The 113,477-nt window shown below is 61.3% G+C and carries 102 protein-coding genes and 15 pseudogenes (2 of these 117 cut by a window edge); 64 read left to right on the forward strand and 53 right to left on the reverse strand.

Features of this window, described 5'->3' with window-relative positions; all coding sequences use genetic code 11:
• From IVB26_RS42025 to IVB26_RS42045, 5 genes and pseudogenes are all read left to right on the forward strand, one after another.
• Positions 1-4 (forward strand): annotated as a pseudogene (locus IVB26_RS42025) (integrase) (its annotated part extends 125 nt beyond the left edge of the window); the annotation flags it as partial.
• Between the two features lie 1,347 nt (positions 5-1,351).
• Positions 1,352-2,566, forward strand: coding sequence for a plasmid partitioning protein RepA (gene repA, locus IVB26_RS42030; RefSeq protein ID WP_247974061.1), 1,215 nt, complete (start codon positions 1,352-1,354; stop codon positions 2,564-2,566).
• Positions 2,563-3,582, forward strand: coding sequence for a plasmid partitioning protein RepB (repB, locus tag IVB26_RS42035; protein ID WP_247974062.1), 1,020 nt, complete (start codon positions 2,563-2,565; stop codon positions 3,580-3,582). Before repA ends, repB begins: the two co-directional genes overlap by 4 nt.
• Positions 3,583-3,779: 197 nt before the next feature.
• A complete protein-coding gene (gene repC, locus IVB26_RS42040; protein WP_247974063.1) occupies positions 3,780-5,012 on the forward strand; it encodes a plasmid replication protein RepC in 1,233 nt (410 codons plus the stop codon).
• A gap of 49 nt (positions 5,013-5,061) precedes the next feature.
• The gene (locus IVB26_RS42045) at positions 5,062-5,541 is read left to right on the forward strand and encodes a hypothetical protein (RefSeq protein WP_247974064.1); all 480 of its coding nucleotides are present in this window, start codon (positions 5,062-5,064) and stop codon (positions 5,539-5,541) included.
• A gap of 84 nt (positions 5,542-5,625) precedes the next feature.
• Here the strand turns inward: IVB26_RS42045 and IVB26_RS42050 are convergent, their stop codons facing one another.
• Positions 5,626-5,784: a hypothetical protein gene (locus IVB26_RS42050; protein ID WP_247974065.1), complete on the reverse strand. Its 159-nt coding sequence runs from the start codon at positions 5,782-5,784 to the stop codon at positions 5,626-5,628.
• A gap of 308 nt (positions 5,785-6,092) precedes the next feature.
• Positions 6,093-6,293, reverse strand: coding sequence for a hypothetical protein (locus IVB26_RS42055; RefSeq protein WP_247974066.1), 201 nt, complete (start codon positions 6,291-6,293; stop codon positions 6,093-6,095).
• 1,032 nt (positions 6,294-7,325) lie between these two features.
• Between IVB26_RS42055 and IVB26_RS42060 the strand changes: the two genes are divergently transcribed.
• Complete coding sequence (locus tag IVB26_RS42060; RefSeq protein WP_247974067.1) at positions 7,326-7,637, forward strand: DUF736 domain-containing protein; 312 nt, start codon at positions 7,326-7,328, stop codon at positions 7,635-7,637.
• A 61-nt stretch (positions 7,638-7,698) separates the two neighbouring features.
• Positions 7,699-7,842 carry a hypothetical protein gene (locus tag IVB26_RS42065; protein ID WP_247974068.1) on the forward strand — a complete coding sequence of 48 codons (144 nt, stop codon included), beginning with the start codon at positions 7,699-7,701 and terminating at the stop codon, positions 7,840-7,842.
• A gap of 18 nt (positions 7,843-7,860) precedes the next feature.
• Here IVB26_RS42065 and IVB26_RS42070 read toward each other — a convergent pair whose 3' ends face one another.
• Entirely contained in the window at positions 7,861-8,166 is a 306-nt protein-coding gene (locus IVB26_RS42070) for an HU family DNA-binding protein (protein ID WP_247974069.1), read from the reverse strand.
• 40 nt (positions 8,167-8,206) lie between these two features.
• Positions 8,207-8,536, reverse strand: a complete 330-nt coding sequence (locus tag IVB26_RS42075; protein ID WP_247974070.1) for a WGR domain-containing protein — start codon at positions 8,534-8,536, stop codon at positions 8,207-8,209.
• Positions 8,537-9,140: 604 nt separating this feature from the next.
• Between IVB26_RS42075 and IVB26_RS42080 the strand changes: the two genes are divergently transcribed.
• The 4 genes from IVB26_RS42080 (at position 9,141) to IVB26_RS42095 (ending at position 12,873) form a co-directional block, all read left to right on the forward strand.
• Positions 9,141-9,902, forward strand: coding sequence for a ParA family protein (locus tag IVB26_RS42080; protein ID WP_247974071.1), 762 nt, complete (start codon positions 9,141-9,143; stop codon positions 9,900-9,902).
• Complete coding sequence (locus IVB26_RS42085; RefSeq protein ID WP_247974072.1) at positions 9,892-10,869, forward strand: ParB/RepB/Spo0J family partition protein; 978 nt, start codon at positions 9,892-9,894, stop codon at positions 10,867-10,869. Before IVB26_RS42080 ends, IVB26_RS42085 begins: the two co-directional genes overlap by 11 nt.
• Before the next feature lie 418 nt (positions 10,870-11,287).
• Positions 11,288-11,806: a plasmid mobilization protein gene (locus IVB26_RS42090; RefSeq protein ID WP_247974073.1), complete on the forward strand. Its 519-nt coding sequence runs from the start codon at positions 11,288-11,290 to the stop codon at positions 11,804-11,806.
• Positions 11,803-12,873 carry a relaxase/mobilization nuclease domain-containing protein gene (locus IVB26_RS42095; protein ID WP_247974074.1) on the forward strand — a complete coding sequence of 357 codons (1,071 nt, stop codon included), beginning with the start codon at positions 11,803-11,805 and terminating at the stop codon, positions 12,871-12,873. The genes IVB26_RS42090 and IVB26_RS42095 overlap by 4 nt, the downstream gene beginning before the upstream one ends.
• A 731-nt stretch (positions 12,874-13,604) precedes the next feature.
• Here IVB26_RS42095 and IVB26_RS42100 read toward each other — a convergent pair.
• The gene (locus tag IVB26_RS42100) at positions 13,605-15,014 is read right to left on the reverse strand and encodes a type IIL restriction-modification enzyme MmeI (protein ID WP_247974075.1); all 1,410 of its coding nucleotides are present in this window, start codon (positions 15,012-15,014) and stop codon (positions 13,605-13,607) included.
• A gap of 11 nt (positions 15,015-15,025) precedes the next feature.
• Positions 15,026-16,663 carry a DNA methyltransferase gene (locus tag IVB26_RS42105; protein WP_247974076.1) on the reverse strand — a complete coding sequence of 546 codons (1,638 nt, stop codon included), beginning with the start codon at positions 16,661-16,663 and terminating at the stop codon, positions 15,026-15,028.
• A 928-nt stretch (positions 16,664-17,591) separates the two neighbouring features.
• On the opposite strand from IVB26_RS42105, the gene IVB26_RS42110 reads away from it, so the two are divergent.
• The 9 genes and pseudogenes from IVB26_RS42110 to IVB26_RS42155 all read left to right on the forward strand — a co-directional run bounded on the left by IVB26_RS42110 (position 17,592) and on the right by IVB26_RS42155 (position 28,583).
• Positions 17,592-17,819, forward strand: a complete 228-nt coding sequence (locus IVB26_RS42110) for a hypothetical protein (protein WP_247974077.1) — start codon at positions 17,592-17,594, stop codon at positions 17,817-17,819.
• Positions 17,812-20,295, forward strand: a complete 2,484-nt coding sequence (locus IVB26_RS42115) for an AAA family ATPase (RefSeq protein ID WP_247974078.1) — start codon at positions 17,812-17,814, stop codon at positions 20,293-20,295. The genes IVB26_RS42110 and IVB26_RS42115 overlap by 8 nt, the downstream gene beginning before the upstream one ends.
• A complete protein-coding gene (locus tag IVB26_RS42120) occupies positions 20,295-21,014 on the forward strand; it encodes a DCL family protein (protein WP_247974079.1) in 720 nt (239 codons plus the stop codon). The genes IVB26_RS42115 and IVB26_RS42120 overlap by 1 nt, the downstream gene beginning before the upstream one ends.
• 173 nt (positions 21,015-21,187) lie before the next feature.
• Positions 21,188-21,808, forward strand: a complete 621-nt coding sequence (locus IVB26_RS42125) for a type IV toxin-antitoxin system AbiEi family antitoxin domain-containing protein (RefSeq protein WP_247974080.1) — start codon at positions 21,188-21,190, stop codon at positions 21,806-21,808.
• Complete coding sequence (locus IVB26_RS42130) at positions 21,798-22,718, forward strand: nucleotidyl transferase AbiEii/AbiGii toxin family protein (RefSeq protein ID WP_247974081.1); 921 nt, start codon at positions 21,798-21,800, stop codon at positions 22,716-22,718. The genes IVB26_RS42125 and IVB26_RS42130 overlap by 11 nt, the downstream gene beginning before the upstream one ends.
• Positions 22,719-22,795: 77 nt before the next feature.
• Positions 22,796-22,966 carry a hypothetical protein gene (locus IVB26_RS42135; protein ID WP_247974082.1) on the forward strand — a complete coding sequence of 57 codons (171 nt, stop codon included), beginning with the start codon at positions 22,796-22,798 and terminating at the stop codon, positions 22,964-22,966.
• Complete coding sequence (locus tag IVB26_RS42140) at positions 22,963-24,195, forward strand: exonuclease SbcCD subunit D (RefSeq protein WP_247974083.1); 1,233 nt, start codon at positions 22,963-22,965, stop codon at positions 24,193-24,195. The genes IVB26_RS42135 and IVB26_RS42140 overlap by 4 nt, the downstream gene beginning before the upstream one ends.
• 2 nt (positions 24,196-24,197) lie before the next feature.
• Positions 24,198-27,984, forward strand: a pseudogene (locus IVB26_RS43650) (AAA family ATPase).
• Positions 27,985-28,031: 47 nt separating this feature from the next.
• Positions 28,032-28,583 (forward strand): hypothetical protein, encoded by a 552-nt coding sequence (locus tag IVB26_RS42155; RefSeq protein WP_247974086.1) that lies wholly within the window; start codon positions 28,032-28,034, stop codon positions 28,581-28,583.
• Positions 28,584-28,761: 178 nt separating this feature from the next.
• Here the strand turns inward: IVB26_RS42155 and IVB26_RS42160 are convergent, their stop codons facing one another.
• From IVB26_RS42160 to IVB26_RS42180, 5 genes are read right to left on the reverse strand one after another with little or no spacing between them, the layout of a single operon-like run.
• Entirely contained in the window at positions 28,762-31,893 is a 3,132-nt protein-coding gene (locus IVB26_RS42160; protein ID WP_247974087.1) for a helicase-related protein, read from the reverse strand.
• Positions 31,883-33,736: a phospholipase D family protein gene (locus tag IVB26_RS42165; protein WP_247974088.1), complete on the reverse strand. Its 1,854-nt coding sequence runs from the start codon at positions 33,734-33,736 to the stop codon at positions 31,883-31,885. Before IVB26_RS42165 ends, IVB26_RS42160 begins: the two co-directional genes overlap by 11 nt.
• The gene (locus tag IVB26_RS42170) at positions 33,726-34,904 is read right to left on the reverse strand and encodes a DUF6361 family protein (RefSeq protein ID WP_247974089.1); all 1,179 of its coding nucleotides are present in this window, start codon (positions 34,902-34,904) and stop codon (positions 33,726-33,728) included. The genes IVB26_RS42165 and IVB26_RS42170 overlap by 11 nt, the downstream gene beginning before the upstream one ends.
• Before the next feature lie 14 nt (positions 34,905-34,918).
• Positions 34,919-38,326: a UvrD-helicase domain-containing protein gene (locus tag IVB26_RS42175; protein WP_247974090.1), complete on the reverse strand. Its 3,408-nt coding sequence runs from the start codon at positions 38,324-38,326 to the stop codon at positions 34,919-34,921.
• Positions 38,326-40,986 (reverse strand): PD-(D/E)XK nuclease family protein, encoded by a 2,661-nt coding sequence (locus tag IVB26_RS42180; protein ID WP_247974091.1) that lies wholly within the window; start codon positions 40,984-40,986, stop codon positions 38,326-38,328. The genes IVB26_RS42175 and IVB26_RS42180 overlap by 1 nt, the downstream gene beginning before the upstream one ends.
• 174 nt (positions 40,987-41,160) lie before the next feature.
• Between IVB26_RS42180 and IVB26_RS42185 the strand changes: the two genes are divergently transcribed.
• Entirely contained in the window at positions 41,161-42,030 is an 870-nt protein-coding gene (locus IVB26_RS42185) for a WYL domain-containing protein (protein WP_247974101.1), read from the forward strand.
• Positions 42,031-42,270: 240 nt separating this feature from the next.
• Here IVB26_RS42185 and IVB26_RS42190 read toward each other — a convergent pair whose 3' ends face one another.
• Entirely contained in the window at positions 42,271-42,417 is a 147-nt protein-coding gene (locus tag IVB26_RS42190; protein WP_247803935.1) for a hypothetical protein, read from the reverse strand.
• 210 nt (positions 42,418-42,627) lie between these two features.
• Here IVB26_RS42190 and IVB26_RS42195 point away from each other — a divergent pair, with 210 nt between their 5' ends.
• The 9 genes and pseudogenes from IVB26_RS42195 (at position 42,628) to IVB26_RS42235 (ending at position 50,843) form a co-directional block, all read left to right on the forward strand.
• Positions 42,628-43,038, forward strand: coding sequence for a hypothetical protein (locus IVB26_RS42195; RefSeq protein ID WP_247974092.1), 411 nt, complete (start codon positions 42,628-42,630; stop codon positions 43,036-43,038).
• A 174-nt stretch (positions 43,039-43,212) separates the two neighbouring features.
• Positions 43,213-44,010: a type IV toxin-antitoxin system AbiEi family antitoxin gene (locus tag IVB26_RS42200; RefSeq protein ID WP_247974093.1), complete on the forward strand. Its 798-nt coding sequence runs from the start codon at positions 43,213-43,215 to the stop codon at positions 44,008-44,010.
• A pseudogene (locus tag IVB26_RS42205) lies at positions 43,997-44,914 on the forward strand (nucleotidyl transferase AbiEii/AbiGii toxin family protein). Before IVB26_RS42200 ends, IVB26_RS42205 begins: the two are co-directional and overlap by 14 nt.
• A gap of 284 nt (positions 44,915-45,198) precedes the next feature.
• Positions 45,199-45,480: a WGR domain-containing protein gene (locus IVB26_RS42210; protein ID WP_247974094.1), complete on the forward strand. Its 282-nt coding sequence runs from the start codon at positions 45,199-45,201 to the stop codon at positions 45,478-45,480.
• 200 nt (positions 45,481-45,680) lie between these two features.
• A pseudogene (locus IVB26_RS42215) lies at positions 45,681-46,976 on the forward strand (ISNCY family transposase).
• A gap of 631 nt (positions 46,977-47,607) precedes the next feature.
• Positions 47,608-48,350, forward strand: a pseudogene (locus IVB26_RS42220) (PHP domain-containing protein); the annotation flags it as partial.
• A gap of 476 nt (positions 48,351-48,826) precedes the next feature.
• Positions 48,827-49,096 (forward strand): hypothetical protein, encoded by a 270-nt coding sequence (locus IVB26_RS42225; protein WP_247974095.1) that lies wholly within the window; start codon positions 48,827-48,829, stop codon positions 49,094-49,096.
• Between the two features lie 367 nt (positions 49,097-49,463).
• Positions 49,464-50,087, forward strand: coding sequence for a hypothetical protein (locus tag IVB26_RS42230; protein WP_247974096.1), 624 nt, complete (start codon positions 49,464-49,466; stop codon positions 50,085-50,087).
• Between the two features lie 198 nt (positions 50,088-50,285).
• Positions 50,286-50,843, forward strand: a complete 558-nt coding sequence (locus IVB26_RS42235) for a DUF4142 domain-containing protein (RefSeq protein WP_247974097.1) — start codon at positions 50,286-50,288, stop codon at positions 50,841-50,843.
• Positions 50,844-50,972: 129 nt separating this feature from the next.
• Here the strand turns inward: IVB26_RS42235 and IVB26_RS42240 are convergent.
• The 6 genes and pseudogenes from IVB26_RS42240 to IVB26_RS43285 form a co-directional block, all read right to left on the reverse strand.
• Positions 50,973-51,489: pseudogene (locus IVB26_RS42240) on the reverse strand (YciE/YciF ferroxidase family protein).
• Positions 51,490-51,672: 183 nt separating this feature from the next.
• Positions 51,673-53,220, reverse strand: coding sequence for an FAD-dependent oxidoreductase (locus IVB26_RS42245; protein ID WP_247974102.1), 1,548 nt, complete (start codon positions 53,218-53,220; stop codon positions 51,673-51,675).
• Between the two features lie 230 nt (positions 53,221-53,450).
• Entirely contained in the window at positions 53,451-54,092 is a 642-nt protein-coding gene (locus IVB26_RS43270) for an alpha-amylase family glycosyl hydrolase (protein WP_346732912.1), read from the reverse strand.
• A complete protein-coding gene (locus tag IVB26_RS43275) occupies positions 54,019-54,441 on the reverse strand; it encodes an alpha-amylase family protein (protein ID WP_346732913.1) in 423 nt (140 codons plus the stop codon). Before IVB26_RS43275 ends, IVB26_RS43270 begins: the two co-directional genes overlap by 74 nt.
• On the reverse strand, positions 54,413-54,829 hold the full coding sequence (locus IVB26_RS43280; RefSeq protein WP_346732920.1) for an alpha-amylase family glycosyl hydrolase: 417 nt from the start codon (positions 54,827-54,829) through the stop codon (positions 54,413-54,415). Before IVB26_RS43280 ends, IVB26_RS43275 begins: the two co-directional genes overlap by 29 nt.
• Positions 54,802-55,002 carry an alpha-amylase family glycosyl hydrolase gene (locus IVB26_RS43285; protein ID WP_346732914.1) on the reverse strand — a complete coding sequence of 67 codons (201 nt, stop codon included), beginning with the start codon at positions 55,000-55,002 and terminating at the stop codon, positions 54,802-54,804. The genes IVB26_RS43280 and IVB26_RS43285 overlap by 28 nt, the downstream gene beginning before the upstream one ends.
• A gap of 375 nt (positions 55,003-55,377) precedes the next feature.
• Between IVB26_RS43285 and IVB26_RS42255 the strand changes: the two genes are divergently transcribed.
• A complete protein-coding gene (locus IVB26_RS42255; protein ID WP_247973933.1) occupies positions 55,378-55,602 on the forward strand; it encodes a hypothetical protein in 225 nt (74 codons plus the stop codon).
• Positions 55,603-55,718: 116 nt separating this feature from the next.
• Here IVB26_RS42255 and IVB26_RS42260 read toward each other — a convergent pair whose 3' ends face one another.
• The 6 genes from IVB26_RS42260 to IVB26_RS42285 form a co-directional block, all read right to left on the reverse strand.
• Positions 55,719-56,195 (reverse strand): DUF2269 family protein, encoded by a 477-nt coding sequence (locus IVB26_RS42260; protein WP_247974103.1) that lies wholly within the window; start codon positions 56,193-56,195, stop codon positions 55,719-55,721.
• Positions 56,195-57,472, reverse strand: coding sequence for an SDR family oxidoreductase (locus IVB26_RS42265; RefSeq protein ID WP_247973934.1), 1,278 nt, complete (start codon positions 57,470-57,472; stop codon positions 56,195-56,197). Before IVB26_RS42265 ends, IVB26_RS42260 begins: the two co-directional genes overlap by 1 nt.
• Before the next feature lie 22 nt (positions 57,473-57,494).
• Positions 57,495-58,049, reverse strand: a complete 555-nt coding sequence (locus IVB26_RS42270; protein ID WP_247973935.1) for a hypothetical protein — start codon at positions 58,047-58,049, stop codon at positions 57,495-57,497.
• A 20-nt stretch (positions 58,050-58,069) separates the two neighbouring features.
• Positions 58,070-58,231 carry a DUF2934 domain-containing protein gene (locus IVB26_RS42275; RefSeq protein ID WP_092254008.1) on the reverse strand — a complete coding sequence of 54 codons (162 nt, stop codon included), beginning with the start codon at positions 58,229-58,231 and terminating at the stop codon, positions 58,070-58,072.
• A gap of 335 nt (positions 58,232-58,566) precedes the next feature.
• Complete coding sequence (locus tag IVB26_RS42280; RefSeq protein ID WP_247973936.1) at positions 58,567-59,631, reverse strand: ROK family protein; 1,065 nt, start codon at positions 59,629-59,631, stop codon at positions 58,567-58,569.
• 157 nt (positions 59,632-59,788) lie between these two features.
• Positions 59,789-60,310 (reverse strand): hypothetical protein, encoded by a 522-nt coding sequence (locus IVB26_RS42285; protein ID WP_247974104.1) that lies wholly within the window; start codon positions 60,308-60,310, stop codon positions 59,789-59,791.
• A gap of 99 nt (positions 60,311-60,409) precedes the next feature.
• Here IVB26_RS42285 and IVB26_RS43655 point away from each other — a divergent pair, with 99 nt between their 5' ends.
• The 5 genes from IVB26_RS43655 to IVB26_RS42310 all read left to right on the forward strand — a co-directional run bounded on the left by IVB26_RS43655 (position 60,410) and on the right by IVB26_RS42310 (position 62,810).
• Complete coding sequence (locus IVB26_RS43655) at positions 60,410-60,790, forward strand: alpha/beta fold hydrolase (protein ID WP_458309401.1); 381 nt, start codon at positions 60,410-60,412, stop codon at positions 60,788-60,790.
• A complete protein-coding gene (locus IVB26_RS42295) occupies positions 60,685-60,999 on the forward strand; it encodes an alpha/beta fold hydrolase (protein WP_247973938.1) in 315 nt (104 codons plus the stop codon). The genes IVB26_RS43655 and IVB26_RS42295 overlap by 106 nt, the downstream gene beginning before the upstream one ends.
• A gap of 29 nt (positions 61,000-61,028) precedes the next feature.
• Positions 61,029-61,661: a glutathione S-transferase N-terminal domain-containing protein gene (locus IVB26_RS42300; protein ID WP_247973939.1), complete on the forward strand. Its 633-nt coding sequence runs from the start codon at positions 61,029-61,031 to the stop codon at positions 61,659-61,661.
• Positions 61,662-62,153 (forward strand): MBL fold metallo-hydrolase, encoded by a 492-nt coding sequence (locus tag IVB26_RS42305; protein WP_247973940.1) that lies wholly within the window; start codon positions 61,662-61,664, stop codon positions 62,151-62,153.
• Positions 62,154-62,222: 69 nt separating this feature from the next.
• Complete coding sequence (locus tag IVB26_RS42310) at positions 62,223-62,810, forward strand: 3-keto-5-aminohexanoate cleavage protein (protein WP_247973941.1); 588 nt, start codon at positions 62,223-62,225, stop codon at positions 62,808-62,810.
• A gap of 164 nt (positions 62,811-62,974) precedes the next feature.
• On the opposite strand, the pseudogene mdoH reads toward IVB26_RS42310, so the two are convergent.
• The 3 genes and pseudogenes from mdoH to IVB26_RS42325 form a co-directional block, all read right to left on the reverse strand.
• A pseudogene (mdoH, locus tag IVB26_RS42315) lies at positions 62,975-63,749 on the reverse strand (glucans biosynthesis glucosyltransferase MdoH); the annotation flags it as partial.
• A gap of 424 nt (positions 63,750-64,173) precedes the next feature.
• Complete coding sequence (locus IVB26_RS42320; RefSeq protein WP_247974105.1) at positions 64,174-65,127, reverse strand: cation diffusion facilitator family transporter; 954 nt, start codon at positions 65,125-65,127, stop codon at positions 64,174-64,176.
• A gap of 133 nt (positions 65,128-65,260) precedes the next feature.
• Complete coding sequence (locus IVB26_RS42325; RefSeq protein ID WP_247973942.1) at positions 65,261-66,043, reverse strand: SDR family NAD(P)-dependent oxidoreductase; 783 nt, start codon at positions 66,041-66,043, stop codon at positions 65,261-65,263.
• 165 nt (positions 66,044-66,208) lie between these two features.
• Here IVB26_RS42325 and IVB26_RS42330 point away from each other — a divergent pair.
• Positions 66,209-67,032: pseudogene (locus IVB26_RS42330) on the forward strand (alcohol dehydrogenase catalytic domain-containing protein); the annotation flags it as partial.
• On the opposite strand, the pseudogene IVB26_RS42335 reads toward IVB26_RS42330, so the two are convergent.
• The 5 genes and pseudogenes from IVB26_RS42335 to IVB26_RS42355 form a co-directional block, all read right to left on the reverse strand.
• Positions 67,015-67,423: pseudogene (locus IVB26_RS42335) on the reverse strand (FixH family protein). The pseudogenes IVB26_RS42330 and IVB26_RS42335 overlap by 18 nt on opposite strands.
• 183 nt (positions 67,424-67,606) lie before the next feature.
• The gene (locus tag IVB26_RS42340) at positions 67,607-67,882 is read right to left on the reverse strand and encodes a hypothetical protein (RefSeq protein WP_346732916.1); all 276 of its coding nucleotides are present in this window, start codon (positions 67,880-67,882) and stop codon (positions 67,607-67,609) included.
• Positions 67,883-67,973: 91 nt separating this feature from the next.
• On the reverse strand, positions 67,974-68,468 hold the full coding sequence (locus IVB26_RS42345) for a DUF411 domain-containing protein (protein ID WP_458309402.1): 495 nt from the start codon (positions 68,466-68,468) through the stop codon (positions 67,974-67,976).
• A gap of 466 nt (positions 68,469-68,934) precedes the next feature.
• A complete protein-coding gene (locus IVB26_RS42350; RefSeq protein ID WP_247973943.1) occupies positions 68,935-69,576 on the reverse strand; it encodes a DUF1109 domain-containing protein in 642 nt (213 codons plus the stop codon).
• The gene (locus IVB26_RS42355; protein WP_247973944.1) at positions 69,573-70,127 is read right to left on the reverse strand and encodes a sigma-70 family RNA polymerase sigma factor; all 555 of its coding nucleotides are present in this window, start codon (positions 70,125-70,127) and stop codon (positions 69,573-69,575) included. Before IVB26_RS42355 ends, IVB26_RS42350 begins: the two co-directional genes overlap by 4 nt.
• A gap of 319 nt (positions 70,128-70,446) precedes the next feature.
• Between IVB26_RS42355 and IVB26_RS42360 the strand changes: the two genes are divergently transcribed.
• Together IVB26_RS42360 and IVB26_RS42365 are read left to right on the forward strand one after the other, a co-directional pair.
• Positions 70,447-70,851 carry a four-helix bundle copper-binding protein gene (locus tag IVB26_RS42360; protein WP_247973945.1) on the forward strand — a complete coding sequence of 135 codons (405 nt, stop codon included), beginning with the start codon at positions 70,447-70,449 and terminating at the stop codon, positions 70,849-70,851.
• 398 nt (positions 70,852-71,249) lie between these two features.
• Positions 71,250-73,241, forward strand: a complete 1,992-nt coding sequence (locus IVB26_RS42365) for a protein-L-isoaspartate(D-aspartate) O-methyltransferase (protein WP_458309404.1) — start codon at positions 71,250-71,252, stop codon at positions 73,239-73,241.
• 571 nt (positions 73,242-73,812) lie between these two features.
• Here the strand turns inward: IVB26_RS42365 and IVB26_RS43290 are convergent.
• Positions 73,813-75,376, reverse strand: a pseudogene (locus IVB26_RS43290) (PAS domain S-box protein); the annotation flags it as partial.
• A 475-nt stretch (positions 75,377-75,851) separates the two neighbouring features.
• Positions 75,852-76,238, reverse strand: coding sequence for a response regulator (locus IVB26_RS42385; protein WP_247973947.1), 387 nt, complete (start codon positions 76,236-76,238; stop codon positions 75,852-75,854).
• Between the two features lie 734 nt (positions 76,239-76,972).
• On the opposite strand from IVB26_RS42385, the gene IVB26_RS42390 reads away from it, so the two are divergent.
• A complete protein-coding gene (locus IVB26_RS42390; protein ID WP_247973948.1) occupies positions 76,973-77,878 on the forward strand; it encodes a sensor histidine kinase in 906 nt (301 codons plus the stop codon).
• 177 nt (positions 77,879-78,055) lie between these two features.
• Here the strand turns inward: IVB26_RS42390 and IVB26_RS42395 are convergent, their stop codons facing one another.
• Positions 78,056-78,271 carry a hypothetical protein gene (locus IVB26_RS42395; protein ID WP_247973949.1) on the reverse strand — a complete coding sequence of 72 codons (216 nt, stop codon included), beginning with the start codon at positions 78,269-78,271 and terminating at the stop codon, positions 78,056-78,058.
• Positions 78,272-78,286: 15 nt separating this feature from the next.
• Positions 78,287-78,499 (reverse strand): GDCCVxC domain-containing (seleno)protein, encoded by a 213-nt coding sequence (locus tag IVB26_RS42400; RefSeq protein WP_247973950.1) that lies wholly within the window; start codon positions 78,497-78,499, stop codon positions 78,287-78,289.
• A gap of 260 nt (positions 78,500-78,759) precedes the next feature.
• Between IVB26_RS42400 and IVB26_RS42405 the strand changes: the two are divergent.
• Positions 78,760-79,757: pseudogene (locus IVB26_RS42405) on the forward strand (YihY/virulence factor BrkB family protein).
• Positions 79,758-79,782: 25 nt separating this feature from the next.
• On the opposite strand, the gene IVB26_RS42410 reads toward IVB26_RS42405, so the two are convergent.
• From IVB26_RS42410 to IVB26_RS42425, 4 genes are all read right to left on the reverse strand, one after another.
• Positions 79,783-80,220 carry a hypothetical protein gene (locus IVB26_RS42410; RefSeq protein WP_247973951.1) on the reverse strand — a complete coding sequence of 146 codons (438 nt, stop codon included), beginning with the start codon at positions 80,218-80,220 and terminating at the stop codon, positions 79,783-79,785.
• Positions 80,221-80,399: 179 nt separating this feature from the next.
• The gene (locus tag IVB26_RS42415) at positions 80,400-80,573 is read right to left on the reverse strand and encodes a hypothetical protein (RefSeq protein ID WP_247973952.1); all 174 of its coding nucleotides are present in this window, start codon (positions 80,571-80,573) and stop codon (positions 80,400-80,402) included.
• Positions 80,574-80,698: 125 nt separating this feature from the next.
• Positions 80,699-80,944, reverse strand: coding sequence for a hypothetical protein (locus tag IVB26_RS42420; protein WP_247973953.1), 246 nt, complete (start codon positions 80,942-80,944; stop codon positions 80,699-80,701).
• 26 nt (positions 80,945-80,970) lie between these two features.
• Positions 80,971-81,192, reverse strand: coding sequence for a hypothetical protein (locus tag IVB26_RS42425; RefSeq protein WP_247973954.1), 222 nt, complete (start codon positions 81,190-81,192; stop codon positions 80,971-80,973).
• 310 nt (positions 81,193-81,502) lie between these two features.
• Between IVB26_RS42425 and IVB26_RS42430 the strand changes: the two genes are divergently transcribed.
• From IVB26_RS42430 to IVB26_RS42445, 4 genes are all read left to right on the forward strand, one after another.
• Positions 81,503-81,676 carry a response regulator gene (locus IVB26_RS42430; RefSeq protein ID WP_247973955.1) on the forward strand — a complete coding sequence of 58 codons (174 nt, stop codon included), beginning with the start codon at positions 81,503-81,505 and terminating at the stop codon, positions 81,674-81,676.
• 66 nt (positions 81,677-81,742) lie between these two features.
• Positions 81,743-81,955, forward strand: a complete 213-nt coding sequence (locus IVB26_RS42435) for a hypothetical protein (RefSeq protein ID WP_247973956.1) — start codon at positions 81,743-81,745, stop codon at positions 81,953-81,955.
• A 588-nt stretch (positions 81,956-82,543) separates the two neighbouring features.
• The gene (locus tag IVB26_RS42440; RefSeq protein WP_247973957.1) at positions 82,544-84,160 is read left to right on the forward strand and encodes an alpha-amylase family protein; all 1,617 of its coding nucleotides are present in this window, start codon (positions 82,544-82,546) and stop codon (positions 84,158-84,160) included.
• 127 nt (positions 84,161-84,287) lie between these two features.
• Positions 84,288-85,316, forward strand: a complete 1,029-nt coding sequence (locus IVB26_RS42445) for a glycosyltransferase family 4 protein (protein WP_247973958.1) — start codon at positions 84,288-84,290, stop codon at positions 85,314-85,316.
• A gap of 437 nt (positions 85,317-85,753) precedes the next feature.
• On the opposite strand, the gene IVB26_RS42450 is transcribed toward IVB26_RS42445, so the two are convergent.
• Both IVB26_RS42450 and IVB26_RS42455 read right to left on the reverse strand, forming a co-directional pair.
• On the reverse strand, positions 85,754-85,987 hold the full coding sequence (locus IVB26_RS42450; protein ID WP_247495156.1) for a DUF6894 family protein: 234 nt from the start codon (positions 85,985-85,987) through the stop codon (positions 85,754-85,756).
• Positions 85,988-86,047: 60 nt separating this feature from the next.
• Positions 86,048-86,770 carry a Crp/Fnr family transcriptional regulator gene (locus IVB26_RS42455; protein ID WP_247495157.1) on the reverse strand — a complete coding sequence of 241 codons (723 nt, stop codon included), beginning with the start codon at positions 86,768-86,770 and terminating at the stop codon, positions 86,048-86,050.
• A gap of 962 nt (positions 86,771-87,732) precedes the next feature.
• Between IVB26_RS42455 and IVB26_RS43660 the strand changes: the two are divergent.
• The 3 genes and pseudogenes from IVB26_RS43660 to IVB26_RS42470 all read left to right on the forward strand — a co-directional run.
• Positions 87,733-88,606 (forward strand): annotated as a pseudogene (locus tag IVB26_RS43660) (ISL3 family transposase); the annotation flags it as partial.
• Positions 88,593-89,069 (forward strand): annotated as a pseudogene (locus IVB26_RS42465) (DNA polymerase/3'-5' exonuclease PolX); the annotation flags it as partial. The pseudogenes IVB26_RS43660 and IVB26_RS42465, both read left to right, overlap by 14 nt.
• A 655-nt stretch (positions 89,070-89,724) precedes the next feature.
• Complete coding sequence (locus tag IVB26_RS42470; RefSeq protein WP_247973959.1) at positions 89,725-90,582, forward strand: SIR2 family NAD-dependent protein deacylase; 858 nt, start codon at positions 89,725-89,727, stop codon at positions 90,580-90,582.
• Positions 90,583-90,972: 390 nt separating this feature from the next.
• On the opposite strand, the pseudogene IVB26_RS42475 reads toward IVB26_RS42470, so the two are convergent.
• Positions 90,973-91,732: pseudogene (locus tag IVB26_RS42475) on the reverse strand (IS5 family transposase).
• Between the two features lie 757 nt (positions 91,733-92,489).
• Here IVB26_RS42475 and IVB26_RS42485 point away from each other — a divergent pair.
• Positions 92,490-92,735, forward strand: a complete 246-nt coding sequence (locus IVB26_RS42485; protein ID WP_247495061.1) for a DUF6894 family protein — start codon at positions 92,490-92,492, stop codon at positions 92,733-92,735.
• 222 nt (positions 92,736-92,957) lie between these two features.
• On the opposite strand, the gene IVB26_RS42490 is transcribed toward IVB26_RS42485, so the two are convergent.
• Positions 92,958-93,740 (reverse strand): SDR family NAD(P)-dependent oxidoreductase, encoded by a 783-nt coding sequence (locus IVB26_RS42490; protein WP_247973960.1) that lies wholly within the window; start codon positions 93,738-93,740, stop codon positions 92,958-92,960.
• Positions 93,741-93,902: 162 nt separating this feature from the next.
• Between IVB26_RS42490 and IVB26_RS42495 the strand changes: the two genes are divergently transcribed.
• The 7 genes from IVB26_RS42495 to IVB26_RS42525 all read left to right on the forward strand — a co-directional run bounded on the left by IVB26_RS42495 (position 93,903) and on the right by IVB26_RS42525 (position 99,864).
• The gene (locus tag IVB26_RS42495) at positions 93,903-95,078 is read left to right on the forward strand and encodes a zinc-dependent alcohol dehydrogenase (protein ID WP_247973961.1); all 1,176 of its coding nucleotides are present in this window, start codon (positions 93,903-93,905) and stop codon (positions 95,076-95,078) included.
• Positions 95,079-95,092: 14 nt separating this feature from the next.
• Positions 95,093-95,647, forward strand: coding sequence for a hypothetical protein (locus IVB26_RS42500; protein WP_247973962.1), 555 nt, complete (start codon positions 95,093-95,095; stop codon positions 95,645-95,647).
• Positions 95,648-95,651: 4 nt separating this feature from the next.
• Entirely contained in the window at positions 95,652-97,280 is a 1,629-nt protein-coding gene (locus tag IVB26_RS42505; RefSeq protein ID WP_247973963.1) for an alpha-amylase family glycosyl hydrolase, read from the forward strand.
• Positions 97,281-97,429: 149 nt separating this feature from the next.
• Positions 97,430-97,603: a CsbD family protein gene (locus IVB26_RS42510; protein ID WP_247495056.1), complete on the forward strand. Its 174-nt coding sequence runs from the start codon at positions 97,430-97,432 to the stop codon at positions 97,601-97,603.
• 10 nt (positions 97,604-97,613) lie between these two features.
• Entirely contained in the window at positions 97,614-98,771 is a 1,158-nt protein-coding gene (locus tag IVB26_RS42515; RefSeq protein WP_458309405.1) for a DUF305 domain-containing protein, read from the forward strand.
• Between the two features lie 130 nt (positions 98,772-98,901).
• A complete protein-coding gene (locus IVB26_RS42520; RefSeq protein ID WP_247973965.1) occupies positions 98,902-99,633 on the forward strand; it encodes a Crp/Fnr family transcriptional regulator in 732 nt (243 codons plus the stop codon).
• A 3-nt stretch (positions 99,634-99,636) separates the two neighbouring features.
• Entirely contained in the window at positions 99,637-99,864 is a 228-nt protein-coding gene (locus IVB26_RS42525; RefSeq protein WP_247495052.1) for a DUF6894 family protein, read from the forward strand.
• A 70-nt stretch (positions 99,865-99,934) separates the two neighbouring features.
• Here the strand turns inward: IVB26_RS42525 and IVB26_RS42530 are convergent, their stop codons facing one another.
• Both IVB26_RS42530 and IVB26_RS42535 read right to left on the reverse strand, forming a co-directional pair.
• A complete protein-coding gene (locus tag IVB26_RS42530; protein WP_247495051.1) occupies positions 99,935-100,141 on the reverse strand; it encodes a hypothetical protein in 207 nt (68 codons plus the stop codon).
• A gap of 96 nt (positions 100,142-100,237) precedes the next feature.
• The gene (locus IVB26_RS42535; RefSeq protein ID WP_247973966.1) at positions 100,238-100,498 is read right to left on the reverse strand and encodes a hypothetical protein; all 261 of its coding nucleotides are present in this window, start codon (positions 100,496-100,498) and stop codon (positions 100,238-100,240) included.
• A 216-nt stretch (positions 100,499-100,714) separates the two neighbouring features.
• Between IVB26_RS42535 and IVB26_RS42540 the strand changes: the two genes are divergently transcribed.
• Positions 100,715-101,251: a DUF1003 domain-containing protein gene (locus IVB26_RS42540; RefSeq protein WP_247974109.1), complete on the forward strand. Its 537-nt coding sequence runs from the start codon at positions 100,715-100,717 to the stop codon at positions 101,249-101,251.
• A gap of 41 nt (positions 101,252-101,292) precedes the next feature.
• Here the strand turns inward: IVB26_RS42540 and IVB26_RS42545 are convergent, their stop codons facing one another.
• The 4 genes and pseudogenes from IVB26_RS42545 to IVB26_RS42560 form a co-directional block, all read right to left on the reverse strand.
• Positions 101,293-101,493 carry a hypothetical protein gene (locus IVB26_RS42545; RefSeq protein WP_247973967.1) on the reverse strand — a complete coding sequence of 67 codons (201 nt, stop codon included), beginning with the start codon at positions 101,491-101,493 and terminating at the stop codon, positions 101,293-101,295.
• Between the two features lie 195 nt (positions 101,494-101,688).
• A pseudogene (locus tag IVB26_RS42550) lies at positions 101,689-102,184 on the reverse strand (ferritin-like domain-containing protein).
• A 167-nt stretch (positions 102,185-102,351) separates the two neighbouring features.
• Positions 102,352-102,498, reverse strand: a complete 147-nt coding sequence (locus IVB26_RS42555) for a hypothetical protein (RefSeq protein WP_247495047.1) — start codon at positions 102,496-102,498, stop codon at positions 102,352-102,354.
• A gap of 405 nt (positions 102,499-102,903) precedes the next feature.
• Positions 102,904-103,098: a hypothetical protein gene (locus IVB26_RS42560; RefSeq protein ID WP_247973968.1), complete on the reverse strand. Its 195-nt coding sequence runs from the start codon at positions 103,096-103,098 to the stop codon at positions 102,904-102,906.
• Between the two features lie 337 nt (positions 103,099-103,435).
• Between IVB26_RS42560 and IVB26_RS42565 the strand changes: the two genes are divergently transcribed.
• Complete coding sequence (locus IVB26_RS42565; RefSeq protein WP_247973969.1) at positions 103,436-103,999, forward strand: manganese catalase family protein; 564 nt, start codon at positions 103,436-103,438, stop codon at positions 103,997-103,999.
• Entirely contained in the window at positions 103,984-104,934 is a 951-nt protein-coding gene (locus IVB26_RS42570) for a Crp/Fnr family transcriptional regulator (RefSeq protein ID WP_247973970.1), read from the forward strand. The genes IVB26_RS42565 and IVB26_RS42570 overlap by 16 nt, the downstream gene beginning before the upstream one ends.
• 2 nt (positions 104,935-104,936) lie before the next feature.
• On the opposite strand, the gene IVB26_RS42575 is transcribed toward IVB26_RS42570, so the two are convergent.
• Entirely contained in the window at positions 104,937-105,362 is a 426-nt protein-coding gene (locus IVB26_RS42575; protein ID WP_247495044.1) for a DUF6894 family protein, read from the reverse strand.
• 386 nt (positions 105,363-105,748) lie between these two features.
• Here IVB26_RS42575 and IVB26_RS42580 point away from each other — a divergent pair, with 386 nt between their 5' ends.
• Positions 105,749-108,895: a CheR family methyltransferase gene (locus IVB26_RS42580; protein WP_247973971.1), complete on the forward strand. Its 3,147-nt coding sequence runs from the start codon at positions 105,749-105,751 to the stop codon at positions 108,893-108,895.
• Positions 108,896-109,086: 191 nt separating this feature from the next.
• Entirely contained in the window at positions 109,087-110,106 is a 1,020-nt protein-coding gene (locus IVB26_RS42585; RefSeq protein ID WP_247973972.1) for a Crp/Fnr family transcriptional regulator, read from the forward strand.
• Positions 110,107-110,110: 4 nt separating this feature from the next.
• Here IVB26_RS42585 and IVB26_RS42590 read toward each other — a convergent pair whose 3' ends face one another.
• The gene (locus IVB26_RS42590; RefSeq protein ID WP_247973973.1) at positions 110,111-110,974 is read right to left on the reverse strand and encodes a glycosyltransferase family protein; all 864 of its coding nucleotides are present in this window, start codon (positions 110,972-110,974) and stop codon (positions 110,111-110,113) included.
• 80 nt (positions 110,975-111,054) lie between these two features.
• Positions 111,055-111,351, reverse strand: coding sequence for a hypothetical protein (locus IVB26_RS42595; RefSeq protein ID WP_458309406.1), 297 nt, complete (start codon positions 111,349-111,351; stop codon positions 111,055-111,057).
• 331 nt (positions 111,352-111,682) lie between these two features.
• Here IVB26_RS42595 and IVB26_RS42600 point away from each other — a divergent pair, with 331 nt between their 5' ends.
• The 3 genes in view from IVB26_RS42600 to IVB26_RS42610 are tightly spaced (each overlapping or abutting the next) and all read left to right on the forward strand, a layout consistent with a single transcriptional unit that may run on beyond the window.
• Positions 111,683-112,783: an inositol-3-phosphate synthase gene (locus IVB26_RS42600; protein WP_247973974.1), complete on the forward strand. Its 1,101-nt coding sequence runs from the start codon at positions 111,683-111,685 to the stop codon at positions 112,781-112,783.
• Complete coding sequence (locus IVB26_RS42605) at positions 112,783-113,379, forward strand: histidine phosphatase family protein (protein WP_247973975.1); 597 nt, start codon at positions 112,783-112,785, stop codon at positions 113,377-113,379. The genes IVB26_RS42600 and IVB26_RS42605 overlap by 1 nt, the downstream gene beginning before the upstream one ends.
• Positions 113,376-113,477, forward strand: partial view of a CgeB family protein gene (locus tag IVB26_RS42610; RefSeq protein WP_247973976.1) — the 5' portion only. Its footprint extends 999 nt past the window's final position; 102 of the gene's 1,101 nt are visible here — the first part of the coding sequence; the start codon lies at positions 113,376-113,378; its stop codon lies off the right edge, out of view. Before IVB26_RS42605 ends, IVB26_RS42610 begins: the two co-directional genes overlap by 4 nt.

Below are 113,477 nucleotides of genomic sequence, written 5' to 3' on the forward strand. Positions count from 1 at the left end.
TTGGCGCGAAACTCGTCCGAGGCCGAATTTTTAAGGTTAGCGTTCTATGAATGCCACACCTCCTTTTTGGTGCTTCCCGCGAGCCTGTGCTGAATGGCATTGGGAGCCAGAGCAACAGGGAGATGTTGTCAGCTGACAACATCCATCCCAGGCAAGCCCCCTGTTGTCAGCTGACAACAACCTCTTCCCGGGGCGCTATTATCTGGCAAGAGTTCCGCCCGTCCGATGTCGCTATGTTGGAGTGGCTCGCAGCTCGGATCTCGGCGGATCTCCCATCGGGCCGGGGCTCGGTGCGGTTGCTTTGCTGCTTGCTATCCAAAGGAGCGGCTGGCCTTCGGCACTGGGCGCCTCGTCCTGTGGAACTCGATTAGGACAGTCCGCCGCGAGGTCGATTCACCCCTCGACCGGTCATCCCAATGTCGCATGTGATGGCCCCATCCCTAACTCCAGCGATGCCGCGCCCCTGCGTGCGAATGCGCCGAACCAAGCGCATCTCAAGCTTGGCGATGGACGTCGCCTCGGCCGACTGTCCGAAGCCGGGCCAAGTCACTGCCATTACAATTGAGCCGAGCGATGCCAGTTCTCTGCTGCTTGGTCGTGCTCGGCCGAGGTGGCGAACCGAGGCCAGGTCGCCTATCCGGTCGCGGTCGCGAACGGGATTGGGACCCAGGACCCGCCGTTGGCGGCACACGGGAACGAGGCTCCGCCGTGGAAAGTCCCGTTGCAAGAGGCGTTCATCCAGCGTTGTGGGGCGGGGCCTGTCCAGCAGATCCGGACCGAAGCGTCGACAGCGTGTTTGCCCGGCGGCGGTACAGCGTAGGCGGGGAAGCCCTCGATTCATCTGCGACGGCTCGGGAATAGTGAGCCGACGTTGCCGACTCTTCGCCCGTCCAACGTGGGTGCTGAAAGGCCCGTGTCGCTGACGAGGCGGCTGAAGCGGGTTGACGGGGGCTGGATGCAGCGTGCCATCACATCATCTGCGGTGAATAATGTCGCCGCGGCCCGCGCTGGAAAGAGTGGGGGAGGGGGACGGTTCGGAGCACATTTCGGAGCTGCGCGGGAGGGTCTCATTGATCGAGACGATGCACAATGGCTGCACCCTTCGATGCAGCGGCGGGAGCGGGGGCGCCGACTCATGCTAAAGTAGAGTTCCGCCCGGTCGCTGGAGGTTTTGTTGTCAGCTGACAACAGCCGCACGATGCACCGAAAAGCGCCATTGCTTGTGGGCAGCGCGGCGTTGGGCGTTAACAACTCGTTAACCCTTTAATTCTTGCTCAAATCATAGAATCGTGGCCATCTCTCAAGACGGAGATCAGGCGTCTGACGCGCAGAAACCGTCTTGAGAAAGCAAATGCCGAGCTTAGCGGAAGATTCACTTACGATGAGCGAGACTGCGTCTGCCCGGATCACCCGGCACGCCGGCATCCTTTCCGGCCAGCTTCGCTCGCTGGCGACAACGCTTTTCCCGCCTTCAGCCAGTAAGTCTCTCCGCTCGTTCTCCTCAGGGGAGGTTGCGCGAATTGTCCGCGTCTCCGATGGTTATCTCCGACAGCTCTCCCTCGACGGACTTGGACCGAACCCGGCGACCGGACTTGGGGGCCGCCGATCCTATACCCTGGCTCAGATTCATGAGCTGCGCGCGTATCTAGCCACGGCGCGGCCCCGAGAAGCGTCGGAATTTCTCCCGCGCCGCCAGCCGGGCGACAAGCTCCAAATTATCACCGTCGCCAACTTCAAGGGCGGGTCCGCCAAGACGACGACGGCATTGTATCTTTCCCAATACCTCGCCCTTGCCGGCTTTCGGGTCCTTGCCATTGACCTCGATCCGCAAGCGTCGCTCTCCGCGATGTTCGGGTACCAGCCCGAGTTTGATATTGGGGCGAATGAAACTCTCTACGGTGCCATCCGGTATGACGAGCACCGCCGACCGATGCGCGACATCGTCCGGCCGACCTACTTTGACGGGATAGGTCTTGTTCCGGGCAATCTTGAGCTGATGGAGTTCGAGCACCACACGCCTCGCGCAATGATCGAGCGGCGTGAACGCGGACACGACCTGTTCTTTCGCCGAGTCGCCAGCGCCATCGACCAGGTTGCCGACGACTACGATGTCGTCGTTATCGACTGCCCACCCCAACTTGGTTACCTGACCATGGGCGCGCTAAACGCGGCCACCGCGATGCTCGTGACCATCCATCCGCAGATGGTCGATGTCGCATCCATGAGCCAATTTCTCCTCATGACGTCGGATCTCATGTCCGTCATCGAGGAAGCCGGCGGGCGACTCGACCACGACTTCATCCGGTACGTCATCACGCGTCACGATCCCAACGACGTGCCCGAAGCTCAAATCGTGGCCCTCCTTCGTAATCTCTTTGGATCGGATGTGCTCCAGGCCACTGTTTGGAAATCGACTGCAATCGCCAATGCTGGCCTCACCAAGCAATCACTTTATGAGCTGGAGCGCGGCGCGGTAGGGCGGGGCGCCTACGACCGCGCGTTGGAATCAGTCGACGCGGTCAATGCCGAAATCGCGCAACTTCTCAAGAAGGTGTGGGGTCGATGAGCAAACGCACTGACACTATCAAGAGCCTTTTCACGGCCCCGCAATCAACTGCGTTGTCAGCTGACAACATGCCCGGTGCCCTGCCGCGGGTCTCCTCAGGCTCGGTCCGCTCGTTGAAAGACTCTTTTTCCGAGGTCGAGAAAGAGAACGAGGAGCTTCGCGAAAGAATCGCCTCTGGGGCCATGATCCTCGAAATCGACCCCTCGCTCATCGATCCGTCTCCGCTGGCCGACCGCTTTCGCGACCAAGATGATAGCTCGTTCCAGGCACTTAAGCAGTCGATCGCACAGCGTGGTCAAGAGGTGCCCATTCTCGTTCGGGAGCATCCTGAAGCAAAAGGGCGCTACCAGAGTGCGTATGGTCATCGACGCGTCCGCGCCACGCGCGAACTAGGCATTTCGGTCAAAGCGATCCTGCGAGTTCTTTCAGATGAAGCGCTTGTCGTGGCGCAAGGACTCGAGAACGCACCACGCGAAGATCTGAGTTTCATTGAGCGCGCCACCTTCGCGATGCATATCGAAGATGCCGGGTATAGCCGAGCAATCGTGCAAGATGCGTTGTCGATCGACCGGGCGGAGGCCTCGAAACTCCTTGCTGTCGCTCGATCGGTTCCGGCCGAAGTTGTTCAAGCAATCGGGAAGGCTCCGAAAGTTGGCCGCGGTCGCTGGCAGTCATTCGCTGAACTGATCAAGGATGCAGCGGCGCTCAAACGTGTGAGAGCAGCGATTGCTGAATCGAAATTTGCAGAGCGAGAAACCGACGCCCGGTTTCTTGCAGCATTCACAGCAGCAAGCGCTCCAAGTTCCGCGGGCACATCGAAAGCTTCCGAAGAGAAGCCGGTCTTTTCCGCATCAGGAGACAAGATTGCGCACGTGCGTCACGCCGAGCGCGAATTGAAGCTTATCCTCGACAAGAATGTCTCGGCGACATTTGCGGCATTTCTTGTCGATCAACTCCCGGCGCTGTTCGACGCCTTTTCCAAGACGAGCAGTGGTCAGGAAACTACCGAGGCCTGACGGCCTCGTCCCGTAAACAGGAACCAGGAGCAGACAAGGCAAAAGAAAAAGGCCCCCGAAACGGAGTTCCGGAAGCCCTTCTCTTCAAGTTTGGCGACTGACAGAGAATCACTTTCGCGAATCGCAGTCAAGAGTTTCTACGCGATTTTATCGTCGTTTCGGCGAGCAGGTTTCCTTTGCCCATCTGAGGCAAAGACATGCAGTCACATTCTCCAACGACGCCTTTTGGGCGGCGATCGCTTACGCTTGCCCATGTGGCAAGCCAGATGGTCGTAACCGAACGCCCTCCCGAAAAGATCGTGCACAAGTGGAAGATCTTCCATGCCATCTGCACGGCACGGCCGCGCCTTGGGGTTTCGGAGCGCTCGCTATCGGTATTGAACGCGCTGCTGACCTTCCATCCCGAAACCGCGCTCACCGGGGAGGATGATCTGATTGTTTTTCCGTCAAACCATCAACTCACTCGGCGGGCGCACGGCATGCCGGCATCGACGCTCCGTCGTCACCTTGCTGTGTTGGTCGACGCGGGGCTGATCGTTCGGCGCGACAGTCCGAATGGCAAGCGGTATGCGCGAAAGGGCAATGCCGGCGAAATCGAGCTCGCCTTCGGCTTCGATCTGTCGCCGCTCGTCGTGCGCTCGGAGGAGTTTGAGCACCTGGCGGCTGACATCGAAGCCGAGGCCCGCGCCCTCAAGCTCGTGCGCGAGCGGATCACGCTATGCCGGCGCGACATCGCGAAGATGATTGCAACAGGCATCGAGGAAGCCGTCCCGACGCGGAGGGGAGGGCAGGGGCCTGCCGATTGGCAGGTCGTGCACGCCGCCTTCCGCGCGATCGTCGATCAGATTCCGCGTACTGCCACGCGCCAGCAGCTCGAGCCGATCGCCGACGAGCTGTCGCAACTTGCAGACGACGTGCTCAATCTGCTGGAAGCGCACATCAAATCCAAGAATCCGAGCGCCAATGAGTCCCATTCTGAGCGCCACATACAGAATTCAAATCCAGACACCCCTATTGAACTTGAACCTGTCCTTCGAGAAGGCAGGGCGGCGGGAGCTGAGCCCAAACCTCAACCGTCGCGAGTCGGGGAGGGGGCGTATCCGTTAGGAATGGTCCTGAGTGCATGCCCTGACATCGTCGATTATGCGAAGGGTGGGGTTTCGAACTGGCGCGATCTCCTGGCCACAGCGGCCGTTGTACGATCGATGTTGGGGATTAGTCCGAGCGCCTGGGAGGAGGCGCAAGCGGTCATGGGCGAGGTCCCCGCAGCCATCGTCGTCGCGTGCATCCTGCAACGTGGCGCCGCGATCAATTCCGCCGGCGGTTATCTGCGCGGCCTGACGCGAAAAGCCGAGGTCGGCGAATTTTCGCTTGGCCCGATCCTGATGGCGCAAATCAATTCCCGGCGGCGAGACAAGCAGCGGGCGTGAGGCGATGACGTGACGGTCCCCAGACCTTGCCTTTTTCGTGTGATCGAAAGTGCCGGCGCTGGCCCGGCTGCTGCACTGTGTCGGCGCAAAGCCGTTCGGAGAGATCGTCATGGCAAAATGCCCTCCAATCATGCTCACGCCGTTTTTCCAGCTTCGCGATGAAGACGCCGTCGAGCAACGGACTTACGTGGCAGGGTTCGCCGACCAGGAGGGCGAGGCTTGGGGGACGCTGGTCCCGTTGGATGCGGAGATGGTCGAGAACGCCGTTCTGGGACAACAGACATTCACGGTCTGGTGCAACTCTGACGGTTGCATCCAACCGCAGCCGACCAGCGACGGCCTGTTTGAAGAGCTTCTGGAGAAGGGCCAATTGAAGGACGCGCCCCTCGATGAACTCGTCGCCGAAGCCATCGAACAGGGCAAGAATGAACCCAATGATGACATCCTCGATATGTTCGAGACCCTGCATGACCGGCTAGGGCGGGCGCAAGACATGGTCGCTGACGAGATCGCGCGGCGCAGGCGATGACTCCTCGCGCCGTGTATGCGCCTGCGGTTCAGTTCTGCGTCGAGCGCGCGAGTTGGCTGCAGCAAGGGTCCCGGCTTTATTTCTTCAGAACGGCTCCGGGCCAAGAGCAAGGCCGACGGCCATAGCCGCCACAAGGGTGAACAGCAGACCGGCACCGCAGAAGATCGCGATGGTCTTCAGGTCCTCAACGTCGGTTGCCGGACGTCTGACGCGCGAGAGCGCCCTCGCCAAGGTGGCTATCATCTGTCTCCTCCGAAGAACGCGAGATGAGACCATAGAGGACCCGGCCGCGGAGCCGTGTGAGCTACGTCTCAATGACAACTCGATTTTCGAGAGCCGGTTGGCGGGCAAGCATTGCACCAGCTTGGTGCCGCCGGTTTGCAGTCGTTGACCACGCATCGATGCTGTCGGGCGGCCCAGCAATCTCGTAGCAAAGATGCGAAAAGCGGCGGCCGAGATGGCCTGGACCGGCCAGGAAAGTCGTGAACATTCGTCCCGGCCGATGAAGAAGACGCCGAAAACTGACGACCGGGCCGCGCTCGGACGAGGTCTTAAGCTTCGCCGGACCCCGAAAACAGCGCCGTCGGTGGCGTCGCGCGCGGGGGCGGGAGAGTCCGACCGCCTCCGGATCCTGGTCTGCTCTTCAGGTCGTATCGTTGGGCCAGGTCGAGTAGCCGCCGCTTGGTGAACGGGTCCGCGCTCTCGGCCAGATCGCGCGCCCGCTGGGCGAAGCTCTTGTAAAATTCTTCCACGACGCCACCCCCCGCAACATCACTGAAAACCGGATTTCACTGTGAGACGCGCTCCGCGTCAAGCGGTCTGGTGCATGCGGACAAGTTTCGGCGATTGACTTGTGCTCGCGGCGCACCGGGAACTAAGCTGGTCCCGGCAGGGAAAAACCATGACCCACTCTACCTGAGCCGGAAGCTGTGCCCAAGGTGCGGGAAGCCGATGACGGCCGTGCCCGACGATGTCGCACCCGGCCGGCCGCGCCACGTTTGCCTGGTCTGCTAGGACGATCCGCTGCGCGATCCCGCCGCCGGGAAGTGGGCGGAAAGCCCGCTGCGGCCGCCGGCCAAATAACGTTCGAGCCGAAATCGAGCCCGGCAGCCGGATTGCTGCAGAGGCCGATTGTGCTCACAACCCTGTCCAACGCTGTTGCAATCCGAACGTCCAGCTTCGTGCCATCGCGCGTACCGGCGGAATCGCCCGGACTCGGTGGCCGGCATGTCCAGCGACGCTAGCATCTGTTTCACGCCCCGCACGGCGGTCAGTCGCATGGATGCGGAGGGCGGGGTTGCATCCACATGGCGAGTACGTCGCCAGCCTCGTTATCGATCTTGCGATGGCGAGTTCGACAGTGCGCCTAAGTTGCTGATCGCGACGGTTTCCATTGCGTGTGATGACGCGGCGTTTAGGTGGTCTGCTTAAGGTGAACGACGTTTCGCTGCTACGCCTGTTGCCTTGAGATCCGAATGGCCGATAGGGCCGCCTGTCTTCATCCCATGTGTTTTTGCGACGGGCGCACCCATCTGCGTCCTCGATAAAGGCTGGTCTGACCGAAGGCCGATCCCGCTTCGCGGGCTCTCGATCTTGTCCCTGCAACGACCGTCCTCGACTTTCTTCCCCTGGCGCTGCGCACCATTCCTCGCGGTCCAAGAAAGTCGCTGCCGGCCGCCCTCCATTTCATTTCGGCCCTTTGGGTGCAGGTCGATCGCCTCCGGTCTCACGACCGCCATCGAGGTCGCGATAGGCGCGGCCCGAGAAAACAAGGGCATGAGACAATGGCTACCATCGGCACCTTCACCTCCACGGGCAATGGCTTCTCCGGCGCAATCAAGACGCTCAACCTCAACGTCAAGGCCAAGCTGATCCGCGTCGAGAACCCATCCGACAAGGGACCGCACTTCCGCATCTACTCGGGCAACGTCGACTTGGGTGCGGCCTGGCAGAAGACCGCCAAGGACACCGAGCGCGACTACCTCTCCGTCAAGCTGGACGATCCGAGCTTCCCCGCTCCGATCTACGCCACCCTGACCGAGGTCGAAGGTGCGGAAGGCCTCCAGCTGATCTGGTCCCGGCCGAACCGGGACTGAAGCTCAGCCAGTGGGCTCCGCCGCACGGCGGGGCCTGCTTCCTTCGACCGGAGATGCGATCATGACCATCGACACTATCGAAGAATTGCGCGCCGAGCTCCGCGAATGCCTGTTTACGCCGGCGGAGCGTAAGGCGCTCGAGCTTGAACTCGCCGAACTCATCCGCCAACGCGACGAAGCGCTTGCAGCTGAGGAGGGGGCATAAGCCCCCTCGTCTTGCGCCTTATGATCCAGCGTCGCTAGGGTCCGCTGCTCCGTTGAGGACATCCTTAATAGCTTTGGCAGGCGTAAAAGTCAGCTTCCTGGAAGCTGCGATCGCAATCGTTGCGCCGGTCGACGGATTGCGGCCCTCACGCGCGGGGCTATCCTTGACCTTGAACTTGCCAAACCCAGGAAGGCTCGTCTCGGCTCCGCTTACGGCCGCATCAGCGATCGCCTTGAACGCGCCATCGACGATGGTTTTCGCCTGAGCCTCTGTCAGGTCGTTCTCGGCTGCAATCTTTTCGGCGAGCTCATTGGCAGTGGTCATGGGACGAGCTCCGGCTTGCTTCGGTTTTGCTCGTCTGACATCAAGGTCGTGGAACAGATAGAGCCGGGATCACAGGTAGAGCCGTAATCCCCGAGAAATTGCCTGACTGCGATAGCTTTTCGTCAACTGCAACGTAAACGCGCCTTCGCTTGGCGCGCTCCAGCCGTCTGAACGCTTCGATCGCGTCCGCACTGCCATCGAAGGTCTGCACCACCGTGCCGATCCGGCCCCAAATGCGGATCAGCGATATTTCTCCGAACAAGGTCGGCTGCGTGGACAACGCATAGAACGCATATTGCGCTCGGCATCTGCTTCCATGGCAAAACGCCGTCCAATGAGGTTTATGAATCGACCGGGCAGATCGATTCATTCTATCGATAGGTCAATCGCGTCGGAAATTGCCTCAACTTTGCTGGACTAAATCTTTCCTCAACGGCGACTTCGCTCTTACGACGCGCGCGGCGCAATGCCTAGCTTGCGACTGCGGCCTTCTCTATCGCAACAGCCGGCCGTGGACGAGCTTGAGCCGGCGGCACGAATCTCGCTCGCGATAGGTAGAATGTATTCTCATCGATGCAGATAGCCGTCGCATAGAAGCATTCGTGTCCGGCAGGCCACTCTTGCAGCAGGGGACGCTTGGGCGAGCCCCTCCGGGGACGGCTCTACTCGCGCCGCCACGGCGACGCTCCCGGAGCCCGCAAGCGGTCTCCGCGCATTCGCGTGACGATCCTCGCGCGACCGTGTCGACAGCAGTGGTCCTGCAACGAGCACGATTTCCAGTCTTGCTTCCCGGAATTTGTTCCCTCGATGGCTATGGGCTGACCTGACTCTTCTGGCAGGGGATTCGCCGGAAGAATTTCGGGATCGTTCCGGTGATCGGATTCGCAATCGTCTGTTGGTTCAAACCAACATCCCCACGACATGATGGACGAGAATATGAGCCCAACGCCGCTAGACCCATTCCGGATTTTGAGATGAAGACCATTGTCATCAACAATCAAAAGGGCGGGGTCGGCAAGACGACTCTTGCTGTCCATTTGGCTTGGTTCATGGCGGAAGCGAATCTCCGCGTTCTCGTGATCGACGTTGATGCGCAAAGCAATGCGTCGGACACGTTGAGGCACTACGCCGGCTCAACGTTAGCCGCGGATTTGTTCAAGCCGGGGGCGCGGATAGTGCCCAGGGAAGGCGAAGGCCTAACGCTCGCGCCGGCCGATAGCTCGCTGACGGATCTCGATCGCAGCAATGCGACCGCCATAACGACCCTGCAAGAGAACATCGCTGTCGCGTCGGATCAGTTCGACGCCTGCGTGATCGATACCCCGCCATCGCTTGGACTTCGCAGTGTCGGCTGTTTGGTTGCGGCGTCGCACGTCCTGGCTCCCATCTATCTGGAAGACTATTCGATCAAGGGCGTCAAAGGTCTGATGCAGACCGTAATCGGCGCGCAGAGGCGTTATGGCCGCCAGGATACGAGGTTCCTCGGGTTGCTGCCCTCGAACTTCAACACGAAATCGCCGCGTCAAAGGACGCATCTTGAGCAACTCCTGCGAGAGGCTGGCAAATATGTGTTCCCGGGCCAGATCGTTGCACGGGACGGCTACGCTGAGGCCGTCGCGGAACGCCTGCCGGTCTGGAAGTTGAAGCGCCGCTCTGCGCAGGAAGCTGGTCGCGAAATCCGCGATGTTCTCGCCAAGATCGTCGCGCAGATGGAGGAGCCGGCACATGGCGCTTGATCTCAGCTTTAAGCAGCTCATCGACGCCGCGGAAGATGGTGCTGCAATCGGGCAACCGACTTGCGTCTCCATCAACAGTATTGACGAAGATCCGGACCAGCCCCGTCGCAGCTTCGACGAACAGAAGCTCGAGGAGCTTGCGGAATCGGTCCTTCAGCATGGCGTGCTGCAACCGATCGTGCTGCGACAGGCGACCGAGGAAGGCCGGTACGTGATCGTCATGGGTGCGAGGCGGTATCGTGCCGCTAAGCGCGCCGGGCTCCGTGAGATTCCAGCATTCATTCGTGCGATCGGTCCTGCGGATCGATATGCTCAGATGATCGAGAATATCCAGCGTGACGACCTCAATGCCCCCGAAATTGCGGCATTCATCGCGAACCGTCTGGAGCTAGGCGATAGCCAGGCCGACATCTCGCGCAAGCTCGGCAAGCCCAGGGACTGGGTATCTCGCTACGCGTCGGTCCAGAGTATGCCGGAGTTCCTCCGGTCGAAGCTTGCTGGCTCGTCAATCCGTGCTGTGTATGAACTCTTCCAAGCGTGGCGCGAACAGCCCAACGCCATCGAGACCTTATGCGCAGCGCAGGAGAGCTTTACCGATGCACACGCACGTCAGCTGGCTCGCAAAATTCGGACTGAAGGCCGCGGTTCTTGTGCTGATGGCGAAGGTGCCCTTGGAGCTCAACCAGAACGAAGTCCGATTGCACCGCGGATGGCATTGCGATCGACAGAGACGGACCCAGCAACACCGAGCGCGGAAAAACGCTCAAACTCTTCGGTCCACCGAAACGAGAGAATGAGTCCATCACCGACGATTAGAGTACGTCACCAGGATCGCCCGGGCTGTCTTCTGGTCGATCGACCAGCCTCTCAGGGCTCACGTCATGCCGTGCTGCTGATGGATGGCGCAGACGAAGCGGAAGAAGTTCCAGCATCGACCATCATAATCGAAGAGGTCCTTTTTGCATGAAGCTGGTCTTAGACTGCCTCCTCAGAAACACTGCTGCAGTTGGTGCGCCGGCGGAGCGGATTTCCCATCCGAAGGATGGCGCATCAGCGCAGCAGCCGGAGGCCGAACGCGCCCCCCACAGCGCTGTAGAGAGGCCGGAGGCTGCTGGAAAGCCGCGGTCCACATGCTCGGTGCCAACGTTGCCGATCTGCATGGGCCGCATTCGTAGAGTACAGCGACTAAGGGCGACGGCTGCGTCAGAGGTATTCTTCGTATCGATCGTCGGCTGGGTTGGATCTCACCTGGAGCAACTCGCGAGCTTTGAATGCCGAGCGTGTTGGTTTGAACCAACACCGAGAGGGTGGATAGATTCGCTTTTTCTAGTGCAGGATAGGCTTCGCGCCAGCGATGTATTACATCGCGATTGGGATTGGATTGCATGGCTCTGATCTCACTTCGCGTCTCCGACGAAGTCGCGGCGGAGTTCTCAGTTCTTGCAACTACCCAGGGCGGCAAGTCCGCGCTGCTGCGGCGTCTCATTGCTGATGCACTAGCTGCACCAGCGCCGCGCATCTTGACGTTGCCTGTCGGACGACCGGAAAAGGTGACGGTGCGATTTCGCGAGAGCGAGATGCGGCAACTCGCGGAAGTCTCGCATCAGCGCGGCATGACCCGCACAGGCTGGATTGTTGCGCTGGTGCGCTCACGATTGGCGGCGCCCGTGCAGCATTCCCCGAAAGAGCATGAGGCGCTCCGTGCGATCGTTCGCGAGCTCAACCGGATCGGCGGCAACATCAACCAGATCGCGCGGGCGGCAAACACAAGTGTGCTGCAGGGCAGGGCGGTCGAGCCCGATCTGTCCGCAATTCAAGAGGCCAAATTGGTCATCGAAAGAGAGCTCGCGCAATTGCGTAGCGCGCTGCACGGCAATGCCGACTATTGGAATGGACAGTCATGAGCCGGCGGTCGCAGCGGTCGACCGATCTGGCCGGGCTTCCGCCGATCTCGTACGTCTGGGAAACGCCCAATCGGCGCCCACGGCGGGCCGAGTGGGATATCCCAGATCTGAAGGTTCCCGGCCGCCTTACGCCGGCGATGCGGGCAAAGCTCGAGCGCATTGTGCGCCGCGCACCGGAGGTGATGGTCAAGATCACCGGCCGCACCAAGGACGTGGCGCATCTCAAGTCGCATCTTGCCTACATCACGCGAAACGGCGAACTCGATGCGGAAACAGAGCAGGGCGCGACACTGGCGGGTCGTTCGGGCTTGAAGGACCTACAGCAACGCTGGGAGGATGATGCCGGCCTCGACGACAAGCGCCGCCGTGACGGATCGCTTTCGATCAACATTATTCTGTCGATGCCGGCCGGCACCGCTGCGGTCGCCGTTAAGGATTCAGCCCGGGCATTTGCTATTGAGACGTTCGGCTATAATCACGACTACGTCTTCGTCCAGCATCTCGACAACAAACATCCCCACGTGCACTTGACCGTTCGATCCCTGGGCCATGACGGCAAGCGCCTCAACCCTCGCAAGGCGGATCTGCAAGCCTGGCGTGAGCGGTTTGCTGGCGAACTTCGGCTTCGCGGGATCTCGGCGGAGGCAACGCCGCGGCGGACCCGCGGACGCGTTCGAAAAGCCGATCGCGGAGCGGTGCTCGCTTTGCGCAAGCGAAAGATCACGGCTGATGTCGATCGGCTCGCTCGTCAGGAAGTGCTTGCGGAGGTGAGGGGCGGCAGGACTGCCAAACATCCTTGGGACGAACAGATCAAGTCCCGTCAGGACGTGATCCGGCGTCGATTACTCGATTATGCCGCCGAACTACAGCGCTCTGAAGCGCCAGCAGATCGCGAGTTGGCTCGCCAAGTTCGGCAATTCGTCAACGACATGCCTGCGGTCGAAACCCGCCGACATGCGCTGAAGAACGAGCTTTCGGAGCTTGCCGATCACCGGCGCCGTAGCGCGGAGCGGGGCGTCGACAGAGACGGCCGCGACGAAACACGAGGCGATGAGCGGACCAGATAAGCGAGCCCGTACCTGACGACCATGGGCGTCACGTGGGCGAGCGGTTCGCCGCTCTGGTTCGTCCGCTCCATGGGGACCGCCGAAATGGCAGGCGCAATCGGAATAGCGGCCGCCGCACTCACCGGCGTCATGCCAAATCTTACAGCCAAATCTTACAATTGTGTCTGCTGCTGGTGTGCTTGGTTCCCTTGACGGAAGCAAACGGCCGGAGCCCCATAGCCGCCATGCCGGTTAGCACCGATTACGGCATGGCGGAATGGGAATGTACGGCCCCGGCCTCAATGCCCCCTCCGTTCCTCGTGGTCGGAGCCGTTCCTGTCTGCCGCGACACAGCGAGGGTTACGCCCGCGCACGCGACCGAGGCGCATCTTGTCGGGCGGCCCTATTGCGCGGGAGGACTATCGTGCCCGCCAACAGTCACCGCGACAATCTAAGTGCCGCTGTGCGCTACGCGCTAGAGACAACCCGCGCCACTGCGGTTTGCCCTTTCCATTCGGATGTGATCTCCGCATCGGCGATGACGCCGCCGAGAGCCATGCTTTTGAACGCGCCAAAGGATCGTCAAGAGCGATGGCAGGCAATTGGGACGGCGAAGCTCTCAGGGAGGAATTCAAGCATCAATTCAGCAAAGCCGCAGACGGCAAATGTCCACGGTGTGCAGGGAGTGACTGATCCGGTGCGTGTTAGCGGTTCCGCCGCATCGATGCTCCAAAGGCGAATGCGCGCGCCGTCTAGCCCACAGGTTCGTCCGGCGTCTCGGCAGCACCCACTGCACCGGCGCCGGCCCTCTCCTGGTTGAGCGCAAACAGCCGTTCGAGCGCTTCTTCATCTGAAATGTCGGTCGGCCACACGTAGGCGGCCGCCACCGCCGCATCGAGCGTTCGATGTGCTTCAAGGAGCCAAGTCGGCTTCTCATTATAGAGCGAGGTCAGCGTGCGCGTGGACAATTCGCGGCCGGCGTCCGGATTGTTGGGCAACAACCTATCTGGGAAGCCAGGTACGACCTCGGGAATACGATCGATCCGATTTTCAGGGTACAGCCAGGCACTCCGGAGTTCATTCAGCCTTCGCGCAGCGGTCTCGATTGCCTCGGCGGCGGGGTGTGCTCTTGCCTCGGCGACCGGAAGATTAGGCGTCATTCCGGCCGGAAAAGGAAATGTGGCAAACGTGCTCGTATGCGTATACCTCGGCCGATCCTCCAAATCGGAGCCTTTGCGCAGCGCCCACGCCTCGTGAAATCGACTGTGGAGCAAGCCAAAAATCAAGTCGTCGGCTCTGGGTACAACGATGAGGTTCTTATCGGGCAAAACAGGATACGAGAGCCACACAAAGAGCCGATACTGAGCCGTTTCTGGGGTGACTATGTATCGCGGCAGCGCCGCAATCTTCTTGCGCATGCCCGGACGCGGCCAATGTGGCTCCCACCAACGTGGTCCGGCTCTGTCTCCCAATTCTTTTCTCAATTGCTGGATCGTCTTTCCGTCTTCGTCCGGCGTGGTTTCGACGTGGCGAAATGGCCTAGTGAAGAGAGAAACGTCCGCCCTTGAGAGACCCAAAGGAAAATCGATGAACCAAAAATCGCGAGGACGGCCAGTTACATCATCGCCGTTCCAGTATGGCTTTAGCACCTCGGCGTTGGTCCGCCCATTTGGGTTAGTCGGCTCTCGCATCCAAGCGCGTGCGATCTCCCCCGGCACATCAAAGGGGCCGCTCTTTTGAATGCCGAGATAGGCTCCATTCTTGTTTTCATGGAGCGGCCTTGCCAACGTGAGATTTAGACCCGAGGTCAGGTCCGGGTTAATCGAATTAACTTGAGCGCCATTCAATCGGACCTCAAGGTCGTCGGCGTTACCAAAGCAGATCAGCGAAACGTCGACCGCCGCGCCATCGACGGTCCATTGCTCCTCGTTCCATGCCTCATAAATCCGGGTAGTCGCAGCAATGCGTTTCACTACCGGCAGATTGGTATTTTTTCTGATCGAATTGGTAGCAACTAGGCCTGCGCGCTGGACCACGCCTCTCTCGATAAGCTCGCGGGCGCGCTCAAACCAATAGCAAACAAGGTCGGTAAAGCCCGGCAGCCGTCCCTCGTACAGCGCGCGGATTGCCTCTGTTTGCGTTACCCCCAAGCGACGCTTCATGAGTTTGGCGCCTAGGTATGGAGGGGGTTGCCAATGATAACGTCTGCATCGGGCCAGGGCGCGTGCCGTCCGTCGTCGGTGATGATCGCATTGCGGCATTCGATGTTGGTGAGCGGCCGCAAGATAGGTTGGCGGCCGACATTGAAGCCGCTGCGACGCATCCACTGAATTTCGCCGATCCACACAGAAACTCGGGCGAGTTCGGCGGCGTATGGATTGATCTCTATACCCAGCAGGGCTTCCGGGCCGATCGAGGGAAAACTGCGGGGAAAGCCTAACAACTCCGCCTCCACCGCAACGCGGCGCTCGATGTTTTTCAGTTCAACGAGGGCGAGGTAGAGAAAGTTGCCCGACCCGCATGCCGGGTCCAGCACGCGCAACGATCGCAGCTTTGCCTGAAAAGCCTTTAACTCGCCTTCCGCTTGAACCTGAGCATCGATCAGCGCCTTATCCGCCGCCCGCAAGCTTGCTCGAACAGCATCGAGGTTCCGAACCCTCCGTTGCTTCGGGAGGGCTTCAAAAAGTTCGAGTTGCGGCCGTGCGGAAAGATGCGATCTAACCGCGCGAATCTCCTCCCCCAGTTCTGGAAATGAGGAGGCATTCTCAATCGCGCTTTCAACCTTGCGCTGTGCCGGATCGAGATAGTTGCTAATTCCTGATCGGACATGTTCCCATTCGTTCAAAAGCGGCTTTGTGATCACCGGCTCGATGATCATCATTATCTTTTCGCGATCTGTGTACTCCGACCCAGTTTCGGAACGCTTATTTGGGTCTAAGCCTCGCACAAACAGTGTCCCGAAAATCGAAGGATCAACCTCACTCCAATCGAGTTCGGCCGCACGCAGGCAAATCGTAATGTCGTCGGCTTCTAGGTCGAGGCTTTCGCCATCATCAAACAGACCGCCATTGAACCATTCGATCTGCTCAAATCCGACCAACCCTCCGTCCTTCATTGCAGTAAACAGCGTGGAGGCGTGCCGGCGAAATTTGGAGGGCTCGCTCTTGGCAGCCTGCAACATCCGCAAGAACATCTTATTAGGCAGCAGTTCGGCGTCCTCTGCGAACATGCAGAACACCAATCGGTTCACGAAGTGCGCGACGACTGTCGGATCGTGGCCGCGATCTCGGAGTCTTTGAGCGAGTGCGGCAAACTCCGCAGCCGCTTCTTCGGTCAACGTCTGTCGTGTCTTGCCCGGCTTGAGCCGTTCCGGGTCGGAAAAGACCCATTTCAACTTCTGCCGAACATCGGGATCGCGCAAGTCGTCAAGCGAGAACTCGTGGACGATAGAGACGCTGTTGGTCCAGTTCGTGTGGATTTCAAAGCGGTCCATATCGCAGACGACCAGCAGGGGCGGATTTTCGAGCGCGAGGGCGTATTGTTGCAGTTGGGCGAAAGCCGCTTTGAGGTCCTTCCGCTTGCCCTTGTACTCCCAGCCGAAATGGTCGCGCTTCCAGACGTCGGCCCAGCCATCATCGCCGGTTGTCTTGGTCGCACCGCGCTCAAAGGCGTACCACTCGCCCTTCGAATCAACGTCCGTCGGCGCCGGCTCGTCCAGCATTCGGCACAGGTCGATGAAATGGGATTGAGCCGCTGCGCGCTCTTTCAGTTCGACGGCGTTCCATTTCTTGACGAATTCATCGGGCGTCAATTCGGCTGCCCCCCAAGCGAACCTGAAAGCATTATCGTAATAGTTGCATCAACACGGACGCGCCAAGGCAGGTCAACCCCTCCGTTAGTTCCCCACAGAGCATTTCGATTGAACCAATGATCAACGCGATCCGCGCCTCCGGGTTTTGGGCCCACGATCTTACGGAGTTGCATTGCAGGAACTAACCCGGAGCGTCTCTGGTAGATCTACTCCGTTCGGAATCCACCCGATTTCTCCGGTCGGCCATTTCGCCCACCGCCATCCTGTGTAGGGGCTCACCAGCCAAGCGCCGGGACGACAGTCTGCAAGCCGGTGACGTGCACCGTTTACATCAATCATTGCCTTTGATCCGCGCGGCCGGTTCTCGTGAAGATAAGGAAGCTCGAACAGAACCGTGGGAATGGGCACCTCATCTATCGGCGGCAGCGTTTCTTTGGCGGCGCCGTGCCGCCCATCCATCCATTCCACATAGGCGAGAACATCTTGTGGCACTGGTGACCAAGGCACGCTGGCCGAGGTCACATCGGTTGGTGGGTTATTGGTGTTTGGCGAGTCGTCGGAACTAGGTGGCTCTTTTGGTGGCAATGTTGCCCTCGATCGGTTCGCGCAATGCGAAAGCCCGGCAGTAACAGACTGCCAGGCGAGCGCAAATACAACCTCGGATGAAAGCGCTATTTTGGTCCTCAACTTCGAGAGCGTCCATCCCGGCAGAATACGGAACGCTGCTGATTGTATGATTGGGGCGGCGCGCGCTTTGATCAGCGGGAGCGTTTTGGCAGCTTTGGGAGCTTGTCCGGGTTGAATGTTGGCGGCGGCAGGCTGGGTTCTGGCGCCGTTCCCCTTAAGGCGGTAATTTCAAAGGAAGTGCCATTCTCCTATCGGTAGTCTCGTTGTATTGTCAGGAGCAAGCAACTGGGGGGATAAGCGCGTGGAAGGTGAAGCAGAGACGGCAGAGTCGCCGGAGGCATTTCTTACGACATTGGGAGAAAGCCTGAAGCAGAGAGAAGGTGTCGATGCCGGCCTGGCGGATATCCTAAAGACGCACATCCTGAAAGCGGTGCCCGCGCAGAACGCCGTCGCTCAGGCCAAGGACGCCGTCCTGAAACTCGCAGGCGAACGTGCCAATCCTCCGAAGCCGGAGGTGGCCAATGGCTGACCCTTACTTCCTTCAGTCCTTGGGACTTTCCGGGTTCCGCGCGTATCTCCAACCGAAGACGTTCGATTTCAGCAAGAAGCGCTGTCTGGCGATCTTCGCGCCGAACGGAAGCGGCAAGTCCAGTGTTATCGATGCGCTGGAATTCATGTTCTCCAAGGATGGCACACTCGAACGGCTCGGGCAGCGCACAATCAACAACCAGGCCGGCCCCGTCGCACTGGCGCACAATCTGGCGGAGGAGGCGAAGATCGCTCCGGCGGTCACGATTGGCTTCGTCTCGGGCAAGGATGCCACCAACGGCAGCCGATCGGCGATAGGGGCGAAGCGGCCGATGCCGGCAGTGGCCACGACTGTGAACGCCTGCTTTGCGGTGCCACCAATCATCCGCGGGCACACGCTGCGCACCTTCGTCGAAATTCATACGCCCGAACAGCGCTACGCGGATGTCGCCAATTGGCTGCAGCTCGGCCCGCTGGTCGAGGTGCAGAAGAATATTCGCGCGCTGCGCACGCAGGTGAAGGCGGCCTCGGAGGACGGGACGGCACTGCAGCGTGTAGACACCCAGCTTACTAGGGAGACGGCCCAGGTGGTGAAAGCCTGGGATTCGGCGGCGATACGTGCTTACGCCAACATGTCGGTCTTGGCTCCACTCGACGCGGCGCTAGTGCTGGCGGCGCTGACGGCTGGCGATCCGGCCTATCTTGAGCTGGAAGCGCGCGCTAAGGCCGAAGAGAACAAGATCGGACTTGCAGGCCTGCGTCAGATCCGCAATGCGGCGGCCGCCTTGTGGACGGAGGTAACGGACGCGGAGAGCGGCGAGAACGTCGCCAGCGGCGCGATTCCGACCTTTGATGCGGCCGTGGGAGCGCTGTCGGCCGCGGTCGCGGAGGAAGCGGAAGAGCGCGGCAAGGCAGCGAGCACCATGTTTCAGGCTTTGTGGAAAGCCGCGGAGCCGCTTTTCGCCGAAGGTGCACCGGCCCCTGCTGTATGCCCGGTCTGTGAAACGCCCGTAACTGAGACGGCGGCGGGCAGCGCCGAGGCGATCCGGGGGCATATCGCCAAGCATCTGGAAGAGCTGGCCGATTATGCCGCCGCCAAGAAGGTGCTCGACGCGACCAAGACTGCGGCGACCAAAGCTCATACCCAATTGGTGGCGGCGTTGCCGGGGCTTATTGGCCTCGTCGGCGACGATGAAGCGGAACTGAAAGCCGATCTCATCGCGTATCAAGCCGGCATAGCCGGCTGGCCTCAGGCTGGCGTGCCGGCCTCGGCCGATATCGTTGCGTCGATCGCCAAGCTGCTCGCTGCGCTCGATCAGGCCATCGTCGACATCGAGTCGAAGCAAGGCGACCACACCTATATCAAGGCCAAGACGAAGATCGATCGGTTGCTGGAGCTACAGAGCGAGCGGGACCTCGCCCTGCGGATGCGAGCTCAGCTGGGGAAACTCTCCGACGCCTTAACGGCGCAGGCGACGATAATCTCGGCCGAGATCCGCAAGAAGGTGCAGGCCCTGCTCGACAAGCTTCAGACGCCGATGAACGACATCTACGAGCTGATCCAGGGCGCTGGCGCCGCGCCAATCCGGTTGGAGCTGCCGGCGGAAGACGACACGAACCAGCAGCGGCTCAACCTCTTGATCGATTTCGCCAAGAATCGCACTGGCGTGCAACCGGGCGGCTATTTGAGCGACTCACAGATCCATTCGGTGGCGCTGGCGTTGCGGATGGCAGCGATCCAACAGTTTAACGTCGGCGCCCCCATCATCGCGCTGGATGACATCGTTACCTCCTACGATGCCGATCATCGGCGCACCATTGCAGGGCTCATCGCCACCATGTTTGGTGGCAGCCAAATCCTGATTGCCACCCACGACGAGCGGTTCTTCAACTATTTGAAGGACCAGCTCGAGGCAAAGGCGTGGCACTTCACCCGGATCATTGGCCTCGATCCGGCCTACGGGCCGCGTTTCGCCGACCACAAGGTAAGCGACGAGATGATCGAGGCGCGTTGGGCTGCGGGCCAGTCGGCGGCCAACGAGATGCGCCAAGCCGAGGAAGAATGGCTTCTCGGCGTCTGTCGGGATTTCGGGGTCAGTGTGCGGATCCGGCCGCTGGAGAGGGCCTATTCTTACGAACGCAGCGAGTTGGCCTCTGCGCTTGCCGGTCTGCTCAAGGATGCCAAGCTCGCGCCTGCGCTGGTGCCGGGGGTCAACAACCGCTTCCTCGACAGCTTGGTGAAGGGCGAGATCGAGAATTTTGGCAGTCACTTCCAGGACGGGCTTTATGGCGACGGCTCGATAGGCGACGAGAAGGCGCGCTGGGAGGAGTTCAAGGCTTTCCGCAGCCAGTTCGCCTGCAAGAAGTGCAGCCGGAGAAAGTTCCAGAGGCCTTTTACTCTCAAAAAGCCAGTATGCGCGCATGATGGTTGCGAGGCGCAGTTCGAGTTTGCGGTAGTACCGGCAGGGGTGGCTTGATGGGAGGGCGTTCAAAACCCGTGGAGCTGGCGACGCGCAGCTTCGAAAAGCAGGGCGACGCCACGGCTTTCTTCAAGGCCATGCTTAACCGCTACCGGCCCGGTGAGCGGGTGAGTGACGAGGATGGCCTCGACGTTGCGGCCCTTCTCGAACGCCACACTGAATATCTCGCCAAGGTGGGCTGTGGCGTTAGCCATTTCCAAGTCATGATGACCGAGCATGGGACGCAATGCTTCCGGATCATCCGCAGGGATGGCAGCGGCACGGATTTCTCCTATCCGCACTGCATCTCCCAGCGACCACCAAGCCGTAAGCAGGAGGTCGCCCAAGCCTTTCGACGTACGGTGCGCTTCGATCTCTACAAGGCCCGCGATAATTTCTTCGCTACCCATAGCGGTTCTGACGGTCTGGTTTCCTGTGCCGTTACAGGCGAACGCATCGCGCGGGACGAGGCGCATATGGATCACCGTCCGCCAATGACCTTCGAGGTCATCGTGACGACGTTTCTCTGCGGGCGCGGCCTATCGCTCGATGATGTGCCGCTCACGACAGCCAAGGATGATCAAGTCTCGCCTGAGGTGACGGATGACGCCTTGAGCGAGGCGTTCCGAGCCTACCACGCTGGGATCGCGCGGCTCGATTTTGTGCGGAATACGGTCAATTTGGCCCAAGCCAGTCGGCATCGGCTGAGGGACGGTCGGATCACGCTGACAGGATAGCCACTACCGGCCACGAGAGTTTCGCCGCGCTTTCTTGTCTCACGTGCACTGAGAAAATACGAGGTCGAGCTTCGAGAAGGATAGTAATGGGCGAAACTTGGGGATTTCCAAGCCAACGACTTGTGATAAAACCTCTGCTATATATTTCTTGGTCAGAGGAAACGTCACCGTCCATGCCATCTGCCAGCGTCCAGCGGCTTCGTGCGATCGATCTCCTGAAGACCCGGGGAATGCTCCGGCTGAAGGACTTCGTCGCCGAAGGCATTGGCCCGGAGACATTGGCCCGTCTTGTCCGGGAGGAGGTAGTCGTCCGCCCGGCACGTGGCCTCTATCAACTCCCGGACGCCCATGTCGAGGCTGCTCATACACTGGCTGAGGCGGCGGTTCTAGTTCCAAAGGGCGTAGTTTGCCTGACCTCAGCCCTCCAATACCACGAACTGACGCTGCAGATGCCATCGGCTGTATGGATGGCGATCGACCGTGTCGCCTGGCGGCCCAAGATCGAATATCCCGCTATTCGATTCGTGCGCTTCACTGGATCGGCACTGACCGAAGGAGTTGAGCGTCACCGCATCGAGAATGTTGACGTTCCCATCACGAATCCGGCGAAGACAATTGTCGATTGTTTTCGCTACCGGACCAAGATTGGCCTCGACGTCGCGATGGAGGGGCTGCGCGAGGGTCTCCGCCGTCGCCGATGCAAGCCGGATCAGCTCTGGCGTTACGCGCGCAAGGCGCGGGTCTGGTCGGTCATGCGCCCTTACGTCGAAGCAATGGTGTCCGATGGCGCGTGAGCCGCGCAACATCGGCGCATCAGTGCGAGCGCGACTCCTCGATCGGGCACGTGCCGAACGATCGGATTTCCAGATTCTGCTGACGCGCTATGCGCTTGAGCGCCTGCTCTATCGGCTGAGCGTGTCACCACACCGCGACCGCTTCATCCTCAAAGGTGCGATGCTCTTCGTGACCTGGGTCGCCGATCCGTTTCGGCCTACGCGCGATCTGGACCTGCTTGGCAATGGCGACAGCGACGCCGAGGCCATTGCCGAAACCTTCCGGGCCATTTGTGCGCAACCCGTCGCCGATGACGGGGTGACGTTCGATATCGCCGCGCTGATGGCGGCCCCGATCCGTGAGGAGGTGGAATATGGTGGCGTGCGGGTTCGCACAACGGCAACCATCGCCGGCGCGCGTATTCCGATCCAGGTCGACATTGGTTTCGGCGATGCCATTACACCCGCGGCGGTCGAGATCGACTATCCCACCCTGCTGGACGCCCCAACGCCGCACCTTCGCGCATATCCGGTCGAAACGGTGGTGGCCGAGAAATTCGAAGCGCTTGTAACGCTCGGCGTGGCCAATAGCCGTCTCAAGGATTTCTATGATCTTTGGGTGATCTCCCGAACATTCGAGCTTCGCCGGGCTGCCCTTGTCGAGGCAATTCAGCGGACCTTCGAAAGACGCGGAACGGTCCTCCCATCCGTTGTGCCGGTTGGTCTGACCGATGAATTTGCAGAAGCATGGGCCGCTCAGTGGCGCGCCTTCCTAGGCCGCGACCGTATGGCAGCAGCACCAGCTGCTTTCGCCATTGCCGTTGCCGATCTTCGCCTCTTCTTGATGCCGCTGGTCGTCGGCTTGGAGGAAGAACGAATTTGGCCGCCGAGCGGGCCGTGGTCGCCGGGAGCAGCAATCGATGAGGCGTAGCGGGACGATAGAATTGCTCCGTTCCGCATGGCGCGATTGACGAAGAAAAGAGCCGTGATCGCGGTTTGGGGGGACGAATGGATAAGAAGCACTTTTATCGCGTGGAGGTGGACGAATTACCTGATGCGCGGCAGCCACAGTCGGCAGATCCAGATTTCTGGAACGATTGGACGCGGAGCGTCGATTGGGATGCAGTTTCGAAAGCATGGTCGGGTGCTGCTCCGGCACGACTGCCGGAGGAAGAATGATCCGTATTCTGCACACGGCTGATTGGCATATCGGTCAAACTTTACGCGGGTTCTCTCGGGAGCATGAGCACCGCAAAGTGTTTGAGCGGCTCGAAGAGATCGTCGTAGAGCGGGATGTCGATGCTCTCGTCATCGCCGGCGACGTGTTTGACAGCCAAAATCCCTCCGGGGAAGCGCAGCAGCTCTTCTATAATACGCTCGTGCGGCTGAGCCGCGCGCATCCGCGCATGGCTATGGTGATCGCTGCCGGCAACCATGATGCAGCTGGTCGGTTGGAAGCGCCGCGGCCTCTGTTGGAGGCATTCAACATCCGCGTCGTGGGCAATGTGCTGCGGCGTGAAGGGCGGGTCGAGGCTGCACGTCATCTCGTTCCTATCGCTGACACAAGTGGTTCGGTGGCTGCTCATGTGCTTGCAGTCTCCTACCCAACTGCAGCCTGCCTTCCGAACTTGACGCGGCTGGATGATGCAGCAGGCTCGCCCGTCATAGCCGGCGTGCGGAGCCTCTATGCCGAATTGGTCGATACGTTACGGGGACCGATAGATGGTCTACCGTTCGTTCTAACGGGACACCTCCACGTCGCGGGCGGCATCGAGTCGGAAGGCGCGGAGCGAAGAATTCTAGTCGGCGGCCAGCATGCCGTGCCGCACGACGTGTTCCCGGCGGACGCAAGCTACGTGGCGCTTGGCCACTTGCATAAGGCTCAGGCTATCGGTCGTGATACCGTCCGCTATTCTGGTTCACTGATCCCTTTGTCGGCGACGGAGATGCCTTACGCGCATGGGGTCACTCTTGTGACCCTCGACGGAACAACGGTTCTATCCGAACATATCCCGATTGACCGGCCAGTTCCCTTCGTCCGCCTTCCTGAGGCGGGAGATATGCGTTTGAGCGAACTTGGCGATCATCTGACAGCAATGAACCTCTCATCGGAGCTGCCGGTTCATGAACGGCCATTCGTCCAGGTGAGGCTTGCCCGCGAAGGGTTATCGCCTGGGTTCAGAGAGGAGGTCGACCGCATTGCGGAGAGTTTTCCGGTGCGCATCGTCGATACCCGTGTCGCGGCAATACCCGGGGCGTTAAATGACGTAACCCTCGCCGATCCTATGATCCGGCTTGCGGAAAGAGATCCGGCGGATCTGTTCAAGCTCGCATTTGAATGCACCTTCGGCGTGGCCCCCCATGCCGCGCATCTGGATGTCTTCCACCGCGCACAGGGGGAGGCATAGCCATGCGGATCTTGGCTATCCGCGGCGAGAATCTGGCAAGTCTTGGTGCTCCCTTCGAGATTGATCTTGCCGCAGAGCCTCTCGCAGGTTCCGGCCTCTTTGCCATCACTGGCGAGACCGGCGCCGGGAAATCGACCATCCTGGACGCGCTCTGTCTCGCACTCTATGGCGAATATCCGCGCGTCTCCGTCGGTCGACGGGAGAATGCGCCCGATCCCAGCGGGGAGGCGATTTCAATTCATGATGGCCGGGCGATCCTGCGCCGAGGCGCCGGTAGCGGATATGCCGAGGTAGACTTCGTCGGGCAGGATGGCGAACGCTACCGCGTCCGTTGGGAGGCCAATCGGGCGCGGGGCCGAGCAAATGGACGGCTTCAGAATGAGCAGCGCTCGCTGTATCGACTTGACGACGGCAGCGCGGTGGCGACTGGCAAGACTCAGGTCCGTGAAGCGGTGGAGACGAGAACCGACCTCACATTTGATCAGTTCCGGCGAACGGTGCTCCTCGCTCAGGGCGAGTTCGACGCCTTCCTGCTCGCCGCCGAGAGCGAGCGCGCGGAATTGCTGGAGAAGATCACAGGTACTGAAATCTACGCAGCGATCTCGATCCGCGTTCATGATGGCACGGAGGCACGACGAAGAATTGTCGCGCAACTGGAGCAGCGCCGAAACGACATCGGGCTTCTTGATGACGAAGCCATGCAGGCGCTGTTGGGCGAGCAAAGTCAACTTGCCTTAACCGTCGCCCAAAAAGGCGCGGCGCGCGATCAACACAGCGAGCGGTTGGATCATTTCAAGCGCGTCGCCGCAGCTCGCAGCGATCTCGCACTGGCCGAGGCTCAGGCGATTGCAGCGCGTGCGACACGCGACGCAGCTCCTGATGAGTATCAATCCCTTGCCGAGTTCGATCTCGTCGAGCCGCTTCGTCCGCTAGCGGGTGATTTTCAAAACGCACGGCGGACGGCAGCGGAGGCCAAGACCCGTCTCGACGGTTTGCTTGTTGCACGCGAGGAAGCGCGGACACTGGACGCGACGTCTACAATGCAACTGGCGGACACAGTAAGTGCCAACGTAGCGGCAGAAGGCTTCCTCAAGAACTTCAGCCCCCTTTGGAGCGAAGCCGAAAGGCTCGACACCGAGCTGGCGACAGCCCGGATCGAGTTTAATGATGCGATGGAAAAATCGCAGCAAGCGGAAGCGACACTGCGCGATAAGGCCGATGCGCTGGCCAGGATTGATCTGACTCTCAATCAGACATCAGAGTTACACCGTACGACGGTTGCGCGGCTAGACGGTCAATCAGATCGCCTTCTGCTCGTTGATCGTCTTAGCGATGCGATGGAGTTGTTGGCGAAGCGGGGAGCGCTCAAACGGGAGCACGCCGCAGCCACGTTGGCGGTCATTGGAGCGGAAGAAACAGCTGCGCGATTGCAAAGTGAAATTTCCGTGCTGTCGGAAAGGCTCACCGAGGATCGCGAGCGAAAGGATGGCCTAAGTCGTGAAATCGGTGATCGTAGAGGCCGTCTTGCGGGCATCGACGAGGCGGCGTTGGACGAACGGGACATCAGTCTGCAACGCGCGCTTGAGACTCTGCGTGAGGCAAGTGCCGTCTGCGAACAGCACAATCGGGCGTCGGCAGATCTAACGCGCCGGCTGACCGAGCACACGCTAGCGACCCAGGAGGTGAGCGCGGCGAAAAGCCAAATCGTTGAGGCCGAAGCGGACCAGCTCCGTGATCGGACTGCGCGTGCGGAAGTTGTTCCAATCGCAGAGCTCGCCGATGAGGCGGTCTCATCTGTGGCCATCCATCTGCGCAGCCTGCTGGCCCCAAATTTGGCCTGTCCGGTGTGCGGCAGCACCAATCATCCGCACCTTGCACACCCCAGCGCACTAAACGAAATGGCTGCCAGGCTTCGCCGCCGGCGGGGAAGAGCTTGATACGGCGCTGGCTGCAACTGGCCACCGTTTAGACGCGGCCACGCGCGCGCTCTCCGCCGGAGAGGCGCGCCAGGCGGAGACAAATCGCGGAATCGATATGGCGCGCGGACAAGTTCTGGCTGCCAACAGCGCTTATGGCGAACAGTGGTCATCGCTGAACGATCTCTGCACGAAGGCTCAGATCGAGGGGGGTGCACCTCCCGTTCTCGATGACCAGACTGCGTCGAAACTGGCTGCCCTCATCTCAGTTGCGATCGCAGAACGGCTGGCCGTTGCGTCTCCGATCGCAGACGCCCGGCGTCTTCGGACAGAGATCGACAGGTTGCAGCGGGAGCATCACGCGCTCGGTGAGGCGATCGAGACGATTACGCAGTCCATCGACCAAAGACGTTCTGATTTCCACGCTGCGCAATTGAAGACAACTGAGTACACGGTCCAGACGGCGGGCCTTGCTGAGCGCCTCATTTCAATTCGCCGCGAAATCACGCCGTTTCTTGCTGCCGCGGGTCTGGCAGTCGATGATCTCAATGTCGATGCCGCCGGCGTTGGCGTTACGCTATCAACAGTCGCGGCGGAGTACGCTCGCCTGCGCGAACGGGTTGGCCAACTTGAAATGACGCTCCAGCATCTGGCGCCCGAGCGTGCAGCGGCGGGCGCCTCGCTTGAGCACGCGCGGGCACAGGTGACGGCAACCGCACTTCTTCTCGATCAACGTCGCATGGCCGAGGGAGAGAAGACGCGTGCCAGAGCTGAACTCCTCGATGGCGAGGCGACAGCGAGCCACCGGGCTAGGATCAATGAGGCTTGCCGGATCACTCGTGAGGCGCTCGCTCGTGCGCGCGAGACGAGATCTGCCACCGATGCAACGTTCCAGGCGGCTGGGGCTCGTTGCGACGAAGCCGCTGCTGGATTGGAGATCGCCAACGGCCGTAACGCTCTAGCCGAAGAAGCATTCAACGCGGCCTGCCTGAATATTGCTCGCTCGTCGGATCAGGTTGCCGCGCTGATCGCAACCGACCCATCATTCGGCAGAGCGTTGCGGCTCCGAATTCAGGAGATCGACCGAGGCGTGAACGATGCCGGCACCGCAGTGCTTACGCGCCAGAACGACTTACACCGGGCGTTGGAAGGGTTCGACGCGCCCACTGATGCCGAGGCGTTGACCGCAGTCATCGCGGCGTTGGCAACTGAAATCGGAGACTTGCAACAACGGACCGGCGTACTTGCCGCGGCGCTCGCGCGAGACGACGAGGCCCGCCGCGCCGCCGCGAACCTATCTGCGGAAGTCGACACTGCGAAAGCGGAACTCGCAATCTGGCAGGCTGTCGACGATGCTGTCGGCTCGGCCAGCGGTGATCGTTTCCGTCGCTTTGTGCAGGGCATCACGCTCGACCACATGGTGCAATTGGCGAATGATCACCTCCATGCATTGACCCCGCGCTATTGGCTCGCGCGGGGGGCCGCATCCGATCTCACGCTGCATATCATTGATCGCGACATGGGCGACGAGGTCCGCGGCACCCGAAGCCTGTCAGGCGGTGAGCGGTTCTTGGTCTCCCTTGCGTTGGCGCTGGCTTTGTCAGGTCTCGAAGGCCGATCGTCCTTTGTCGATACATTGTTTATCGATGAAGGCTTTGGATCGCTCGATGCGGAGACGCTCGACTTAGCAGTAGATGCGCTGGAGACCTTACAGGGCAGAGGTCAGAAGGTTGGCGTCATCACGCACGTCGCTGCCATGATCGAGCGAATCGTCGTGCAGGTTCGCGTAGAAAAGCGTGGCGCTGGGCGATCGGAGATTAGAGTTTCTGATGGCATGAGTGCAACATGGCCTGCCACAAGTAGCGCGCAATAGTATCAGGAGAAGCGGCCTCGGCGCGTTCAGATCGGAAGAGGGGATAGATGGAGAAGTATCATATCAAGCTGACCGAGAGCGAGGCCGCGATACTCGCGAAGATAGATCTTAAGGAATCTCATCGCAATCATGATGAGGGCCACGCAGCTTATAAAGCCAATGCGCAGCCGATCCTCGCCTTGCTCCAATCTCTGAGCGACAGGTCCGCGATTCCACAACAAAGGATGAATTACTGGAATGACCCCCGATACCACCAGGGGAGGATCAAAGCTTCGCGAAAAGGCCTATTCGAGAGAAATGGCTGCAGAGGCGCTGACATCTATACACATCCGCATTTTATTCGCCATCTTCGCTATTTTCTCTTCGGCGCCGAGCTTCCTGACGAGATAATCCTCGCGTTTGAGGAGAAGGTCGGAAATCCGCAGTGGGTAACCTCCAGTGACATCGTTCCGATCGGCAAGTTTGCCCGGGACCTTACCCGCCAATACCGTCTGGACAAGACGGATGCTCCGGAGGAGTTCTTCAAATTGTGCCTCGACATTGGACTCAGTTTAACGACGGCCGTGAGCGTCATGCGGTCGGTCAAACAAATTCGATAGAATATGGACAAACCGACCTTGTACTATGTCTGGGGGCAGGACCGGATACCGGTCGTACTGCGGCGGACGGGAAGGGCAGCGCTTGCGCGTTTGAATTCCCTTCGCGGAAACGGATCGCCAGTGGCTTCGGAATGATAGGCGAACGTCGCCCGTTTGGATTGCCGGCAAGAAATCCGCGTTAATTCGGCTCCAGTCGAATTTGTAGATCGGCGAGATCGTCAGCACGTGTGTCGGCTCCCATAAGGGTCTGGAGGTAGTCCAGCAGATCGTCCTGCCGGGGCTGGCCGAAGGCCAGACGATAGACAGTGAGACTGCGTTTCAGCCACGCGAGGCGCGTGACCTCGCGGCTGAAGGGCAGCATCGGCACATACCGTTCAACACGCACAGAGCCTTCATAGATCCAATAGGGAATGAGGTCGGTGTTAACGGCGGCTTCGGATCGCGCTTGCTCGAACATCCGCTTCCAAGGGTCATCCGGCGCATGGCCATTGCCTCGAACAGCGCTGGCTTGGCGCTCCGCGAGGTTGAGACGGACCGCGTGTCCCTTGAAGCGATGAACGCGCCCTTCGCGCTGCTCTAGGTCGACGGGGTTGCCCGGAAGATTCCAATGGTAGACGCGGTAGCAATAGGGGTGGAAGTCTAGTCCCTCCTGACCGACAGAGGTGGTGGCGAGAACGAAGGGCCGAAAGGGGGAATTGAAGGCATCCCTCACGCCGCCGAGACGCGCAACGGTGCCTTCCTCGTCCCGATAGTCGGCGAGCCGCATTGCGAAGCGGCCGCGCATCTGGAACTTTCTGATGGTGAGGCTGTCGCCTTCAATCCGGAGATCATCGACGTCGATCTGCGAGGGACGGATGGACAAGGCTGTGGCCATCGCGCGGGCGACTCCCGCCGCCCGGTCTTCCGGTGACCGAGCGCCCAGGCCTTCCGCATCGACAAGATAGTGAGCGTATTCATCCAGGACGGCCTGGAGGTTCTGGTCGACGCCATAGGTCAGAACGCGATGCCAGTAGCGATCTTCGGCGCCTCGCCGCAGCAGGGCGACGGCGTCGTGCTGATTGAACAGCGTGCGGAAGGCCCAAGCGACTTCGGCGGCGGCGCTTAGCAATCGTGGGTCGTCCCACGCAAGCTCCGGCGCGATCCGGCGCAGGGCGCGCAGCGCACACACCGCTGGACTGCCCAAGGCGACGTCCACGAGCAGATCCCGCAGATCATCGGCAAGAGCACCAAAGTCGCGCTTCTTCGCTGCGCTGCTCAATTCAAGGACGTGTTCGCGGAAACCCTCCTCACTGGCCAAAGCTGCCATGCCTCCCGGCGCCGAAAGCCAAGCGCTGGCACGCGAGCCTAGCAGATCGTCAATTACAGCGGGGATGGCCCATTCGGCGACCGGGGGCCCACTATCCTGGACGGCGGATTGCCTGAGTGCCTCAAGCGCCGGTTCGAGGCGATTGGCAACGGCCTCGCGCATCGCTTCCTGTGACAGCGGTCGGTCCCGTTTGGCGAAGACCGAGAGCGGATCGGCGATCTCGGCCAATTTGGGAGACGGATAGATCAGCAGGAGCACCCTCAGTCCAGCCAATCGGCCCTGGTCTTGCCGAAACTGCAATGGCCGCAAGCGATGCTGCTCGAAATAGTGCCGGCCGGAGTCGCCGACACCCATGCGCCGTTCCGCCTCATAGGACAGGAGCGCAGCGATGGCGTCGGGCACCATGGACCAGGAGGAGAAGATAAGCGCCTTGGTTAGCGGCGGTTCCGATCTCTGGGCACCGTAGTAGGGCATGGCCGCGGGAATCCAGAGATTCTGTTCGAGGCCAGAGCCGAATATGTCGTCCATGATAGCGCGCATGCGGCCGTTGGCCGGGTCGAGCGGGGCGTAAGCATCGAGCGCGTCGTGATCGAGCATCGCTGGGCGGGCAGCCAGGATCGCGTTGCGGAGCGCGACGGAGGGCGCATGCATCTTCTCCTCCAACAGGCGCTTCAGGCTGTAGTGCCGCATGAAGTTGAGAAGATAGGGCGCTGATTTCCAATACTCTATGATCTCCGGAGCATCGAGCGCGCGCGCCACATTCGAGACGGCTGCCGCCTGCGCGAGATCGGCCGGGGCCACCGAGACGGTGATGGACGGCTCGCCCATCATGGAGTCACGCTCGACTGTGCTGGCGACGCGCTCGGTGCGCGCAATCACCCGGCGCAACCGTTGCTCGATTGTTTTGCGCGCCTCGACCGCAGCGGCATGTGACGCGGGTAGGCCGTGGAGGAAGCCCCGGAAGGCGCGCATCTCGCGCGCCAGCATCCCAGCTACCTCCGGCCCCTTCTCACGGCCGTAGAGGAAACTCAGCGTCTCCAGAAAGTCCTGATAGTGATCACCTTCGTCCGGCTCGTCGCCAGCAAGGGTCAGCATGCGATAGGGAGTGGCCGACAGGAGCAGGGTTCGCGCGGCGTGACCGTCGCTGCCGGAATAGTCGAACAGCTCGCGTGCCAGGATCGCGGCGTCGCTGTCGCCGTGTAGAAGATCGCGGAAGCGCTGAAACTCGTCCATGATGATCAGATCGGGCTGAAGCGCATCCACGCAGGCGTGGGACAGCTTCGCGCGCAGCCTCGCTACGAGGCTATTGCGCGGTTGGGTCATTTCCGTCGGATACTCGTCCCGGCGGCGCGGGAACATCTCGCAAACGCGCTCCAATTCCTGGAAGAGATCGGAATCGGCCTGCACATCGCGGCGGAAGCGTTCGATGATTCGCGTGTCGACGCCCTGAAGAGTCAGGCTGTCGACAGCTCGGTTCCAACCGTCAATGCCGGCGGTGACCTGCAACAGATTATGAAGGCCGCGCGGACGGGAGACGAGATCGTTCAGCACGTGCAGCAACAGGGCGCGCTCTTGCGTGACGCCGGTCGCCGATCGGAGATCGAATGTGGTGCCGGGAGTAAGGCTGATGAAGTTGACTTTGTTGGCGTCTAGCCCCGCTTGGTCCCGTAGTTGTAGCGGTATCAGGGTCATTCGGGTCGGCAGGGCCAATTCGCGGCGCCCGAGGACGTTCAGTCGGTTCAGGTTTTGCGCGGCAATCGCCTGGTTCGAGCAAATGTACAGGATATCGATCCGCCCGACGCTGTCCCAAAGATGCTCGATCATCCGCGCGATGACACCACGGGCGACCATGGTCTTGCCGAGCCCCACCTCGTTGGCCACCAGGAACTGGCGGACAGGATCATCCGACCCGTAGAGCCGGTCGAAAACATAGTCGACGGTACGGCGCTGGAAGGCTTTCAGTGGGGCCAGTGCCGAAGTTGCGCGAAACCGTTCACTCGGCATGCGCGCTCCCCTGAGCTTCGAGCGCAATCCGGAATGTGTCCCAGAGGGTCCGGAACTCGGCTGGAATGGGATCTGCTTCGCTAGGCTCGATAGTCTCCAATCGTGTGATCAACCGTTCGATGGCGCGGAGCTGATCGCCGCCCCGGCAGAAGGCCCGAACCATGTCCTCGAGGAGCGGTGCGTCGTCGGCCATGCGCCACGCGCCGTGACCGGAGCCCTCCTGCGCGGCTAGCGCGGCCGCAAACGGGTCGCCAAGTTCGGAGAGGAGCAGTCGCAAATACCTAAAGAAGGCATCCTTACTGTCGATCACCCAGCGCAGGATAGCGGCGTACCGTTCGGATGGCAGGCCCTCCAGAACGAGGCCGGTGCTGAACAGAATGGAGACTTCGCCATCCTTGTCGGTCAGATGGAAAGCGACGAAACGCGTAAGATCAATCAGCGGCATCGCCCCGAGATCGACCGGTTGGCCCAGCAGCAGTGTTTCAAGGGCATCCTTGCCATGGCCTTCGCCGCGCGTGATGGGCCACGCGCGCAGGCCGCCAATGCCGAGGAGCGGGAGGGGCGCGGAAGGTATCAGCCAGACGCGCCAGAGCAGACAGCCGTCATCGGCCGATTGGGTGCGCTCGCAATGAAGTTTCAAGCTGCTCCGACAAATGTCGCGGCGAGCTGCATCTAGCCGCGCCTCGGCGGCACGCAGGGCTGTATCGACGGCGACCAGTTCATCAGGCACGAAGGGGCGTGTGAGCCGACCAAACCCCTTGTCCCCTAAAATCTCCTCAATGCTGCCGACTCGTGAACGTTTGCCGGTCAGAGTGGCGAAGACCTCCACATTGCTTCCTGACAGAAGAGCAGGGCGCGTGGCGTTCCCGGATCCGACCGTGATCGCCGTATCCCAGCCAAGCTCTGCGATGAAGGCCTTGGCGTGCAGGCCCTGGAGAGCCGTGGTGTCGGTTTCCTCGCCGTCTTCTGTCGCCGCCATCTCATCCAGAACGGCCACCCGGCCGAAACGGGCGAGTGTTGCACCAGGCACTAAAGCAAGTTCATCCGAGCGGCCAATGAGGACGGGCTTCTCTGCACCGGCGAGGTCCGCGAGCATCGACAGTGCTTTGTCGTCACAGAACGGCGAGATCACGCCGAGCCGGGCGCACGGTTCTGGACGCCATTGCTTGCCGCCGAGGCCATTCACAGCGAAGGCGACGCTCTGAAAGAGCTCGGGCAAGTCCCAATCGGTGTGGCGCACGTCCTCGGCAAGTTCTTCGGTGAGGTTGCGCGCGCCATTGGGCAGGCCGGCGGTCGCCAAATCCGGCAGGCGGCGAATGAGATCTGCCAAAGGACGATTGAGCGCCAGCGGCCGTTTAGCGACCACGCCGTCGAGCGTCAAGGCGATGTCCCATGAGCGATCGCGGGTGAGATTGCGCGACAGCACAAGCAGGCGAATGCGAGTCGATTCATCTGCGCGCAAAGGCTTGAAGCGGAGTGCCCATATCTTGGGATGGAAAGCGCCTCCGTTGGGGGCTGCAACCTCCACGATGATCCGTTCAAGCAGCGAGCACAGGCGAGAATGAGGCCGCGTGTGCGCCTGGATGTGTCCGGCATCAGTGAAGACAAGGAGACGGCCGGCAATGCGTTCAGCTCCTTCGAGCAGCGCCAAAGGATGAGTGAGAATATCGTCGCGATTCTCGGCGGCGAACAGCGCCAGGCTAACCGGCACGGCGAGCGCCGTCTCGAAGTCGAGCGAGAAGGTGGTAGCGACGGCGGTGTCGAAGACGTAGCCAGCCGGCGGCTGCAGGTTGGCGCCGTAGAGGGTGCGCTGTTCGGGATCGAGGCTGTGCCTATTCAGCATCGGCCAGATCCCGCAGATGCGATCTCGCTTGGCTCCAGCGAAAGTTGAGACGGTTGACGCCGGAGGCGCCAGTCCAGCGATCGCGCACAGCGTGATTGGCGTAGCGCGATTGGCTGGTCTTCAATCGACGTTCGCGCTCTTCCACGAGCTGCCGCGCTGCGGGCGCCGAAGCAATCTGGGTTGAGTTCTCCACAACCAGTTCGAGCCACTGCATCACGAAGCGCTTGGCTGCAGGCCGGATGCTATGGCCGGGATGCTCGACGGCGTCCCAGAAATCGTCCAGCGACCAGTTGCGCACGAGGGAAAGATCCACCTCGGCGGTCCACGTCGCGATGCGTTCGCGATAATCCTCGGCCCAATCATCCCGACTACGCAGTTCGCTTAGCACCAGGTTGTAGAGGAGCGCCGCCCCATGCATCACATTCGAGAAAATCTCGCCGTGGTGGATCAGGCGGCGCGCGGGCGCCGGAAACGACGCAAGATGCGGGTGAGTCCAGATATGGTCGCAGTCTGCATTGATACCTTCGCGTGCCAGCAGGGTCAGCAGCGCCGCCGGTTGGGTAGCGACCAGGCGATCGATGATGAACTGCGCTTCGTCCGCCGCTAGGCGAAAGACGGCGCGGTCGAGCAGGTCCTTGGGTGCCTGCGGCAGGGATTGGTTCCATATAGCAGCCGCCCGCGGACCTGCAGCGGCGTCCTCGCTGTCTGACGATACGCGCAGCCTCTTCAGGCTGCGCAAAGAGACGAAAAGGCTATCGGCGGAGCCCGGAAAGAGGCGAATGCCCCAGGCGCCGAGGCCCGCCCAATAAACCGAGCTGGGGAGCCGCTGCAGCCGCGGACCGGCGTCGCGGCCGATGATGCCATTCGACTCTCCGCCAGCCTTGAGCGCGTCGGCGAGCCGAATTTCCAAAACGCGGGCCTCGGTGCGAAGCTGGCTTTCCGGAATGTCCCGGGCTTCCAGCGTGCGGAATAGCCAGGGAATGAAGAGCATGTATCGCAAACGGGTCTGGATCGTGCTCGTCCCCGGAAAGAGATGATCCGCGATCGAATCACGAATGGCGCCCAAGCCCAGTTCGTCGCGGCCCTCGCGCTCCTGAAAGAGCGCCATGATCCGCTGCGCGCGCTGGCGCTCGGCTTCGTCAAAATCGATCCAGGCAAGAGATGACATGCGCGCGTCCGATCTCAGGATATCGGGACGGCCGGCTTCGTTCGCGCGACGGGGATGATCACCCCTGACGTCGCCAGCACGATCAGTCCGCGTTCGGCTTGGGTCGTATCCAGATAGGCGCGAACCTGCGCTCGATAGTGTTCGAGCGTCTCGGGGGCGGGCGCGATGTCGCTCTTCCAATCGACAACCACTTGAGGCGCGCCATCGGCGCCAAAGGCAATCGCATCAGCAATGCCAGCTGTCGCTTCTTCCTGTTCCTTGGTCAAGGTGGAGGCGTAGACCGGGAATTCCGGCAACAGGCCCGGTCTGAGGGCGACAATCTCAGGGAGAGCCAGAGCACGAAGGACGCAGGAAGCGAGTTCGGCGGGCACCAGCCCCTGCGCTGGATCGGGGGCCACAGGCCGGCCAATGGCTCGGGTCAGGGCTTCCGCGCGGGCGATGAGGGCGGCTTCCGCCTCCACCGTTTCGCCAGTGAGGACCTCTTCGATGAGCTTGTGCAGGATAATGCCGCGCTCGCGGCCCCCTTGGATCGTCGGGGTAACGCCGTCCTCGACAGGCGCGCCATCGACATTCGTCACCAGGATCGCCGGCAGCTCGGCGTGCAACGCCGGTCCGGTCACGCTTTCGTCGCGGCTCGGGGCGAGCCAGAGAATGCGCTGGCGGCGCTCGGCGATGATCGCCGCTTCCGCAGCGAAGCTTTCGCGGGTCTGCGCGTTCTCCGTGCCAGCTGCACCAAGCCCGATTTCGGGCGGCAGGTGACTAAGATCAAGCGCCGGTAGTTCCGCCAGCGACAGATCGAGAAGCGAAATCCAGGCCGATGCCTTGGCCGTGACGTCAAGTCGCGGCAGGACCAACAGCTCGCGCGCCCGTGTGGCGGCGACATACCAGAGACGGATGCGTTCGCGGTCGAGCTCGGCTTTCTCTGCGTCGCGTGCCGCCTCGTAACCCGTCGGCTTCACGCCGAACACCGGACAATAAAACCGGTCGCTACCACGGTCGGTGACAGCGCTCTCCGGCGCCATGATCTGCGTCATCGTGTTGACCGGCACGACGATCGGCCATTCCAGACCCTTGGCGGCGTGCATGGTGTAGAGCGCAACCGCCTCTTCCTGGGCATCGGGACGGCCTTCAACGGCGCGAGCCTCGTCGGTCCACGCGGCGGTCATCGCTTCTGCGAAAGCGCGCAGGCCGCGGACAGCATATGCGCGACTGAGGCTCAGATAGAGATCGACATTGGCGAGCGCGCGCTCGGCCTGGTCGCGATGCCGCTGAAGGAGGATCGGCCGCACGCGCAGCACGTCTATTGCTTGCGACAACAGATCGTGCGGCGTGGTGGCGTTGATCTTCAGGCGCAGCGCGTGCAGCTTCTCGATGATGTCGCGCGCATGCAGATGGGTGACGGTTTCCAGAGCCACGCTGAGGTCCAGCAGCGGCAGGGCATCCGGCGCATCCTCGGAGCGCGGGAGCGCCCATACAATGTCCAGCAGTTCTTCCTCGGTCAGGCCGACCAATGGACCGCGCAGCAGCGCGCCGAGCGCGAGCGTGTCGCGGCGATCGGCGAGGACCCGCGTGAGGGCGATGAGGTCTTGAATCTCCTGGCGACGGAATAGTCCTTTGCCGGCCTGGGTCGCGACCGGAATGCCGCACCGCTCCAGCGCTTCCTCATAGCGCCATAGGTCGCTTCCCGTTGGCGCCAAGAGGGCGATGTCGCCGGGCCTGCAGGCGCGGCGCTCGCCGGTCTTGCGATCGAGTATAGCCTCGCTGCCGATAAGCCGCGCGCACATGTCGGCAACGGCTTCTGCCTCACCGTCGCGCTGGCGTTCGGCCGAGGCCTTGCCGTCAGCATCGGCCACGGCGATGTCGAGGGCCGCGATGCATAGCCCCTCGTTCCGTTCGGGGTGAAACGCATCCAGCGCGGTGAACCCCGGCTGGCCGTTTTCGGTCGACAGCAGAAGCGCAAAGCGATCGTTCACATAGCGCAGGATCGGTTCGCAGGATCGAAAATTGGTCGAGATCGGCAACACGCTGTCCGGCGCTTGCGCAAGGAACGCTTCTCGCGCTTGGATGTAGGCCGCGACGTCGGCGCCGCGAAAGCGATAGATCGCTTGCTTCGGGTCGCCGACGAGGAACAGTGCGCCGGGGCGGATTTGGAACGTGGTCCAGTCGTCGTTGTCCGTGTCTTCCTGGGGTTCGCCGCATAGGCGCCAGAAGATTTCGGTCTGCAAGGGATCCGTGTCTTGGAATTCGTCGACCAGGACGTGTGCGAAGCGAGCTGCCAGCGCGTGGCGCACGGCTTCGTGGTCGCGTAATAGCGCGCGTGCGGAGAAGATGAGATCGTCGAAATCGAGAAGGGCAGCCGAACGCTTGTATTCGCGGAAACGATCCATCACCGGCTGCACAAGGCGAACGAGCTCGGCGAGGGCGCGCGCAGCGGCCGCCTGCGACAGTGCGGTCCATGCTTCGCAACAGGCGCTGTAGTGGCCTTCTGCGGCAGCGTTCAAGCGATCGCCATCGGCTTTGGCGAGGCCCGCGCGCTTGGCCGCTTCGCCCCATTTGCCTTTCTTCTTGTAGGCTCGAAATCCTCCCGCAGCCGTACAGAGGTCGGGATGGGGACGTGCGAGCAACAGCCGCACGAGATCGGCAGGCTGCGCCGCCGGCGAGATGGCCACAACGATCTCGGCCGTTTCGCAAAAGCGCGCGGCGATGTCGGCGGTCTCCATCTCGTCGACCCCGGAGGCGCGCACTAAAGACGCGAACTCGCCTGCCGCCTGGCGGAGGGCATGGATGAGCGGGACCAGCGCTTTCGGTGCATCGACGATCAGAGTGCGGCGATCGCGGAGATGGCTAAGAATCTTGTGAATCAGTCCGACGGTCTCGCTCGGGCCCTGCAAGACCAGTTCGGCGAGCAACCCGCCAGCATCCCCGGCGAGTTCCTCCCGAAGCCAGGTTTCAATGATCTCAGTGAACGCGAGGTCCGCTTGGTTTCGGTCCATCACTGCCGCGCCAGGATCGATATCTGCCTCAACGGGATAGGGTTTGATGAGGCGCTGACAGAAGCCGTGGATGGTGGAGCAGGTGATTTCGTCAATGGCTGTGCTGGCGGCCCAAAGATGGCGTTGCTGGTCTTCGGACAGTCCATGAGGTAAGGCGACACGAAGCTCGGCGGGCATGCGCCCCGCCGCCAACTCGCCAACGAAATCGCGTACACGGATGAGAAGCTCACTGGCCGCGAGCTCGGTGAACGTTACCGCGGCGACCATCCTAGGTGCGATGCCCTCGGCTAGCATCAGAGCGATACGGCCGGCCATGACGGCGGTCTTGCCGGAACCCGCGCCGGCTTCGACCAGAAATGAGCGATCGTGGACCGCGATCGCTGTCCGCCGTGCCAGATCATCGGCGTGCGGTTTCAATGGCGCATTCATCACGGAGCCTCCCAGACCTGCGCGGCGGCTCCAAGACGCTCGGTAGCGGCGGCGATCTTGCGTTTGCAGTAAGCAGCGCCGGAATTGGCCGGCAGCGCGAAGGCGAGGTCGTCATATGTCCCGCCCGCGTCGGCCCCGAGCACAGCGCCACCGGCGAGGAGATTTGCGTGTGCGGCGCGCAGGTAGCCTACGACTTCGACCAGGGTGCCTTCGGGATCCTCGAGCCGCAGGTCGACCTCATCGCGGGGATAGAGGAGCGAAGCACTGACGGTGACATCGTCTCCGAGCATCGCCTTCACGGCGAACGCGTAGAGGCAGCGCTGCAACTCTTTGCCGCCGTCGAGGATGATGCTGTCTTTGGGCTTTCGACCGGTCTTATAGTCTCGCACCAGAGCGCAGCGGCCGTCGCCGGAGATATCGAGCCGATCGATGTAGCCAGCGATCCGGAAGCCGGTGCCGGGAATTTCAACACTGGCCGCTGGGTCCCAGGGCGGCGCTGCGTCGGTCTTGGGTTGGGCGCCGCCGAAGGGGACCTCGCCGAAAGCACGGGTGCCAGCGAGGTGCCCGTCGCCAAAAGCGAGCGCGCGCTGGCTCAGTTCACGTGCCTCGTCGAGGGTGCGCCGCCAGATCACTCGCGGCGGCACGGGGCGTTCTGTTTCCCAGAATTCGGCAACCTCGCCGACAGCGCCATCGACGGTGCTGGCGATCTGTTGCGCCGTCGCGACTGCCAGTCCGCCGTTGGCCTCAATCGCGCTTAGCGCTCGATCCAGTGTCATGTGAACAAGATCGCCCATAGCAAGCGTATCGAGTACGAGCGGGTCGTCGCCGCTTTCGGACGCTCGCCAGCGCAAGCCATAGTGCCAGACGAAGCCGAGCGGATTGCGCAGGAGCTGGCGAAGAGAGCTTGCGGATTGCGTGCGTGCCAGGGTGGCTCGCACGACGGGATGGTCAGCACGAACGAGCCCGTCATGGGGTGTGATCTCCTCCCGCAACCAATTGCGCCAGCAGGTGGTTGCCGCAGCGGCTTGCGGCAGGGTGCGGAATTCTTGCGGCCGGGCCATCAGTCGGTCGGTCTCGCTAAAGGCATGATCCGGCACCCGGTTACGTCGCAGATAGATCTCATCGGGATGACTCTGCAGCAAGGTGCTGCGACCGAGCAGACGACCATCGCTGTCCCGCCGCGCCCGTGACAGGACAACCTGTCGCTCGCTGGTGGCTAGGATGGTCGCGAAGTCCCGCCGGTCGGCCGCGCTGACCGGAAGCGGGTCGAGCTCCTCGGTGGGAATGATGTGATCGGAGAGGAGCCGATCCTCGGAAATGCCGCGCGGCCAACGCGAAGAATTGAGGCCGAGCAGGCGAACGAAGCGGCGCGGCGATGCCGCCAAGGCGCTCGCCGGCATCCAGGCGACCGAGGCGCAGGCATTGAGGCCGTCATCCTGTTTCAACGTCTCCAAGGTCAGATCGAGCGAGGCAGCCGGGCCGGCAAGGAGCGCCTTGCGCCAGATGGCCAACGTCCTGCCATGCAACAGCGCTTCGCTAATCTCTTCAGCCTCGGATATGCCTTGCGACAGCAGAGACATGATCTTCCGCAGCGCCGGACCATGATCGATTTCGTCGGGCCAATCGGCAGCCGTCAGACGGTCGAGCAGGTGGACCCACGCTTGGGGCGACGCCAGCGGAGCATCCGCTGGCAGGACGCGTGTCCAGCCCTCCGGTAGAGCTTGAAACGGGCCGGGATAGGCGGTCAGCAGAGACCCCAAGCGCCGCATACGGGTCTGAGAAAGGCCGCGCACGAGGATATCCGCCAAGGCGGCAGCCGCCTGACCCTCCCTGCAGGCCGTGATTTTGACGCCATGCACGAAGTGAAGGTCGAGATTGGCGTCGGCTCGCAAAGCCAGGAAATGATCGTCGTAGTCGGCCGGCGTGACGGAGGCGATGGCGATCTCGGCGGGATTGGCTGTGCCGGACGCGATGAGCTGCCGCGCCCATCGAAGGGCTTCGATGGCTTCGTGATAGGCGGTCGAGGCGCTGACGGTCACGATCTCTGGCGCGTGTGGTTCACTCCGCGCTACATCGATGGCACCGCTATCGAGCCAGGTGGGCGTCGACCGCGGTCCGGCGGTCCAGCGAACCGGCACCCGCGCAGCAATCGCATGCAGTAGAGGCCGCCAGCATGGCGACAGCTCCGTGATGCCGACTATCTCAATCGGCCCGAACAGGGGGCCAACATGATCTAGCCGTTGCAACGCTGTAGCCACTAGATCGGTGGGACGCATCATGGCTGGTGGCAGGGCGGCAAGGACTGCGTCCTCGATGCTGGCGATCGAGGCAATGCGCGGGTGCTCGCCGGCCCGCGCCTGCAAATCGACGCCAGCGCGCCACGCCTTACGAAGGGTGTCGGTGGCGGCCCCGACCACGCCTGGCAGCAATTTCAGGCTATCAAGCTCGCCCAGCACGATGCTCGGCAGAATCGCCTGAACGGTGGAACGCAGGGTCTCGTCATCGACCGGACGCGCCAGACCGCCCGCGAGGCGTGCGGCGACTTGTTCGAAGGTCATGATCTGGAGGCCGTGATGGCGCTCGCGTGCGGCGGCGAGGCGAAGCTCTCTCATCGCCAGCCGCCCGTGGGCGATAATGGTCCGCCTTCCTGATACTTCCATCGGTCCCGAGCCCCGTGCGCGCAAATCGCCAACTTTCTTAGAAGGAGCGCCTGTGCATCCTCCCTGGCGCCGCTTTACGCGCTTGACCCAAACGCCCCTCACGAATAGAAAATATATGGGTCGTAATGATATGTCCAGATAGTTTCTATCTGCATCGTCTTGGAGGCGAGCTTGATGGCGCAGGCCGGCGCGGGACTGAAGTGGGGGGTGGAGCGACGGCTCGAATTCATCGAATTCCGGCTGTTCTGGGAAGGCGGCGTCAATCGCGCCGACATCATCGACATGTTCGATGTGTCGGTGCCGCAGGCCTCGAAGGATCTAACCCTTTATCAGGAGCGCGCGCCCAGTAACGCAATCTATGACAAGAGCGCCAAGCGCTATGTCGCCAGCGAAAACTTCACGCCCTGTTTCCTCAAGCCCGATCCTGACCGGTATCTAAGTCAGCTTCGCTCGGTCGCCGACGGCATCGTTGACCGCGCCCATGCATGGATTGGTCACTTCCCATCGTTTGGAGTGACACCCAGTCCAGCGCGGGGGATTAGGGCAGAGGTGCTTCGGTCGGTGCTGTCTGCCATCCGCCAGTGCGAAGCCGTGGAGATACGCTATCAATCTCTGTCCACCTCCGAGCCGAGATGGCGCTGGATCACGCCGCACGCGCTCGGCTTTGACGGATTTCGTTGGCACGCGCGGGCGTTCTGCGGTGCTGATCGGACATTCAAAGACTTTTTACTGTCTCGCATATTGGAGACTAGAGCGACGAAGCCCGGCGAAATCGAGGCTAGCGCCGACATTGATTGGCAAGATGAGGTCACGCTTGAAATTGGTCCGCATCCGGGCCTTTCCGACGCTCAGAAGAAGGTCATCGCGCTGGATTACGGCATGCGCGACGGAAAGGTGCGGGTGAAGGTACGCAAGGCCCTTCTTTACTACACACTCAAGCGACTGGGATTGGATATCGATCCGAACTCACGCGCTCCACAAGATCAACAAATCGTCCTTCTGGGACCGCTGGCTACTCGCAGCGGGGCCATACTAGCGGGCTGACGGGGACAGTGAATGCTTGGGCTTAATCTCAGACAGGAATTTAGGGGCGGCATCACGGTCGGTCGGTTGTCGTTATTGGCGAGCGCGGCCTCGGCAAGTCGCCAATTACACGGGACCGCATTGTGCCGGTAAGGCCCGCACTGTTACGACTTGGGCAACGATCCTGGGTGATAAACGGACCTCAGACAGTGCCCGGCCAGTCAGTGCTCACGCGGCACGTAAGCTAGGCCGGATTCAACATCATCCGCGCGCGATTGCGATGCCGCCGCTCTTCGATGTCCACATCCGGTTGTCAATCAGCGGCTTGACCGACGGGCTTTCCACGGAATCCGCATCATCGACATGCCGTACCGGCTCTGCCTGCGCGAGAACCAACTGGCCGTTCATTGGTCGAGGGAATCATCCGTAAATCCCCGACGCCGATCATGACCGCTGCCGGAGCGGAAGTGTTTAACCGGCATCACGCCCAACAAGGACGGTTTCACCACATACCTCCAACCAAAGCCAGCGGATGAATGTCGTGAGTCGACAGAGGCTCACGAATGCTCCTAAGATGTCGAGGAAGTAAGTTCGCGGAAGCCGAGTACGGGTGGGGCAGTGAACTTCCAGGTGACGGTTCTCAAGGTGCTCGTCAGCTATCCAGACGGGTTCGCCGCCATGGCGGATCTCAAGCGCGATATGGCGATTCTGGCGACCAGCGGACCGGACTGGGCCGAACGCACAAAGCGATTGGCAGCCCGCGTGCCCGACCTGGATATCTTCTCCCAAGGTCTCATCGAGCGGATGAACGGCGGCTGGCGTGTCACTGATAAGGGACGCGCGGTTCTCGAGATCATGGAGGCTCGGCCCGCACCCGCCCAAGCAACGGAGCTGCATGTCTGCGCGGTCGAGGAGCCGACCCCAGCCACGACTCTGAAGATGCCTTCGATAGCGCCAGTTCGACGCATGCGGAAACGAAGCCGACGCCAACGCGACGCTATCCGGCGAAGACAAGCGACTGCGTCGTAACAACGCTCGATTAGGGGCTAACCAGCGAGTCTCCGGCTTTCGGAAAGCGCGGTTCCAAGGGCCCGTGGAAGGAGTTTGTGGGTTTATGCGGCTTAATTTTGCTTAGTTGGACTGCGCAAAACGGCCAGATTTGAAACCTTGAATGTGGTTTGAAAAGATGCTAATTTACTTAGTATGGCTGAGCAAAACGAGAGAAAGCTAAACAAGCTCGAACGAACCCTTCCGCAGGGACTTCTGGTTGATGCCGCCTGGATGGAACGGCAGGGATATTCCACGAGCTTGCGCAGCCAATATGTATCGGCCGGCTGGCTTGTTCAGCCGGCGCGGGGAACCTTCAAGCGCCCGCTCGGCGAACTCTCCTGGCAGAGCGTCGTCGTCTCACTTCAGCGACTGCTCGGCTCCGATCTCGTCGTCGGCGGACGTACCGCCATCGAAGCGCAAGGCCTCGGCCATTACCTGAGCCAGACGGGTCCTTCGACCGTGCATCTATACGGAACGCGGCGTGCTCCCGGCTGGCTGGGCAAACTCCCGCTCAAACAGAAATTCTGCGTTCACCGCACGCAAAGTCTATTCACAACGCGCGGGAGTCTGCCCGAAACAAAGTCGGGTACGACGCGGAAAATACCGGCACCATTCGACTGGCCTCTCACGGTATCGACGCCCGAACGGGCGTTCCTCGAACTGCTCGACGAATTGCCCCGCCACGAAAGCTTCCATCAGGTCGATGCTCTGGCGGAAGGCTTGAGGAGCCTGAGTCCCCGGCGGCTGCAAACGCTTTTGAACGACTGCAAAAGCGTCAAGGTCAAGCGACTGTTCTTCTGGTTCGCGGAGCGGCATCAACACGCCTGGCTCAAACAGATCGACAAGTCGAAGGTCAATCTCGGCACGGGAAAGCGCATGCTCGTCAAGGGCGGCAAACTCGACACCAAATATCTCATAACCATCCCAGACGACCTCAATGCCCCTGTCTGAACAATATCGGCATCAAGTGGCCTTGGTGCTCGAGACGATCCCGTTCGTCGCGGCGGAGTCTGATTTGCGCTCAAGGGCGGCACCGCCATCAATCTCTTCCACCGACATGGCGCGCCTGTCGGTGGATATTGACCTGACCTATCTGCCGGTGGCTCCGCGCCCCGAATCTCTTGCCGCGATCGATGCGGCGATGAAGCGCATGGCGGAGGCGATCAGGAAAGGATTGCCGGGCGCGCGGGTGACGGAAGTCGTCAACGCCCGTGAAAAGATCGTCACCAAGCTCACCATCCAGAAAGGCGACGCGCAGATCAAGATCGAGGTCACGCCAGTGATCAGGGGCTGCGTCTTCGAGCCGAAGCTGCGCGACGTGTCGCCGAGCGTCGAAGAAACGTTCGGCTTCGCACAGATGAAAGTCGTTTCGTTCGCCGATCTATACGCCGGCAAGCTCGTCGCGGCGCTCGACCGACAGCATCCGCGCGACCTCTTCGATGTCCGCGATCTGCTTGCCAACGAAGGCGTCACCGGCGATCTCCGCAAGGCGTTCATCGTGTACCTCATTAGCCATGACAGGCCGATTTCCGAGGTCGTGGTTCCTCGCCGCAAGGACATCCAGCACGAATTCACGCACGGCTTCGAGGGCATGACTGCTGATGAAGTAACCCTGGACGAGTTGCTCGAAGCCCGGGAGACGCTGATCGCCGAACTCGCGGGAAAAATGCCGCAAGCTCACAAGGATTTCCTCATAGGGTTCAAGCGCGGCGAGCCGGATTGGAGCCTGCTGGGCGTCCCTGGCGCGGCGGAGCTGCCGGCGGTGCGCTGGAAGCAGATCAACCTGGACAAGCTTCCTGCTGAGCACCGGGCGAAGCTCGTCGCACAGCTCGAGCAAGTCCTGAGCAATGCCTGACGCCGCCTCGCCATGGGCCGCTCGGCATCCCAGGCGGGAGGCGACTTCGCGCCCTGCTCACGGCCGATGTCGGAGGAGGGGACTCTACCCCGACCACGTGCGTGGCAACTTGTTCAGACGACATCTCCCGGAAGTACGCCGCAACCCAGCGGGACCGGAAGCTTGCGGGCTTCAGCGAGCCTGACCGCGACTATCGCGTGTCAGCATAAAATTTCTGAATCGTAGGCCCTGATCGATTCATTTATTTAATTGGACGGTCGATTCAGTAATTGCGATTCTGGCGCATGTCCGAACTCACCGTGCAATATCTCGTGCTTGAGCGTCGCGATCCGGCCCGTAACATGGCGCGGTTCTATGTGCTCACGATCGAGCCGACCCTGTTTGGCGATATGGCATTGGTACGTGAATGGGGCCGTCTCGGTGGCCGCGGTCGACGGCGGCTCGATCTGTTCGATGGTCAAGTGCAGGCCGTCGAGGCTCTCGAGTCCTGGCTCAGACGAAAAACCCGGCGCGGTTACGTCCAGCGGCAATCGTCATGTTTGGAGCGAACGTGCGACCCCGCGTGAGATGGCCGGGATGGACGAAGCGCCGAAGAAAGTATACTAAAGTAATCCGAAGTCATCTTCGGTAGCATTCCAAGAATTGCAAAAGTATTCCATAATCTATGTTATGCGAACATGTAGTGTAGACCACCGTTAGAAAGGTCACACCTGTCCTCATTAGAGATGTCACTTTCCCGGCCATGAGGGCTTGGGAGTTTGGTGTGATGACGGTGCTGTCGATGAGCCGAGCGGAGATCGACCGGGTTCACGTGCTGAGGGACTTGCTGGCCGAACGGATACGACCGAGCGAAGCGGCGCAGCTGACGGGCGTGACGAGACGCCAAGTGTTCCGATTGCTCAAGGCATATCGCGCTGGCGGCCCTGCAGCACTGATTTCCAAGAAGCGGGGCAAGCCGAGCAATCGGGCGTATCCGGCGGTTGTCCGGACCGAAGCGATGGCGCTGATCAAGGCCAATTACGGCGACTTCGGCCCGACGTTGGCGGCGGAGAAGCTTTCGGAGCGGCACGGGCTGCATTTGGGTGTTGAGACGGTGCGGCGCTGGATGCTGGCCGACGGGCTCTGGCAGGATCGCCGGCAACGGCTCAAACGGGTCTACCAGCCACGGCATCGTCGCGACTGTGTGGGCGAGTTGATTCAGATCGACGGCTCTGAACACTGATGGTTCGAGGATCGCGGCCCACAATGCACCCTGCTCGTCTTCATCGATGATGCGACCAGTCGTTTGATGCACTTGCGCTTTGCAGACACGGAGTCGACCTTTGATTATTTTGCCGCGACGCGCGCCTATTTGCAGCGCTATGGCAAGCCGATCGCATTCTACTCGGATAAGCACGCGACGTTCCGGGTGAACAAGGTCGGGGCGACCGGGGGTGACGGCATGACCCAGTTTGGCCGGGCGCTGCACGAGCTCAACATCGATATCATCTGTGCCAACGCTCCGCAGGCGAAGGGCCGCGTCGAACGTGCCAATGGAACGCTCCAAGATCGGCTGGTGAAGGAGATGCGGCTGGCCGGAATCTCGACCATCGAGGCCGGCAACGCATTTTTGCCGGCGTTTATGGAAGACTACAATCGGCGATTTGCGAAGACTCCTTTCAGTGACAAGGACGTTCATCGCCCGCTGACTGAGCAGGACGTCGTGGATGATGCCTTTGCCTGGAAGGAGGAGCGCACGGTATCGCAGAGCTTGACGCTGCAATACGACAAGATGCTGTTCATCCTCGAGCCGAACGAGGTCACGAGCACCCTCGCCCGCCAGCGCGTCACCGTGTCCGATTACCCGGATGGGCGGCTTGTGATCAAGCACAGGGGCCGGGCGTTGCCCTACCGGACATTCGACAAGGTCCGACAGGTCGACCAGGCGGCGATCGTCGAGAACAAGAGGTTGGGACCGGTTCTGGCGTACATCGCCGAGCAGCAGAAGCTGCTCGACGTCAGCCGCAGCCAGAAGGCCCCGCGCCGGCGCGGCCGAGGTGCGAGCCTGTTCAAGGCGGGCTAAAATCCCGAATCGCCCAGGAGCTGCCTTGGCACTCACTCTCATCCGGGCGCCCGGCCGCTGCGCAACCCGGCCAGCTTCGCGTCCGTGCGCCCTCCTCGCCGGGTCCTGTGGTGACATTTCTAACGAGCGCAATCAGCGACTTGTCTATCGAGTTCCAACATGGATAGCTGATCGTTTCCAATATGATAGTACCACTTGGTTCCATAACAGAAAAGATGATCCAGAAGCTGCTATGCAGCGAGGATGCAGGATCCGGCGATACGGCTAGTGCCAAAAGATCTCGGCGGCATCGAGTTTCTGTTTGCTGGGCCCCATAGGAAAAAGATCGATCCTGCCCTGCTCGTCCGCGGCCGCGCCGTCGTCGATCAGCGCGATCCTGATCTTTGCGCACGATAGCCAGTTTTGCGGTCAGCCTGCCCCAGGTCTCGGCGTAGCCGTCCACGCTACGTCGCGGATCGCGTTGGCCGCGCCACTTGGAAGCTGAGACCCGGCGCCAGGCCATCGGAGGTGTTGAGACGCTGGATCATTCTCATGTGTTTTGGCTGTCGCGCCGCTCTTCGAATAACCTTAATTATGGAATATCCGAAGTGCGAAGTCGCGGTGGACGGGACCGCTCACTGCAGCTGTGGGGCTTCGCCGGCGTAGGCATTGTCACACCGACGCGTCCGACGGCACAGAGACGCTGGAGACGATGGCCCAGGCGACGCGCAAACGCGGCTTCCAATATTTCGGGGTAGCCGATCACTCCAAGTCGGCGCACTACGCTGGCGGACTGTCGATCGAACACATCGAGCAGCAGCATCACGAGGCCGACCGGCTCAACAGGAGGTTTGGCAAGGATTTCCGGATCCTGAAGGGCATCGAGTCGGACATCCGATGGCTCGCTGGACTATCCAGACGACGTGCTGGACAGCTTCGATTTCGTGGTCGCAAGTATCCACGGTCGGTTCAAACTGGACAGGAAAGCGCAGACGGAGCGCCTGCTACGCGCTATCGCTAACCCATACACTACGATCATTGGCCACATGACGGGCCGACAGCTTCAGCGCCGTCCAGGTTACGAAATGGACGTCGAGAAGGTGTTGCGCGCCTGCGCCAAGTACCGCGTCGCGGTCGAGATCAATGCGCATCCCTGGCGACTGGACCTGGACTGGCGCTGGCACCGGACCGCCTTGGATTTTGGCTGTCTACTGAGCATCAATCCGGATGCGCACTCGATCGCGGAGCTCGATCATATGCACTGGGGTGTCGAGATGGCCCGAAAAGGCGGCGTAAGGCGGCGTACCGGCAAAGCGAGTGCTGAACGCGATGCCGCTGTCGGCGATCACGCGATACCTCCGCAGTAGGCGGCGCTCTCTGGCAAGGGCGGCCTGACGCGGCGATGAAGGAATTCATGGTACCTAGTGGTAGTGCCGTGCGCTGGCAGCTTCCAACGGACATCCGGTCGGCATCTGCTGCGCTCGGGAAATACCTGCAATTCATTGCCAGCCCGAGACACCAGCTTCTTTCCATCCCCTTTCAACTTCCGTTTGATTTAGGTCAATGGTCCCCCGTTGCGTGGAACCTTCTTCCCATGAACCAGCCCGACGAGCGAGGTCCGGTCAGAGAAACGCCGAAGCCCAAGCCGTCGCGCTTGGAGGGAGGCCCGGCGAGCTATCGAGGAATACGCGAACGATCTACGGGAGATCATCAAGAAACTCCGCACGCAGCTCCATTGAGCCGCTGGGACCGCGTATCTCAGCCCCGCTGTCATGGGTTGAATTGGATGGTGCGCGAATGCATCAAACGCAGTATTCTCCTACATCGTGGGCACGCCGGCGACTGAGAGACCGATCGCGCTCCCGCCTTCCTTGACGGGAGCCATTAATGTCCCTGTTGCCGAACGCCTCAAGCTTGCTCGTCGCCACGTCGCCAAGGGTCGTCAGATCATTGAACGGCAACAACTTATCGTACGCAACGGCGCTTTAAACAACGCAGAAGCTCTCGAGCTACTAGTGCTCTTCGAGACAACGCAGGCAATCTTCGAGGATGATCTCGACCGTCTCCTGCGAGAAGAGAGCGCCCAGCTTTCCGGAATTGTCAGCGCCGCGGCCTTGCCACATACCCGGCGCGAAACCTAAGCCGGTCTCTTCTTCGCTCACCTCAGCGCCCGAAGCTCTCTTCAGCCATGGGCGGGGGCCTTTCGTGAATCGCTTAAACTTGACAGCGACCAACTCACCGACCGGTCCTGGCCGGTATCGCATTTCCTCGCTGCCAGCTTGGCGGTGGAGCTCGAGTTCGCCGACGGCCGCTAGCGCCAGAACAGTGCAAGCAGCAGGATGACGGGAAGCGGGATGCCCAAGAGCCACAATAGGGCGCCTCTGCCGAATGTCATGGTCAATCCTCCTTCTCTAATCTTCAAGCCGCAACCACGTCCGCGGTTCCAACCGATTGGAACTTACGTACGAATTTGATCTTGAATCCAAAGTCGTATTTGAGGAGGTAAACATGGCCACACGCGCGGTACCGCACGCTTTCTTCGCCTGGACCTGGTCACCTGTCCTGGCGGGCGTATTTGCTTCATTGGTCGTCCAAATACTGCTGACCATGCTGGGCTTTGGCATTGGCCTGCTCGCCATCGACACTCCGACCGCCGCCTCCGCGCCTGCCAGCGCTGGCTGGCCTGCCTTCGTCTGGTGGGCAGTTTCGGGCATAATCGCCGCATTTATCGGCGGCGCCATCGCAGCCGCTAATTCCCCCGATCAGAGCGGTTTGGGCCGTGTCGGACATGCCTTGGGTGCGTGGGCGGTCGCCACCGTCGTCGTGGTGGCGGCAGCAGCGATGATACCTGCTTCGGCTGCCAGCATCGCGGGCAACCTCGCCGGCCCGAGCTATGCGGCGAATGCCCGCGTCGCATATTATTCGAACAACCCGGCTAACCCGACGCGCGAAACCGTCGGCTCGACGACCAGACCGGCAACGCCGGCTCAAATGGAGGAGGCGCGCAAGCACCTCGCCTATGCCATGCTTGCCAGTTTCTGCGCGCTTCTTTTGGGCGCCGGAGCTGCCTATGCCGCCGGAATGGCAACCACCGCCCGAACGGTCGAAGATGCAGCAAGACCGGTTACTTGAGACCGCTTAGCTATCTCGCTCCTGTTACGGCAAGCAAGCCGCCAGATCGCCGCTACGACCACTTGATCGCCTGGGCGAGAGTTCAGCCATGACGACATCGTCCGATTCCGCCAAACTCAAGGCGGCGAACACCAAGCTCAACACCGTGGCGCTTCGCAAAGGCGTCGACTGCAAGGCCACAAGATAACGGAGGTACACATGAGACGTACGATAATAGCAATCGTGTGCATTTTGCTGGCGACGCCAGGACTGGCGCAATCCGTCAGCGAGAAGACCGGCGTCAATTCCGTGCTCGGGGTCAGCCCCTCGACGGTGGATTTTGTCAAGCAGGTCGCGACATCGGATATGTTTGAAATCGAGTCCAACAAGCTCGCACAACAGAAGGGCAATGCGACCGAGAAGACGTTTGCTTCCCAGATGGTAACGGACCACACCAAGACGAGCACTGAGCTGAAAGGACTGGTATCCAGCGGCAAGGTGAAAGCCGAATTGCCGAGCACTCTCGATTCATCGCATCAAAGCAAGCTCGACAAGCTCAAGGGCGCCAGCGGTAACGACTTCAGCTCCGAGTTCAATTCGATGCAGGTCAGCGCCCATAAGGATGCCGTCGACCTGTTCGAGCGATATGCCAAGGGCGGCGACAATGCGGATCTGAAGGATTGGGCCGGCAAGACCTTGCCCGCGCTTAAGCATCACCTTGAGATGGCGCAGGATCTCGACAAGAAGCCACCTACGGTCGGCGAGGGGAAGAAATAGGGGAGAAGGGAGCCGCTGCTCCGCGGCTCCCTCTTAATTTTCTGGTGTTCATTGTGAAGACCGCAGACACCGAGGATTGGCGATGCAGCGCCACTGGATTCGTCCAACGAGCGTGCCGGCTGGTTGCGGCTAAGCCGCCTTGCGATTGATCGCGGCTTCCGCCAGCTTATTTAGCGCGACGTCCGTTTTCTTTTCTTCCTCAAGCGTCTGGTTTGGACAGCCTGAGTCCCAGCCCAGGCAATCAACGTCCCGCAGCGCGATATTTCGTAATGCTCAACGGCCTGAGCACCCGAGAGAAGGCCCGCATCCAGCGCCGGAGAATCTTCGAAATCCTCCATCACTTCTTCGCCCTCGTCGACCAGCCCGAGGATAGCGGGGCAGGTTTTGCCCTTGGGAGCCTGCGTCATCATTTTGAAAACTTGCTGCAGACGCTGAACTTGACCCTCGGTCTCGCCGGCATGCTTTTCAAGGCACTGCGCGGTTGATCAGAATTCGCGGCCTTTGCCATTTTCGGCAACGCAACGAGTATCTTCCTTTCGGCGTAGTAGATGTCTTTGAGGGTCTCCAGGAAGAGGTCATCAAGTGTCTTGTTCTGGCCCGGGGCTTCCTCCTTGTTTGTGCACGAGCCAACAGCGCCTTTCGTCAAAGGTTCCAGGAGTCATGGTACTGCCAGTCGCTCGCCAGGAGGCGGCACTAAAAAGGCCCCCGTTTCCGTTTCCGAGGGCCTTTCACTAAGGGGTACATCCGCCCTTAGCACCAGATCAATGGTCGGAGACAACAAGCCTCCGCCACTAGAGTTCCAGCAGGAGGCCTACGAGGCCAAGCGGAGCTATTCCGCCGTCAGGTAGTGCGCCGGCTTCTCGAGCTCGGCAAGGCGGGATACGGCAGGTCCATTGAGCGCGGTGCCATCGGGTGCGAACTGCGATCCGTGACAGGGGCAATCCCAACATTGCTCCAGTGAGTTCCAGTGCACGACGCAACCGAGGTGCGTGCAGCTGGCGGAATGCAAGTGCAGTTGTCCTTTCTGGTCCCGGCATGCAGCGACCTTTTGCAATCCGCTACGCACCAAGCAACCCTCGCCTGGCTGCAGCCGCTCAACGGACGCGATTTCGTCCGCCGAAAGATACTCCGCGAAATTTTTCAACGGCGTGATGTTCTCGCTGATGTATTCACCGAGGTTCTTGTGGATCTTACGTCCCGGCGAATAGATGTCCTCCCACGCACTGGAGCCAATGGTGATCAGGTCCGCGATCAGGATGCCGGCGACGAGGCCGTTGGTGATGCCTTGTCCGGAATCGCCGCTAACCATGAAAACATGCTCCTCGTCCGGCGAGCGGCCGATGAAGCCAACGAAATCTATCGGCTCCAGGACTTGTCCCGACCAGCGATGGGTTATCGTGCCCATGTCGGGCAATCGTTCGCGCGCCCAGTGCTCCAGCGCAGCGAAGCGTTCCTCGCCATCATCAGCTTCGCCGGACTTGTGGTCTTCGCCGCCGACGATCACGAGTACCTCATCGGTAGAAAGCGGCTGCAGGCGGACATAGTGATAGGGATCCAGCGTGTCCCAATAGAGCGCGTCGGCCAGCACGCCGCCCGGCAGCTTCGCCGCGATGACGTAAGTGCGATAGGGCGCCTGCTTGGTGTGAACAGCGACTTCAAGATTGACCGGAGAGTTGGTCGCGACCACTACGTCGGCGGCCCGCACCTCGAGCCCGGACGAAACTTTCACGACGACCTCGTCCAACTTGTGCTCGATGCTCTCGACACAGCTGTCAGCGTAAAGTTTCGCGCCGGCGCGCTGCAGGGCGCTTGCCAGCCCGGCGAGATATTTCGTGGGATGAAAGCGCGCCTGCCCAGGGAAGCGCAGCGATCGTACCACGCCATCGGAGTGGAACGGCGTCGGCGCCATGCGGTCCTCGACGGGAATTCCGAGCCGCTGGCAGCACTCGAGTTCCTCATCCAGAAGGGAGTTCGGCGTCTCCGGCGCCGGCACCCAGAGGCCGTCGACCCGGCAGAAATCGCAATCGATGTTTTCGAGATCCTGGATGGCTTCGGCTCGGCTGATCGCGGCCATGACGCTCTGGTAATAGAGGCGCGCACATTCCTCCCCGCGCACGCTAACAAGCTCTTTGTAATAGTCGTCCAGCGCCGTGGCGAGATGCGCGGTCGTGCGCGCTGTCATGCCGCTGCCGATGCTGCCGCGATCCAGCACGATCACGGAACGCCCGCGGCTAACAAGCTCATAGGCGACCGACAGCCCCGCAATGCCAGAACCGACAACGACCGCGTCCGCCCGCTCGGATCCGGACAGGCTGGGAGCTTCGACCACCGAGACATCCATCCAGAGCGATTGCGTACATTCATCTCGCACGTTCATGACGCACCCTCTCAAAGAGGGCCAACGGGAGGGCGGAAAAAGGGTTCCATTGGGAGGTCGGCGGGATTGCACCACTTGGCCACAGCGGACCGCGTCTCCCCGATCATATCTGTCTTCAGAACCTCTTTGCCCGCTCGTTTTATCCCGGTCGCGCAAGCACGACACCATGCGGGGACGCCGCGAAAAGCGCTGAGGCGCATCCTCTGGTCGGCCCATGCATTGCCGGGATTTCAATTGCCTGACCGTCGGCTCCGCGGCGGACTCAACGACCTATTTTGACGATGACTCCTTCGTTCGGCTTCAGGTGGATTGGTCCCGCTACCTTTTCCTGCTTGCAGTCTAGGCCGGTCGATAACAATCGGACGCCGCAGCCTTCCCACTCCCAAAGCCGTGGTTCTCCGGAAAATATTGAGGCCAACGAGGATTTCCGTTTCGTTCATCCTGCGTCCGAACGAGAAGACGTCGTTCTGTGCGCGGCGTGGCAGATACTCTCCCTGCAACAGGCAAGGCTCCTCCCGACGCAATGCAATGAGTTCATGGTAGAGGTTCAAGAGCGAATTCCGATCGCCCTGTTGCGCTTTGATATTGCGGGTGCGATCCCGGCTCAGTGGCAGCCAGGGTTCGCCACTGGTAAACCCGCCTCCCTCCGTGTCATCCCAACGCAAGGGTGCCCGCTCGGGATCGCGACCGACGTCAAATCCCTTCATGAGTTTTTCGAAGGGGTCTTGGATCCTCTCCGGTGGAATCTGCACCTGCTCGGAGCCCATCTCATCCCCGGCGAACAGAAACGGCGTCCCTCTAATGGTCATTAACAGCATCGCAAGAATACGTGCCTGAGCCTGACCGACCTTGCTGGCGACGGTGTTTGTCATGGCCGCCGATCACGAAGTCCGGCCAAGCACCGTGCGGAAGAGCATTGAAGTAGGCGTCGACCGTTCCTTGAAGCGAGATCGCGCTCCATTCCGAATCGAGCAGCGCGAAGTTCAGCGGCAGGTGCAGGCGCGGCTTGCTGTTTCCGTAGAAATGGCCGATCCGATCGATCTTGCCCTGCACCTCACCGCAGAGAAGTTTTCGGTCGTACTCGTCTAGAACTTCCCTGATGTATTCGATGCAACCCATGGTTTTCGGCCTGTCATCCGTAAACACGGGCATACTGGCCTGAGGGGGTGGCGTCTTGTCGTTGGCCTCGGGGTCAGGGCGGGTTATCGCGTAGAAGGTCATCCTTGATCAACACAGCGCTGGCATCAACCCGGAAGCCATCGACACGGCGCTCTAACCAGAACCGCATCACAGCCGCGATGGCTTCCCGGACCTCGGGGTTTCGCCAATTCAGGTCGGGCTGGCTCGGCAGAAATGAATGGTAGTAGAACTGCCGGCGCTCCTCGCACCACTCCCAAGCACTGCCTCCGAAACGGCTGAGCCAGTTGTTCGGCGGACCACCGTTGGCACCAGCTTCCGCCCACAGATACCAATCGGCCTTCGGGTTGTTTCGCGAGGTGCGGCTTTCCCCAAACCAGGCGTGTTGATCGGAGGTATGATTGGGAACGAGGTCGAGAATGATTCGGTTCGAAGTCTTCCAGGTTACCGAAACGGGAATCGACCGGAGCAGAAATCGGCAATGTCATAGCCGAAATCATGATTGGAGCTCTTGTAGATTGGCGTCAGCCATACGGCGCCGACGCCAAGCCAAGTGAGATAATCGATACGCTGCAGAATGCCGGCCAGGTCCCCTTGCCCATCGCCGTTGCTATCCTGAAAAGACATAACGGCAATTTCGTACACGACCGCGCCACGCCACCACCTTTCATTGGAAACAGGCGCGGATTGTCCTCAGCGGTTCATTCCTACTCACGTGGAAAGCAGACTCCCTTGATGACACCGATCCCCCTAGCCCAAGCGGATCTTCAACCTCCAGCGAGAGACGTTTGTTCCTAGGAGACCGCGGGGCTCGTCTCCCAGGCACTCCATTCGTCATTCTACTACGCGCGATATTTTGTCGTTAGCTGGAAGCGGAGAAGCGGTGAGCCAGTTCGCTCCTATACGGCCTCGCTCTGTCGCATTGCAGGTCCATGAAGCACGCTAAGCCAGCGGTAGTCACACGCTGCCGCCATTAGGAACGCATTTCCGTTCAGCTGGTTGGCGGAGACGGAGCTCTGTATGTCCCTGAGCCGACAACGCAAGCTCTATCAAAATGAAAACGGCGATAGCTGGTGGCTTTGTCAGGACGGCAAGGGAGTATTCATTTTGCATGAAGCGAACGTACCTGCTGAAGGAAACGCTACAAAAACCGGACTTGCAGATTTTTTGGTCAATAACACAGGCGCACCCGAGCATCAGGCGCTCTTGACGATGATTGGCGACCTAACTGGTATCCTCTCCTAACCGCTCGACCATGCCCGGAGGGCTGCCCTGTACCCGCAACTACTGCAAGCTGGCATGCCCTCGCCCAAGGAACCGAGCGGAAACACCCTGGTCTGTTCGGCAATTGCTACCACACTTCAAAAAAGCGCAAGTTGAGGCTTGGCTATCATCAGCCAGAGTATGGCGGACACAGCGATGAACGCTGGAATGCCGAAGGCAAACCACAGCCAGAAGATTCGGTGATATTCAGGAGGCAACGGCGAGCCTTTTGCCGCTGCGATTGAGGCAAGATCTCTAAGGCGCATTTGCATGCAAACGACGGGCAGCCACAGTACCCCCGTGATGACATACAGCACCATCGACCAAACGATCCATCCTTCCCAGAAGGAGTAGCCGACGTACAGCACAAGCAGCGATCCTGTGATGGGCTGTGCAACGACGGCAGTGGCTGTGAAGATAAAGTCCGCGATCACAACAATTCGGGCGACCCCCGCGATGACGGAGGGCTTTCCGCCGAGGTGAGCTGCAAGCATGAAAAACGCAATGCCGGATCCTGTGCCAAGCAAGACCGCTGCGCCGACGACATGTAAGTATTTGAGAACGAAGTACAGCATCATCGATCATCAAGAACAGCAAGCGCTGCGAAATGCAGGACGATAATCGGCCAGATCTTCAGCATCGGCCCTAGAGGATCGGCCCATAGGCGAGGCACAAGTATGGTCCCGATGATCGCGTAAGTGAAGGAGATAGCAATGGCCGCATAGAGTCCGTACCGGCTGGTTGGTCGATAGGCGATCGCAAGTCCAATCACCAGGTCGGATAATGCGCCGGCGATCACCGTCAGCGCCGCACTCGCTCCTTCCACGCCGCCCTCGCCCATGAGACCCATACCGTAGCCCCAGCCCGGCCCCAGCGAGACAAAGGCGGTCGAGATCCAGAATAGAGACAACACGACAAATATCACTGGCTTGAGCAAATACATACGCGCAAACCAGCGTTCCTGCACTGAAGCTGGTTCGGAGGCAAAGAACTCCGGAAGGCCTTTTGGACGCAGCCCAAGCCGCTGCATGTCTTCAAGATCGCCGACCGCGCCTCGCGTAATCTCCCGCTCGGCAGTGCTCCGTACGGGAGGCCGCCAGCCCAAGAGTGAGATCATGTCACCGAATTTGTACATCACGCTCGAAGCAAAGTTCGGCAAGTGGATTTCGTGCGCCGGAGGCCAATGGTACCAACGGCGGATCAGTGCAATGACTTCAAGGAAAGAATAGCGATGCGGGCCCACCAGTTCGACGACTGTCCGTGTGGGCGCACCGGGCTCTAGAAAATGCTGCACGGCTTGCACGACGTCCTCAAGCAAGACGATCTGGAGCTGCCCCGTGTTCGGCATCACCGGCAGAGCGGGGAGGGCCGCCAAGCCTCGCATGAGCGCGCTGGCCCCATAAGCCGCTCGACCGATCACGACGGACGGCCGCAAGATGACCCAGTCGAGGTCACGCCCCATCAGAGCCTTGTCGCCAGATAATTTCGTTTCTGAAAACGCGCTGGGGGTTTGCCGGTCCACCCCGATTGCGGAGAAATGGATGACACGGCGGATTTTGAGTTGCTCACAGGCGGCAAAAAGATGCGCAATGCCCTGGTGATGGACCATTGACGTCGATTCTCTTGGGCTATCTTGGAGCACCCCGGCGCAATTCACGACCGCCTCTACGCCATTGAGATGGGGCAGCCAGTAAGAGGGTGACGTCGCCTCGTTAAGGTCGACCGAGATAGCGCCCGGACTCCCAATGCCGGCGCTTCTACTCATGGAAACAACTGAATGGCCGCGCGAGGATAGGTCAGCCACAATAGCGGATCCCAACAGTCCTGTCCCTCCGATGACGGCAACCTTCATTGATGGTCCTCCGCGTTCGGGGTTAAGCCCTCTTCCGCGACCGCAAGCCTCGAACGAATTCCTCCATGTAGGGAAGGACTTCAAACAGCAAGACTGCGAATAAGAACGTCGCCACGTACATCCAAGGTAATGGCTCTCGCTTCAGGACGAGTTCGTAATGTCCGGGCTCAGAGCCCAGCCCCCAAAGGCTGAGGAATTGCGGCCAGTTCAAGATTATGACGATAACCATCGCCATGAGGGGCATCAGTTCAAGAAAACTATGGACCTGCTGTTCGATGGGCGTGATGAGCCGCTTATGGCTGGCGAAAGTTGTGTCCCAGAGGGCTGTCAGCTGGTGCGTAACAAAGCCCGCGATCATAGCCGCAATAATAAGAGCGTTGATCTCCAAAAATATCGCCGCCAGCAGCGGTATCGCCAGCTCGATCAACATCAACAGATGAAGCAAAGTTTCCTTGTAACCGCTCGTGATCTCAATCCGAGAAGCGCGATGGCAGAGGTAATCAGCAAAGCCGGCCAATAGCCAAAGGGGCATCACAAAGTACAGCAATACAGCTTCGGCTGCTGCGGAATGAGACATCTGGTAAGCACTTCTTCTGTTTACAGGCTGTCTGGAGTGCGGAGGGGAGATGACTTATCCTCGTTTCGCAGCTCCTGCTCCGCCAACTGCCAGAATTCTTCCTCCCTGCCTTCGGGTTTGCCGCTCCGCTCCCATATCTCGTAGGCGCGCTTCTCGATTTCCTTTTCAGTCGGTTGGGTCACCACGTGCCTCCTTCAACTCTATAGGGATCGGGGGGCTAGCCATCAGCGACGCGCTGGGCCGCCTGCTACCACAGCCGTATTTCCGCTCGCCGGCGCAATTCCTTATCTCCGGTGATAAACCCGCGAAGTCAGCGAGGTTCCTCCTTTGAAACCTCGCCTTATAAGCGGCAAAAAGTCGCCTTGGGAGCCGAAGGAAATCGCGGTGCTGACCGCGGCCTACGCCGACCTGCTTCCTGACATGCTGATCTTGGTCTCCTCCAAAACCGCGATCCCCAACCCGGCCAAAGATCGGCCCCTCATTTAGCCCAGATCGAGGCCACGTTCTCTCGATAACTTCAGCGTTCGCCTTTACCATTGCGGTTGGTAAAGCGGGCGTTGCCGAGGCCGGTGCCGATCGTCAGCACGCCCCAACGCCTCACGTCCTGCATGAATGGGACCTCAGAAAGCCCCTGCACGACGCCATCGTTGTGCATGATGACGACCGTGTCGTTTTCGCCGATCTGCGGGATTGCTTCAAGGAGACTGACTGGCAAATTGAACCTGCTGCTCTCCCAGTTTCCCGGCAAGTTCTGCGCGCCCTTCTTGATCGAGCCGTCGCTCTCGATGACGCCTGGGCACGCGATGCCGATGAACGGCGCGAGCTTGAAACCCTCGTCTTCCGCCTTCGCGATCAGTTCTTTGAGCATCTTGATAAGGCGTTTCACGGCGTTCTCACGGGACGGCTCGTCGTCGGCATGACGCCATAGTTCGAACTTCCACACGCATGCCTTGGAGAGGTCCGGCGCCTTCTTACGTCGTGTTTCCACGACGCCGCAGCGGATGTTCGTGCCTCCGATGTCAACGGCAAGGATGGAATCGTGAGCTTCGAAGATCCAGGAAGGAGCGAGATATAGTGCGCCGATAAGACCCGCGTCATCCGGGTGAGAATGGATCGGGAGCATCTCGAGCTTGAAGTTGTCGGCCTTGAGGAGGATTTCGGCGCGTGCGATGGCGAGTTCGCCAAGCCGGCTGTCCCGAAAGCCGCCACCCACCACGATGCGCTCGGTTTTCTCCCAAGCCCTCGTATTGAGGAAGCGGCGCGTTACGTGGGCGAGCTCCTGTGCGAAGTCCTCGACGGCGCTGTGGACGACAACTGAAGCTTCAGGGTCGTCGCCGCCGAGGGCAGCGTCGAGCTCCTTCTTGCTGACGTCTTCAGAAAGCTCCTTTCCGAATGGGTCTTCGCCGGATTTGCGCAGCGGCTTTCGCCACTTTTCGAGAGTTTCCCGGAAGGCGCCCTTGCTGGCGCGGTCCCCGATGAATTCTTCCTCATCTTTAAGTTCGAGGTTGAAGCTGTCGATCTCAACCCACGGGAGGCGAGAGGCGCCGTGAGCAGCGATGCCAGTGTTCGTTTCGTCCGCCATCCTGAGCCTTACAAGCCGCGAGCAACTAGGCGGCTTAAACCAACACGCGCCACTGGCCACGGTTCCTCCCCCATCGCCGGTTGCAAGGCACGGAATCCCGATCGGGCAGCGGCTCGAATTACTCGCGGTCACGTCATGCCAATCTCGTAGATCAACTTCAGTGGCTTCGCGGAATCGGGGCTTCGTTAGCTCTTTGTTTGCGCACTGAGCGCGTCTTGCGCCGTACGTACCAGGCCACCACCGAGATAGCGAGCCACGCAAATGATGCGCCCAGGAAGGCCGCCGCGATGCCGGTGTCCGCCGTCAAAGAAAATGCGACCGCAAAGGCCAGCATGCCCAGCGCGCCGAGCGCGGCGCCAGCGGCGTCGACGGCGGCCGTCATCTGCCCGCGGCGCTCGCCAGCGAGACCCGCTTCGCCCTTGCGGCGGACTTCATGCTTCTCGATGAGCGTTGCGCTTGCGCAGAATATGGCTGGAAGGGCGAGAAAGACGCCACCGACGACAGCTCCATAGCGGCTGCTGACGAGTCCGGTGAAAACGGTCGCGGCGCCGCCGAGCGCGAAGCTGATGAGGTATTCGTACCAACGGCCTTCCTTGAGAGATGACGGTGAAAAGCGGATTGGGGCATGTCGGATCGCGCGCGCCTGGTGGAACTCTTCTAGGAGCTGAACACATGGCAGCTGGGACAATGTGCTGCCGCTCCTGCGTAGCGGGACGACGGTGCTGCGCTACGACACGCGCGGCGCGGGCCAGTCGACCAAGCGCGCGGCACCGGCGACATGGCGACCACGGTCGCCGATATCGATGCGTTGCTCCAGGCCACGGCGCGCAATGGCCGTGTCGTCGTAGCCGGCGGCGCCGTCGGCGGCGCGATCGCACTCACCTTCGCCGCCAGGCGCCCCGAGCGTGTCCGAGGCGTCGTCGGCTTCGGCCCGGCGATCGGGATCGCTGCGGAGCGGCGCCCGGCGATCCTCGCCCATGCCGACTCTGTCGAGGCGCAGGGCATTCCCCGCCATCGCCGAAGCCGAGCTGGCGCGAGCCTATCAGAAACGAATTGCGTACCGACGCGAAGGCCTTTGCGACCTATCGCGCGCGTTGGCTCGCCAACGACCCCGGCAGCTATGCCGCGATGTACCGCATGCTCGCCGGGCTGGAGATGACGGCCGACCTCGCCGCCATACGCTGCCCCGCGCTGATCCATGCCGGCACCAAGGACCCGCTGCGGCCGCCCGCTATGCTGGAGCCGGTCGCGAAGCTGATCGCGCATGCGCGCTTCGAGCCGGTCGAGACCGGGCATTACGCCGCCTGGCAGACTCCGCCCCTGGTGGCGGCGAGCCTGAACGGTTTTCTCCCGGACGCTGCCGCCTGACCTTCGATCTTCCTCTCGACAGCGAGAACATGATGAAACTGCACTGGTCTCCCCGCTCTCCCTTCGTCCGCAAGGTCATGATCGCGGCCCATGAACTCGGCCTCGCCGAACGGTTCAGCACAGTGCGCACGGTGGTCCACCCGGAAGTGCCGCATGAAGGGCTGATGGCGGACAACCCGCTGAGCAAGTTGCCGACGCTGGTTCTCGACGATGGTAGCGCGCTCTTCGATTCGCGGGTGATCTGCGAATATTTCGACGGGCTGGCAGGCGGCGCCCGGCTGTTTCCCGCCGCGGGATCGGAGCGCCTCGCGGCCCTGCGCGACCAGGCGATGGGCGATGGGCTGATGGATATCGCCTTGCTCTGGCTGATGGAACGCTACGAGCCGGAGGAGCGGCGCTCTCCCAAGTTGATCGCCGCCTTCCAGACCAAGGTCGCACGCACGCTCGATCGGCTCGACGCCGATATCGGCGCGATCGCCGCGCGCCCCTACGACATCGGGCATCTGACGATCGGGCCGGCACGCATGAACATGCTGAACGGGTTGGTGATGTTCTGGCTGGAAGCGGCTGGCGCCGCCCCCGACACGGTGACCCATGTCGTGCACACGCATCTGCACAGCGACCATGTCGGTTGGAACACCAGCTACGTCGACGGTCGCTGAGTGCCAACCTTCCCCAATGCGCGCTATCTGCTGCCCAAGGCCGACTACGATTTCTTCAATCAGGAGCTCGCCGAGCGGCCGAGCGCGCTGATCGACAACGCCTTCACCGAATCTGTCGAACCGATCATTGCGGCGGGTCTGGCGGACTTCATCACCGAGGACATGAAAGAGGTTGCACGTGTGCTCGGGGTCGAGCCGGCACCGGGACACAGCCCGGGCATGCTGACCTATCGCCTTCGTTCCGGCAGGGAGGAGGGACTCTTCACCGCTGACGTGATGCACAGCCCGCTGCAGATCGTGAAGCCGGATCTCAACACCAGCTATTGCGCGCTGCCGGACGTTGCTCGAGCGACGCGCCGGGAGGTGTTGAACCGCGCGGCCGATCGCGAAAGCGCTGATCATGCCGATGCATTTCGGCACGCCTCATTGCGGCTATGTCCGCCGCGAGGGCGACGGTTTCCGCTTCGAGCCGGCAAGCTGGTGAAGGCTTAAGGAGACAGGACAATGAGTGGAAAAGTCATCATCACCTGCGCGGTGACGGGATCGTCCCTGTCGCCCTCCATGTCCAAGGCCCTGCCGCTGACGCCGGAACAGATCTTACAGCAATCGCTCGACGCGGTGTCTGCCGGTGCCTCGATTCAGCCCGCGCAGCTACGAGATCGTGACCAAAACAGCTTCGCCACCATCGCCCGGATGATGGACTCCCTGACCGAACACGACATCGCCATGGAGTTCGAGTGCTACGATGTTGGGCATCTCTATGTGCTCGAGCACCATCTCAGCAAGCGCACGGTCAAGAAGCCGGTCATCCTGCAATTCCTGACCGGTACTCTCGGGGGCATCTCCTCCGAGATTGACCATCTTTTGCATCTTAAGCGCACATCCGAGCGCATCTTCGGCAAGGACCTCGTGCTTTTCACCCACGGCACCGGCACCGGCAACATCAAGGCAGCTGCCTTCGGAGCGATGATGGGCACGCATCTGCGCGTCGGGCAGGAGGATAATCTGTTCGAGCGGCCGGGGGTTCCCTTCGCCTCCAATGCCGCGCAGGTCGAGAAGATCGTGCGGGTGCTGCGCGAATTCGACCTGGAGCCCGCCACGCCCGAAGAGGCGCGCGCGATCCTCGGCCTGCCGGCACAGGCGCGCTGAACCGCTTCACCGTCAACCAGACCACGAAGGATTCTGCCATGGCCGCGCCCCGGCCGAGTTACAGGGAGACGCCGAGCCGCTCGGCTCGCGTCCTGCCGGAGGGAGCCTGCAACCCGCATTGTCATATCTTCGGCCCGCGGCCGTCTACTTCTATGCCGGCAAGCCAGAGGACCACCCGCCGATGGGAACACCCAGATGGCGAGCACGGGATCCTGGGCCGGCCAGGTCGGAAACAACGAGAAGCCTTTCGGGAAATACTCCGGACGCACGAAACGGGCTTGCAGCGCGCTCAACAGCCCCAGCAACAAGAAAAGCAACGACAAAGGCGCAGTCAGATACGCGCCGATGCCCACCATGAAATGCAGGCGCGACACCCAATGGAGACCTCGGGCTGGCAACACGGCGAGATGCTGAAGATTGCCCTGACACCAGCGTAGGTCCGCGCGCCGCGAAACCGAGCAGCGAGGACGGCACCTCTTCGTAGCATCCGCCGAGCGTCGGCAGCATGTATGGCCCATCCGGCCCGCCGCATCAGCGCGGCCTCGACGAAATCGTGGCTGAGGATGTGCCCGCCGAACGGTTTCCGTCCCCGAAGCTGCGGTAGTGCGGCCGCTTCGGCAAACGCTCCTACCCGTATTGCGTTGTGTCCCCAGTAGTTGCCTTCGGAGCCGTGCCACCAGACGGCGCCGGCCGCGATCAGCGGACCCTATAGGCTGTCCGCGAATTGCCTGACGCGGCTGAACAGACTTCGCGCGTTGACGATCATGGGAAGCGTCTGGACGAGGCCGCGGTCGGATTCGTGTCCATGACGTGGACCAATCGGTTGTCCCCGCTCATGAGACTGTCGGCATCGAGCACGATCATGAAGTCGTACACGCCACCGAACCGCGTGACCCACTCGGAAATGTTGCCGGCTTTGCGCGCGGTGTTGTCGGCGCGGTCATAGTCGTCGCAAAGCGAGTTCGGGATGGAGCCACTTTGACCCAATCCGCAGCTGCCCAGTTGGTCTGCCGATCACATTCTAGAGCGCGGAGCGTTGGACCGGCTCGCAAAAACACCGTTTGAAGAACCGTTTTAGTTCGGCCCTCTCTCGAACCTGGGACCCGCTGATTAAGAGACAGCCATGGGTTGAAAACAATCAATAACTTAGCGGTCGCACCTCTGGGCTTAACCGGCCCCAAAAGGGCATTCGTCGCACGCTTCGTTGCGTTGAGTCCGGGGACGGTCGTCAGAGACGACGCTTCAGTCCGCTCGAAGCTTATTTCGCCAAAGCGGGTGTTGCGGCAGCCGGCACGGCACACTTGCTCAAGCGAAGCCAGTAGCACGGCACGATCCCTCACTCCGATCGGCACTGAGCGTCGTCCTAGGACGGCCTCTCCCGGCGTTTCGCCCGAACAGCGTGAAAGCGCGCGTTCGTCTGCGGCTTGATGAACAGGGCTGCGACGCTCGGATGATGCTCTCGGATTTCACGTTCGAGGGAGATCACGCATTGCTCGATGTCGTCGGCGCGCTTTTCGTCAGCGAACTCGACGCTGAGGGCGGCAACAACCTTGTCCGGGGATAGTTGCACCGTCAGGAGGCCGTTGGCCTGGAGCACACCGGGCGAACGCCGGGCGATTTCGAGGATCGATCGCGCAAGCTCCGGGTGAGCCGGCTCGCCGATCAGCAGACTCTTGCTTTCGCGGGCGAGCCCGACGGACGTGATGCCGAGGAGAATCCCGATCAGGATCGAGCCCACACCATCCCACACCGGCTGCGCCAGCCATACCGCCGCTGCCGTGGCTGCGGCCGCGATGACGATGCCAACCAGCGCCGCGCTATCCTCGAGCAGCACCATGAATGCGGGCGGGTCCTTGCTGCGGACAAAGGCCTGATAGTAACCGAACCGGACAGCATCCGAGCGGAAGCGACGCAAGGCAACCAGCCACGAGGCGCCTTCGAATAGGAACGACAGCCCGAGCACGACGAAGCTGACGATTGGGTCCTCCATCGGCTCGGGCATGGCAACATGCAGAATGCCCTGATAGAGCGAGACGCCGGAACCGAGTGCGAAGATCAGCAGCGCGACGATGAAGCTCCAGAAATACAGTTCGCGACCATAGCCGAGCGGATGGGACTCGTCCGCCGGGCGGCTGGCGCGACGGTAGCCGTAGAGCAGCAGCACTTCGTTGGAGGTGTCGACGACCGAGTGCACGGCCTCGCTCGTCATCGCAGAACTTCCCGTCCAGATGGCGGCGCCAATCTTCGTCACCGCGACGAGGACGTTGCCCGCGAGCGCGGCATAGACGGCAGTCTTCGACGACGATGCAGCGGCCATGTTCACCAAGGCCAGTCTCCTCCGCAACCAGCGGGCTCGCAGCCCGCTGCGCACAGAAGGTCAGCTACCGTTTGCACGGCGGGAGGAACCATGGCTAGCAGCGGCGTGCCGCGCGAGTTGCTGCACTGCCACTTTACGTTTTTGCCGTGCCAGGCTCGGCCATCTTGCGGTGCTGCTTGGCCACCATCTCGTTCGGCGTGATGTTGGCGACCGTCGTCTGAATCTTGTTCTTCAGTCCGGTGACGATGTCGGCCTCTCCACGTAGCATTGCATGGAAGCCGGCCTTGGCGACCTCGTACGCACCATGCTTCGGCTCGGTGCCGACCTTTGTGTCCATCATCTCGGCGCGGCGAAAGAATTTGGTGTCGGTGGCGCCAGGCATCAGGCAGGTCACCGTGACGCCGCTGTCGCGCAGCTCCTCGCGCAGCGCGAAGGAGAATGAATCCAGGAAAGCCTTGGAGGCGTTGTACACGGCCTGAAAGCTGCCGGGCGTGAAGCCGGCGATCGAGCCCGTGATCAGGATGCGCCTGGATTTGTGCCGCAGCATCTCGTTGCCGATGCGATGGATCAGGTAGAGCGTGCCAGTGATATTGGTATCGACGACGTGCCTGATCCGGCCAAAGTCCTGATCGAGAAACGCCTTGCCGAGGCCGACGCCGGCGTTGGCGAGCAACGCATCGATCGGACGGTCCTCGACCGCAGCGCAGAGCTTGTCCACGCCCTCGGTCGTGGCGAGATCGGTCTCGACCGGCTCCACGCTGCCGCCGAGCCTGCGGAGATCGACGGCTACCCTCTCGATCGCAGGCTCATCCGCGGCGATGACAAGATTTAAACCGACTTGCGCACAGCACCTGGCGAGTTCCAGGCCGATGCCCGTGGAGGCACCGGTGACGACGGCGAGTTGATTGGCGGGCATAAGGCGTATCCTTGCGGATTAGGATGATGACGCCAATCGCCCGACCGGCCAGCCGTTCCTATTTCCGCATCAGGGCCCGGGCAGTTCGAAGAATTTGCGCGTCGTGTAGCAACCGTCGTTCCTTCCTGGACTTGGATGCCACGTAGTTGAGCCCGGAGGACGGAGATGAAGGCGGCGCTGGTTTGGCATGGCAAGGAGGACATCCGGTGCGACACCGTCACTGATCCCGAGATCCAGGACCCGCGCGATGACATCATCAAGGTCTCGAGCTGCGCCATCTGCGGATCCGACCTGCCCCTCTTCCACAACTTCGTACTTGGCATGCTCCCCGGTGATATCGTGGGGCACGAGACCATGGGCGAAGTGGTCGAGGTCGGCTCCGGGGTCGATGGCAAGCTGACGAAAGGCGACCGCATCGTCGCTCCGTTCACCATCATTTGCGGCGAATGTGACCAGTGCAAGCGCGGGAATTTCTCGGTTTGCGAGACGACCAACCGCAAGCGGCATCTCGGCGACAAGGTGTTCGGGCATACGAAGGCGGGCCTATTCGGCTACACGCACCTCACCGGCGGTTATCCGGGCGGCCAAGCCGAGTATCTGCGCGTGCCCTATGCCGATGCCACGCACATCAAGGTTCCCGTCGGCATTCCCGACGAGCAGCTGTTGTTTCTCAGCGACATCTTCCCGACCGGCTGGCAAGCCGCCGTCCAATGCGACATCGAGCCGACCGACACCGTCGCGATCTGGGGCTGCGGTCCGGTCGGGCAGATGGCGATCCGCAGCGCCATCCTGCTCGGCGCCAATCAGGTGATCGCGATCGACTGCCTGCCTGAACGGCTCAGCATGGCGGAGGCCGGGGGCGCCACCACGATCAATTTCGAGACCGAGAGCGTGGTCGGACGCTGAACGAGCTTACCGACAGCAAAGGGCCGGAGAAATGCATCGATTGCGTCGGCATGGAACGACGCGGTTCATTTCTGCGCCGTGACGACGAGTTTGCTTTCGACGGTACCCGTCTCGCCCTGCACCTTGGCGCCTAGCGAAAGTTGCCAGCGGCCAGCCATGCTGACAGTGGCCTTAAACCGGTACGTGCCGGGCTCCTTCCCGGGCATGGGCGTCACCTTGGTGACCATCTCCTGCATGCCGTCCGGTGCCCATGTCGAGCCTGGAGGCGAAGATGACAGCGTCCGGTACCGGCTTGCCGGTCTTCGTGTTCAACAGCCGAACTGAAATGACCTTGTCGGCGCCGGCCTGGACGGTCGGCTCCACGAGCTGGAATTCGCAGTCTTTGATGTCGGCAAAGGCGGGCTTCGGCGCCCCCATGATCGAAAGGCCGATCAGCGCGGCAGCGAACGCGTGCGCAGCAGTGGTAGTCTTCATGATGCTGTCCTCGAAACGTCTGATGTACCGCCGAAGCGGCATGCGGCGACGCAATCCAGCCTTCACGGCCGTGCGTCGACGTTCCGGCGCAGCGGCGCCGGTCAGACGTTCGATCGAGGGGGCTGATCCGGAGGGGGACGGGTTAGGCCGTCGGCGATCACGTCATCAAGCGGCTGCAGCAGTTCACGCGCAGGCTGTCCGATTCTCACTGTCGCCGCCGAAGGTCCAGTCTGGAGTAACCTTCAACATGCAGATCGCGACGAGAGGACAGTCCTGGCATTGCTTGTTGTTCTGCTTGTCGGGGCAGCACGCCATGTCATCCGGCATGTCCTGCGCGTCTGCCATCTGCATCGCGCCCATCGAATGTCCCGCCGCCGCCAGCGTCACCAGCGGTGCGACCGTCAGCCCCGTAGTCACAAGTACCGCGACCAGAAACCTGAGGAGGCGGCGAGCATTCATGGTGTCGCAGTCTCATAGGGCGGGACGCTGGAAAGTGCCCCCGTTCACAAACGCGCGAGCCGGGCGCCCAGTGGTTAACTTTCCAAGACGGTCAGCCGATGGCTTCCTTGCCGAGGAACCGCATGAACGTCGCACGACCTGCCGGTCCGAACAGCACGACCGTGTAAGGCTCGGGGTGTCCACCTTCCATCCCCGGCGACCCTACGGGCATGCCGGACACGGCAAGCCCCAGAGCCTTCGGGCGCTCTGTCAGCAACCGCCTCACCGCCGGCGCAGGTACGTGTCCCTCGAGAACGTAGCCGCCCACCTCCGCCGTATGGCATGCGGCCAGATCGGTCGGGACGCCCAAGCGTCTCCGGACGCCCGCAAGATCGGAAGCGTCGTCCACCTGGACCGTGAATCCGGCGTCGCGCAAGTGTTGTACCCAGCCCGAGCAACAGCCGCAGTTCGGATCCTGGACCTTGATCATGGGTTCAGCGGCAACGGCGGGGCGTACCACCGCTCCAACTGTCCCGGCAACGATCAGGGCCAGAAAGGATCGTCGCGCAAAGCAGGCCTTCTCCGCGCCTCGTTCTTGGTAGCTCATCGGACATCTCTCCGTGAAGAAGAGGAGGGATTGCGGAGGTAATTGTATTCCGCGATCCCTCGTCGGCCAATCAGCGAACGTCGCCCACGAAACTAGCGGGATTTGGGTCCTCCATGATAGCGCCATGGGGACTCACCCGCCATCGGAGTGGTCGTGGCCTGATACTCCGGCGTTCCGCGATCATAGGCGAACGCCGAATATGGACTGCGCTGCGGGAGAGACGGTGCTCGCTTGCGCGGTTTGCCTGGCCTCGTCTGGCCAATAGCTCTTGTCTGAGATCGTCGAGCCCGCCTGGGCGCTGGCGGACAACGCCGCCAGAATAGTGATTGCGAGAAGGCTTTTCGTCAACATGGTCCCGGCTCCATCATCTTGCTGAAACGCATGCGTTGCGCTTCTAATGAGGAGTTCGGAACCGATCATCCGGTGGTTACAGGTTCACGCCGACGTGAGAGGCGTCAATCCGTCGTTACCAGCGCAGCAGCCGCGGTCCCAAGATAGCGCCGGCGAGCGTGCACAGCACGATCGTGCTGCCATACCAGAGCGCGATAAAGGGCAGCGAGTCGTCGGTGCAGTGAAGCGCATAGCCGATCGCACTCACACCACCTGCGAGCAGCCCGCTGAAGGCGCCTGTGCGTACCAGATTTGTCGGAGCCGCCTGTCGCACCGCCCAAATGACGACCGCAAAGGGAAGGACCGCGATGATCGGAATGGAAATGAGGCATTCAAGCCAGTCGTTCCCCATCACGATCTTGTCCCAGTGCGAGCTGGGCGCCTGTCCAAGGCTGACGCCGGCGAGCAGCAGGATCGCCATGAATGGTAGCGCGGCGAGTCCAGACGAAACTCTTCGCTCCCCTCCCGGACGGGCAAGTCGCATCAAATAGACGGACGCCGCGCCTACCGTTCCGATCGCGAACGCGAGCTTCAGGAACAGGAAAATCACGGCGCGAGGCGTGGTCAGGTCCTCGCGGACGCCCAGCGCGATGAACATGATCCCAATCGCAACGACAATGCCAACCGCAAGCGCGACGCCCACGCTTCGACCGACCAGCCGCCTATTGATCGGCTCCACGTTGGTGCTGAGTGCGGCGATCAATTCGTCTGTCTTCATCTTTGCGCTCTCTGGGCGATTAATGCCGCCAACGCTTTTAGTCCACGATGGATATTGACCTTCACGCTGGATTCGGAGATGCGGCATCGCCGTGCGGCTTCGGCCACAGTTAGGCAGTCGACCTTCACGGCCTCGATCGCGCATGCAATCTGCTCAGGCAATTGCTTTAGCAGACGCGCCAGGTCAAAACTGCTCTCTGCGCTCAGGTGATCGTCACGCGCCGTGACTTCACTGGCTTCGTCGATCGGCACATTGGCCATGGGCGCCCGGTCCCGGCGCAGGAAATCGATCAGTTTGTAGCGCGCAATCGCGTGCACCCAGGGCGTCAGCGGCTCACCCGGATCGTACGTGTGTCGCTGCGTGTGGATAGCCAAGACGGCCTCCTGAACCAGATCCTCCGCTTCCGTCGCACCTCGGCCGATCTTCGCGAGCTTGCCTTTGTAATAGGCACGCAAGTGTCGGCTCAGCCGCTCAAGCAGCATGCGATGCGCGGCGGCGTCACCCTCCTGACTGGCAAGCATGAGCGCCTTCAGCTCGGTTTCCGCGGTCATGCTCGCCTATCTACGTTTTAGTTCGATCGCCCAGTCGTTTCGGTTACAGCCAATCGGAAAATCTTACTTTAGGTCCGACGCTGGCGAGAATGAGACCTTCGGATTGGTTTCCGCCACAACCCGCAACGAGCCCGCAAGCGACGAGAGATGCTGCAGATCGGCAATTTCCTGCGTCACCTTCTCCAGGCTCACCGGCGCGAACCATACCCCGTAGGAACCGTCCCTGCGGCCCCCGCATTTGCGTGATCGTAGAAACCATTCCTTCGACCGTCGATTGGAAGAGCGGGGCGGGAGCGTTCCGGAAGGATGGAGATTTTCCATGCATGCGCAACAAATGATCAGCACTCATCCCCACGTGCGCGGACAGACAAACGACGCGCTCATCCGCTGCATTGAGGAGTGCTACTCCTGCGCGCAAACCTGCACATCCTGTGCTGACGCCTGTCTGGCGGAGGACAATATCAAGTCGCTTACGCAATGCGTCCGCCTGAACCTGGACTGCGCCGACATCTGCAACGTCACCGGCAGGATATCGACCCGCCGCACCGGATCGGACGAGGAGACCATCCGCAGGATGCTGCACGCCTGCGCTGCGGCGTGCCGGCTCTGCGCCGAGGGATGCGAGAAGCACGCCAAGATGCATGAGCACTGTCGAATCTGCGCGGAAGCATGCCGGCGGTGCATGAGCGCTTGTGAAGAGGCAGGTCGCAGCATGGCGCACTGATGCATTGGGCCCTGCTCTCTTCGAGCGCAACCAGCACATTCGAAACGGCTGCCGACCTGCTCAAGCTGGAAGTAGGTCGGCCCCGAACTCAGGCCGAGTGAAATTCGCCTAGCCCCGGTGCTGCGCAACTTGAGCATGGCAGCGGCTGGTTTGGGGAATCTACGGAAACGAGCCGTCCCTGACGACCGCCGGGTCGTTCCCACGATTATGACCCGTTTTCGCCCCGGATGCAGTTTCGCCTCGTCATCAACCGGCATAGTCGGGCCGCTTGGCGTGTTGGTTTCCGTACGATCGATGGTTCCGAGCGTCGCCTCGGCAGCAGGCGCTTGGCCGCGGGAAGGAACCTGTTCGGCTTCTTCCGATTGGCTTCTCGCACCAGAACTCCGACGGAGGCTGCGCTGGCCGAATTCGTCCAACTTGGCGACCGCATGGTCGAGGTTCAACTTGCCGGCCGCGGCATCCGCGACCGACGCGTCCTGAAGGCCATGGCACAGGTCCCTCGGGAGCGGTTCGTGGAATCCGGCTTCGAGGAATTCGCCTATGAGGATGGGGCGCTGCCGATCGCGAACGCCCAGACCATCTCGCAGCCCTATATCGTCGCATTGATGAGCGAAGCGGCAGAACTGAAACCGGCAGACAAGGTGCTCGAGGTCGGGACCGGTTCGGGCTATGCCGCGGCGGTCGCCTCGCGCCTCGCCGGATCAGTTCACACAATCGAGCGACATGCCGATCTGGCCAGGATCGCCGCCCTGCGTCTGGCGGCGCAAGGATACGACAACTGCGTGGTTCACACCGGCGACGGCACCCGCGGCCTGCCCGCAGAAGCGCCATTCGACGCGATCCTGGTAGCCGCTGGCGGCCCGACGGTGCCGAATGCGCTCAAGAGCCAATTGGCCGTCGGCGGGCGGCTCGTCATCCCCGTCGGCGCTCGCGAAGACGAACAGTCGCTGCTGCGGGTCACGCGCCGGAGCGAAGCGGAATACGACGAAGAGACCTTCGGTGCCGTCCATTTCGTGCCCCTGATCGGAGAGCACGGATGGGCCGAGGACGGCACGCGCGCCGCCAGCAATCACATCCCCGGGCGCACACGCTTCCGCTCGCTGCCGGAGATGATCGGCGCCGCCATCGAACCCTTGCCGGCCCTCGAAGATCCCGCCTTCGGCGCCCTCTTTGATCGTTTCGCGCAGTGCCGCGTCGTCCTGCTGGGCGAAGCCAGTCATGGCACGTCGGAATTCTACCAGGCGCGCGCCGCGATCACGCGCCACCTGATCGAGAAGCACGGCTTTACGATCGTTGCGGTCGAGGCGGATTGGCCGGACGCCGCCGCCATCGACCGCTACGTTCGCCATCGGGCGTCCCGCGGCTCCGGCGAAAGGCCGTTCGAGCGTTTCCCGACCTGGATGTGGCGCAACACGGATGTCGCGGCCTTCGTGGCGTGGATGCGCAAACACAATGAAGGAAAGCCGACAGGCGAGCCGGCCGGATTCTTCGGCCTCGACATCTACAACATGCGAAGCTCGATCGCGGCCGTTCTCGCCTACCTCGACGGCGTGGATCCCGAAGCCGCGGCCGTGGCCCGCGAACGCTACGGCTGCCTGACCCCTTGGCAGCGCGAACCTTCGACCTACGGCCGTGCCGTCCTGACCGAAGGCTACCGGAAATGCGAGGCGGAGATCCTTCGGCAGTGCCAGGATATCCTGAAGAAGGAGTTGGACTACGCGGCGAGCGATCCGGACAGCTTCCTGGACGCCGCGCAGAACGCGCGGCTGATCGCCTCGGCCGAGCGCTACTACCGCATCATGTACTACGGCGGCGCCGAATCCTGGAATCTCCGCGACACGCACATGTTCGAGACCCTGGGCCATATCCTGGACGCACAAGGTCCCCGATCCAAGGCCGTGGTCTGGGCGCATAACTCCCACATCGGAGACGCCCGTTTCACCGAGATGGGCGCGGTCCGCGACGAACTCAACATCGGTCAGCTTTGTCGGGAGAAGTTTGCCGAAGCAGCGTGTCTGATCGGGTTCGGCACCCATACGGGCACCGTCGCCGCCGCGTCGGATTGGGACGGCGAGATGGAAGTGATGCAGGTGCGGCCGTCCCGGCCGGACAGCTATGAGCGGCTGTTCCACGACGCGGGAGCGGCGAGCGGTTTTCTCGAATTCCGCCGGGACGAGAGCCTTCGACGTTGCCTGCTGGAGCCGCGCCTCGAACGGTTCATCGGCGTCATCTACCGCCCGAGCACCGAGTTGCAAAGCCACTATGCGGAAGCTTCGATGCCTCAGCAGTTCGACGCGTTCTTGTGGTTCGACGAGACGCACTCGGTCCGTCCTTTGGGACCAGAGCATCGCCCTAGCGGCGTCCCGGACACCTATCCATTCGGACTCTGATGGCGACGCCGCGGACCTGCTCGCTGCCACATAGCAGCGTCAGATCGATATGCGCGTCCCGAGATGCACCACGACCAACAACGTCAAGACGCGACGAGAAGGATGCCGGCCGACATCTGCCTCAGCCCAGCCGACTTCCCGACTACATGAATGTTGGTGGATCTGTTTTGCCGCAGAACAACAGCTCGCGCGCAAAGAACTCCTGATAGCGGCCTTCCTCAGAACGTTCCGAGAAGGGTGAACAGCGCGACCTCGGCCAAGAAGGCGACGGTCATGATCACGATCGTGCCGAACACATCGCCTATCGGCATGAGGGGCATGGCGGGTCTCATGTCCTGCGCCCCTGTCGTGAACCGCAAAGCCACGCAAAGGTTTCGGTTCCGGCTGCCGAGTTCCAGGTATAAGGTCGGCAGCCGGGCAGGCCGTGCACAGAGGGCGCATCATGCGGGTCCTTGAATTGTCATGCTGGTGTGTGACCGCGGCAGGCGTGGTCGTGGCCGTAATGGCGCTGCTGTGACCGTCATCCTTGGCGCCTGCTACCTGAACTCCACGTGAAGGATCAGTTCGGATCATATTGGCCAGCCACCACTTCGCTGTGAGCCGCCACATAGGCTTCATCGATGTGGGTGTTGCCGGTCTCCAGTGTCAGCCTTCCGCCGTTCGGCATGGCATCCCGCGCGTTGACGGCGAGGTTGAGGATGGCGGCCTCGAGTTCGTTCGGATCGGCTTCCGCGCGCCACAAACCAGCACCGAGCACCGTCTCTACGGAAATGGTCTCGCCGAGGGTGCGATGGATCATCTCGGAAAGCCCATTGACCAAAAGGTTGACGTCGATCGGCTTGGGATCGAGCGGCTGCCTTCGCGAAAACGCGAGAAGCCGCTGGGTAAGCGAGGCCGCTCGCTGGGCACCCGTCATGGCGTGACGCACGGCGCGCTGCAGATGGGCGGAATTGGAAGGAATATTCCGCTGCAGCGTGTCGAGATTTCCGATGATCACCTGGAGGAGGTTGTTGAAATCGTGGGCGATGCCTCCCGTCAACTGCCCCACGGCTTCCATCTTCTGGGATTGCCGCAGCGCCTCCTCGTTGCGCTTGAGCTGTTCGGTGCGCTCGAGCACTTGCTTTTCCAGCGTCGCGTTCAGCTCGACCAGCGCCTCCTGGGCGCGCTTGCGTTCGGCGATCTCGCGTTGCGAGGCCTGCGACAGGCGGACATTGTCGATCGCAACCGCCGCTTCGGCCGCAAGCCCCGAAAGCCCCCGCTCCGAGCGCTCCGAAAAGACGCCGGCCTTGCCGTGGCCGAAGAACAGCCCTCCGATCACGCCCCCGGTCCGCGAGATCACGGGAACGGCGAGATAGCTGCGCACGGGCAGACGGCCTTCGGGCATGCCCTTAAGCGGCGGGGTTTTTGCCGTAGCGCGGATCCTTGGTGATATCGTCGGAGCGGACGATGCCCTCGCCGTTGAAGGTCGGCGCGAACACTTCGGTGTTTCGCGGCATCGGAAACTTCGAGAATGCCTCCAGCGGCGCGCCCGACAGCGTGTAGAGCACGTAGCTCTCGCCGGCCTCGTTGGTAAGATTGTAGAAGAACGCGCCGAACTCGGCGCCGCTGAGTTCGACGCCCGCGTCCGTGACGATCTGCACCAAGCGCTGAAGATCGGTCTTGAGGGCAAGAGTGGATCCGGCGCGGTTGAGCACTTCGAGCGCATGCCGCTCCTCGCGAATAATTTCCTCGCTCTCCCGCTGGACCGTTCGGTCGCGCAGGATCTTGACGAAACCGATGATCTCCGTGCCTTCGCGGATCGGGCTTAGTTCGCCGACCGCCCAGAAGCGGCTCCCGTCCTTGCGGACGCGCCAACCTTCCTCGCCACCGTCCCTGCCGTGGGCGATCGCATCGTCCATTTCCCGGCCCAACCGGGCCTGTCCCTCGTCTCCGGCAAAGATGCGCCCCAGGGACTTGCCGAGCATCTCGGGCTCGCTCCACCCCAGAATGCGGCTTGCGCCGCTATTCCAACTGGTGACAAGCCCTCGTTGGTCCGTGCTGATGATGGCCGTGTCAGTGGCGCCGTTGACGATTTGACGCCACTGGGCCGCGGTGATGTCACCGGGCGAGCTCGCGAGGTCGTCAACTTCGATCACGCTGCTCCTCCCACACTGCGACCGCGGATGCCCATCCCGGACGGGCCTGACGCTCCGGACGCTGCCGGCGCCGGCTGCTCGAAGTTATTTTGATCCCCCAACGATTGCTTGGAGTTGCCTTGGCCAACGCAGCGCGCCAGCAGCGGGTTCCCACCGGCAGCGGTTGCCTGGGACGACGAAACTGAAGGGAACAAAGGGCGGTCGGCCCGCAGAACATCGGCCTTCCCCTCGTGAAGCGGTGGCGCTGCCGTCCCTAACCCAATCCTTCCCGGTCCCAAGCATTCTTTCACGGGCAGCATCGGCGGAGATCATCCCTAGGCGGCTCTGGCGCGCATCTCTCCGGGCGGATGCGGCTTCGAAGAGCGGAGATTGTCAACTTGCGGGCTAATCGAAAAACATCGATGGAGGTGGATTCCCATGAACGGATGCGGCGGGATGGCTCGCCCGCAAGCTCCGTCGTCGACAGACCGGTGCGCTAAGCGGGCGGCGGCGCCGCATTGAGCAGTTGCGAAACAGCAGTCACCAGCTGCGCCGGCGCGAAGGGCTTTTGCAGCAGAACGCTGTTGGGGACGCCTTGCGAGGTCCACTCGTTGCCGGCCGCTCCGGTCATGTACACGACCGGGAAATCAGCGACGATCTCCCTGATCTGCCTCGCGACATCCCATCCGCTCAGCCTGCCTTTGAGGTTCACGTCGGTGACCAGCGCCTTGTATTCGGCGACCTTGCCCCTGAACAGAGTCAGTGCCTCCTCTCCGGACGACAAGGCATGGGTCTCGAACCCGCCCTCGCGCAGGAAATCTTCGACCACGCCCTGCAACGGGTAGTCATCCTCGACGATGAGGACCAATGGCGCTTCAGGCACGCACAGCTCTCGTTGGTTGGAGCCCCCAGGGGCGAAGTCGCTTCACGGCCAATGTACAAAAGTGAACCTACGGGAAAGTTCCGGAATCCGGTTTTGGGATCATTCTAAGTTGCCTTCCCCGCCGTGGCCGACCGCCGCGAAGAGGAAGGAGACGCGGCCGGCCGGTCTCCTCAGTCGCCGAGCAGCGTGCCGACGAGCTTCAGCGCGCCTGGTGCTCCGGGCCGCCGGCCCCGCATCGCAGGAATTTGCCCATGTCCGTGTAGGACGTCTGCCCACCTGAACTGGCGTTCGGCTGGTGTTTCACGACAGGCATCTTCGATGCGGGGTCGCGCGCCAAACGTCGCCATTGCTGCTCTCGTAGATAAGTCGCTCCATGCCGATCAATCGGGTGGGCGCAATTCCGTTCCGATGTCGAAGGGGACTTGGACCCTCGCATGTGTCATCATATCGCCCTTCCCTGCTCGGGCAGCTGAGTGAGATGCTGGCCGAGAGACAGCCGCTTCCGGCAGCGCCATGAAGTCGAAGAAAGGATCGTCGATGTCCGACCAATCTTCGGAGCTATCCGGGACGGCCCAGCAGATCAACGATCTGTTCGACTTGGCCGAACTATCGAATGCCATCGAGACGGCAGAGTTCAAGCAATTCCTCGATCACATCCCGATCGCCATCGTGGTCTCGAAGTTTTTTCGCGGCGATAGCGCATCTGCTACGCCAACAAAGCCTCCGAAACTCTCTTGGGCCAGGATGCGAAGGATTGCGCGGGCAAGGGCTGGTCGATTTTGGCCGCGTTCAAGGACGAACACGATCCGAACGTCACGCTCGAGGCAGCCATGCTGAAAGGCGGAGAGGAGTTTCTCGGCACCTTCCGGGCGGAGCCGCCGAGGCCGCTTCTCGTCGAGGCTTTCTCCGGTCTCATTCAAAAGGAGGACGGAAGCGAGAATTATCGCATAGCCGCGCTGATCGACATAACCGACCGGGCGCGGGCCGAGCGCGAGGAATATGCGCGCCGGATTCGCGACAAGGATATCCTGCTGCGGGAACTGCAACACCGCGTGAAGAACAATCTTCAACTGATCGTCGCACTCATACGGCTCGAAGCGCGCAACGAAAGACGGGGCGGAAGGGCCGACCTGCAGACGCTTGCCGGCCGTATCGAGTCCTTGCATCTGCTTTATCAGGCTCTGTCGAACGATGCCGTCGGCGAAGAGACCGACCTCGGCCACTACCTGAGCCAGATCGCCGCCGCTGTCATGAACACGTGCGCCGTCGACGGAATTCGACTGGAGCAGAAAATGGAGCCTGCGCGGGTGTCGGTCAACACGGCGCTGTCCGTGGGTCTCGTCGAGAACGAGGTCCTGACCAACTCCTTCAAACATGCCTTCAATGGTCGCGGGCATGGCGTGATCACAATCGAATGTCTGCGCCAGGGCGAGGAAAGGCATCGCGTCGTCGTAGCGGACGATGGAGTCGGGTTGCCCAAGGGCGTCACGTGGCCGATCCCGGGAAAGATCGGCGCCCTCATCGTTCAAACCCTGAGGGAAAATACGAAAGCGGACTTCAGCGTCGTGTCCGCGCCAGAAAAGGGCGTTCGCGTAACGATGAACGTCGACCGAAATGTAGTCGCGCGAGACCCGGTCTGAAGTTGTTCTTGGAGCTCGAGCAGGGTTCCAGCCGCCGCAAACGGCCCTCGCTTGCCGGAGCGGCGCGCGCCGAACTAGACGAGTTCTGGGCGAGGCGACCGAATCTTGACCGCGAAACGATGTTGCCGGTCAGACGCGAACCTTCAAATGAATGGATAGCCGCCGACTGAGGCACCCTTACTCTTCCAACTCGCGCAAAATGCGGTCTCGGTGCTGAATGTGTTGGGCTTGGGTGAAGTAGAAATTTTCGAGTAGCTTCTTGGCTTCGGTAACGTCCGCTCCGAGGCAGGCCAAGTCCGCAATCCGCTCTTCCTGCTCGGCAATGTGTCGCTTGCCTTCGGCAATGTGCCGGTCGGCTTGTTCCAAATGCCGAAGTTGCATTTCTCGATCCATCTGCCTGACCTCGGATCAGTGGCCGCAGCACGCGCCCTTGCCGTTCTCTTGGATCGGCGGGCACGGCACGGTGCCGTAGGAGCAGAACACGCAGCAATCGCGCCGCCTTGGCTTGAGCCGGCCTCCGCAGCCCTTGCAGTCGTAAAAGAACTGGCAGGCATCGATCGGCATCGGCTCAGTGGCTTGGTAGCCGCAGCCTGGGCAAGTCAAGGTCGATTGGAGTTGCATCCGGTATCGATACCCGATCCCTCAAATTAGGCCAGCCCACATTTTTTCTGAACGCCGGCGGACCGCCAGCATAGCTGTCGGGTCGGACGAGCGGGAACGTTCCGCCACGGCGCCTGTTGCCCGACCGGGCAGGCTTGGGTCAGCAGCCGAGCCAATCCATGACCACCGCAGCCAAGATGGGAAGACACGTTGCAGCCGCCGAGCGGGAGCGGTCGGCTCCGCCGGACAAGTGGACCGTCATCTTGGGGGTGGCTCTCCTGATGGCAGCGGCCCTGACCGCCGTCCTGCTACCGGAAGAACGTCGCCATATCGAAACCCCCGGCGGAAGAAACCCCTTGCGCAAGGGCTCCCGTGACACGACTGCTCCCGAGGCGTTAGGCGCAAACGACCGCGGCCGGCAGGCGAGTTCACCCTCCGAGATCCCGGCGCGCGGGTGGAAGGACATTCTGCTGCGGGTCTACTCCAACATCTCCGAGCACCGCGTCCTGGCGCTGGCCGCTGGCATGACCTACTACAGCCTGCTGGCGATCTTTCCCGCGCTCTCCGGAGTCCTGCCCGGCGGCGCGGTGGACGTCGCCTGGGACCAGCTCACGCGGGTCGCCTCGAAGGGTGGCGGGACGCTCGGGGCGACCTTCGCCATCGGGCTCGGGACCTCCCTTTGGAGTGCCAACGCCGCGATGAAGTCGCTGTTCGACACTTTGAACATCGTCTACGGCGAGCATGAGAAGCGAGGCTTTCTGACCCTGAACGCAATCTCGCTGTCTTTTACGCTCGCCGGATCCTGTTCGTGCTCACGGCGCTGGGCGCCGTCGTGGTCATTCCAGTCGTGCTCAACTTCATCGGGCTGTCGAACTTCGCCGACCTTATGCTGCGCATCGCCCGCTGGCCGGCGATGTTCATCGCGGTCGCGCTGGCGCTGGCGTTGATCTATCGCTACGGGCCGAGCCGCGAGGCGCCGCGCTGGCGCTGGATCACGTGGGGCAGCGCCGTGGCCGCGGTGCTCTGGCTCGGAGCGTCCGCGCTATTCTCCTGGTATGCGGGCAGTTTCGGAAAGTTCAACGAGACCTATGGCTCGCTCGGCGCGGTGATCGGCTTCATGACCTGGCTCTGGATCTCCGCCATCGTCATTCTGATTGGCGCCGAGCTGGACGCCGAGATGGAGCACCAGACCGCGCGCGATACGACAACCGGCTCGCCAAAGCCGATGGGCGCGCGGGGCGCCAGAATGGCCGATACGGTGGGTCCCGCACGCAGCTAAGGCGCCGTTGGTCGCAGCGCGCTCTTCACCGCCGCGCGGTCACGCGCGGAAGATCCTGACCGGCCGGCTGCGCGAGCTGGCCGACATCTTGCGCGATGGCCGGCGACGTCGGCGATACCGAGGGCGTCCGGGTGCCGTCCACGAGCGCGGCTGTCGAGGCGACGAGCACCAGCAGCGCCGCGGCGATCAGGGCGAGGAATGCGTTTTTCCATCCGCTGCCAACGGGCTGCCGACCATTCAGTTTCCGCATAGGTAGCGAGCGCCCGACTAATCCGAATGTCCGTAGAGGGCGCTCGGCCAGCCGCACGGAACCGCTTGCCTGCCGTTTCGGACGGAGTGCAGTAGTCTTCCGGGCAGAAGAAGGACCACTTCTGTGGTAATGCGCGCGCAGCACCGGGGCTGGCGATTTCAGTACGACAAAGCATACTTCGAGCCGGTGGGCCGCCGAGAAATCGGCGGCCATTTCGCTTTCAGGAGGACGTTCTAGGGGGCCAGCGTAGCGCCCTCAGTCTTCTTTCAGGCCGCCGCGGGCCGCTGGAATGACCTGCTGGACTCTCGATGGGACGGTGAATCGCGCACACCGCGTCAGTACGGATGGGTCCGGTCGGCAGGGACAGATCGCCCGTGCGAAGCGCACCAGGCCTACTCGCATTCGTGTCCGAGCAGCTTGTGGGTACTTCGATTCACGAAGTGCAGCTTGCCGCAAGCGGGACAATCCACGATGACGTACGAATTGCGCGCACCATCCGGATCGTCGTCGATCCAGCGCTGGACGTTTTCTCCGGAGACGGGACATCGGAACATGTAGTGGGACATGCCTGCACTCTGCTTCCGGACGGTGTCGTCGCCATGAGGCAGATCAACGTTTTGACTGCATCCGGCGGCGCCCGTCGTTGGCGCGGAGCCGGCTTCGACTGGTTTTGTTTCTCGCTGCAGGCGCGTCAGCCGTCCTTGAGTGCGGACTTGACCTCGCGCACCGGCCAGCTTTCTCCGGCGGGTATCGCACGCACCATACCGTCGTCGCCGACCAGCGCGTGAGAACTGACTTCGTCTTCGATCGGAACGACGGCAAGTTCGGTCTCCGGCTTCCAGTCGAGGGTAAGGTTGAGATCGCCCGGAAAGATCTGCCAGCGCGACCCATCGTCGAGTTCGACGATGTGGCTCTCGGAATGCGATCGGATCTTCATGAGGGGCTTCGCTGTATCTCCGACGGCTACTTCTGTCCCGACGGGGACTCGGCGTTCGAGTTGTTGGGGTTCTGCTTGTTGGCCTGGTGATGACCGATGACGCATCCCGCCGCGGCACCGAGCTTGCCGTTGCCGGCCAGGTGGCCGGCAACGCCGCCGACGATGGCGCCCTTGATGCATCCCTTGGCCTCCGCCGGCGAAACCAGGGCGAGTGCGAACAGGCAGATAGTGGCCAAGATCGCTTTCATGATCCTTCTCCGAGACAATGGTGTCGGTGGGCCAAGCCGCCTGATGGCTGTTCCGTTCGTCCCCCTGTAGACGGGATCGGCGCGCCGCCGCAGTCAATCGAAACGCTGGATGGGCGCAGCCCCGCCTTTGGGGGTTTTGGGGGCTTGGGGGGGCGGAGCCGCGCAGGCCGCGCATTCGCGCGCAGACCCGGAGAATCAATCCGGATCAAGCGCGCTCGTTCCTCACGTCGGAGGACGGAAGATCTTCGATCATGAAAATTGAAGACTCTGGCTGCGGGCATCGTATGATCCGTTTCCAGGGGTTTCAGGGATGACTGCCACGATCAACGCGCGACCGATGTGTCCGGTATGCAAACACCGGATGGCGCGCATCTCTCCCGGCCAGCGCGGATTCGAGGAGCGCACCTTCGAGTGCTCGACCTGCGAGCGTACGGAAGTGATCCGCTTCGCCGTCGACCCGATGCAGACGGATGCGGTCGGCTAGCTCGCCGGCGAACTGAAGCCGCCGCAGTGACGTTCGACGAAGCTTGTGTGAGTGGAGCGTAGGGTGATGGACGAGGACTTCTGCAGAGAACAGGTGCAGCGCATCCGCGCTCTGGCCGAGCGGGCCGATCCTTTCACCCGGCGTCGCCTGCTTGCGCTGGTCGGCCGATACGACGCCAAGCCTAGCGGTCCGTCGCGCCCGTCGAGGGCCGCGGAGCGGCCGCTGCCGACGCGCACCACGCCGCCTGCATCCATCGTCTCAGGGTCGGGCGAGGCATGATGAAGAGGCGGTGCGGCCGAGACCATGCCACGGCGGCGATCGGGATCGCCATGAACCTCGAAGACATCTACGCCGGTGCGGTTTTGGAGCAGCCGCGGCGCAATCCGTGATCGGGGCGTACGACTGTGCTCAAGGAGGGGACTTCGTCCTTGCGCGAAGCGGGCGAGCGGACGATGGATACGTCGCCTCAGGCCGTCAGCATCAATTCTAGCCGGCTCCGGGCGCGGCGATGGTCCGATCGGGGGAGCCGCCCGCTGGCGTGCCTCGGGCTCGCCATGCTCAGCGACCCGGACACCTCCGACACAATGAAAGAGATGGTTTTGTCAGGCGAGTTCCGCCCAATTGCCATTTATTCCCGATTACAGCAGGTGAAATCGAACCTTGGCCGAATCGACGAAACGCAACACTCCCCTCTCCCAAGGGCGAATGGGGATCGATGCCGGACAAGGTGACAGAGCAACTTCCAAGTCTTCCCGGCGTTGACGAAGCCGTCGGGCCTTGGCCCACTGCATCGGCTGGATCTTAGCGGGATCAAACGCGGCAGCCACCAGCAACGTGAGCGCGTCACCGCCCGTCAGGATCTTAGTAATGCTCGATCTTTGGTACAAGAATGCCGTGATTTACAGCCTCAACGTCGCCACCTACAAGGATGGCAACGGAGACGGCATCGGTGATTTCAAGGGCCTGGCTGGGCAGCTCGATCATATTGCTCAGCTTGGCGTAAACTGTCTGTGGTTACTCCCTTTCTATCCGAGTCCCGGGCTGGACCACGGCTATGATGTGACCGACTACTACAACGTCGCTCCAGCCCTCGGCACCCTGGGCGACTTCGTCGAATTCAGTCACCAGGCGAGGCTTCGGGGATTGCGGCTGATCATCGATCTCCCGATCAACCATACATCAGAGCGACACCCCTGGTTTCAGCAGGCGCGCGCCGATCCGTCATCGCCGTTTCGCGAATACTACGTTTGGTCTGACACCGAGCCAGAAAACAGCACGGATGGCGTTGTTTTTCCTGGCTTTCAGTTGAGCGTGTGGAACTACGATCTCTGTGCGCAGGCATGGTATTATCACCGGTTTTACCAGCATCAGCCTGATCTAAACATTGGCTGCGCTGCGGTTCGCGAAGAGATCTTCAAGATTTGTGGTTTTTGGCTCGAACTGGGCGTGTCAGGATTCCGCATCGATGCTGCCCCGTTCGTGGTTGAGGAAGTTCGGCCGGATCGTCCGGCGACTCGCCGGTACGAATTTTTTGGAGAGCTTCGCGATTTCCTGTCCTGGCGCAAAGGTGACGCCGTCTTGCTGGCCGAAGCCAACGTTCTTCCGGCAGAGCTTGAGCACTATTTCGGCGACGGATCGCGCATCCATCTTCTGTTCGCGTTCTTGTTGAACCAACACCTGTTTCTTGCACTTGCGCGCGAAAGCGCCGAACCGTTGCAGCGCTGTCTGACCGCGCTGCCTCGGTTGCCGCAATTCGCGCAATGGGCCCAGTTCCTTCGCAACCATGATGAGTTGGACCTTGGACGTCTGTCGTCCGAAGAGCGCGAAGAAGTCTACGCTGCGTTCGCTCCCACTCGCAAAATGCAGCTCTACGGACGCGGAATTCGCCGCCGGCTTGCAGGCATGCTCGAAAATGACCGCCGCCGCATTGAGCTCGCATTCAGCCTGCTCTTTAGCCTTCCTGGCACACCGGTTATCTACTACGGGGACGAGCTGGGGATGGGTGACGATCTCGCGCTTCCCGAGCGATGGCCCGTGCGTACTTGCATGCAATGGAGCGACGAGGAGAACGGCGGATTCTCCTCGCAACCCACGCGGTTGCTGCATCACATGATCCGCGACGGCGAATATGGTCCATCCAAGGTCAATGCCATCGCTCAGCAACGTGATCCGGATTCGCTATTCAACTGGATGCGTCGGCTGGTTGAGATGCGCCAGTCTTGTGCAGAGATCGGTTGGGGCGAGTGGACCCTTCCCCAAAGCGATTGCCCCTCGGTTCTGATCCAGCATTTTGTCTGGGAGGGCCGGGCGGTGCTTATCCTGCACAATTTATCGCAGGACGAATGCAGCACACATGTCACAGATCTTCCAAAAGGACGAAAGCTGACCGATGTATTTGGCAACCGAATTTATCCATCGAAGCCTGGCACGGATGCCGCAATTGAACTTGATGGCTACGGCTATCGCTGGTTTCGGGTCGATTAGATCGGTTCGGAGGCATGGTCGAGGAACACGATAGTCTATCGCCTAAGCAGCGGCTGTGCGTCGCCGCGCTTGGCTCAACCGGAATGAAGAAGAGGCCCGCGGTCTTAGCTTCACTTGGAAGGTCTCCATGAGAATAGCCCAGATTGCGCCCTTGGCTGAGAGCGTTCCGCCGAAACTTTATGGCGGCACGGAAAGGGTCGTCGCCTGGCTCGTCGATGCACTCGTCGACCTTGGGCATGAGGTCACGCTCTTTGCGAGCGGCGACTCGAAGACAAGCGCTACGCTTCATCCGGTTTGGCCACGTGCGCTTCGCCTTGGGCGACCGCGGACAGACCCGAATGCGGCCATGGCTGTTCTGTTGGAGGCAGTATCGCGTAGGGCTCATGAATTCGAGGTCATTCACGCCCACATCGACTGGCTGCACCTGCCATTGCTCAGCCGGTTGGGCATTCCCTTCGTGACGACGATGCATGGTCGATTGGATCTTCCAGGTTTGCCGGCTCTGATTGACGAATTTCCGGGGGCCTGTCTTGTCTCAATCTCCGATGATCAACGCATTCCGCTCGCGAACGCGAACTGGTGCGGAACGGTATATCACGGCTTGCCCATCGAGCAGTTTCGCGCCTCGTTTACCTCCGGGTCGTACTTGGCCTTTCTGGGCCGGCTGAGCCCCGACAAAGGCCCCGAAGACGCCATTCGCATTGCGCGCGCAGCAGGAATCCCGCTGCGCATCGCGGCCAAAATCCCGCGGGCCGAGACAGGCTATTTCAAGGAGCGCATTGAACCTCACGTCGACGGCGAGCAAGTCCAGGTCGTCGGGGAAGTGAATGATGAGACGAAACAGCCGTTCCTCGCGGATGCAGCGGCGTTGCTATTCCCGATCCGGTGGCCCGAACCTTTCGGACTGGTGATGATCGAGGCCATGGCCTGCGGCACGCCGGTCATTGCCTATCGGTCCGGATCGGTGCCGGAGGTGATTGATGAAGGCGTGACCGGCTTCATCGTCGAAAATGAAGGCGAAGCCGCTGCAGCCGTGGCACAACTCGCAAGCTTGGATCGGCGGCGCATCCGCGCAAAATTCGAGGAGCGCTTCACCGCGCGGCGGATGGCAGAGGATTACGTCCGACATTACCAACAGATGTTGGGCGCACACTAGCGTCCTCTGTGTGAGGTCCGCCGATCGCTGCATCCGGCGCTTGGATCGCGTCCTCCTGTTGGCCGAGCCATAGACCTGGATTACGCCGACCTCGGTTGCTGTCTGCCGGCCGACTTCTTCGCCGCCGACTCTCTCCTCGGTCTCCTGCCCGCGGTCGGCACGAAAGGAGTTGGGGGTCCAAATTGGACCGCGCTCGCCCCTGGTCTTGGTTCAAGCTTCAGCGCTTGCTCCCACGACGTCGATTGCCGACGCGTTGGCAGTCAATACAGCAAAGCCCCAGATAGGGGCTAGACCCTTTGAATACGGCTGGATACGAGGTTCAGCCTCGATGGCTTTCGTGGTGGGTACGTTGTCCGTCGGGCAACTGATGAGTTTGCTTGTGGGCAACAGGCGACACCGACGATGAGGGAGGGCCATCAAGCGAGCCGGGACGCAGGTCACCAGCTTTCAGCCTCGTCAATGAGGGCACAGACTCTCAGGAGAATGCCGGCGTTATTTCTAACCACAATCGCGATGCTGCCCGGACGAGCAGCAAGGGTAAAATCGCGCACGGCTTCGCCCAAGGCAACCATGGCCATCCTGCGGGCTACATCGGCAGTCTGCAGTTCCTGGCCCACCTCGTCGATAGTGACGCGTTCCGCTTCATGATAGTCGAAATGAAAGCGCGGCATGCCCGGCCTAAATCAGTCGCCGCCCGGACGTTCCTAAACTCCAAGCCGACTCGTTCATCTTCATCCTCCGCTTGGGTCCAGCTCGTGAAGATATTCAGAACTGAACTCGGCCACAGCTTTTAATTCCTCTGGGCGGAGCAGCGTCACATTGTGGCTTTCCCATTCAATGAGTGCCAAGTTCCTGAGTTCCTGGATGGTCCTGTTCACGTGAACTACTGAAAGCCCACATGCGTCGGCAACGTCTTGCTGCGTGAGAGGAAGTCGGAAGTTGCCGTTGTCCGCCAGCCCGACGAAACTCATGCGGGCGGCAAGCTCGCAAAGCAGATGCGCAACCCTCCCCAGGGCCTGGCGCGATCCGAGATTTTCAACCCATTCGCGGTAGATGGCAGCGTGTATCAGCGTCTCGCGCCAAAAAGCATGCGTAAGTCCCGGAGACTCGTTCATCATCTCTCTAAGAGATGAATGGGGCACAGCGGCTATCATTGACTTGCCCACGCTGCAAAGATCAGAATCCGCGATCGGCAAATGCAGGGTAGGCAAGTCGGGCATGTCCCCCGCCAGGTAGAACGAGGAAATCTGGTTGCGTGCATTCACCACTCTCTGCCGAGATAGAAAGCCGTTAATCACAACGATGCAGCTACCGGGCTTGTCTCCCTCGCGTACCACATATTCGCCATCTGCCACGGACTTCACCTTGTACGGCATGCGCGTGAGCCTGAGCTGATCTTGTTCAGATAGACTGCCGACCGCCTGCAGGCGAGCTATTAGCTTGTGATGTGGCATAATCACTCCGTGACAAATAGGTCCAAGCCCTAGGTTGCAGGTTAGCCTAAGGGGACCTTCCGTTCAGTATTATATTGTAGGTTAGCTCTTGGGTCAGCTTGGCGTTCAACTGGCTACGCTTAATTCTTAGTCCCCCATTGAGAGCCCCTCGCCCCGAGGCTCGTTAGCGGCCTGTCAAATACCAACCCGTCCGAGCCCTTTAGAGTCTCGTACGGAGACATTCCACGCACCACGCCAGCGGCTCATCCAAAGAACGAATCGTTGCGCGGCCGCCGTCGATTTGTAGAGGGTCTACGATGCTCTCTGAGGGCGCCCCGGCGCGAGTTCGCCTGCCAGCCGGCACCAACTGATTTTCGCTCGTCCCAGATTACCTAACCGCATCCGGGGCACCGGAACATAGCCATGGTTTGCCCGGTGCGGGAGTTGAGGAGTTCTGTGGCGACGACACGCGTACCCGCGTGGCACCGTCCGCAGGTGGGCAACGACGCGGCGGTGCGACCGAAGAATTCGGGGGCCACTGAAGAGTAGGCTCGAACCTTATCGGTCGCGCAATCCAGGTCCTGAAAGCGTTCCGAACGTGGCCCTCTGAACGAGAACGCCACCGAGCCAAATAATGCTCAGCGGCGCTTCGCTAGAACTGGAAATTGCAATCCTCCATTAGAGATTGGTCCCGGCCACCGGAGTTTAGGTCCCGCGCTTTCTGATTTCGTCCGCGATCTTTTTGATCAACCCATGCCGTCGAGTGCGGCGCGCTTGTAGCGCCCAACGATTGTCAACCCGCTCTCTGAAAAAAGTCGATCTTCCATTCATGGGAGGCGGGAGCATTGCGGCTCTCAATCACCGATAGATGCTACGGACCGGGCGCGGTGATGGCAGATGTTAGCGCGACGCCGGCGCATTGTCTGTACTTTTGATGAAGTTCAAGCGCCGGCTCGCGTTGGTTTCACAGAGGAGTCAACATGATGCAGCGAGCCCTACGTCCGTCGGCCCCGGTTCCTCGCGGGTTTGACGTGGAGAGCACCATCTGTGACGGCGCCACGACCGTGATCACCGTCCGTTCCATGAGCGGGACGAGTCTCCGTCCTGGAAGCGGAGCCAGTTCTGGGCGGATCCATAGCCGATATCAGCGACGCCTGACCGATCTGCCGCTGGCAGGCGGCGGGTTGGCCTGGTAGTCATGGCGCGCCGCTTCCGCTGCGTTACTGTTATGTGCGGTCGACGTATTTTCACCGAGCGTTTCGATGACGGCGCTCTGGCGTCGTGGGCGCGGCGAACGGCCCGGCTTGATCTGGTCGTCCATCACCTTGGGCTTGCCTTGGTGGCCGCCCGGCCGCGAGTTTTACTCGACTTATGCTGCCCGTGAGCAACGATACGTTACCTCGGATGGTTCGAAGGCGCGGGTGTCCGCCTTTTGCTGCGCCGAACGTGATTGGTATCGACGACTGGGCCTGGCGGCGCAATCAGCGGTACGGAACAATCCTCTGCGACCTCGAGCGGCTACGACCAATCACTCTTACCCGACAGAGAACCAGCCACTGCGCAAGCCTGGCTCGCGGGGCAACCACAGATCGCTGTGGTCGCGCGCGACCCGGTGGCGGCTACGCCCTTGCTGCGACCAAGGCACTCCCGCAGGTCACCCAGGTCGCCGACCATCGGCACCTCATGGAGAACAGCCAGGCCTTCCTCGATGCGGTTCGCAAATCTATGCGCCAGGTCCGCGTCGCGGTCGGCTCCGCGACCATAAATCCCAACTTGCTGAGCGCCGCCGAGCGCATCCAGTATGAAGGCTATCTTCGGCGTGAGGACACCAACGCGGCCATCCGCAAGCAGGCCGACTAAGGAGTTCGGCAAGGACTTCCGGATCCTGAAGCGCATCGAGTCGGACATCCTGGCCGATGTACCCCGAAGAGGTGCTCGATCGGTTCGACTTCGTCATGGCCAACATCCACGGCCGCTTCAAGCCTGACTGGATGGCGCACCAGGGTCGACCGGGCTACGACATCGACGTGGAGAAAGTGCTGCGCGCCTGCACCAGGCACGGCGTGGCGGTGGAGATAAAGGCCCACCCGTGGCGGCTCGACCTGGACTGGCGCTGGCACCAGACCGCACTGGATTTCGGAGGCATGATGAGCATCATTCCGGACGCCCATTCGATCCGCGAGCTCGACCACATGCACTGGGCGTCGAGATGGCCCGAAAGGAAGGCGTTCCGGCCGACCGTGTCCTGAACGCGATGTCGCTGCCGCAAATTCAGCAGCATCTCAGGCGCCGCCGCCGGGCGTTAGCGCGGGCCGACTGACATTCGCTCCGAAGAGAGGACGACGATGATTAGAACTGTTGCTCGAAGCTCAGTGGTTGCGGCGCTTCCAATTGCCGCTACCGCTCTAGCCAGTCCGGAGGCCGAAGGGGGGCGAACCAGAGCCTGCTTCCACAGGTGAGCAGCGCCTTGCTGCCGGCGCGCCCCCATAGTCAAATCCGAGGCCGTCAGTTCGTCCCTGTAGACGCCCAACGTGCCTGAAAGATTGCCTCAGAGGCTGGGTAGGGCTGAAGCGCTTGGCCTTCCACCGGCAGGTGCTCGACGGCCTTAAACTATTCCGCCGGATCCAACAGCACGTCATGCGGCTGTCGGCGGACCGACAAGAGCGCCGGTGGTCAATGTCGCACTGAAACGATGGAAGAGACTTGCTCGGGCCCGAGCCTCGGCTCGCGCGATCATTCCGGCCAATCCCAAGTGGACCGTCCAGCTCACGGCAGCCTGACGACAAGACGGCAACGGCGAAATTCGACTGAACACCACACAGCCCCGCTGATGTTTCCCGCGCCCCGGAGACCGGCCTTCTTAATAGGCCGGCCCTAAAGGCACGAAATCTGCAAAAGGTTGGGCCGACGATCCGGATCCATCGCGCAATGCCCTTGCCATAGGAACCGAGCAACCTGCAACCGATTGAAACTGGATGAACAGTTCGGTTGGAAAGAAACAAGTATCATCGTCCAAGAATATCTTGGCTGGTGCGATCAAGCGACGCCAGGCGATCCTGTTCGTTGGCGCAGGGGTTTCGATGGCTGTTGGGCTGCCGTCGTGGCAGACCCTGATAGACCATCTGTTAAAGGAGCTCGAACTCGATTCCGCGGTGATAGACGGAATGAGCGACGGCTATCAAATGCTCGCCGAATTCTATCGGCTGAAGCAGGGTGGAATGGGCCCGTTACGAGGCTGGCTTGATCGAAACTGGAAGGTCGCGACAGACAAAGTCTCGCACTCGGAGCTGCACAAACTCATTGTCGAACTCGACTTCCCGGCTATTTATACCACTAACTATGATCGAAACCTCGAGACAGCGTTCGAAGTCCACCATAAGCCTTATGCGAAGATTGCGAACGCCAAGCATATCGCAGACGCTGCCCAAGGCATTACGCATATAATTAAGTACCACGGTGATTTCGATGACGATGCATCACTGGTTCTTACCGAGACCGATTTTCTGGATCGACTATCCTTCGATTCACCGCTAGATATCAAATTCCGCGCGGATGCTCTCGGTCGCACCATTCTCTTCATTGGCTACAGCATGTCCGATCCCAATATCCGCCTGCTATTACATAGCATTTGGCAGACCTGGGAAAAATCAGGTCATAAGGACGATCGCCCGCCCTCGTTTGTGTTCATGCCAGCGTCTAACCCCGTGCAAGAGGCGATACTGGCACACTGGGGGATTACGCTTTTAACCCCCGAGAGCGGAAGCTGCCGGAGTGACTCATTGACGGATTTCCTTGCCGATATCCGTGCGAGAATTCGTGACACTGATGATTAAACGTGGGAGTCCGGGATGCTGCTGCGAGCCTTGCGCTCGGCTACCATGATGCGCCAAGCTTCTTCCTTTAATTCGTCGACATCGTAGTCGTCGCCGGTATCCAGGTTTAAGGCGACCCTGCTCGCGAGCCACGACATGCTTCCCGCCCAGCCAGAACGTGGCGCCAGTCGGCGTATGGGTAAGCTTGTCGCCGTCAAGCACGAACTGCTCCTTCATCACTTTCATAGGCATGATATTGTCCACCTGACGAGCGTCCCATACTGACATCGCCGGGATTAGCGACGACCCTTGTTGCTGCCACGACGAGGTTCGTTACCTGCCGCCTGACGGCTCGCCCGTCCCACTTTGTTGGGGCCTCGCGCGTGCCCACTGCGGTTCCTGCCGCGTTTGCTAGGACGCGGACTCATAAAGACGCAGCCATAGCCTGACTGAGGCGAGCTGAACGAAGGCAAGGTAATTGGCGGCCAGCCTGACGTAGCGCGTCGCCACCCGACGACATTGTTTGATCCTGTTGAAGAACCGCTCGACGTGGTTGCGAGCCCGGTAGAGATAGGGGCTGAAGCAGATCGGATCGCTGCGGTTGCTTTTCGGCGGGATGCTGGCCCACGCGCCCTTCTTCATGGCAAGCTCCCTGATCAAGTCCGCGTCATAGCCACGTCGGCCAGCAGCATTGACCCAGATTTCAGACGAGAGAGCAGTTTTCCGGCAAGTAGAACGTCATGGGCCTCACCAAGGCTCAGCGCCAGCCGTACCGGCAGACCATTGCTATCGATCACCGCATGAATTTTGCTCGTCAAGCCGCCGCGTGACCTCCCCATCGATTGGCGCTGGTTTCGTGTGATGCAGGCTCCATGCTGATGTACACGGACAATGGAGGTGTCGATCATCTGGACAGGGCATCGTTGGCAGCGGCAAGTGCGTCTATGATGTGGCCCCAGACACCAGCCTGCCGCCGGCGGACGAAGCGGTTGTAGCTTGTGGTGTATGGGCCAAACGCTGTTGGCAGATCACGCCGGGTGCTCCTGATCGGAGGACCCAGAAGATACCCATTCAGGACCCGTCTGTCGTTCACCCGAGGAACGCCACGCTGTTTGTTTGGCAGCATCGGCTTGACGGCGGTCCATTCATGGTCGGCGAGTTCGTAGCGCATGATTCGAGCCCCAGTTCGGGAGTTTGAATTATGGCAGTCCGGCCAAACGCAACGCTCCTGGCCCGAGCCTTGTATGGCGCTTACGGACAGGAGCGGACATCAACCAGCCCTCAATCTGACAAAGCCGTCGAAAATGACCCTTAGCGGACTACGAGCGAGCGCAGCCAGAAGTCGGCCAAAGCAGACCCCAAAGGCCGTCCCGCCGATAGCGACCAATGACATACCAGCTTCGAAGGAACTCGATTCGGTGTCACTGTCTTAATCTCTCACTAACGAGAGCAGCTCCATTGGCCCCGTTCGGGCCGTGCTTCCGAGGCCCGCGGCCACTGCGAAGTTCATAATGGTCTAATTTTGATTTGTATTCAGTCAGGAACAGACGAGAACTTGATCGCGTTTTAGGATCGGCGAGTGCTCAACCATGCGGGTTAGGACCCGCAGGCGCGAGGGAGGTTGTTATGCAGCGTCGCCGTGTGAAGCAAACCTTGTCCCTTGAAGAGCGCCTTTCTGAAGAAGCAAAGCGCTTACGAGAGAAGGCGAGATCTCTTCCACCTGGCGCCGACCGTGAAGCCCTTCTACGCAAGGCCCGCCAAGCCGACACGGGCTCGCACCTGAGCGAATGGCTGCAATCTCCCGGTCTCAGGCCACCGGAATAGGAACATTGTCAATCCCAAGCTATTGGCATGTACCACCGACACAGCAACCACAGGCGTCGATGGCTGAGAGATCCTTGCGCTCCCGCCTCAACTGGAGCGCAGCCATGTCCCTGTATTTTTTCGATATGCTTAGTACTGACGGACTGGCGCCGGACGAAGAAGGACTGGAACTCTCAACCATGGACGACGTCCAAAATGAGGCGGCATATGCGCTCGCTGACATGCTGAGAGATGACGTGCGAGCGACCATGGGCAATCCAACCGCTCGTGAACTGATGATCGTCGTTCGCGATGGCAGCGGCCCCGTGTTGCAAGCGAGGTATTCTTTTGAGGTTATGCGATTACAGTAAGGCCGCCCCAGGTGGCGGCCTCTTGCGTGGCCTGCCCATCTCCGCTACTGCGCCCATCGCCGACTATTGCGCTGCCGCACGGAGTCGGTCGCTATAGTGGCAAAGCAGACATTGCTTTAGTCGCATCACGCCGCCGGTTTATGATGGGGTGGACGCCCCGCCGACGGCATCGATGTGCCAAAGTGGAGATGTTGAGCACCACTTAAGGGAGGCGTCCGTCCGCTACGACTTCGCCGTGCCGGGCTCTGCCATCTTGCGATGCTGCTTGGCCAGCACCTCGTTGGGCGTGACGTTCGCGATCGTGGTCTGGAGCTTGTTCTTCATGCCGGTGACCACGTCGGACTCCCCGCTCATCATGGCACTGAACCCGGCCTTCGCGACATCACGCGCGTCGTCCTTTTTCTCGGTGCCGACCTTGGTGTCCATCATGTCGGCGCGGCGGAAGAATTCGGTTTCGGTCGCTCCCGGCATCAGACAGGTGACGGTGACGCCGCTGTCTCGAAGCTCCTCGCGCAGCGCGAAAGAGAACGAATCCAGGAAGGCCTTGCTGGCGTTGTAGACCGCCTGGAAACTGCCCGGCGTGAAGCCGGCGATCGATCCCGTGATCAAGATACGTCCGGAATTGCGCCGGAGCATTTCGTTGCCGACCCGGTGGATCAGATAGAGCGTTCCCGTGATATTGGTGTCCACCACACGCCTGATGCGCTGGAAATCCTGGTCGAGGAAGGCCTTGCCGAGACCCACGCCGGCATTCGCCAGCAGCGCGTCGATCGGCCGGCTTCCGGCCGCTGCGCACAACTTGTCCACCCCCTCTGTGGTCGCCAGATCCGCCTGCACCGCCTGGACACTGCCGCCGAGGCGGCGGAGCTCCGCCGCGGCGCTTTCAATAGCAACCTCGTCGGCGGCGATGACGAGATCGAAGCCGGCTTCAGCGGCACATTTCGCAAGTTCCAGACCTATGCCGGTAGATGCTCCCGTGACCAGGGCGAGTTGCTTGTCTCGCATGACGCTATCCTCGATTGGCTTGATCACGTCCAATCGCGCGCCCACGCCGTCGTTCCTATTCCTGCGCACATCCGCTGCGATGCGGCGATTTTGCGGACCACGATAGCAACCATCGTTCTTCGTTCGACTTAGATGCCTCGTAACCGACCTCGGAGGACTGAGATGAAGGCGCTGGTTTGGCACGGCAAGGAGGACATACGGTGCGACACGGTCACCGACCCTGAGATCCAGGACCCCCGTGACGCCATCATCAAGGTCACGAGCTGCGCCATCTGCGGCTCCGACCTCCACCTCTTTCACAATTTCATCCCGGGGATGCTGCCGGGCGACATCATGGGCCACGAGACCATGGGCGAGGTCGTCGAGGTCGGTTCCGGTGTCGACGGCAAGATCAAGAAGGGCGACCGCGTCGTCGTGCCCTTCACCATCATTTGCGGCAAATGCGAGCAGTGCAAGCGCGGCAATTTCTCCGTCTGCGAAACCACCAACCGGAAGCGTCACCTCGCCGACAAGGTGTTCGGACACACGACGGCCGGCCTGTTCGGCTACACGCATCTGACCGGCGGTTATCCCGGCGGACAGGCCGAGTATCTGCGCGTGCCCTATGCCGACGCCACCCACATCAAGGTTCCAGCCGGCATCCCCGACGAGCAATTGCTGTTTCTCAGCGACATCTTCCCGACCGGCTGGCAGGCCGCCGTGCAATGCGACATCGAGCCGACCGACAGGGTCGCGATCTGGGGTTGCGGCCCGGTCGGGCAGATGGCGATCCGGAGCGCCATCCTGCTTGGCGCCAACCAGGTGATCGCGATCGACTGCCTGCCCGAGCGCCTCAGCATGGCGGAAGCCGGCGGGGCCACCACAATCAACTTCGAAACCGAAAGCGTGGTCGAGCGGCTCAACGAGCTGACCGACGGCAAGGGTCCGGAAAAATGCATCGATTGCGCCGGCATGGAGGCGCATGTGATGGCCTCGCAGCCGGATACGCTGCTCGATCGTGCCAAGCAGATGGTGATGCTCGAGAACGACCGCCCTCACGTTCTCCGCGAGATGATCTATGTCTGCCGTCCCGGCGGCATCATCTCGGTGGCCGGTGTCTACAGCGGCCTCTCCGACATGCTCCCGATGGGCGCGTTCATGAACAAGGGCCTGACGATGCGAACCGGTCAGACCCACGTCAATCGCTGGACCGATGATCTGCTCCGCCGCATCGAGCAGGGCGAGATCGATCCGTCGTTCGTCATCACCCATACCGTGCCGCTGGAGCAGGGACCGGAGATGTACCAGGTGTTCCGCGACAAGCGGGACTCCTGCATCAAGGTCGTGCTGAAACCCTGAAGGAGGTGTCAGACATGTTTCATTTTTCCAACATCGTGCGCACCAAGAGCGACCCGAAAATCATTGAGGGCGGACCGAGCCTGAAGCGACCGGCAGATCAACTCGCGCGCGCGCTCGGCTGGTTCAGCATCGGGCTTGGCGTCGTCGAATTGCTGGCGCCGCGTCGCGTCACCGAAACCTTGGGCATGGAAGGCAACGAGACCATGGTCAGGGCGTTCGGCCTCAGGGAGATCATGGCTGGAATCATGTCGCTGTCGGTGGACAAGAACGCGGGCCTTTGGGCCCGTGTCGGCGGAGATGGCCTGGATGCCGCAGCGCTGCTGTCCGGCTTGACAGCAGACAATCCCAAGAAGGGCAATATCGCGCTCGCGCTTATGATGGTCGGCGGCATTGCCATGCTCGACTATCGCGCCGCCCAGGATACCAAACCCCGCCGGCCGGCCCGCGACGCGAGGCGAAAACTTTTTCCGAACCGCAGCGGCTATCCCAAGGGACTTGAAGGCGCGCGAGGAGCCGCAAGACAAATCGCGGCCAATGCAGCGAAATCGCCTTCGCTAAATCCGACCTGAACGCATGAGGCACATCCAAGTCAAACAAGGCGAAACCGCCGAAGCTACCGCGGATAGGCCGTGGTGGCACTCCGCGACAATCTACGAGATCGCGCTGATCTCATTTCAGGATTCCAACGGAGACGGCAAAGGCGATCTGGCAGGCCTGCTGTCGCGCATCGACTATCTGACGTGGCTCGGCGTCGACGCGGTGTGGCTGACGCCGATCTACCGAAGTCCATTCCGGGATCTCGGCTACGACATCTCGGATTATTGCTCCATCGATCCCGCCTTCGGCACGCTCGATGATTTCGACCTCCTTGTTGGTCGATTGCACGACGCCGGAATTCGACTCATTCTCGACCTCGTCCCCAACCACACCGCGAACGACCATGCCTGGTTCGTTGAAAGCCGCAGCTCTCGCGACAACGCGAAGGCAGATTGGTACGTCTGGGCCGATCCGGCCGAGAATGGTGGACCGCCCAACAATTGGCTGAGCCGCTTTGGCGGCAGCGCATGGGAATGGTGCGAGACGCGGGGTCAATACTACTATCATTCCTTTCTCGTCGAGCAGCCCGACCTGAACTGGCGCAACCCGCAGGTCCGTGCTGCGATCGCCGATGTCATGCGCTTCTGGCTCGACCGGGGCGTCGATGGCTTTCGCGTCGATGCAAGCGCGGTCCTGATCAAGGACGAACTCTTGCGCGACAATCCACCGAATCCGGACGCGGGGGGCAAGCCGCCGCCGCAGCGCCTGACGCCAGTGTTCACCGACGACCGTCCGGAGACGATGCAGTGCATCGAGGACATCAGGAACGTGATCGACGAATATCCGGGACGGCTGTTGTGCGGCGAAGTGCAAGGCAAGACCGACCGCATCGGCCATTTCTACGGCAACCACCGGCCGCGTCTGCACTTGCCGTTGAACTTCGCGCTGCTCGATTCGCCGTGGAATGCTCTGTCGCTGCAGGCGGCGATCGATGCCTATCTCAATGCCCTGCCCTCGCAAGCCTGGCCCGTATGGGTGATCGGCGGGCATGACAAGCAGAGGATCGCGAGCAGAATCGGCGAGGCGCAGATGCGCATCCTGGCGATGCTGCTGATGTCCCTGCGAGGAACGCCTTTCTTCTACATGGGCGACGAGATCGGCAGGGAGCGCGTCTCCATTCCCCCCGATCGTATCCGCGACCCCTTCGAGAAGCTGGTACCGGGCTATGGACTTTGCCGCGATCCGGAGCGCGCACCGATGCGTTGGGATGATAGCCCGAATGGCGGCTTCACCGACGGACGCCCATGGCTGCCGCTAGGTCCGAGCGACTCCAGGAATGTCGCCGGAGAGCAACGAGACGACCACTCGATCCTTGCCTTGTTTCGAAAGCTGATCGCGCTACGGCGGGAGCAGCCGTGCCTGCGCGAAGGCGAGCAGCAGCCGCTGCGTTCGCAGAATGACGTCTTTGCCTTCAAACGCGTGTGGAACGGAGACGAGATATTGGTCCTGCTCAACATCTGCGCCGAACCTCGGAAATGGCACGGGCAGGGTCGCGGCCGGCTGCTGATGTCCACGCACCTGGATCGCCAGCCCCAGCCGCTGCCGGACGGCTCCGTCCTCCTTCGCGGTGATGAAGGCGTGATGATCGCCGTTGCGCGCCCGTAAGGGGCGCAGGAACCATCGGCCGTCCCATGAGTCTCACCAGAACCTTCGGCGTCCCCCCTGCTGCCGGAGGTCAACCGGAAGAAACCGCGACCCCGGCCCTTGCCCCCGTCCAGCGCCGGGGTCAGCGGCGCGAACTTCTGAGGTTGACGATGAGCAAGATGAAGGGCCTGACGCAGCGGATCTCGGGTAAGGCGAAGCAGGCGGTCGGCGAAATCGTCGGAGATCAGGACCTGCACGAGCAAGGTAAGGTCGAGGCGGACCGCGGCCGTGACCATCCCGAGATACCGGGCCAGCCCCATCCGCCGAAGGAGCCCAAGCATTGACGTGAACGCCGTGACAGCTCGCGGCCCGTCCGCACGGCAAGTCGATACGAGTGCAACGCCCGGCGAACCGTCGCACAGGTGCCGGCGGTGGCTTTCGGCCGCCGCGCTCGGTCTGATCAGCAGTACCTTCTCCACCGTCGTAAGCCAGCTCTTTGCCGCGCGGATCGGCCGGGACGCGGCTGTCGACTGGATGACCGTCGCGGCGATTCCCGCCCGCGACTGGGCGCTTAGCGCGGAGCCATCATGGAGCGCGATCCTCACCGGCATCGCATTTCATCAATGGGCCGATTTTTCCTGGGCGCTGGTCTTCTTTGGCGTGCTCGGCCGATGGACCGCCGACTTACGGCCGCTGACGATCCTGGCCCTCGCGCTACCCTGGGCCGTCTTCTCCTCGGCGATGGAATGGTTCGTGCTGGTGCCGCTGCTTCCATTCTGGCAACCGCTGTTCACGCTGCAGCAACCATATTGGATCGGCCTGCTCGTCCATGGCTCGTCTGCCATCATGTACCCGCTGTTTGCACGGCTGCGGTGGAACGGGGACCACGCTCCGGCGCAAGACCTGCGCTTTACCGACGGCTGGATCACCGGCGGAGTGATGACAATCGTCGTGCTCGGGACGGTCGCATTGTTCGGCGGTCTCGGCTACGAGCTACCCTGGGTCGGCCGCGCCAAGGATGCTGACCAGACCTATATCCGCCATATGAGTGCACACCACGCTCAGGGCATCGAGCTGGCACAGATCGCCGCCGAGCGAGCGCAGGATCCGCATCTGCGGAAGCTTGCGATGCTGATGATCGCGAGTCAGGCCGGCGAGAACCGGATCTTCGAGAACTGGTGGCTGAGCTGGTTCGACACCCAGATGCCGGACTGCAGCAAGGAGGAACGTACGGCCATGCCCGGGTTTCTGACCGAAGCCGAGATGCGGCAGATCAAATCCGCGCCGGTCGAGTTCGATCCGGTCTTCGTGGAATTGATGAGCAAGCATCACAGGGGGGCGGTGAAGATGGCCGATCAGATGTGGCATAGCCGCGGCGACCCCCGTCTGCGCGTCATGGCTCATGCCATTCGTCACGAGCAGCAGGGCGAGATTGCGCTGATGCATCGTGTGCGCGGCACGGAAGCGGTCGCCACGGCCTTCCGCAACATGCTGGCAGACAACGTCAATTGAACCACCTGTCACCGCGCATAATCCGCCATTCGAGCGCGCGCCGGGGTTACGTCCACTGAAGCAAATCTCTCACAGTCTGAGGCCCAGGAACCTTCGTTCTGAGATGGCGTTTTCGGAGCGGGAGAGAGAGATGACGAAAACGGAGATGACAGAACCTTTCTTGAAGCGGTTGAGGATCAACACCGAGATCGACGAGGAGGATGAGCGCGCGATCAACAGTCTCCCGATAGCCACCAAGCGGATGGCCAATGGTGAGCTCATCGCCTCCGTCGGTGATCGCCCTACCGCCTGCTGTCTGGTGATCGATGGATTTATTCTGCGGTCGAAGATTGTCGGCACGGGGCAGCGCCAAGTGCTGGCATTTCACCAGCCGGGTGACGTTCCCGATCTGCAGAGTTTGTTTCTGCACATCATGGATCACGACCTCACCGCTCTCGGCCATTGCGTGCTGGGTTTCATTCCCCATGGCGCGCTGCGAGAGCTCATAAAACGTCGGCCCAGCGTTGCCCAGGCCCTTTGGCGCGAAACCCTCACTGACGCCGCGATCTTCCGCGAATGGATCTGCAATATCGGCCAGCGGGATGCAACAAGCCGGGTGGCGCATCTCGTGCTCGAATTGTATGCGAGGCTGAAGGCGATCGGACGTACTGACGGCCTCTCCTTCAACTTTCCGGCAACTCAAACGCTGTTCGCCGACGCCGTCGGGACGAGCGTGGTGCATATGAATCGTGTAGTCCAGGAATTGCGCAATCAGCGTCTTCTGGACTTCGACAGGGGCCGCATTTCCATACTGGACGAAGCCAGACTAAGGAAAACGGCCGACTTCGACGCACTCTACCTTCACCAGGATCCGTCGCTCTGAGCCATGCGGTACTATTTCGACATCCAAGATGACTTTCTTGCGGTATCCGACAGCGAGGGAATCGAATATGGCAGCCTCGAAGTCGTGACCAAGGAAGCGATCATCGCCGCAACCTCGATCGGCAGGGACGTATTTACGTCCAAGGGATCACAGGTAACCTTGACCGTCAGAGACGAACACAGGCCTTTATTCGAAATGACCCTCAGGATGACCCGCAAGGAATTGGGCTGACGCTCCTGGTCGGATCATGAATGCGGTAAGAGACCGCCACGCAAGCCGGATCGTTTGCTTGAATTCGGACCTACGGCTGCGCAGGCTGCTTGGCGCCGGTCGTGACGCTGGGCGCAGAGTTCGGGTTCGACGTGGTCGTCTGGTCGCGGATGTCGCGGCCATTGTAAAAGACGATCGCCGCAACGACGGCAATTGTGAAAATTGCACCGATCGCCCAAGCCGTCGGGCTGGTGCGGCGCAACCGATCGCTTCTCGTTTCGCCGATCTCTGACTTCATGTGCGACTTCCCGAGAGTATAGTGCCCGCAAGACTCCCAAGCGGTGCGCGAGAGCGAGACGTCTCTTGTGGACCAATCAGCCGAGCCGAAAACGCTTCAGGCGGACAGTCCCGGTTCGTCGTCCAGCGTCACGCCTCGTTCAAGCATCGCCAACTCGGCGACGGCACGCTTGCCTGCCTCGGTCAGCGCATCGAGACTCTGCGTATGAGATCTCGCACACTCGACGATCCTCTCGGCCACATACGTTCGCGCACCGTGATGCGCCAACGTCTCGGGCAAGATCCTGCAAGCGCTCTCCAGCGCCATATCCATGCGGGAGATCGTGCGTTCGCTGAATTGTTCGGTGATCAGCATCATGTCCTCTCTGCGCTGGATCATATCACCGGTCGTGGCCTGTACCGGTCCGCCGGCCGAGCTCCCAATTGGCGCATTCGTGCCGGAGCCTAGAGAAATCGGACGCCTTGCTCATTCACAAAGGTTAACCGCGCCGCGCCGTCGCCTCGAACAATTCGGGCATCGATGCTCATCGATGTCTCCGCAGGAACCTCGCAGCAGCGCCTACGTTGGCGCCGCATGCAAAGCGAGCTGACTTACAAGACGCCGCCCCCGGATGGAATGAGCCCTGTTCTCGAACGGAATATTCGGGCGCTCGTCGAGCGCCGACGTCGCGAACAGGCCGGCGCCACCAAGCAACAGAAGCTGGCCGACGCCATTACCGCGTTTGCGGGCAGCATGATGTTTGTCTATCTCCATCTCGTGGCGTTCGGCTTCTGGATCATCGCAAATTTGCGATGGATTCCGGGGGTGACGGCGTGGGATCCGACCTTCGTCGTGCTGGGCATGATTGCGTCGGTCGAAGCCATCTTTCTTTCGACGTTCGTCCTGATCTCCCAGAACCGGATGGCCGCCGAGGCCGACAAGCGGGCGGATCTTGATCTGCAGATCAGCCTGCTGGCCGAGCATGAGCTTACCAAGGTGGCCGATGTGCTCAACGAGGTCGCGCGCCGCCTGCAAATTGACTCCAAGTCTCAGGCAGATCTCGACGAAGCGTCCCGCAGCATCGCTCCCGAACGCGTACTGGACAAGATCGAGGAAACGAACCGGCAGTGAACCGGCCGCCTCGTGAACGCGGCCTCGGGAACGCGTCGGCGTCATCTCCACATGGTCGGGGCGTCCACCAACGCTCGCTGTGCGACCAACTTGAGGCTCTCCGCGGAAATCTCGCCGTTCCTGGCACTTTCGAGCAGCTTCGATGCCACATGGACTCGTGCACCTGGATCGTCACGGTAAACGGCTGCGCAGACCTCATCGAAGATTTTCCGCAGCAGCGTGGTCGTTTCGGCATCAAGCATGGCGCTCCCCAATCCCGCAGGGGGATCATGCCCGAAAGCCGCAAGACGCGAATTCGCACATGTTAAAGCTTGCAGAAATGAGTAGCCGGCTCGACGTCTCCGGCGGAACGCCGTACGATTTTGCATCGCAAAAGGGATGCTGCCGGGCGGCGCCGATGCGCGCATCCGCCTGGGGAGCGCCCCTCCAGCTCTAGCTCAGGCGGCTCGTCGCCGGTGCTCGAGGAATTCCATGGTGACGTTCTCGACATTGGAGTCGATCCAGGCCGCCATGCGTTGCTCCTCCTTCAGCGAGGTCTCGAGGTCCGCCTTGGCGTCGGATGCACCCGCGGAGTCGCACAGCGCGAGAAGAGACTTGTAGGCGGCGATCTCGAAATTCTCGAATGCGTTATTGGCGAAAGTGTTCTTGAGGATTTCATCCCCCGCGGCGGCATGCGCCATCGCCTGCATGTTGGCCATCACGGACTGGGTGGTGTCCTTGAGAGCCGAAGTGCTCTCGCCACAGGCTTCGAGGCAACGTTCGAGCCGCTTGAGCTGTTCGTTGGTCTCGTGCAGATGAGCTGTCAGCTTGCTCTTGACCTCCGGGTATTCGTCGAGGCGCTCCGACTGGCGCTCCATCAGCTCGCGCGCTTGAACTTCCATCGCATGCGTTCCGTAGACCCACGATGAAGGTATCTCTGGCCGCGTTTGTCATCCTGGCTGATCCTTTGTGATTGGTGATCGCCGGGGCAACCTGTCGCCCGGGGCATCGTTCCAAACGGCTTCCGGATCACGCGCGGGGGGCCCGCTGCGCGTTGTGGACATCGTCGTCCGAGAACGACGGCTCGCCTGCGTTGCCAGGCGTTTCAATCATGAGACATGCTATTCCATTCGGCCTTTCTGCCTGAGATCGTTGATGCGGGTCTCGGCCTCCTGCCTGGACTGGACCAACTCCGACCAGTCCTCCACCCGCGCCTCTCTGCTCAGGCGCTTGAGTTCGTCGAGTTGTTCCTGAGTTGGCTTTTCCATGTCGGATCCTTTCTCTGCGGTGCTTCGCCGCAGCGAGGATATCGCGTCACCCCGGGCATCGTTCCACGCTGCTGCAATCGCAGACGCGCGTGCTCGCTGACGCGGACGGCTGGTTGCGGCCCCGCATAGATCGTCAGGAACACGCCTCCGATCAGAACGAACGTCCACCACATGCTGAATGATAGGAGCAGCCGCCCTTCACCACATTCACGCAGGTTAAGTCCGGAGCTGCGGGCGCGTCGCCGTTCGGCCGCGCACGACCTGTCGATGCGGATCAAATCATTCCGACACCCTAGGAACGCTTGCAGCGGGGCTCGATTGGACGATTACATTCAAACCTCAGGGAGCAACAATATGCGTAAGACAATCTTCACGATCTCCGTGGCGGCTCTGTTGGCTGGCGCATCAGTCGGTGCTGCCTTCGCGCAAGGCGCTGGCGCTGGCGGTGGTGGTGGTGGCGCGGGTGGCGGTGCCGGAGGTGCGGGCGCTGGAGCCGGAGCTGGTGGTGGCGCTGGTGCTGGTGCTGGTGACGGCGGCAGCGGGGCCGGCGCCGCGGGCGCAGGGGGCGGCGGCATCACACATGTCGAGCGTGGCGGCCAAGGCGCCTCAAGTCCTTCCGGCATGCGCAACGAGACGACACCTCCATCAAACGGGGTCGTGCCCCGACGTTGACGGTTTGCCGACCGCGCAGGTTGAGGGGCCGATTGCTTCGACGTGCGCGGGGCACAGCGGCCACGGCGGGCCCTCTCCGCCGCCGGGGCCGCATCCATTTCGATCGCCTGGCGAGGGTACGAGTCTCGAAGACCTCCAGATCACTGCGCGAAAAGATTAGGAGCGCAACTTCCGGTGTCGGTTGCGCATTTGCGCCAACAACGTCGCGGCTGAATCCACGGACGGCGCTGGCGGTTCGGCTTTACAACTCGACCAGCGACCCGGCATGCAGGAGATGCTGAGCTATCTCATCGCCCACGACACCGTGCATCAGCAGCAATGGCTCGCGGTGATCGACGACATGGGCGCCGATGCCGCGCTGCCGATTCCCAACAATTTCGATCGCAGCAAGGAGGCGACGGAATTCAGCTACATGTTCATGGGGACCGAACACCACGCAGCCTCGATCCAGCCGGGGCGCTATTGCGAGGGGTCTTCGATCGACGGTCGGGGTGAATTCAGCTTCCGCGCCGGGTTCGAACCTCTCGTCGAAGAGCCGGTTCCGGGGCCGGCGCGGCCCGACAGCGGCGCGCAAGTGGAACAGATGAAAGAACCGCCGGTGACCCATGCGCTGACGCTGATGGTGCCGAGCGCGAGCCGTCCGCCCCCAATGGGCGAGGTGGCGATAATCGCTTGCCCCCCGCAACTTCGAACCGCCCCTCTCCCCCTTCCGGCTCATCCCAACCGCGCGAGATTCTGGGAACAACGTGGAACCTGCCGCGCGAGATTTCGTTTTTATGGCTTCAGGGCTCCGGAATATTCAGGGCTCCGGGAATGTTGCACCGCCTGACACTCAAAGGCCGATCCTATGAAGAGCTTCGTCAACTCGCTGCCGAGCGGCGGACGCTTGCGACGTCCGAGGAGGGTCATCTCCGAGCGCTGCTTCTGAACGAGGCGGCGCTGCTGGACTTCTACGCCGAGTTGCGCGCGTGGATGGAGCGCACTCCGCCATCCGAAGGAGGTGCTCAATTCGCAGCCGCAACCTTGGCTCCGTCAGGCGCTTTCGATCTGTCTCCCTTGTTGGGCACCTTGGGCCGCCGAATGGGCCTGTCGATCGCAGACCAGCAGGCTCTGCTCTCGATTGTGCATGTGCGAAATGTCGTCAAGGACGAAATGATCATCGAAGAAGGAGCGGGCCCTGTGCCGCTGCTCCTGCTGTGCAGTGGGGTGGCCCGTGCCACCCGCACCCTGGAAGACGGCGGCCAGCAGATCGTCGCACTATGTCTCCCTGGCGATCCGCTCAATCCAGGAGACTTCATTCTGGGTCGGTCCGGAATTTCAATCAGCACGTTCTCGCCGGCTCTGGTCCTGTCGGTTTCGGCGGCCGAGTTGCTTCCGATCCTGGAACAGCGGCCGGCCATCGTACGGGGCCTCTGGCGCGAGACGGCATGGCGGGCTTCCGTTCAAAGGGAATGGCTGATCTGGCTGGGCCGGAAACCGGCCGAGGCGCGCCTCGCTCATCTCCTATGTGAGATCGCTTGTCGTTCGGTCAGCAGCCGAAGGGAGACCGACGATGTCGAATTCCCGCTAACGCAGCGCGAACTCGGCGACGTCCTTGGGCTCTCGACCGTGCACGTCAACAGGGTCCTGCAACAACTGCGAAACAGCAAGCTGGTTGATTTCAGCCGGGGCCGGCTCGTCATCCGCGACCGGGCGGGGCTTTATCAGGCTGCTGAATTCGACCCGGCCTATCTCGAAATACCTGCGGGGGAGGGTAACGGTTGAAGTTAGCCGGCGCGCCTCTTCAGACGCTCCAGCTGTACGTGAATAGCACCCGACGTTGTACGCATCTTTCTCAACTCCTCCTGAATCTCAGCCTTGAGGCGTTTGCCGCGGGTCAGTTGCTGGTTGCAGGACTCAATGAGCTGATTGCCGCTCTGCCCGTGACTCTGATTCCGAGCCGCAGACAGCCGTGGCGGCTTCGGGCGCAAAACGTCCGAGAACGGCACCTGCATCAGGGAGTGGCGCTCGGCATCAAGTATCTCCACGGAATCGAGATTCGGATCGCAGCGCGCCCGGAGCTTCTCAAACGATATTTCCAGAGCCGAACGGCACGCGTCGAGATAGGCCTCTTCCAGCGAGGGGAATTCCGTCCCGACATCGTCCGCCTCGGTCGTTCCGCCCGAGGTAAAGTCGAAGAAGAAAAGCGGCATCGGGAATCGTTTCCCAGCAGGCATCAAGTCGCCATAACGCAGTCAACGAGTTTTTGTGCCTGGCATCTGGAATTGCTCGGATTCTCATTCGGGATGGCGTTGGCGCAGACACAACGGCCGGTCAGGAACTCCCGTCGAAACCGTTCTTGACACTCTCCTGTTTGGTGCGAGGGTAGAACAGATTGTCACCCCTGCGGAGATCGAATGCCCGACCAGCACATTTTGATGGCGCTCCCTGCAGCCGTACCCGGTCAGTGCGGGGAGCTCGAAGCCGGGAGGGCATCGCGCCTGCTGGATGAAGGGATGTCGAGGTCACGGACTGCATTGGCGCTCGCTCGTGCCAAGCGCGCGCAGGGTCTGGCATCGATGCCGTGGAGCGCACGGCCATGACGGTGGCGGATACCTTTCCAATCGTTGGCATCGGCGCGTCGGCCGGCGGAATCGAAGCGCTCGAAGGGTTCTTTCGCGGCTTGCCCCCGGCGCCGGGTCTCGCGCTGGTTGTCGTGACGCATCTCAGCCCGGAGCGGGAAAGCCTGCTGCCTGAGATCGTCGGTCGTTACACGGCCCTGCCGGTGCAGGTGGCCACCGATGGGATGCAGGTCCGGAATGACCACGTCTACGTCATGCCGGCCAAAGCCATTCTCGGCATCGAAAACCGCCGGCTGACGCTTCGCAAGAGCAGCAGCTACCGTCAGCACAAGCCGATCGATATTTTCATGAGCGCGCTGGCGGTCGATATCGGCGAGCTCGCAGGCGGCGTCGTCCTCTCGGGAGGGGACGCGGACGGCACGCTTGGCGTCAAGGCCATCAAGGAGCGCGGCGGGATTACGTTCGCGCAGATCGGCGACGGCTTCGGCCCGCAGCATCCCGATATGCCCGACGCTGCAATCTCCTCCGGCCTCATCGATTTCGCGATACCGGTCGAAGACATGGGCGCCAAACTGGTCGAGTTCGCCCGTGGCACCGACCTGTTCAGCCAAATCCGCGACGACGGCGCCGAGAACTCCGAAGATCAGGGGATCAGCCAGTCGTTGCCGGAGATCTACGCAATATTGCGCAATCAGATCGGGCACGATTTCAGCGGGTACAAGATCAAGACCTTCATTCGCCGCGTCCAGCGCCGCATGCAGGTCACCCAACTCGCCACCATCGAGGCCTATGTCGAGCGGCTACGGCAGGAGCCGACGGAAGTCGGCGCCCTTTTCCGGGACCTGCTCATCAACGTGACGAACTTCTTCCGGGACGCGGACGCCTTCGAGGCGCTCGCAACGACGGTCATTCCCAAGATCTTCGAAGGACGGGGCGCGGACGACACGGTCCGGATCTGGGTTCCAGGCTGTGCCACTGGAGAGGAGGTTTTTTCGATTGCAATCCTGGCGCGCGAACATATGGAAACACTCACGGCCGTACCGCGCGTGCAGATCTTTGCCACGGACATCGACGAACGGGCCCTCGCGGTGGCGCGAACTGCCCGCTATCCCGGCCCGCTGCTCGACAGCGTATCGGCCGAACGCCGCAAGCGCTTCTTCGTGTCGGATGGCGTTAGCTATGTCGTCTCCAAGGACGTGCGCGACCTCTGCATCTTCTCACCCCACAGCGTCATCCGCGACCCGCCATTCTCGCGCATCGATCTGGTGTCCTGCCGCAACCTGCTGATCTATTTCGGCGTGGACGTGCAGAATCAGGTGATCCCGACCTTCCACTATGCGCTGCGTCCGGAGGGCTACCTGTTCCTCGGCTCGGCCGAGAATGCCAGCCAGTTCGCGGATTTGTTTGCACCGATCGAAAAGCGGCATCGTATCTTTCGCCGACGCTCCGATTCCGCCTCTCCGAGGCTTCCCATCGCGCTAAGCGGCGTGCGTCCCGGGGCCGGTACGGACCTGCTTCCGCGGCGCCAACCCCTCGCCGGCCTCGCTTTACGGCAGGCCGTCGAGGAGCACGTCGTGGAGCACTTTGCCCCGCCGCATGTCGTCGTCAATCACGACGGTGACGTGGTCTACTACTCGACCCGGACCGGAAAATATCTGGAAGCGCCTGCCGGAGCTCCGACGCGGCAGCTTCTGACCATGGCACGAAGGGGCCTCCGGCTGGATCTGAGAACGCTGTTCCGGGAGGTGATCGAGGCCGGACGAGCCGCAACGCGGAGCGGCGTTTCACTCGACAGCGAAGACGGCGGGATGCAGCTAGTCAACTTGACAATCAAGCCGCTGGACGACCGCGACGGCGGCGAGCCGCTCTATCTGGTGCTCTTCTCCGATCATGGACCGGCGCTCAGTCGGGAGGAAGCTCTGAACCGGGCCCAGGTCGGCCACAGCGATGCGGCTGCGCACATCGAGCGCGAACTGCGCGAGACCCGGGACCGCCTGCAATCCATGATCGAGGAGTACGAGACCGCGCTGGAGGAACTGAAGTCTTCGAACGAGGAGCTCGTCTCCGTCAACGAAGAGATGCAATCGACCAACGAGGAGCTGGAGGCCTCCAAGGAAGAATTGCACTCGGTGAACGAGGAGCTTCATACCGTCAATGCCGAACTCCACGGCAAGGTGGACGCGCTGGATCGGGCGAACAGCGACCTGCAGAACCTGTTCGAAAGCACCGAGGTCGCGACCATTTTCCTGGACAGGAAGCTCGTCATTAGAAGCTTTACTCCTGCGGTCACGAAGGTGTTCAACATCCTTCCGACGGACAAGGGACGGCCGATCACCGATCTTTCGAGCCGACTGAACCTGACCGGCTTTTCGGACGATATCGCCAAGGTGTTCGCGGGTGCGGATCCGATTGAGAGAAGGGTCGGCGGCGCGGGACAAGATCCGCACTATCTGGTGCGGCTAGCGCCCTACCGCGACGGTGATCGGAAAATCCGGGGCGTCGTCGTGACCTTCATCGACGTGACGAGCCTGACCCGTTCGGAAGCAAGGCAGCGCGTTCTCATTGCCGAGCTGCAGCACCGGACTCGCAATTTTCTTTCGATTGTCCAGGCGCTTGCTCAACAAACGCTCGGAAACGGCGGATCCCTGCAGGAATTCTCGACCCGGCTTGCAGCCCTCGGGCGCGTCCAGAGTCTCGTCACCAAGGCAAGCGAGCGCCAGCTCGATTTTGGCGATATCATCCGCTCGGAACTGCAAGCGGTCGGTGCCACCGAGGACAAGGTGTCGGTCTCCGGTCCCGCGGTTCCCTTGGGATTCGAACTCGTCCAAACGATCGGACTTGCCCTGCATGAACTGACCACGAACGCAGTCAAACACGGCGCTCTCAAGGAGAACCAGGGCCGGCTCGATATCTCCTGGCGTATTCAACCGAACGGTCAGAGCACCACTCCCAATCTATTGCTGACCTGGAAGGAGAGCGGGGTTCTCAAGCTGCCGAAGCCTTCGCGGAACGGATTTGGGCGCAACCTGATCGAGCGGGCGCTCGCACGCAGCTCGGGCGCAAAGATCGAATTTCGCTTCGGCGAAGACGGAATTTTGTGCCAGATCGAACTCCCGCTGTCGGGAGCAACTGATTTCGCCGCGAACCAGGAAGCGGGCGAATGACACCAGAAGCCGCAAGGCTTCTCGGGGCGGGCTGTCCGTCAGCGGCGCGCCTGTTATGTGATCATCATCCAAACGATCGCGATGACATCACCAGAAAGCCCGCGACCGCAGTGCCGATGAAGATGCATTCCCACGCGGTCCATGCCGCTGCTCCCCCGCTCTAGGCCGAGAGCTTTGACAGCTTGCGAGGAGTGAACATTAATATATGTGAATCGACCGATTCCCTTTGGATCAGCGGAGATGAGATAGACATCCTACGCCTTTTTGGGTCCCTCGCTGCAGCAACTGATTTGCCGAACTGGTCGGCAAGTCTTGGATCGCCGATTACCCTGCAACAGAGAAACGCCGCAGCCGGCATAATTTATCAAACGTTAATGCAAGTTTCGCCGGCCTCCGCCAAATGGGAATTGACAACGTGTAATGGACCGGTAATGCAAGCAGGGTTCGCCTTCTCCAAGCTCGCAGACCGATTGGCGAGTCTTACCAATCTGACCGCCCATGATCTCGAGCGGCTGGCCGATATGCCGAGTGCCATTGCGCACGTTGGAACTCATCAGGCGGTTCTGCGGCGCCATGACGAGACGGACCGTTGTTGTCTCGTGCTTCAAGGCTACCTCGCGTGGTACCTTGCCGAAGGCCAGCACGGACAAATTACGTCCATACATGTTCCCGGCGACATTCCCGATCTGCACACGCTTTATCAACCGCATGCCGAGGGCAACCTGGTCGCGCTCGGATCTGCCGTCGTTGCCTTGGTTCCACATAGCTTCTTTCATGAGCTGTCCGCGCGATCTGCCGCAATGTCTCGCGCGCTGCTTCTCATGCAGCTCACTGATCTCGCGATCCAGCGCGATTGGACGTTGAATCTCGGCAGCCGCGATGCTCTCGCGCGTGTCGCCCATCTGATCTGCGAAATCACCGAGCGTCTCCAGTCCGTCGGACTTGCGACGGACCTCAGTCTCGCATCGCCGTTCACGCAATCCGATCTCGCTGCGGCATGCGGCATATCTCCGGTGCACGCAAATCGCACCGTTCAGGAACTGCGGCGCCGCAACTTGCTGAGATGGCATGGAAAAATCATGACGATCGTGGACTGGCCGGGCTTGGTGCGTCTCGCGGGCTTCGATCCGGCCTATTTGCGGACCCGGCCTCTCGCCGACAGAGCACCTTCGCAATGCGAGCCGGTATCGACAGCCGTCGCGGTCGCGTGACTGATCATCCAGCCCGCGGCGTTAGCTCCGCTCGGGCGAGCAGCATCTGCCGCACCTCTTCGATAACGTCGTCCCAATTGCCTTGGGTCCTCTGGTGGAAAAGGCGCAAGCTGGGGTACCAGAACGTGCGAGAGCCGGAGATCGGCCAGCGCCAATCGCAGTCGGCATGCAGCAGCACCCATGCTTCACATCCCAGCGCTCCCGCGAGATGCGCGACCATGGTGTCAACGCAAATGACGAGGTCGAGCTGTCGGATCAGATGACCGAGAGCCACGATATCGGGCGTGCTGATATCCCGCGCGACCATCTCGGGGAGCCGCTCAGCGCCTCCTCCTCGCTGAAGCGAATACAAACTTCTGCCATCACCGGCAAGGCGTCTCAATAGCGCCAGCGGAACGGCACGCCGCTTGTCCCAGGCACCGACCTCCCAGACCAGACCGACAGCCAGGCCCTGGCAATGTTGAAGTGGCCCTGCGGATGGGCCGCCCGGAGGCAGCGTCAGATAGGGCGCGGGCATCTCGACCGTTCCGCGTCCGGCCCTGATTGCGTGCGGAACCTCCATGATCTCGATATCGGCATCGAACTCGGTGCAAGGCGCACCGTTGTGAAGCGGAATGGCGAGACTGACGCCTTCGATCCGCTCGACCAGCGGCAATAGCTCGGCTGGGCACCAGACCGTCAAGCTGCGAGCTATCATCCTGAGCGCAGGCATGAAGCGCAGGAACTGGATGGTGTCGCCGAGCCCGTGATAGCAGCGGACCAGCACGCGTTTGTTTGCCAGTTCCTCCCCGCGCCATATCCGCTGCAGATGGCGCGGACCAGTGTGCTTGGGAGCAACGGCAAGCGCCGGCAGATCGCGATCGGTCATGGCCCAGGCGCAAGCGAAATCCCCTGCACGCATCGCCTCCGTCCAGTTGTTCGTGCTTGCCCCCGTCGGGCGCATCCCTCCTAAGCTTTCACGAATTTATGGAAGCGACTGAGCTCCCCGTCCTTGGTTCGGTCCTGATGAAGGAACGCGATGCCGGCATCGTCGAATTTCTCGAAGAAGTCGTCCCAGCTGATCCGGTCGAGAGCTTCATCCGGAGGATCGAAGTCGATCCGCAGGATTCCTGCATGCCCGTTCTCTTCAGTCGCCTTCACCGTCGCCGGCTTGCCACCACGCTCTTCCGCCCATTTTCGAATAACGTCGTGGTTGGTGGTGTGCTGCGCTTCGCTGCTGTGCATCTTTGAATGACTTGAGTCCATCTGACACCTTCCTCGCTGTCGCTGGAACTCGACATGATGACGAGTTCGTCCACTTTCGCTGAACGTCGGCCGACAGGATTTGTTCTTGTTACAATTGCCGGTGCGGGTCGGCATCATCACCTTCATCTTCTTCTTGTTCTTCAACCGGGAAGAAGATCGTTCCTTGAAAGCGCCCGCAAATTCTAATCCAGGTTAAGACTATCGCTTTTTGTCGGGTTTTGACGCGATCATCCCGCTACACAGCGTGATCGATGCAGGAACGAACATACCTTCCGCACGTTCGCCGATCTACTTACGTTGACCGCGCTGCTTTTCCGGAGGGCATCAGTTCATGCATTCACGTCTTCAAGACAGGCAACGCGTACGCGTCGGTATTGTCGGCGTCGGCAATTGTGCGAGCTCCCTGATCCAGGGTCTCACCTACTACCGGAATGCGAAGTCGAACGAGCCGGTGCCCGGATTGATGAACGCCGATGTCGGTGGCTACCACATCAGCGACGTCCAGATCGCGTCGGCATTCGACGTCAACGCCAATAAGGTCGGGCGCGATGTCGCCGAGGCGATCTGGGCGAGACCGAACAACACCCACCGCTTTGCCGAAGTCGCCGCCACCGGCGTGATCGTGCAGCGCGGGCCGGTCATGGATGGCGTGGGCCGCTATCTGCAAGATGACATTCCACTTTCCGATGCGCCCGAGGCGGACGTGGCGGAGGTGCTGGCGACGTCGCGCACCGACGTGCTAGTGTCCTATCTTCCGGTCGGCTCGCAGCAGGCCAGTGAATGGTATGCCGCCCGCGCGATCGAGGCCGGTTGCGGCTATGTCAACTGCATCCCGGTTTTCATCGCCTCCAATCCGGATTGGCGAGCACGGTTCGAGCAGGCCGGCCTGCCGATCATCGGCGACGACATCAAGAGCCAGGTCGGCGCTACCATCCTTCACCGTGTGCTCGCCAACCTGTTCCGCGACCGCGGCGTCCGCCTCGACCGCACCTATCAACTCAACGTCGGCGGCAACACCGATTTCAAGAACATGCTCGAACGCGAGCGTCTGACATCCAAGAAGATCTCGAAGACCCAGGCCGTCACCAGTCAGTTCGACGTTCCCATGGACGCCGACAACATCCATGTCGGGCCGAGCGATCACGTCCCCTGGCTGACCGACCGGAAGCTCGCCTATATCCGGCTGGAGGGTACGACCTTTGGCGGCGTTCCCCTGAGCGCCGAGGTGAAGCTCGAGGTCTGGGATTCTCCGAACTCGGCGGGCGTCGTCATCGACGCGGTGCGTTGCGCCAAGCTCGCCATGGACCGCGGCATGGCCGGCGCACTGACCGGGCCTTCGAGCTACTTCATGAAGTCGCCGCCGCAACAGTTCACCGACGAGGAAGCCGGGCGCCGAACCCGCGCCTTCATCGACGACAAGGCCTACGCGTAATGGCGAGAATCATTCATCTCGTGCGTCACGGTCGTCACCCCCTGCTCGGCCGCACGCTGTGCGGCCGGATGAAAGGCGTCGCGCTCGACGAGCTCGGCTGCGAGGAGATCGCGCGCTGCGCCGATGCGATCGGCCCCCAGCCGACCCTGGTTCAATCGAGTCCACAGCGGCGCTGTCTGCAGTCAGCCTGCATCTTGGCCGCGCATTACGGTCTCTCGGTCGAGATCGTGCCAGCTCTCGATGAACTGGGATACGGCGATTGGACCGGGCGATCGTTTGACGACCTCGCCCGGGATCCGCGATGGTCGGTCTGGAACACGCAGCGCGGCACGAGCCGGCCACCCGGCGGCGAGAGCATGCGAGCTCTTCAGCGACGCGTCATCGACCATCTCGAGCATCTGTGGAGCGACCCCGGCAGCGACACCGTCGTCGTCGTCAGTCATGCAGAGCCGATCCGTGCCGCACTCCTGCATTATCAGGGCATTGAGCTCGACGACTTTCTCTCCGTCGAGATCGAACCGGGCAGCGTCAGCACGCTCACTGCCGATCACAACAAGATCAAGATCACCGGAATCAATCAGCGGGTAACAGCGTGAGGATCGTCATATTCGGTCTGACTATCTCCTCCTCCTGGGGCAACGGTCACGCAACCTTGTGGCGGGGCCTATGCAAGCACCTGGTGCGACTGGGGCAC

Origin of the sequence: Bradyrhizobium sp. 195 (assembly GCF_023101665.1) — a bacterium.
Classification (GTDB): domain Bacteria; phylum Pseudomonadota; class Alphaproteobacteria; order Rhizobiales; family Xanthobacteraceae; genus Bradyrhizobium.

Bases quoted from the DNA above. Each gene is read 5' to 3' on its own strand.
- repA (WP_247974061.1), top strand. From the start codon at position 1,352: ATGCCGAGCTTAGCGGAAGATTCACTTACGATGAGCGAGACTGCGTCT.
- repB (WP_247974062.1), top strand. From the start codon at position 2,563: ATGAGCAAACGCACTGACACTATCAAGAGCCTTTTCACGGCCCCGCAA.
- repC (WP_247974063.1), top strand. From the start codon at position 3,780: ATGCAGTCACATTCTCCAACGACGCCTTTTGGGCGGCGATCGCTTACG.
- IVB26_RS42050 (WP_247974065.1), bottom strand. From the start codon at position 5,784: ATGATAGCCACCTTGGCGAGGGCGCTCTCGCGCGTCAGACGTCCGGCA.
- IVB26_RS42060 (WP_247974067.1), top strand. From the start codon at position 7,326: ATGGCTACCATCGGCACCTTCACCTCCACGGGCAATGGCTTCTCCGGC.
- IVB26_RS42065 (WP_247974068.1), top strand. From the start codon at position 7,699: ATGACCATCGACACTATCGAAGAATTGCGCGCCGAGCTCCGCGAATGC.
- IVB26_RS42070 (WP_247974069.1), bottom strand. From the start codon at position 8,166: ATGACCACTGCCAATGAGCTCGCCGAAAAGATTGCAGCCGAGAACGAC.
- IVB26_RS42075 (WP_247974070.1), bottom strand. From the start codon at position 8,536: ATGAATCGATCTGCCCGGTCGATTCATAAACCTCATTGGACGGCGTTT.
- IVB26_RS42080 (WP_247974071.1), top strand. From the start codon at position 9,141: ATGAAGACCATTGTCATCAACAATCAAAAGGGCGGGGTCGGCAAGACG.
- IVB26_RS42085 (WP_247974072.1), top strand. From the start codon at position 9,892: ATGGCGCTTGATCTCAGCTTTAAGCAGCTCATCGACGCCGCGGAAGAT.
- IVB26_RS42090 (WP_247974073.1), top strand. From the start codon at position 11,288: ATGGCTCTGATCTCACTTCGCGTCTCCGACGAAGTCGCGGCGGAGTTC.
- IVB26_RS42095 (WP_247974074.1), top strand. From the start codon at position 11,803: ATGAGCCGGCGGTCGCAGCGGTCGACCGATCTGGCCGGGCTTCCGCCG.
- IVB26_RS42100 (WP_247974075.1), bottom strand. From the start codon at position 15,014: ATGAAGCGTCGCTTGGGGGTAACGCAAACAGAGGCAATCCGCGCGCTG.
- IVB26_RS42115 (WP_247974078.1), top strand. From the start codon at position 17,812: ATGGCTGACCCTTACTTCCTTCAGTCCTTGGGACTTTCCGGGTTCCGC.
- IVB26_RS42120 (WP_247974079.1), top strand. From the start codon at position 20,295: ATGGGAGGGCGTTCAAAACCCGTGGAGCTGGCGACGCGCAGCTTCGAA.
- IVB26_RS42125 (WP_247974080.1), top strand. From the start codon at position 21,188: ATGCCATCTGCCAGCGTCCAGCGGCTTCGTGCGATCGATCTCCTGAAG.
- IVB26_RS42130 (WP_247974081.1), top strand. From the start codon at position 21,798: ATGGCGCGTGAGCCGCGCAACATCGGCGCATCAGTGCGAGCGCGACTC.
- IVB26_RS42135 (WP_247974082.1), top strand. From the start codon at position 22,796: ATGGATAAGAAGCACTTTTATCGCGTGGAGGTGGACGAATTACCTGAT.
- IVB26_RS42140 (WP_247974083.1), top strand. From the start codon at position 22,963: ATGATCCGTATTCTGCACACGGCTGATTGGCATATCGGTCAAACTTTA.
- IVB26_RS42155 (WP_247974086.1), top strand. From the start codon at position 28,032: ATGGAGAAGTATCATATCAAGCTGACCGAGAGCGAGGCCGCGATACTC.
- IVB26_RS42160 (WP_247974087.1), bottom strand. From the start codon at position 31,893: ATGCCGAGTGAACGGTTTCGCGCAACTTCGGCACTGGCCCCACTGAAA.
- IVB26_RS42165 (WP_247974088.1), bottom strand. From the start codon at position 33,736: ATGCTGAATAGGCACAGCCTCGATCCCGAACAGCGCACCCTCTACGGC.
- IVB26_RS42170 (WP_247974089.1), bottom strand. From the start codon at position 34,904: ATGTCATCTCTTGCCTGGATCGATTTTGACGAAGCCGAGCGCCAGCGC.
- IVB26_RS42175 (WP_247974090.1), bottom strand. From the start codon at position 38,326: ATGAATGCGCCATTGAAACCGCACGCCGATGATCTGGCACGGCGGACA.
- IVB26_RS42180 (WP_247974091.1), bottom strand. From the start codon at position 40,986: ATGGAAGTATCAGGAAGGCGGACCATTATCGCCCACGGGCGGCTGGCG.
- IVB26_RS42185 (WP_247974101.1), top strand. From the start codon at position 41,161: ATGGCGCAGGCCGGCGCGGGACTGAAGTGGGGGGTGGAGCGACGGCTC.
- IVB26_RS42190 (WP_247803935.1), bottom strand. From the start codon at position 42,417: ATGAACGGCCAGTTGGTTCTCGCGCAGGCAGAGCCGGTACGGCATGTC.
- IVB26_RS42200 (WP_247974093.1), top strand. From the start codon at position 43,213: ATGGCTGAGCAAAACGAGAGAAAGCTAAACAAGCTCGAACGAACCCTT.
- IVB26_RS42210 (WP_247974094.1), top strand. From the start codon at position 45,199: ATGTCCGAACTCACCGTGCAATATCTCGTGCTTGAGCGTCGCGATCCG.
- IVB26_RS42230 (WP_247974096.1), top strand. From the start codon at position 49,464: ATGGCCACACGCGCGGTACCGCACGCTTTCTTCGCCTGGACCTGGTCA.
- IVB26_RS42235 (WP_247974097.1), top strand. From the start codon at position 50,286: ATGAGACGTACGATAATAGCAATCGTGTGCATTTTGCTGGCGACGCCA.
- IVB26_RS42245 (WP_247974102.1), bottom strand. From the start codon at position 53,220: ATGAACGTGCGAGATGAATGTACGCAATCGCTCTGGATGGATGTCTCG.
- IVB26_RS43270 (WP_346732912.1), bottom strand. From the start codon at position 54,092: ATGACAAACACCGTCGCCAGCAAGGTCGGTCAGGCTCAGGCACGTATT.
- IVB26_RS43275 (WP_346732913.1), bottom strand. From the start codon at position 54,441: ATGACCTTCTACGCGATAACCCGCCCTGACCCCGAGGCCAACGACAAG.
- IVB26_RS42255 (WP_247973933.1), top strand. From the start codon at position 55,378: ATGTCCCTGAGCCGACAACGCAAGCTCTATCAAAATGAAAACGGCGAT.
- IVB26_RS42260 (WP_247974103.1), bottom strand. From the start codon at position 56,195: ATGCTGTACTTCGTTCTCAAATACTTACATGTCGTCGGCGCAGCGGTC.
- IVB26_RS42265 (WP_247973934.1), bottom strand. From the start codon at position 57,472: ATGAAGGTTGCCGTCATCGGAGGGACAGGACTGTTGGGATCCGCTATT.
- IVB26_RS42270 (WP_247973935.1), bottom strand. From the start codon at position 58,049: ATGTCTCATTCCGCAGCAGCCGAAGCTGTATTGCTGTACTTTGTGATG.
- IVB26_RS42280 (WP_247973936.1), bottom strand. From the start codon at position 59,631: ATGGCGGACGAAACGAACACTGGCATCGCTGCTCACGGCGCCTCTCGC.
- IVB26_RS43655 (WP_458309401.1), top strand. From the start codon at position 60,410: ATGGCGACCACGGTCGCCGATATCGATGCGTTGCTCCAGGCCACGGCG.
- IVB26_RS42300 (WP_247973939.1), top strand. From the start codon at position 61,029: ATGATGAAACTGCACTGGTCTCCCCGCTCTCCCTTCGTCCGCAAGGTC.
- IVB26_RS42310 (WP_247973941.1), top strand. From the start codon at position 62,223: ATGTCCAAGGCCCTGCCGCTGACGCCGGAACAGATCTTACAGCAATCG.
- IVB26_RS42320 (WP_247974105.1), bottom strand. From the start codon at position 65,127: ATGGCCGCTGCATCGTCGTCGAAGACTGCCGTCTATGCCGCGCTCGCG.
- IVB26_RS42325 (WP_247973942.1), bottom strand. From the start codon at position 66,043: ATGCCCGCCAATCAACTCGCCGTCGTCACCGGTGCCTCCACGGGCATC.
- IVB26_RS42340 (WP_346732916.1), bottom strand. From the start codon at position 67,882: ATGAATGCTCGCCGCCTCCTCAGGTTTCTGGTCGCGGTACTTGTGACT.
- IVB26_RS42345 (WP_458309402.1), bottom strand. From the start codon at position 68,468: ATGAGCTACCAAGAACGAGGCGCGGAGAAGGCCTGCTTTGCGCGACGA.
- IVB26_RS42350 (WP_247973943.1), bottom strand. From the start codon at position 69,576: ATGAAGACAGACGAATTGATCGCCGCACTCAGCACCAACGTGGAGCCG.
- IVB26_RS42355 (WP_247973944.1), bottom strand. From the start codon at position 70,127: ATGACCGCGGAAACCGAGCTGAAGGCGCTCATGCTTGCCAGTCAGGAG.
- IVB26_RS42360 (WP_247973945.1), top strand. From the start codon at position 70,447: ATGCATGCGCAACAAATGATCAGCACTCATCCCCACGTGCGCGGACAG.
- IVB26_RS42395 (WP_247973949.1), bottom strand. From the start codon at position 78,271: ATGGATCGAGAAATGCAACTTCGGCATTTGGAACAAGCCGACCGGCAC.
- IVB26_RS42400 (WP_247973950.1), bottom strand. From the start codon at position 78,499: ATGCAACTCCAATCGACCTTGACTTGCCCAGGCTGCGGCTACCAAGCC.
- IVB26_RS42410 (WP_247973951.1), bottom strand. From the start codon at position 80,220: ATGGCCGCCGATTTCTCGGCGGCCCACCGGCTCGAAGTATGCTTTGTC.
- IVB26_RS42415 (WP_247973952.1), bottom strand. From the start codon at position 80,573: ATGTCCCACTACATGTTCCGATGTCCCGTCTCCGGAGAAAACGTCCAG.
- IVB26_RS42420 (WP_247973953.1), bottom strand. From the start codon at position 80,944: ATGAAGATCCGATCGCATTCCGAGAGCCACATCGTCGAACTCGACGAT.
- IVB26_RS42425 (WP_247973954.1), bottom strand. From the start codon at position 81,192: ATGAAAGCGATCTTGGCCACTATCTGCCTGTTCGCACTCGCCCTGGTT.
- IVB26_RS42430 (WP_247973955.1), top strand. From the start codon at position 81,503: ATGACTGCCACGATCAACGCGCGACCGATGTGTCCGGTATGCAAACAC.
- IVB26_RS42435 (WP_247973956.1), top strand. From the start codon at position 81,743: ATGGACGAGGACTTCTGCAGAGAACAGGTGCAGCGCATCCGCGCTCTG.
- IVB26_RS42440 (WP_247973957.1), top strand. From the start codon at position 82,544: ATGCTCGATCTTTGGTACAAGAATGCCGTGATTTACAGCCTCAACGTC.
- IVB26_RS42445 (WP_247973958.1), top strand. From the start codon at position 84,288: ATGAGAATAGCCCAGATTGCGCCCTTGGCTGAGAGCGTTCCGCCGAAA.
- IVB26_RS42450 (WP_247495156.1), bottom strand. From the start codon at position 85,987: ATGCCGCGCTTTCATTTCGACTATCATGAAGCGGAACGCGTCACTATC.
- IVB26_RS42455 (WP_247495157.1), bottom strand. From the start codon at position 86,770: ATGCCACATCACAAGCTAATAGCTCGCCTGCAGGCGGTCGGCAGTCTA.
- IVB26_RS42470 (WP_247973959.1), top strand. From the start codon at position 89,725: ATGAACAGTTCGGTTGGAAAGAAACAAGTATCATCGTCCAAGAATATC.
- IVB26_RS42485 (WP_247495061.1), top strand. From the start codon at position 92,490: ATGTCCCTGTATTTTTTCGATATGCTTAGTACTGACGGACTGGCGCCG.
- IVB26_RS42490 (WP_247973960.1), bottom strand. From the start codon at position 93,740: ATGCGAGACAAGCAACTCGCCCTGGTCACGGGAGCATCTACCGGCATA.
- IVB26_RS42495 (WP_247973961.1), top strand. From the start codon at position 93,903: ATGAAGGCGCTGGTTTGGCACGGCAAGGAGGACATACGGTGCGACACG.
- IVB26_RS42500 (WP_247973962.1), top strand. From the start codon at position 95,093: ATGTTTCATTTTTCCAACATCGTGCGCACCAAGAGCGACCCGAAAATC.
- IVB26_RS42505 (WP_247973963.1), top strand. From the start codon at position 95,652: ATGAGGCACATCCAAGTCAAACAAGGCGAAACCGCCGAAGCTACCGCG.
- IVB26_RS42510 (WP_247495056.1), top strand. From the start codon at position 97,430: ATGAGCAAGATGAAGGGCCTGACGCAGCGGATCTCGGGTAAGGCGAAG.
- IVB26_RS42520 (WP_247973965.1), top strand. From the start codon at position 98,902: ATGACGAAAACGGAGATGACAGAACCTTTCTTGAAGCGGTTGAGGATC.
- IVB26_RS42525 (WP_247495052.1), top strand. From the start codon at position 99,637: ATGCGGTACTATTTCGACATCCAAGATGACTTTCTTGCGGTATCCGAC.
- IVB26_RS42530 (WP_247495051.1), bottom strand. From the start codon at position 100,141: ATGAAGTCAGAGATCGGCGAAACGAGAAGCGATCGGTTGCGCCGCACC.
- IVB26_RS42535 (WP_247973966.1), bottom strand. From the start codon at position 100,498: ATGATGCTGATCACCGAACAATTCAGCGAACGCACGATCTCCCGCATG.
- IVB26_RS42540 (WP_247974109.1), top strand. From the start codon at position 100,715: ATGCAAAGCGAGCTGACTTACAAGACGCCGCCCCCGGATGGAATGAGC.
- IVB26_RS42545 (WP_247973967.1), bottom strand. From the start codon at position 101,493: ATGCTTGATGCCGAAACGACCACGCTGCTGCGGAAAATCTTCGATGAG.
- IVB26_RS42555 (WP_247495047.1), bottom strand. From the start codon at position 102,498: ATGGAAAAGCCAACTCAGGAACAACTCGACGAACTCAAGCGCCTGAGC.
- IVB26_RS42565 (WP_247973969.1), top strand. From the start codon at position 103,436: ATGCAGGAGATGCTGAGCTATCTCATCGCCCACGACACCGTGCATCAG.
- IVB26_RS42570 (WP_247973970.1), top strand. From the start codon at position 103,984: ATGTTGCACCGCCTGACACTCAAAGGCCGATCCTATGAAGAGCTTCGT.
- IVB26_RS42575 (WP_247495044.1), bottom strand. From the start codon at position 105,362: ATGCCGCTTTTCTTCTTCGACTTTACCTCGGGCGGAACGACCGAGGCG.
- IVB26_RS42580 (WP_247973971.1), top strand. From the start codon at position 105,749: ATGACGGTGGCGGATACCTTTCCAATCGTTGGCATCGGCGCGTCGGCC.
- IVB26_RS42590 (WP_247973973.1), bottom strand. From the start codon at position 110,974: ATGACCGATCGCGATCTGCCGGCGCTTGCCGTTGCTCCCAAGCACACT.
- IVB26_RS42595 (WP_458309406.1), bottom strand. From the start codon at position 111,351: ATGGACTCAAGTCATTCAAAGATGCACAGCAGCGAAGCGCAGCACACC.
- IVB26_RS42600 (WP_247973974.1), top strand. From the start codon at position 111,683: ATGCATTCACGTCTTCAAGACAGGCAACGCGTACGCGTCGGTATTGTC.
- IVB26_RS42605 (WP_247973975.1), top strand. From the start codon at position 112,783: ATGGCGAGAATCATTCATCTCGTGCGTCACGGTCGTCACCCCCTGCTC.